This is a genomic window from Jiella marina (assembly GCF_024359545.1).
In the GTDB taxonomy this organism is placed as follows: domain Bacteria; phylum Pseudomonadota; class Alphaproteobacteria; order Rhizobiales; family Rhizobiaceae; genus Jiella.
Window position 1 is genome coordinate 1 of record NZ_JAKQZG010000002.1, and the last position, 112,502, is coordinate 112,502.

The window sequence follows — 112,502 nt, forward strand, 5'->3', positions numbered from 1 at the left end:
ACAAACATGTTGTCGTCGGGTGATGCGGGCAAGCCGCCTTCATCATCCCTTTGTCATTCCGACCGAAGTCCGAAAGATCGTTTGATCGGCGTTTTCGGCAACCTTTAGAGCGAACCGGAGGGCTCGCCGGCGGCGCCGTCGCCGTCGATGGGTGGCTTATAGGCCCTGGCCCTTTTCGAAGTCAACGACTTTTTTCGAGAAAAATTCGAAGCCTTCAAAACCCGCAAAAATCGCCGGAAAACGCAGCATTTTCAGCGTTCCGGGGCGTCATCAGTGCGTCATGGGGGTATCGAATCGAACGAATCGGCACGCGATTTTTTCGGCCTCGCAAATCAGATTCCCCCATTGCCGGCGAGAAAGTCCCAAACGAGCTTCGTATTGAGAACGACGATCAGCACCGCGATGATCGCCGCGAGCGCAAGGAGCCATCTGGAGGGGCGCAACTTGCCCATCTTCTCGCTCTGGCTGGAGAACAGCACGAGTGGAATCACCGCAAAGGGCAGCTGCAGCGACAGGACGACCTGGGAAAGGACGAGAAGTTCGGCCGCGCCCGTCTCGCCATAGGAAATGATGGCAAAGGCGGCGGGCACGATCGCCAGTCCGCGCGTGATCAGTCGCCGGAGAACGACCGGCAGCCGCATCCGCAGGAAGCCCTGCATGACGATCTGCCCCGCCATGGTGGCGGTCACGGTCGAGGAAAGGCCCGAGGCCAGAAGCGCGACCGCAAAGAGAATCGGGGCAAGCGCCGAGCCCAGCAGCGGCTCGAGAAGCGCATGCGCATCGGTGAGATCCTCGACCTTTCCGGCGCCCGATCCCTGGAAGGCGGCCGCGGCCAGAATCAGGATCGCCGCATTCACGAGAAAGGCAAAAGCGAGCGCCACAGAGGAATCGATCGTGGCGAATCGGATCGCTGCACGACGCCCGCCCTTTTCCTGGTCATAGGCGCGCGTGTGGAGAACGCCCGTATGAAGATAGAGATTGTGAGGCATCACCGTCGCGCCGAGGATACCGAGCGCGATGTAAAGCATCGCCCCGTTCGTCACGATCTCGGGCGAGGGGAACAGGCCTGCGGCGATCTCGGCGATCGCGGGCTGGGCGAGGATCAGCTCGCCGACGAAACAGACGGCGATGATCAGGATCATCGTCGCCACGAAGGCCTCGATATAGCGGAAACCGCGATTCTGGAGATAGAGAATCAGGAAGACGTCGAGCGCGGTGACGACCACGCCCCAGACCAGCGGCAGGCCGAACAGAAGCTGCAGGCCAATCGCGGTTCCGATCACCTCGGCAAGATCGGTGGCGATGATGGCAAGTTCGGCCAGCACCCAGAGGGGCAGCGAGACCCAGCGAGGGAAATACTCCCGGCAGGCCTGGGCAAGGTCGAGACCGGTGGCGATGGCGAAGCGCGCACAGAGCGCCTGCAGGAGAATCGCCATCAACGAGGATAGAAGCACCGCGGCGAGAAGCGTGTAGCCGAATTGCGAGCCGCCGGCGATCGAGGTCGCCCAGTTGCCGGGATCCATGTAGCCGACCGCCACGAGAAAGCCGGGGCCGACAAAGGCAAGGAAGCGCCGAAAGACTCCGCCGGAACCGACCGCCACCGAGCGATGGGATTCGTCGAGAGAGGCGACATGCCCGCTTCCCCCCAGGGGGCCGCCCTCCGATTGCGGTTCTTCGGTCCGTTTTGCCGTAATTGTCTTTTGTCCCTGCCTGGCCGTTCTGTGGGTCGCGTCAAGGCTGAACTCACGGGCCCTGCAAAGGATGCGGCCTTCCTTTTGCATTGCAAATCATTTGCAAAGAAGCGCTCTGGATGATTTGCAGGATCTGGTGCCTTCCGGCGCGACGACCCATGGTCGGGTCCTTGTCCGAGAATGGGGCCGGCAGACGAGCGGGCGCGGTCTGACGATCAACGTCGAAGATCATGGGTGACGGAAACAGCGGAACGGCCATGGACTACGAGACCGTGTTGCGGGCGGCGGGTCTGCGCATCACCCGCCAGCGCCGGACGATCCTCGCCATTCTGGCCGAGGACGACGATCACCCCGACGCCCTGGCGCTTTATCGCCGCGCTTCGCGGATCGACCCGTCGATCTCGCTTTCCACGGTCTATCGGACCATGAAGGTTCTGGAGGAAAAGGGCGCGATCCAGCGTCACACCTTCGAAGGCGGGCCAGCCCGGTTCGAGCAGGCCGGAGGCCGACACCACGATCATCTCATCGACATCGAGACCGGCGAGGTGGTCGAGTTCCGGTCCGACCGGATCGAGCGGTTGCAGGAAATGATCGCCGAGGAACTCGGCTATGAGATCGTGTCCCACCGCCTGGAGCTCTATGGCCGTCGGCGGAAAGCGGATTGAGCGGGGCGGCGTCCGTCTCGAGGGCCGCGCACAGCCCTCCGCTTCCGAACTCGACGGCGGACCCCTATGAATTCGGACCTGTGCCATCGAACCCGGGGAGTCCGCCATGACGCTCATTCCGTTCGGTCCGGATCTCTGGATCGCAGACGGCCCGGTCGTCGAAGCGGCCGCAGGGTTTCATTATCCGACGCGCATGGTCCTGGTGCGGCTTGAGAGTGGCGATCTCTTCGTCTGGTCACCGGTCCGAATCTCGCATGCCCTCCAGGCGGAGGTCGATGCGATCGGACCGGTGCGGCATCTGATTGCTCCGAATGGATTGCACCACGTCTTTCTGGCCGACTGGCTGGCCGTCTATCCGCAGGCGCGGGCTCATGCAGCGCCCGGCTTGCGCCAGAAGCGTCCCGACATCGCCTTCGCCACTGACCTCGGGGACGTCGCGGATGAAGGATGGAGCGATGAGATCGAGCAGGTCGTGGTGGCGAACCGCATCACCACCGAGGTCGTCTTCTTCCATCGGCGCAGCCGGACGGTCCTGATTACCGATCTCCTGCAGCAATTTCCGTCGAACTGGTTCTCGGGATGGCGTGCCGCGGTAGCCTGGATGGACGGCATGATCGCGTCAGAACCGTGCATGCCGGCCAAGTTCCGTCTGGCCTTTCTGGGCCGTCCCGCCGGGCGCACGGCGCTTTCCCGCATCCTCGCCTGGCCGACGGACAAAATCGTCATGGCCCATGCTCCGCTCGTCGAACGGGGCGGTCGTGCGCTCTTGTCACGGGCCTTTGCCAGACTGTCCGAACCCGCCGGGGAATGATCAATCGGATTTTCTGCGCGAAAATCACCCCTGCCGAAGGTCAGGGCAGCGGTGTCACGACCAGCGCAGCTGCGGTGCCGCCGATCATCATGCCAAGCGTCACATCGTCGAAGGTGACGGCAAAGGCGAAGGCAAAGAGCGCCGCCATTGCGAGAAGCAGCGGCAGGATGACGAAAAGGGCAGTCTGTCGGATGGTGCGACTCATGGGGTATCGTCCTGTTGCGCGCGACGGCGGCCGATCTTCCGCCGCCGTTCGTTTTCGATGATGACGAAGAGATATTGGAAAAGCCTGAGCGCTCGCTGTGACGGCCGTCACAGCCCAAAGCAGACGCGGTGTCGCGCGAACCGACCACAACGCGGCGCGCAAACGAAAAACCCCCGACGTCCGTGACGCCGAGGGCTCTCGATCTGCTTCCGAGTCGGGGCGATGCTCAGTGGCAGACCTTGAAGCGCTTCCACTTGAAGATCGGCTTGCCGTAGTAGTCGTAGCCGATGAAGATCTTCTTCTTGATCCAGTTACAGTGCTTCTTGTAGCCGACGAACTTGTGGAAGCCGTGCGACTTGTGAAAGCCGTGCGACTTGTAGCCGGCATTCGCGGTCGAGGCCGTGGCGGTCGCGACGACGGCGAGGGTGGCAAGGCCGATCAGGGTCTTCTTGAACATGGTCTCTTCTCCTTGGTTTGGCGGGTGAGGCCTCTTGCCTCGCCCGATGAGAAGGACCCTACCGAGACGGTCGCCCGGTCGCTGTGTCGCGTGTCACAGGCCGACACAGGCTTCCAACGGCGTTTTAAGGCGCGCATGAACGCGATTGTCAGGAGCGGGCCGGAGCCGGTACAGCGAGACGATGAACGATCCCCACCCCCGTTTCACGCTCTTCGGCCAGACGCGCCCGGCCTCGCGCCCGGAGGCGGCGCTTTATCTCGTTGCGACACCGATCGGAAACCTCGGCGACATCACGCTTCGGGCGCTCGAGATCATCGCCGGAGCCGACCGGCTCGCCTGCGAGGACACCCGCGTCACCGGAAAGCTCCTCCAGCGCTTCGGGATCGAGCGGCGGATGACGCCCTATCACGAGCACAACGCCGCCGAGGCAGGGCCTGCTCTGATCGCCGCGATAGAAGCGGGCGAATCCGTGGCGCTGGTCTCCGACGCGGGCACGCCGCTCGTCTCCGATCCGGGCTACCGGCTGGTGCAGAGCGCCCATGAGGCCGACGTCAGGGTGGTGCCGATCCCCGGCGCCTCGGCGGTGACCACGGCGCTTCTGGCGAGTGGCCTGCCGACGGACGCGTTCTTCTTCGCCGGATTTCTGCCGCAGAAGGAAAAGGCCCGGGCCGAACGGCTGGAGGCCCTGGCCCGGATCCCCGGAACGCTGATCTTCTTCGAAGCGCCGTACCGGATCGCGGCAAGCCTTGCGGCGATGGCGGACGCCTATCCCGAGCGAGACGCCGCCGTCTGCCGCGAACTCACCAAGATGCACGAGACGGTCTATCGTGGCCCCCTGCCCGAACTCGCGCGGCAGTTTTCGGACATGGGCGACGTGCGCGGCGAGATCGTCGTGTGCATCGCGCCGCCGCCGGAAGCCGCAAAGGCGGGCGAGGCCGATGCCGACCAGATCCTCGCCGGCCTGCTGGAGGAGATGAAACCGGCCAAGGCCGCTCAGGAGGCGGCGAAGCTCACCGGCCTTCCCCGCCGTGATCTCTATCAGCGCGCCCTTGAGATCAAAGGAAAATGAGCCGGCAGCCGCGCGGCCAGCCGGATGCGAAGGCAGCAAAGCGTCGCCATCTTGGCCGCGGCCATCGCGGCGAGTGGCTTGCCGCCTGGGCGCTGCGGCTGAAGGGCTACCGAATCCTCGCGCGGCAATTCCGAACCAGGGCGGGCGAGGTCGACATCATCGCCCGGCGCGGCAACCTCGTCGCGGTCGTCGAGGTGAAGGCCCGGCCGACGCTGACAGCGGCGATGGATGCCGTCGGCCCGATGGCCCAGCGCCGGATCGAGGCCGCCGCCGATCTCTGGCTCACACGCCAGCCGGATTATCACAAGCTGTCGCTGCGCTTCGACATCGTCGCCGTCCTTCCGAAGCGCTGGCCGGTGCATGTGAAGGACGCCTGGCGCGGACGCTGATCGCAGTTCCGCCGGCGGTCTTCATCTCTACGACGCGGTTTGCACCGACAGGGCTTTCTCGGCTGCTTCGAGGCCCCAGGCGAGAAGCCGCTCGGCTGCTTCTGCGCTCGCCGCCTCCACATAGCATCTGAGTTCCGGTGCGTTTCCGGAGGCCCGGTAATGGACCGACTCTCCGGAGACGAGCATCACCCGGACACCGTCGAGGCGGTTGTTTTCGGCGACAGCCCCGACCGGCTCGAAGAAGCCTTCGCGCCAGGTTTCGTCATCGGCAAGACGCCGCAGGAAGGGCGCGCTCTTCTCGGCCGGGACCTCTTTGAGCCGGTGCGCGGCGGTAAAACCGGCATCGAGACCATCGACGAGCTTTGCGAGCGGAGTGCGGCTGGCTGCGACTTCGCACAGGACCGAAAGGATCGGCAGGACGCTGTCGCGGGTGGGCAGCGCTTCGAGCCGGCGCCCCTGCAGTTCGACCGCAGAACCGAGCAGCAGGCCGCCATTCGCCTCGAAGCCGACGATGCCGGGCTCGCCCGCCCTGGCGGCCTTTTCCATTCCCGCGATGACGAAGGGGCTGCCGACCTTCGTGCGGACGACCTTGGCGGCAATTCCCGAACGCTCGATGGCCGAGCTCGACGTGACTGGGGTAATGATGGTGCGAAGCTTCAGGTGATGGGCGGTGAGAAGTCCGATCACGTCGCCCCGCAGAACCGTCCCGGAGGCGTCCGCGACAAGCGGGCGATCGGCGTCGCCATCGGTCGAGACGAAGGCGTCACAGCGCCCCTCCTCCGCCCAGCCTTTCAGAAGCTTCAGATCCTCCGGGCGATGGGCTTCGGTGTCGACCGGAATGAAGGCATCTGCCCGGCCATAGGCGATGGTCTCGGCACCGAGCCCTTCGATCACGCGGACGAGAAGATCGCGGGCGACGGAGGAATGTTGATAGACGCCGATTGTCAGACCCGACAGTGCGTCTGGACCGAAGAATCGCTCATAGCGCGCCACGAAGGGCGTCTGCGCATCAAGGGCCTCGGCGCGGTGTTCCCACTCGGCCAGCGCCTCGAATTCGAGAAGATCATCTTCGCGAAGCGCGCCGAAGGCTTCCAGAATGCCGGCTTCGTCCGCCTTGCCGATCTCGCCAGTTGGCGAATAGAACTTCAAACCGTTGCGATCGTCGGGGATATGGCTTCCGGTCACCATGATCGCCGCCGCGTGCCACGCCATAGCGGCATGGGCGAGGGCCGGCGTCGGCACGGCTCCGCAGTCGATGGGTTCGAAACCCGCCGCTTCGGCGGCTGCGAGAACGAGCCCGGCGATCCGCGGGCTGCTCGACCTGAGGTCCCGTCCGACCAGAACCTGCCGCGAGGCGGTGGCAAGATTGTTGGCGTCGAGATAGCGCAGAAAGGCCAGACTGTACGCGTAGCATGGCCACCCGAGGAGATCGGTGACGAGGCCGCGCAGGCCGCTGGTCCCGAATTTCAGGCTCGACATGGGTGGTTCCTTTTTCGCCATGAGACACACGCCGTGGGAAATGGCCGCGAAGAATGAAGCTTCGTCATTCTCGAGCCCATCCCTACAACATTCACACATTTTCGATGAAACGCTTCACGGGTAGGCGATAGCGAGACGCGGCAACCCCCAGAAACACATTATCTTCAGGTTGCTAGCCCCCCTATAGGCCGTCATCCTCGGGCTTGTCCCGAGGATCTACCGAAAGGAGTTCGTAGGGCTCTTCTTGAGCGGAAGGGCATTCGGTGACGATTTTGGCCCTTCGTCGGCAGTAGATCCTCGGGACAAGCCCGAGGATGACGAAGCATCGAGGCGTGCTTCTTGATTTTCAAGAGGTGGTGTCGGCAATTCCTTGGTCCTTCCGCAGCCCCCTCATTACCCCCGCGCGTAGATATCCTCGATCCGCACGATGTCGTCCTCGCCAGTGTAGCTGCCGACCTGCACCTCGATGAGCTTCAGGTCGATCTTGCCGGGATTGTGCAGGCGGTGGACACAGCCGATGGGCAGATAGGCGGCTTCGTTCTCGTGATAGAACTTCACTTCGCCGTCGATCGTCACCTCGGCCGTCCCGTGAACGACCACCCAGTGCTCGGCGCGGTGATGGTGGCGCTGCAGGGACAGGCGACCGCCGGGTTTGACGCAGATATGCTTCACCTGGAACCGGTCGCCGATATCGATGCGCTGATACCAGCCCCAGGGCCGGTGCATGCGCAGATGCTCGCCGGCCTCCCGGCGGCCGGACTTCTTGAGTTCGGCGACCAGAGTCTTCACTTTCGGCGCCGCCTTCATCGAGGAGACCAGCACCGCGTCATGGGTGGTCACGACCACCACGTCGTCGAGGCCGACGACAGTTGTCAGCGCTTCTTCCGAGCGCACGAAGCTGTTCTTCGTGTCGAGCGCGACGACGTCACCTTCCAGCCGGTTGCCGTCCTCGTCCTTGGGCTTCACTGCATAGAGTGAGTCCCAGGAGCCGATGTCCGACCAGCCGAAATCGGCGGCGACGACGCCGCCCACCTTGGTCTTTTCCATCACAGCATAGTCGATCGAGATCGTCGGCGAGGCCGCAAAGGCCGCAGCATCGAGGCGGACGAAGTCGAGATCGCGCGTAGCCTTTTCCACCGCCTCGCGGGCCGCCGACAGGACATTCGGAGCGTGGGTCTTCAGCTCCTCCAGCATGATCTCGGTGGAAAAGGCGAAATTGCCGGAATTCCAGACATATCCTTCGGCAATGTAGCCCTCGGCCGTCGCCCGGTCGGGCTTTTCGACGAAGCGCTCGATCGAACGGGCGCCTTCGCCGAGGTCGTCGTCGGAAGGGTGGATGTAGCCATAGGCGGTCGAAGGATGGTCGGGCCGGATGCCGAGGGTCATGATCCGGCCGGTGGCCGCGACCCGAGCGGCCTTTTCGATGGCGCGCCGGAAGCCTGGCTCGTCGGTGATGACGTGATCCGAGGCGAGAAGCAGGCAGAGGCTGCCGGCCAGTTGCCGTTCGGCGAGCACCGCTCCCACCGCCACCGCAGGCGCACTGTCGCGGCGTTCCGGCTCGAGCACGATCTCGGCCTCGACCCCGATCCGCGCCAACTGTTCGGCGGTGATGAAACGGAAATCGTTGTTGGTGACGACGATGGGCCTCCCGAACCCCTCGCCGACCACTCGGCGGACCGTCGCCTGGAAGGCGGACAGACCGGCATCCAGCAGCTCGATGAACTGCTTCGGCATCGTGTCGCGCGAGACCGGCCAGAGCCGCGATCCCGCCCCGCCGGCCATGATGATCGGGACAATGGGAGGCAATTGGGTCATGGGTTTGTCACACCGCTCTTCGCAGACAACGTCAGGCCGCATTTGCCTTGACCGACGTCTTCTTCGTTGCTTTAGCAGATCGCCGCTTCTGACGGACAGGATGACACGAAAAAACTGGTCGAATGCCTAACGGCCCGATGCCGGCCTGACGACGTCGTGACGACAGCGCATGAAATTTCCGTTGCGTAAGAATCTGATCCCGCAGTACCATTGCCTTGCAGGTCTGTCGTCTCTCGGGCGCCACGAGCCCTCATGAACGACAGCAGCGCCAAAAACGCTCTTGGCCTTCCACTGCGGCAGAGGCGAACCGAATGGCTGCCGCCTCAGAGAAATGGACATGACGGCCGAGATCAAGAAGACGCAGACGTCAGGACTTGCGATCGCGCTGAAATCATTTCCATCGCTCTTTCCTCCCGCCATAGTGTTGCGGCGGCACGCCATCAACGAGTCCGCTGAGAAAAACGTCACCCGATTGGGGAGGCCCTGAACCGATGCCCTCGAACATGATCCGCAACGCCATTCTCGCCGGCACGGCCCTGACCGTGCTCGTCGCTGCGGCCACGCCGTTGCACGCCCAGTTGAGCGACGCCATCAACGACGCCATTCTCGGCGGCGGCTCCCAGCAGACCCAGCCGCCAGCGGCCCAGCCGCCGGCGGCCAACCCCGATCCACAGCCCGCCCCGGCCGCGCCCTCTCCTCCCAATCCGGAGCCGATCCCGGCGCCGGCAGCCGACGCCCAGCCGGCGCCCGACACGGCCACACCGGCCTATGCCAGCAATCCGACCCCGGTGCCCGGCAACACCGTCCCCGCCGCGACGCGGCTGCCGAACGGTGACGAGCCTTCGCTTGGTGAAGGCATCCGCCTGTCGCAGGACGAGATCTCGAACGGCAATGTCGGCTTCGCCCATGTGATCGAGATCGGACGCCACCTGTTCACCCAGTCCTTCGTTGCGCGCGAAGGCTATGGCGAAGGGCCGACGGGCCCGCGCGAGAAGAAGCGCCGCCAGATGGTCAGCAGCGGTCTTGGCCCGATGGCACCGTTCGCGCAGATCCCCTGGATGCGCGTCCACGGCCTCGACGCCCAGGCCTGTCTCGAATGCCACAACGTCTCGGGTTTCGAGGATCTGGAAGGCGGCGTGACGCCGGGTCGCACGGTGCGGCCGGACCGGGTCTCCGGTGCCGGCGCCGTCACCTCGGCCGCGATCATCAATCCGCTTCTGGAAGATCCCGCGCCGCAATGGGTACTCGACGCCTTCCGCGAGCGCGGTGCCGCCGATCCCGGCAACATGTACGCCGTCTTCCTGCGCAATCCGCCCCATGTTCTCGGCGCCGGCTACACCCAGAAACTCGCCGAGGAGATGACCTTCGACCTCCTGTCCCAGCGCCGCGCGGCGATCAGCCAGGCAGACTCGGCACGCGGCCAGTGGTACGAGATCCGTCTCAATTCCAAGGGCACGAATTTCGGCCGCTATCAGGTCCGCGTCGATCCGAGCGCTCCCTCTCCGGCCGGGCTTCTCCAGCCCTGCGGCGAGAATCCCGGACTGGTCGAGCGATGCGACGGCATCGAGGGCGTCAGCGAGGATTTCGTCGTGCGTCCCTTCCAGTGGAAGGGAATCGCCTCGAACATGCGCAATTTCGTTCGTGACGCGCTGAACTTCCACTTCGGCATGGTGCCGGTGGAACTCGCCCCGAACGATGCCGATCCGGATGGCGACGGGATTGCCAACGAGGTTTCGGTCGGAGAGGTGACGGCGCTCGCCGCCTTCGCGCTCAGCGCCCGGCCGCCCTCGCAGGCGGCCCCGGCCGGCAACCAGGAGCAGGCGCAGGTCGCTCGCGGCCGCGAACTTTTCGAAGGCAGCGGTCTGGCGAATTCCGCCGATGCCTGCGTCACCTGTCACCAGGTGTCGAAGACCGTGCTCAACCCGGTGGTCACCGTGCACGACCCGCGTACCCCGGAAGCCGCCGCCATCGCCTCGCGCGAATCCGCTCGTGGCGGTCCGGCCCTCACGGTCACGGAAAACGGTGTCGGCCTCGGTCAGGCGGCTCCGCGCGGCCTGCCGCTGCCGGTCGAACGGGAGTTCCTCGCCGGTGGCCAGACCTCGGCCCGCGAACGGGCGGTGACCCGGGAAAGCACCCAGGAGACCGGGCGGAACCTGCCGAACGGCGCCGCCTTCGCCTTCAACCTCAACATGAACACGCCGTCCGAGGACCGTGTCTATCAGGCGTCTCAGCCGCGGCTGCCGTCCGATTCCACCGGTGCGATCGAGGTGCCGCTGTTTTCGGACCTGAAGCGTCACGCCATGGGCCGGTGCCTCGCCGACGTCATCCGCCAGCAGACCGATCGCGAGGGCGTCTTCGTGCCGCGCGACCAGTATGTGACTCGCCCGCTCTGGGGTGTTGCGGATACCGGGCCGTGGCTGCATGACGGACGCGCGCTCAGCCTGCGCGACGCGATCCTGAAGCACGCCGACAGCGCCTGCCCGGATGACGGTTCCGGCCTCGTCAGCGAGGCGAACGGCGCGGTCGCCGCGTTCCAGGCCCTGTCGCCGGCCGACCAGGATGCGCTGATCGCCTTCCTGCGCACCCTGCGCCTGCCGCGGGACGCCAGCTTCGACAATGTCGCCGTGAACCGCTGATCCGCACGTTCACGCACAAGCCTTCGCTCGCCCCGGTCGGATCTCCCTGGCCGGGGCGAGCGCGTTTCGATCCCAAAGGGGTGGTGTGCCGCCTTTGTGGATCCGGACCACAGACTGCTCCCGAAGCTGAATCGATCTGAGCTTTCCACTCACGGCACGGAATGCAGCGAGCATTCGACGTGAGGAGAACAAAGATGCGTTCGAAACTGACCACTACCGCCCTCTGGTCCACGATGTTCGCGGTCGGCGCAAGCCTGCTGCCGACGACCGCTGGAGCGGACGGATATTACGGCCCGCGCGCCAGTGCTGCCCAGATCAACCGGATCATCGGCTCGTCCACCAGCCATGGCGGCTACGGCAGCCATGCGAGCTACAAGTCGCACCACACCGGCTATTATGGCGGTTACAGGTCGCATCATCGCGGCTATGGCAGCTATTCCACCCATGTGGGCTACGGCCACTATTCCGGTTCCACCGGCCACGATCTCGATGATTTCGATTATGTCGCGCGGCCCTACCGGAACTATGACGGCCGCCTCGTCTACAGCTACCAGACGGTTTCGCCGTTCACGGACACGGTCGAATATGTCGAGATCGAAGAGTATTCGCAGCCCGTGAAGCGTTCGGCCTATCAGCCCGCGCCGATGGACGAGCCCGAGGCGCGCACCGATGTCGGACAGCCGATCCTGTTCATGACCGGCAGCGAGCTGCTCAGCGAGACGGCCGTCGCCGATCTCGATAAGATCGGCGAGATCCTCGGTGCCTATACGGACACCGATGTGAAGATCCTACTCTCGGCCTATACCGACGCCTCCGGCACGCGCGAGCAGAACGTCCGGATTTCGACGAAGCGGATCGAGACGGTGAAGACCTATCTCACCGAGAAGTTCGAGATCCCGGCCGACCGCTTCGTGGAAGCGGCGATCGGCGAAGCGACCGCGCCCGGCGTAGACGACCCCTATGCCCCAGAAAACCGCCGGGTTGTCGTCTCGCTTCTGGGTGTCGATCTCGATCGCCCGGGCGATACGCCCGTCGCCAGCGCCAAGGGCGACGCCATGATGGACGACGCCGCGCCTCAGCCGAAGGCGAGCTACCGGGCCGCAGCTTACGAGACCTGCACGGTCCCGGCCTATCCCTATTCGTCGCAGAAGGTTACCGGCCGCCTCGTCGCCGCCGGCTTCCAGGATCTCGACGATTTCGGCGGCGGACGGCTGATCCAAGTGTGCAAGGTTTCCAACTGAGCACCGGCACAGCCGGCTTCACCCGGTCTTGATCGTGGCGTGCGGACCTTAACCATCCGTTCGCCACGATCTCCCTTGACGCAGCGTGCGGTCGGTCCCTCTGCCGGTGGCCTGTTCGGACCGCATCCCCGCCACGACAGACCCGCGCGAGAGCACGGGAGCGGCCGCCAGGCCCCCGGACCTGTTCCCTGCCGTTAAGTTCATGCTAGAACTCTCTTGGTCATAGAGGATGACACGATGATGAGTGGAGTATCGAGCATCGGTTCTATCCTACGGCAAGTTGCGTCTTTCCTCGTCTTTTGTCTTGCGATCAATTTGTCCGTGGCACAGGCGCAGGAAAGCGAACGCTACGCGCGCGGCCTGCCGATCGCCGATCAGGCGCGCCTGGAGGTCACCTCGGCGATCGCCGGCATCCTGACCTCCAACTGCATCGCCCCTGACGCGCCACGTCCCTATGATCTGACCTATCTCGGCCTGCCGGCCGGTGACCCGCATGTCAGCGAGAACGTCCGCTCGCGCATCAATGGCGCGCTGCAGGAAGCGCTGCGCACCTCGGGTCTCGCCATCAACGTCAACACCGCGGAAAACGCCCGGGTACTCGTGCCGATCCTCGGCAGCGGCGCGGAGAGCGGCCGGCGACTGGAGCAGGTGGTCAACCGGCTCTACGCCTCGACCTTCGCGGTCGCCGTCCAGGCCACGCGGCCGACCGTCGACGTCGCCCGGCTCACCGTTTCGATCTTCGCGCGCTCGGGCTCGGGCTCCTACACCTGCAATCGCACCGTGACGCTCGACCTGCATCTGCCAAGCTTCACCGTCATCGAGAATTTCCGGGGACCGAGCGCCGATCTGGTCGAGCTTGCCGGTGCCTATCAGGCGGTTCTCGCCGGCATCGCACCGAAGCTGACCAATGCCAGCGCTCTCGCATTCCGGCCGGAAGTGCGGGTCGAGGGGATCTGCTCGCTTTCCGAACGCGCCTCCGACACCTTCACCACCGCCTATTTCCAGATGCAGGAAGGCGAACTCGCCGCCTGGCTCGACGGCAAGTCGCTGCCGGCGCTGAAGACCGGTCCGGTCGGTGACGGCGAGGACGGGATCGTCATGGACGTGACCTACCGCCTGCCGGACACGGCCGCGCGCCTCGTCGACCTGACCATCACGATCCGCTCCGAAAACACCGTCCTCGCCCGCCGCCGCGCCCTTGCCGTGACCGATGTGGACATGCTCGACGGTTGCCGCCCGGCCACGCCCAGGGAGGCGGCCACGGACGAGGACAAGACGACCCGCCTCGCCGCCTCGAGCGACGACGGTGCGACGCCGGCCGGAGAAGAGATCGACACGAACGGTATCGCCAGCGACGGCAACGACTTCATCGGGGCAGACGATCGCAGTGACGACGGGCAGCCGCAGCGCCACCTCTTCGTCATCGCCAATCACGACTATCGCTATGCGGAGGGCGTGCGTTACGCCCAGCACGATGCGGCGGCGATCGAGAAGCTGTTCGTCGAGCAGTTCGGCCTCGCGCCCGCCAACATCACCCGCTACGACAATTTGACCAAGGCCGAGCTCGAATATCTGTTCGGCGACGCCCGCAGGCCGGGCACGATCGCCAATCAGATCTCCTCGCCCGACGCGGAAGTCTATGTCTATTTCGTCGGCCACGGCTCGCGCGCCTTCATGGCGGCCCCGGACGACACGACCCCCTATCTTCTCGGCTCGGACAGCCGGGCCGACCGGCTCGACCTGACGGGTTACAATCTCAACGTCATGATCGAGCAGCTCGCGGCGATGCGCAAACGCATCTTTCCCAAGGGCCGGGCGATCGTGATGCTGGAAAGCTGCTTCTCCGGCCGCTCCGATGCCGGCGATCTGGTGACCGGCATCAGCGCCCCGAATTCCGGGACGCCGCCGCAGGTGAAGACGCAGGAAGGCGTGACGCTGATCGCGGCGGCCCATTCCGATCAGGTGGCCGTCTGGGATTCCGACTATCGCCACGGCGTGTTCACCGACGCTCTGGTCTCGGGCCTTTACGGCGAGGCCGACCAGACCCGCTTCGGCGGCAATGGCGACGGTATCATCACCGTCGGCGAGCTGGAGGATTTCCTGCAAACCCGCGTCTCGCGGCGGATCAAGCAGGTCCGGCCCGAATTCCGGCAGACGCCGGAAATCGCCGGGGCCACCGCATCCGAAATCCTGTTCCGGCTACCGGAAGACGGCGTCGGCCGGGAAGAGGCCACCGAACGCGAGCATTACGAGCGGCTGACGGCCCGCGAGATCCTGGAATCGAAGAATCTCGGCGGGGTGCAATCCTATCTGCGCGGCTGCGTCTACTGCCCACTCAAGAACGAATTGCGCGAGCTCGTGCAGAACGAGCGCCGCCGCGAGGCGGTCTGCCGGGCCGAGGAGCGGCACGCCGCGGACCTCCTGCGGCGCGGCAGCAAGCTGGAGATCGGTGCCTATCTGCAAAGCTGCGAATGCTGCCAGAAGCGGCAGGAGCTGGAACAGGAACTCGCCAAGCTGAAGGCGCCCGATCCGGCCGCCCTGAAGGACGAAGCCCTTTGGACGGCGGCCGAGCGGGACGGTACCATCGATGCCTACTGGTACTATGTCCAGAACTGCGAGGAATGCACGAAAAAGGACGAGGGCGAAAAGAAGGTCGCCGACATCTGCGAGCGGGCCCAGGCGACGGTCGATTCCCAATGGCCGGTCGACAAGTCCTATGACGGGCTGTTGCGCTATCTCGCCAGCTGCAACGACATGCCGCCGGTCTGCGGCGCCTGCCGACGGATTTCCGAGGCGATCAATCTTGTCGCCGAGATCGAGAGCCGGCCGGACTTTTCCTCCGGCGAGGCGGTGCTCGCCTCGCGCGGCGGCCAGCAGCCCGAAATGGCCGCTCCTGCCGATGCCGAGGATCGGCAAGCTTACCGGACGGTGATGCAGTCCTCGAACTCGGACGATTACGACGCCTTTCTGGAGCGTTTCCCCACCAGCGTCTACGTGCCCGAGATCAAGGAGCGTCTGACCAATCTTCTGGCCGAGGAAGCCACCTGGGAAGAGGTCAGCAACGCCCATTCGGTGGAGGCTTATCGCCGCTACGTCTCGCAATATCCGAGCGGAGACCACCTGCGCGAAGCCCGCCGGAGGATCGAGATGCTCGAGGACGAATCGGACTGGCAGGAGGTGCTGATCGAGCGCTCGCGCGACGCGCTCGTGGAGTATCTCGCCAAGCGGCCCAGGGGCCGCTACTCCGAACAGGCACGACGGTTGCTGCGCGAGTTCGACCAGAACGGATGAACCCGCCGGCAGAACGACATGCGGCGGCGGCCCCAAAAGGTTCGCCGCCGCAGTCTTTGGCAAAGACGCGAGAATGAGGTTCGGCATGGGGCAGCCCGACACGCTCTTCACCTGGTCCGAGACCGCGCAGACGGAGTTCGAGGCGCTGGTCGATGGGACGGACGCGACGGATCGCTTCCGCCTGGCGCTCGCCCAGACGATCGCCAATGGCTGGGGCTCCAATCGCGACAAGCCGATCTGGGCGCTCGCCTCGACCCTTGCCCTTCTCGGCGACACGCAAGCCGGCCTCGGCAGCAGTCTCGATCTCCTCTGGGCCCAGCCGACCAAGCTGATCGCCCATCTGCGCGGGTCGGGCCATCCGGCGGTGGCGGCCAATGACGGCGGTTCGGTGCATCTGAAACTGCCGGGCGGCGCGCTGATGCTGGACCGGTTCCGGCTGCGGCTCCTGCAGAAATATCTGGAATTCCTGATCTCCTGCAACGGCTTCCAGCATTCCGAAGAGATCACCGTCGGGCTCGATGCCTGTCTGGCCAATGGCCTCGCGGACAAGGCGACGATCGAGACGACCGTGAAAGCGATCGCACGGATACTCTACCGCTACCGCACCGAACATTTCGACGACGGACACGCCACGTCCGCCTTTTCGATCCTGCGCGCCTATCTCGCCTCCGCCGGCGACGTGATCGATGACGACACCGTCTTCGCCTTCTGGACCGCCGAGGACAACAAGCACTTCCGCACCTATCAGGCGAGCTTCTTCGCCCTGAAGGACTATGTCGACGCGCTGGCCGCCGCCCGGGCCCGCTCGGCGATGCGCCGGGCCGGCGAGATCGACGCGCCCGGCATCGCGGGCGAGCTTTCCGTCGATTTCGTCGACCCGTTCGAAATGGCCGAAGAGGCCGATGAAGAGGATATCGCGGAAGCCGCCGAACAGGCTGCAGCCGCCCGCCATGAGGCCGGCGAGGAAGGCACCAGCGCGGCTCTCAAGGCGATCGCCGACGGCGAGGTGAAGATCCTGAAGAAGAAGGAGGAAATGCTGGCCGCCCCGATCATCTCCTCGGGCGAGTTCGGCTGCAGCCTGCCGGTGGCGACGGTCCGGCTCCTGGCGTTCCACCCGATTCAATCTGCGCTTTCCAATTCCTTGAGGACAGGTCGGGCAACGCTCCCCCTCGAACAGCGCGTGACCTGCGTGGAAGCCCGCCGCTATGGCGATCTTCTGGAAGAGGTGGAGAAGCTCGAAACCGCCATGACGGAATGGCTCAAGATCGCCTTTGCGGTGCGTTCCGAGGAAGCCTCGGGCAATGCAAGGGCGGATGCGATCCGGGCGGAGGGCGTGGCCCTTCTGAAGAGCCGGCGCAGCCAGTCCCTGGCACGACCGCGAGAGGAACTCGCCGCAGCCTTCGCTGCCGTCGAGAGAGCGCTCGTCACGGTCGCCCGCGGACTGGGAGCCTATCGGACGGCCGCCCGCGGCCGCCTGGGCACCGGCGACACGGTCGACGCCGGCTTCGAATCCGACAGGGCGCGCTTCGCCGAGCATCTGCGCCGGCTGTATGTGAACTAACGACTGCGTCCGAAAGCGGACCGACAGAAAGGGACCAGGCCGTGACCATTCGGCTCGATCAGATCACCTCACCCGACATGCTCGCCGATGCCGAGCGCCATTTCGTCGATCGTCAGGCCGCACGCACCCTTGCGTCGCCCGACACGGAACGCGCCGCCACCGGCGGCCGGATCGACATCAAGAGTTTCCTGGAAGGCGCCGCGCCCACGGCCGGACAGCCGATCCCCATCGGCCTGCTGAAGCTCAAGCGCCAGCACATGCGCACCCGCAGCCTGGCCTTCTCGACGGTCGCCCGCGCCGCCTCGACGGACACGATGGTCGCGCGCACCATCGGCGACTTCCGGATCGAAATCGTCGAAGACGAAGACGCGGTGTTCGTGGTCGTGTCGGGGCCCGACGGCCGCGATCTGCCCCGTCACCTTACCTTGATCCACGAAGAAAGACGATTGTCACTCGACCTCCCCTTAGGTAACCCTATCGGCGGAATCGTCCAGATCGGCCTTGATCCGTCTTCGGCCAGCGATCAGACTGTCATCGACATGTTGAAAGATCCGAAAACGGAGATCTACCTGTCGTAAGTGAGTGGGAGCGATGCAACTTCATCCGGCAAACAGCGACTTCGTCGGCACGGATGTCGAGCAGGCTCCCGAGACGGACGGGGCGGACACGCTTGAAACCTTTGGGAAGTTCGCGCACAGTCGCAAGACGATCCCGGTTCCTTCCGTTGCCCGGTCCGCGACGGCTTCCAACACGCAAAGGCGCATGCGTGTCATCATCCCGACGACGGCCAGACCTGTCGAACTGCGTGCGATCAAGCGGCGGCCACGGGTGCCGGCGAGCTACATGGCGGTCGCCGGCGATTTCCGGCCGCTTGCGCTGTCGGGCGATTACCATCGTTTCGTAAACGGGCCGCTGCGCCAGGTCGTCCCCGACCTTCCCTCAGTCGAGCTCAGCCTCGACGACGATCTCGACTGCGGCCGTTCATGGGAACTGCCCGTCCTGATCGCCCATCTGCTCGAAGCGTCGGGCCGGGCGGAAGAGGACAAGCCGGATCTCCTCTGGGCGACCGGCATGGTCGACGCCGATCTCAATCCGCAATCGGCCAATTACCACCTCCTCACCAAGCTCGAACTGAGCCGCGACCTTTTCGCCGAAAACCTTCAACGCGGCGGCAAGGCGGTCATGGTCATCCCCCCGCCGGTGAGCGAGGACGAACGGCAGGCGGTCGAACGATATGCCGGCGAATACGGGATTGCGCTGACCATCGCCGCCTCTGCCGCCGAGGTCTTCTCCGCCTTTGGCCTCTCTTTCGAACCGGAGGAGAGCGAGGTCCCGCCGCGGCACGATGAGGCGGACAAGGCCCAAACCTCTGAAACGCTGCTTTCGACCGCGGACGGTGCCGCTACCCTCCCCCCGCAGCCGACCAGCCCGCGCAAGCCGCTCGTCGCGCTTGCCGCAGGCGCTGTCGTCGTAACGGGCATCGCAGTGGCCGGGTTTGTCCTTTTCTCCTCTGAGCCTTCCACTTCTCCAGACGAAAGAGGCCAGCCCGAACGGGGCCCCGCCCTCGCCGGATCCCGGCTCGCGGTGGACGGGCTTTACGCGGAGAACAGAGCGGCATGTCAGGAGACCATCTACACCGGCGGCCAGTTTGCGGTCGAACCTGCCACCCAAGGAGCGGGCAGTCTCAGCCTGGCTGCCAGGGACGGCCTCTGCGGCCTGCGGCTCAGAAACATCTCCGACACGGCGCAGACGCTCTTCGTGGACACGCGGCTGGCGAGCCGGGCGATTCCCGGCAGCGCATCGATCCTGTCCGGTGGCGAGCTTTCGGCCGGAGAGGCGACCGTCCTCTACTTTGCCCGTCCGCCGACACCGGTTTCGGCCAATGCGGTACTCCGCGATCCAGGTGGCACGGAGAGCAGCATCACGATCGAGATCGACTGAACACCCCGATTTCCGAATTCGAGCCGAAGGGAGGAAGGCCATGAAGCGGATCCACGAAACGAGCCGGTTCTCGTTCGCCCGCCTGCGCGCCTCGGCCGCCGGCCTCGGCTTCGGCCTGCTCTGCGTTGCCGGCACGGCCATTCCCGCGGCCGCCCAGTCGGACATCAATTCAATTCTCGGCGGCGATGGTGGCAGCGCCGCACCGCTTGGCTCACAGGGCCAGAATGGCGCACCGGCTCCCGCGCTCCAAAGCGTCCCGCAATCTCTCCAGGGCCAGAGCGGCAATCCATCGGCCTCTTCCCTGGCGAACCCGCAGAAGGAACTCTGGCTGAAGAGCGATCATCCGACCGAAAACCTTTCGGTGATCTCGGTGCATCCGCTGCCCGGAGAGAAGTGCCAGGACGTCCTGTTCGACATCCGCCCGTCGACCCGCACCCGCCACAGCCCGTCGGTGCAAGGCACGCTGGACTTCGATCTCGACCAGCTCTGCCTCATCGGCCTGCGCAACGAATCCGACAAGCGCAGCATCGTGATCCGAGTCGGGGAAGAGCTGCGCACCGTGGCGATCGTCTCCGACAGCCGTCTGAATTCGGGGATCGCGCTTGGTCCAGGCCGCGAGATCGTCACCCCGATCCGCCCGCTCGACATCAAGGCGCTGACCATCGGCGTCGAGGCCGTCTGGGAAGACGAGCTCACGGCGGCCGATCCGAATGTCGAAGCCTTCAACCTGCGCCTGACCAATCGCAGCACCCCCGGAAGCTGAGGACTCACGACCATGGCGATCCAGCCCTCCAAGAAAACCGCCTCTTCCCGCATCGGCCTGTGCGCTCTCTTCGCCGCCGCGCTGATGGGAAGCGCCGCTCTGCCCTCGAACGCCGAAGCCTTCGATTTCAAACTGCCGGCAAGCGATTACGGCGAGGTCGTCCTGCCGCTGCGCCAGTCGCTCGGCGACGCCGCGCGTGACGTCATCGACCGGAAGAACGTCTTCGAGCCGGTCGGCCTCCTGCGGGAAGACGACCCGGTGCGCCAGCTCGCGCGGTCCGTCGGCCGACTCGACCTCAAGGTCGAGGAGGATGGCCAGCAGTTCCTCTCGACCTGCACCGCCACCATCGTCGAGGGCGGGCTGGTCCTGACCAATTACCACTGCATTCCGGGCTTTTCCGGGAAGGTTCTCGAGGCTTCGCTGCTGCTCGACTATTACGGGCCGGACAGCCAGACCACGCGTATTCCCGTGGAGACCACACCGGTCGAACAGGACCAGACACTCGACTATGCGCTCGCCCGGCTTGCCGGTCCGGTGCCGGAAGGGCTTCAGCCTCCGTCGTTCACCCCCGATCGCTCGCGGCCCCTCGAACGCCTCCTCGTCATCCATCACCCGGCCGGCCAGCCGAAGATGATGACGCAGTTCCGCTGCTACGCCGCCCAGTCCCAGGACGAAGGGCCGAAGCTGCGCCATCGCTGCGATACGCTGCCGGGCTCCTCGGGCGCTCCGATCTTCAACACCGAACGCCAGGTGATCGGCATCCACCACAGCGGCGGGCTGAACGAGAACGATCCGAACAGTTTCAATCAGGGTTCGAACAGCTCCGACATTCTTCTGAAGAGCGCTTTCCTCCATGCCCCCGCTGCCGGCGCTCCGCAGGACGATGCCACACCCGTGGCCACCGCCCCGAGCAACGGCACCACGCAACCGGCTGCCGCCGAGCAACCGTCGGTCGGCCGCAGCGACGCCGGCGGCCCGGCCCAGAACAGCTTCATCAATGGCGGCGTCGACCCGGCGGCAGAATACAACAAGCTGCTGTCGCAATGATCGAGGGCGGCAGCAGAAATCGCTCTGACGATTCCACTGACCTGACAAACGAACAACCGCATCAAAAGGCGTAGGAAAAAATGGCGATGATGACGGGTCTGACCTTTCAACCGAAAACGCGGATCGCGGCGAACACGCGCAAGCAGCGGGTCCTGACGCGCGCCCTGCTTGCGGGTCTCCTGGCCGCCACGGTTCCGGCAACGACCATCTTCGTCTCGCCGGCCGCTGCCCAGGCGACCCAGAACAGTGGGATGACCGAGCGCGCCGAGCGGATCGTGAAGTCGCTGCGTCCGGCCGCCCAGAGCCGCTATTCCGACGCCGCCTACACCAATCGCATCATCCAGATGGAGATCCCACTGCCGCGGCAGAACGGCAGCAAGACCATCGTGCTGAACTACAACCACTCGATCGATCTCGCGGTCTACTACAATTTCGACAGCTCGAAGATCACAAGGGAGACCGCCGAGGTTCTCGACGATCTGGGCTACGCGCTGCAGGCCAGCGAATTGTCCGGCAGCCAGTTCCTCGTCGCCGGCCATACCGACGCGTCGGGCTCCGACAGCTACAATCAGTGGCTCTCGGAACGCCGCGCCCTCTCCGCCAAGCGCTATCTCGTCGAGAACTTCCGCATCAATCCGGAGCGCCTGATCGTCGTCGGCTTCGGCGAAACGCGGCTTGCCGATGAGCGCCGGCCGCGCGACGGGATCAACCGCCGCGTCGAGATCACCCTGATCGAAGACGCCTATCGCGGCCCCACCGCCGAGCGTTTGACAGCGCCGCGTTCCACCTATCAGGGCGGCGAAGCCGCGACGCCGGAAGAGCTCGGCCTGGTTGAATATGGCTCCCGGCCCGCCCCCGCCCCCGTCACCGATTGCGACGGAACGCAGAATATCCGGGACAACCGGCCCGCCAATACCGGGCTCGACGATTTCGGCAATCGGCCCACGCCGGTCCCCTGCGGCGACCCGGCCCAGGCCGACGATGCGGCAGCCGCCCCGGCCGCTCCGCAGCCGGCGCCTGCGCCACCGGCCTCGAGCAACGCGACGCCCGTCGTCCCCGCGCCGGCCAATCCGGCTTCCGGCCAGAACTCGGCCATCACGAACTAGGAGGTGCCGCCACGACCCATGCCTCCTTACCCATCGGCCGGCCGAACATGCCGTCCAGACATCAAAACCTGAACGCCCCACTCTGAAAACTGGAGAGCCCACATGAAGACGCTTGCCAAGACTGCCGCCATCGCCGTTCTCGGCGTTTGCGCCATGGCCACCACCTCCTACGCCGCGACGATCAACGTCATGGTGGTCCAGGAGGACTGGGATCCGGAAAGCCTCGTCCGCAACAACCGCATCCAGAACGCGGTTCTTTCGACCTTCAACCAGACGCTCAATTCGCCGGCTTACCAGTCGCGGATCCAGCAGTACGGCATCGACGGCATGGACGTCTATGACGAGACCGCCACGACGCTGACCTTCTACCAGCAGGATCGCCAGCGCCGCACCGACGAAGAGCTGATCTCGCTGGTGCGCACGGTCAAGAACCCGCAGATGGACTACATCGTGCCCTACACGATCTATGCCCGTGCGGTGACCGACCCCTACACGCAGATCGTCTCGCTGCAGATGTCGCTGAACTACCGCGCTCTCGACGTGCGTAGCGGCCGCTTCGTCGGCGGCGACAATCTCGACATCGACACGGCGGGCGTGCCCTTCCAGGGCTGTGCCGCCGGCCTGAACGGCACCGCGGCCGACCCGCACTGCGTCAAGGAATTCGTGTCGCGCTATGGCGAGCAGCTGGCCCGCAACGCCGGCAACAAGCTCGCGATCCAGCTCGCCGCCCTTCTCGGCCGGCAGTATGGCGGCGCCTCGGCGGGCGAGCCGGTGAACGATGCGATCGGCGGCACCGACATCGCCGGCCTGCCTTCGGGCGGCGCGGGCGGCAGCGTCTGCGACAACCCGCCGACCACCTTCGCGGTCACCTTCCGCGGCTTCGAGCAGCGCCAGATGAACGCGGTCGAAGAGTACATGTCTTACTGGAAGTGCGCGATCGACCTCGACGTCACCGCTTCGGACTTCTCGGAGATCACCTTCTCCTACAAGACCCGCTCCGACCAGCAGCGCATCCTGCGCAATGTCCGCCTGATGCTGGAGCTGATGGGAACGATCGCCGAGCCGCAGACCCAGGGCGCAAACGAGATCGTCGTCGAAGCCCTCGGCATTCGCGAAAACTGATCCCATGATCCTGGCAGCGCCGGCCGATCGAGCCGGCGCTGCCTTCTTCGTCGCTGCGGCGCCACCGGCGTCGCAAATTCTGGCCGCCACGAGTGGAGCTTCATGAGATGCGTCGGTTCATCCTCCCCGCCCCTCGGTCTTCGCGTCGCGGCCCATCATGGCCGATTGGCCTCGGATCTCTGGTGGCAGCCGGCCTCGCCCTTCAGGCCCTCCCCGCCTCGGCTCAGACCAGTCTCGATCAGGCCGCCAGCCAGATTACTCCCGGCGCCGCTCCAGCCCTCGTTCCGCCGACCTCGCAGCTCTTCGACCGTAGCCGGGTCCTGCTCACCCTCCGTCCCGGCGAAACGCCCGAGAGCCTGCGCCAGGAAGCGGCACGCCGGCAGCAGGAATCCTCGACCGGCGCGATGGACACGACCATGGCGGCCCTCGCCGCGGCCCGTTCCCAGGGCGACAGGGTGATGACGATCTCGCTTCCTTCAGGAGTCCAGGAAAGCGCCAACGGGTCCGCTCCCCTCGCCATGATGCCTCCCTCCGGGGATTTCGCGGCCTCCCTGTCACCCGAAGCGGCGCGCATCGTCGAGACATTGCGTCAGATGCCACAGGTTGCGACCGTCGAGCCGAACGGCATGCGCTTTGCCCTGCAACAGCAGGACCCTGCCGACGCCTTCAACCAGTTGCTCGGCACCAGCCAGCCTGCCGCCGGGGGCCGCTCCCAGCGCGCCACGCCGAGCGCAGGGACGATCGACCAGATCATCGGCGGGGGCACGGTTCGTGGGCCGATCGTCTCGGGCAGCGTGCCAGTCCTGCCCGACGATCCGCTTACCCCGATGCAGTGGCACCTCTTCGCGAATGCCCCGACCCAGGCGGCCGATCGTCTGCCGGGCGGCACCGGCTTCCTCGCCTATCGCTCGGCAGGCCCTCGAGGCACCGGCGCGACCGGCCCGGTCGTTGCGATCATCGACACCGGCCTCGTCGCCCAGCATCAGGATCTTGCGCGCGATCGTATCCTGCCGGGCTACGACTTCATCACGCTGCCCTTCGTCGGCAATGACGGCGACGGGCGCGACGCCGACCCGACCGATACCGGCGACGGCAACGAGGCCAATGCGTGCTTCACGGGCTCGCCGCCGCGCGGCAATACCTGGCACGGCTCCCACGTGGCGGGCATTGCCGGCGCCGTGGAATCGGACAATCGGCTGGGCATCACCCTGCCGGGTGCGCCTGTCCGCATCATGCCGGTGCGAGTCCTCGGTCGCTGCGGCGGCTTCGATTCCGACATTATCGACGCCATGCGCTGGGCCGCAGGCCTACCCGTCGAGGGCGTGCCGGCAAATCCCAATCCGGCCAAGGTCGTGAACATGTCTCTCGGCGGACCGGGAACCTGCGCGACCGCCTTTCAGGAAGCGGTGGATGCCGTGCTGGCCGCCGGAGCGACGATCGTCGTCGCCGCCGGCAACAGCGCTGAAGACGCGCAGATGGCCTCGCCGGCAAGCTGCACCGGCGTGATCACGGTCGCAGCCTCCGATGCTCGCGGCGTCATCTCGCCCTTTTCGAATTACGGGCCGCGGATCGACATCATGGCGCCAGGCGGCGACGTTCGCCGGGACGACGACCGCAATGGACGGCCGGACGGCATCCTGTCCCTCGTCTCGGGCGGCTACGAATTCAAGGAGGGCACGTCGATGGCAGCGCCCCTCGTCGCTGCCGCTGCCGCGCTGCTTCTGTCCGATCGCCCCGATCTGGCGCCGAGCGGCGTCCGCTCGGCGCTGATCGCTTCGGCGCTTCCGCGAAACGACCAGCAATGTCCCCGGGGCTGCGGGGCCGGCCTCCTCCAGATCCCGTCCGACCCGGGCCAGATCTCCGCAGGCCGGCAATGACGGCAACCCTAAAGCCCCCTTCGCCCCTATCCGTTCGAGAGTGACGCGAGGTATAACGAATGCCAAGAATCCAACTCTTCTTCGCAATGCTGATCGGCGCGTTGACCTTGTCGGCACCCGCGCTGGCGCAGTCATGCGACAATTATCGTGTCGATGCGCGTCTGTTGAACATGCGGGCCGAGCCGAACGTCTTCGGGACGATCCTCGACGTCCTGCGCCAGAACGAACTCGTCTGCATCTCGCGCAGCCAGAACACCACCGGACAGGACTGGGGCTACGTCGTCTCCAAGAGTAGGCCCGACGGCACGGGAACCCAGACCGTCGAGGGATGGACCAGCCTGCGCTATCTGAGCCGAGTCGAAACGCCCAGCGCGCCGACCCCGCCGAGCACGGCCGATGGCGGTCCGTCCGGGCCGACGCCGGTATCTGAACCCGTGGATCTGAACTTCACCGATCCGGTCCCCTTCGGCCCGTTCCCGGTGCGCGGGCGCAGTCTGGAACAATTGGCCAACAGCCTTCCGCTGTTCTCGCCCATCGACGGCCTGCCCGAAGACCGCTGGAAGCAGAAATGCGTGACCTGCCACCAGTGGAACAAGGACCGTCTCTGCGATCAGGGCAAGTCCTATGCGGGCAATCCGGTCAACATCATCCGGATCAAGCATCCCTATGGCGGCCCCTACAAGAAGGCGCTCGCCACCTGGTCCGAGAGCGGCTGCCAATAGATCGGCCGCCGCGCCGCCCCGTGGGGCGGCACGCCAAGATGAAAAGAAGGAGCGCATTCCATGCTGAGGAAACGCATCGCGCTTGCCGCCGGCGCTTTTTCGGTGGCGATGTCCGTCGGGACAGCAGCCGGGGCTTGCGAGTTCTACAAGGCGATCGACACCCGGTCCGAACTCTTCGACATGCCCGACAGCGGCGCCGGCCTTGCCGTCGCCATCCTGCCGGAGGCCTCGCAGGCCTGCGTCATGGAGGAGAAGACCGACGGTTCGGGGCAAACATGGTACCGGCTGGCCTTCTACACGGCCGATGACATCAAGTACAATGTCGATGGCTGGGTTCGCGAGGGTGCGGTCGCCGACGCGCAAACGCCCCCCACCCAGGTCGCCGCCGTCGAAAATGCGCGGCAGGCACAGCCCGAGCAATCCGGCGGCAAGGAAGCCTTTTTCGCCCGCGACTGGACCCTCGACAAGACCCGTTCTCAGATCAATTTCATCACCATCAAGAAGGGCACGGTGATCGAGACCCACAGCTTCGGCGATCTCGAAGGATCGGTGAGCGCGGACGGGACGGCCGAACTCAAGATCAAGCTCGAATCCGTCAACACCGGAATCGACATCCGCGACGTCCGGATGCGCTTCCTCCTGTTCAATGTCGATGAATTCCCCGAAGCGGAAGTGACGGCGAAGATCGACCCGGCCGCGATCGACCGGATCTGGGACGACGCCACGATGAAATATGATCTGCCGATCACGGTTTCGATCCGCGGGCTCAGCCAGGAGTTCACCGTTCCGGTAATCATTTCCCGCCTGAAGGACGATATGGTCTCTGTGGTCTCGGCCTCGCCGGTGACGGTGAGCGGGTCCGATTTCGGCATGGAGGACGGCCTGAAGAAGCTCAGCGAGGCGGCGGGCGACATCGCCATCACGCCCTCGGCCCCGGTGACCTTCGATCTCGCCTTTGTTCCGGCGAGTTGAGAGCAGCGCTCGGCCTCGCGGCGAAGCAAGACACGGACAGGGGCGGCGGCCGCCACGAATGGCCGCCGCCAATGGTTGACTTCGCGGGTCTCACCTCGCATCTGCGAGCCATGCGAGTTGCCGAAGCAGACATCCTGATCATCCCGGGCTACAAGGGTTCGCCCGAGAACCACTGGCAAAGCCGTTGGGAGCGCAAGCTCTCGACGGCGCAGCGCGTCGCGCAGGCCGAGTGGTCGAAGCCCGTGCGCGACGATTGGACCGACGCGGTCGCGGAAGCGGTGAACGGCTCAAGGCGGCCGGTGGTGCTGGTCGCCCACTCCCTGGGTGTCGCCGCCGCGGTACAGGCCATCCCGAAATTTCAGCGCAAGGTGAATGGCGCCTTCTTTGTCGCGCCACCGGACGTCGCCAGCAATGCCATCCGTCCGAAGCATCTACGGACCTTCGGCCCTTATCCACGCGATCCGCTGCCCTTCCCGAGCCTCGTCGTGGCGAGCCGCGACGACATGTTCTCATCCTTCGACGCGGCCGAGGACATCGCCGGCGCCTGGGGCTCGCTTTTCATCGACGCAGGGCAAGCCGGCCACATCAATGCCGAAAGCGGGCATGGTCCCTGGCCGGAAGGGCTTCTGACATTCGGAAAGTTCATGAGCCACCTGCCCGCGACGACCGGGTGACGGAGTCCTTCGGATGGGGACCGTGCACACGGCACCGCTCCCATCCGGCACTCTCATCGAGCGGGCGGCGCCCTATTCGTCATGGACCTGCTTTTCGGCGTCGGCCAGAAGCTCGGTCATGACACGATTGATCTGGTGATCCGACTGGTCGACATTCGCGGCATCGAAATCGGCGCGGATCTTCTGAAAGATCCCGTCATCGGCCGGCGTCTGAAACGCCACGGCGATCACCTCCTGCGCGTAACGCTGGGCCTCGTCGCCGGAAAGCCCGAGCTTCTCGGCCGCCCAAAGCCCGAGCAGCTTGTTGCGCCGCGCTTCGATCCGGAACCGGAGTTCCTGGTCGTGAATGTACCGCGCCTCGAAATCCCTCTCCCGATCGGTAAAGGACATACCGTCTCTCCTCGCTGATCCGCCAACTGGCCATGCGCTTGCGACAAGGGCAAACGCGCTGGCCTCTTGAAGCAGATTTCAACTTCATCGGCTACCCGCCTTTCGGCGAGTCTGCCGGTCGACCCGGCCGATGGATCGATGGGCGGCTGGCAATCCGTCGGCTTCGCACCCAAATGTTCTGCCATGTTTGGTCCCTCTTCCGGTGCGACCGATTGTGATGAGGGGCCATTTGGTCTATTCACGCCGTCAAAAGGCTGTCGACCGCAACGATTCCCGAAGGTCGCCGCAAGCACCATGATCGAGTATTCATAATGACACGTCGTCGCCGCATCTACGAAGGCAAAGGCAAGATTCTTTACGAGGGCCCCGAGCCCGGCACTCTGGTTCAGTTTTTCAAGGACGACGCCACCGCCTTCAACAAGAAGAAGCATGAAGTCGTCGACGGCAAGGGCGTCCTGAACAACCGGATTTCCGAGTACATCTTCTCCCATCTGAACAAGATGGGGATTCCGACGCACTTCATCCGCCGCCTCAACATGCGCGAGCAGCTGATCAAGGAAGTCGAGATCATTCCGCTCGAAGTCGTGGTTCGCAACGTCGCGGCCGGCTCGCTCGCCAAGCGCCTCGGCATCGAGGAAGGCACGGTCCTGCCGCGCTCGATCATCGAGTTCTACTACAAGGCCGACGCGCTGGACGATCCGCTGGTGTCGGAAGAGCACATTACCGCCTTCGGCTGGGCAAGCCCGCAGGAAATCGACGACATCATGGCGCTCGCCATCCGCGTCAACGACTTCCTCTCCGGCCTCTTTCTCGGCGTCGGCATCCAGCTCATCGACTTCAAGATCGAGACGGGCCGGCTGTTCGAGGGCGAGATGATGCGCATCGTCGTCGCCGACGAGATCTCCCCCGATTCCTGCCGGCTGTGGGACGTGACCACCAGCGACAAGCTCGACAAGGACCGTTTCCGCCGCGACATGGGCGGGCTGGTCGAGGCCTATCAGGAAGTCGCCCGCCGGCTCGGCATCATGAACGAAAACGAGCCGCCCCGCCCTTCCGGGCCGGTACTGGTCAAGTGAGGCGGAAGCGACCCGCCAAGCAGCCGGTGCCGGCGCTCAAGCTGGTCTACTCCAAGGACAGGCGATCTCGTGACGAGGTTTCATGATTAAGGCCCGCATCGTCGTGACGCTGAAGACCGGCGTCCTCGACCCCCAAGGCAAGGCGATCGAGTCCGCCCTCGGCAATCTTGGCATCGAGGGCGTCGGGTCGGTCCGCCAGGGCAAGGTCTTCGACGTCGAACTGAACACCGACGACGCGGCGCACGCCAAGACCCAGCTCGACGCCATGTGCGAACAGCTTCTCGCCAACACGGTGATCGAGAACTATGCTGTGGAGATCGACCACGGGTAGCAGGGAGCCGAGTGATGGCGGAGGTGACGAACGAGCTGATGTATGAGGTCCTGAAGCGTGTCCATCAGGACGTGGGCGAGATGCGACAGGACATCAAGGAAGTGAAATCCGAGTTGAATTCGATCCGGGGTCACATGCTGTCCATGCAGCATGACATTCATAATATCTACGGCATTCTCGGTCGCCACGACGAGCGCCTCGACCGTATCGAGCGGCGGCTGGAGCTTCGTGAAATGGCCGAGCCCCACACGCCCTTCGAGCACGATCGATGAAAACCGCTGTCGTCCTTCTTCCCGGCCTCAATCGCGACCGCGACATGATTGCGGCGCTCACCACGATTACCGGCCAGGCGCCGGCAACGGTCTGGCAGACCGAGACCTCCTTGCCCGACGTCGACCTCGTGGTCGTGCCGGGCGGCTTCTCCTTCGGCGATTATCTCAGGGCCGGCGCCATTGCCGCGCGCTCGCCGGTGATGCGCGCCGTCGCCGAAGCGGCCGCCAGGGGCGTGCCGGTGCTCGGCGTGTGCAACGGCTTCCAGATCCTCTGCGAGGCGGGCCTCCTGCCGGGCGCGCTGATGCGCAACGCGGCGCTGCGCTTCGTCTGCCGCGAGGTGAAGCTCGAAGTTGTCAACGCCGGGACGCGCTTCACCAAGGCCTATTCGCAGGGTCAGGTGATCCGCTGCCCGGTTGCCCATCACGACGGCAACTATTTCGCCGACGACGAGACATTGAAGCGCATGAACGATGGCGGTCAGATCGTCTTCCGCTACGCGGAGGGCACGAACCCCAACGGCGCGATCCACGACATCGCAGGGATCGTCAACGAGGCCGGCAACGTGCTCGGCATGATGCCCCATCCGGAAAACCTCATCGAGCCGGAGCATGGCGGCACGGACGGGCGAGGCATCTTCGAGAGCGCGCTCAACATCTCCTCCAGCCTCGCCGCCTGACACACGATGCGCCCCGCGCCCCTTTTTAGAGGTCTCGTTCCGGCCCTCCTCGTCATCGGGCTTTCGGCCTGCGCGTCTGGTCCCTCGGCGCAAAGTCCGGGCAGCGACACCGGGCTCGACCGGATGGAGCGGTTGACGCTGAACGCCAATCGCTGCTGGTTCAAGAGCGGCGACCCGGCCTTTGCGGACTATTCGCTGGCGCCGGAGCTTTCGTCCTTTTCCGGCAAGCCGCGCTTCCTCCTCGTGCCCAAGGGAAAGCTCGAAGCGCGTCCGCTTCTGGTGGTGGAGGGCCGCAGCGGCTCGGGCCACGTCGACACCTACGGTCCGCTCCTGAACGAACCGGTCGGCTCGCGCCTCGGCGCTGACATCCGTCGTTGGTCAGGCGGCGACGACCGTTGCACAGCCTGACGTTCATGGTTCCAGCGCGCTTCCTGCGACCCACGGTCGTCCTCGCGGCGATGTCTCTGTTGAGCGTCTTTTCGGCCTGCGGCGGCGGCGCCTCTCTCGGCTCAGGCTTCGGCAATCCGGCCGGAGTATCGCCAAGGGACGAGATCGCCCTCTCCCGCCCCGGCCCGAACGAGCCATTGTCGCCAGTCGAAATCGCCTATGCCAAATCGACGGCCGCAGCGGTCTTCCGTCGCCGCACTTCGGAGCGTGCCACGACTTTCCTGCCGGGCGATGCCGTGGACGGTTTCGGGATCTGCCTGCGCTCGCCGGCCCGCACCGCCGAGGGCTACGACTACGCGCTCATCCTTCTGCAAAGGCGGCTTTCCAGCGCTCCGATCTCACAGGTGGACGACGACACGGTCGTCTTTCGCCGGCAGGCCGATTCGGCTCCCTGCCGCACCGCCAGCCTAGACTACGCATCGGTTCGTTAAGTCGTCACTCGACTGACGGCACCTACGCGCGGCGAGCGAATTACCACTGGCTGGCAACAGGCTTCACAGGCTCGGTGGGGTTCTTTTCGTACGCGGCAATCGCGGTGCTCAGTTCGTGATACTCGCTGCAGCCGTCCTCGAAATCTCCGTCGGAGAAAGTGAGCGCCACGCGCCGGCATTCGTCTCTGAGCCGGATCAGCAGGATCTTGGCATCTCGCAACCGGCCGAGTTCAAGATAGGCCTCGCCCAGATAGGCCATCGCACCGCGGTGGTGCGGGTTGATGGACAGGGCCCGGCCATAGGCGTCGAGCGCACGCTCGTGATTGCCGACCTTGCGCAGGGAAAAACCCAGCAGCGACCAGGCATTGTCGTGATGCGGCCGCCGTTCGACGACCTTGGCGAAGGCGGTGATCGCCTTTGCCCACTCCTTGGCGTCGAAGGCCTCGATGCCATCGGCGTAGTCGCTGTCGCCCGAGCGCACTTTGGGGCTCATTTCGCCGGAGAACACCGCATGAGCCGGGAGGGACGGCAGGACGACGACCGACATGAAGGCCACCACGACCAGGCATTTGAACGTCATTGCAGCCTCCCTGAGGGTTGCTTTCACGACCCTTGGCAACGCCATTCCCGTCCATGAGGAAACGGACTCACACTTCGAGATTCTACAAGGAGCCACCTCGATGCAAAAGCGCTGCAAAGGCCGCATCAGGGGCGCGAATTGACGCAAGGGGAGCATCGCTCCGGGCCGGGCCCAACAGGCTCAGCATGCCCATGCGGAAGCGACGATAATTTATATGTCTCTCTTATTTTTGTCCTGGAAATTCAGCATCCCTCACCATAAGTGTGCGCATTCACACGGATTTCCGGCTTATGCGACATTTCGAAGACACTTCGCTCCCCTTGTCACCCATCCCCCACTGGCTGACGGCATTTCTCATCGGGGGGGCGCTGATGGCGGCCCTTGCGCTGGGTATGGGTCTGATGCTTTCGCCTCGGGGCCTGGAGCAATGGTTCGCGGAAAATGGCCCTGTCGAATATTTGCAGGCCGGCATGGTCCTCATTGCCTCTGCGATCTTCGCCTATCTGGCTTCGCGATCCCGGCGAATGCTCTTCGCGCTCGCCCTCGTCGCGGCGTCTCTCCTTTTCATCGCCGCGCTCCGGGAGACACCACGCTGCGGGAGCGACTACTATCCTGGAGGCCTCTGCCTCGAGGGGAGCTGGAAGCACGGCGCAACGGCATTGGCCGCCCTTCTCATCCCCATCGGCATTTCTTTCCGCTGGCGCGAGATCCGGGCCGGATTCTCCTTCTCCGCCATCCTGTCGTTCTGGCCACTGGGCCTCTCTGCCCTGATTCTGGCGCCGGCGGAGCTTTCGGAGAAGTTTGGCTGGGTGGCATTCGAAGAGATCCTTGAACTGATCTCCTATCTTCTGGCGCTCAGCTTCGCCCTGGTGCTGCTTGGCAAACCGACAGAGGAGTGAAGTCGCCCGCTCCCCGCATTCCCATCCGCCCGCCGATCGTCTAGACGGGCAATGACAATGCCCCTTTGAGGGGAACTTGCCATTTCGCGAGGGCCGTCGCCCATGAACGGCCCGGTGACGGAGACGAGACCCGTGGATACCGAGATCACGCCCGAACTCGTGGCGGCCCATGGCCTGAAGCCCGACGAATATGAGCGCGTGCTCGCGCTGGTCGGCCGCACGCCGACCCTGACCGAACTCGGTATCTTCTCGGCCATGTGGAACGAGCACTGTTCCTACAAATCCTCCAAGCGCTGGCTGCGCACATTGCCGACCAAGGGCGAGCGCGTCATCCAGGGGCCGGGCGAGAATGCCGGCGTCGTCGATATCGGCGACGGGCTGTGCGTGGTCTTCAAGATGGAGAGCCACAATCATCCCTCCTATATCGAGCCCTATCAGGGCGCGGCCACGGGGGTCGGCGGCATCTTGCGCGACGTCTTCACCATGGGCGCGCGGCCGATCGCGGCGATGAACGCCCTGCGCTTTGGCGAACCGAACCACCCCAAGACCCGGCATCTGGTGGCGGGCGTCGTGGCGGGTGTCGGCGGATACGGCAATTCCTTCGGCGTGCCGACCGTCGGCGGCGAGGTCAATTTCCACAAGCGCTACAACGGCAACTGCCTGGTGAACGCCTTCGCCGCGGGCCTCGCGAAGACAGACGCGATCTTCTACTCCAAGGCCGAGGGCGTCGGCCTGCCTGTCGTCTATCTCGGCGCCAAGACCGGCCGCGACGGCGTCGGCGGCGCGACCATGGCCTCGGCCGAGTTCGACGAGAACATCGAGGAAAAGCGCCCGACCGTGCAGGTGGGCGATCCGTTCACAGAGAAGTGCCTGCTCGAAGCCTGTCTCGAACTGATGCAGACCGGCGCCGTCATCGCGATCCAGGACATGGGCGCGGCGGGCCTCACCTGCTCGGCCGTCGAAATGGGCGCCAAGGGCGATCTCGGCGTCGAACTCGACCTCGATACCGTGCCGGTGCGCGAGGCGAAGATGACCGCCTACGAGATGATGCTGTCGGAGAGCCAGGAGCGCATGCTCATGGTCCTTCGCCCCGAAAAGCGCGATGAGGCTGAGGCGATCTTCGTCAAATGGGGGCTCGACTTCGCCATTGTCGGGCGCACGACGGACGACAAGCGTTTCCGCATCCTGTGGGAAGGCCGGGAGGTCGCGAACCTGCCGATCATGGAACTCGGCGACGAGGCGCCGGAATACGACCGGCCCCATGTGGCCCCGACGCCGCGACCGGTTCTCGACGCGGCGTCCATCCCCGCCCCGCGCGACTGTGGTGCGGCGCTGCTGAGCCTGCTCGGCTCGCCGGATCTCTGCTCGCGGCGCTGGGTGTTCGAGCAGTACGACACGCTGATCCAGGGCAATTCGATCCAGCGCCCCGGCGGCGATGCCGGCGTGGTCCGCGTCGACGGCCATCCGACCAAGGCGCTCGCCTTTTCCTCCGACGTCACTCCGCGCTATTGCGAGGCCGATCCCTATCTCGGCGGCGCCCAGGCCGTCGCCGAGTGCTGGCGCAATCTGACGGCGGTGGGCGCCGAGCCGCTGGCGGCGACCGACAACCTCAATTTCGGCAATCCGGAAAAGCCGGAGCTCATGGGCCAGTTCGCCCGTGCCGTCGAAGGCATTGGGGCCGCCTGCAACGCGCTGTCCTTCCCAATCGTCTCGGGCAATGTCTCGCTCTACAACGAGACGCAGGGCCAGGCGATCCTGCCGACGCCCACCATCGGCGGAGTCGGCCTGATCGAGGACCGCCGCCATGTCGCGCGGGTCGATACGCTGACGGAGGGCGACGTCCTCTTCCTCGTCGGGCAGGACGGCACCCATCTCGGCGCCTCGGCCTATCTTGCGACCATCGAGGAACGCGAGGAAGGCGCCCCGCCGCCCGTCGATCTGGCCATGGAAAAGCGCCATGGCGATTTCGTCCGCACCTTCATCCGCTCCGGCGCGATCCGGACATGCCACGACATTTCCGATGGCGGGCTCGCCGTGGCGCTTGCCGAGATGTGCATCGCGTCGGACTGTGGCGCAGAGGTGGATGCCGGCGAGGGCGCGGATCACGCGGTTCTGTTCGGCGAGGATCAGGCCCGCTACGTGGTGGCGCTTTGCGAGGCGGATGTCGCGGCCTTCGAGGCAGCCGCCGCCGAGACGTCGATTCCTGTGCGCCGGCTCGGCGTAGCCGGCAAGGACCGCCTGGTGATCGCCGGCCGCCTGGATCTTTCGATCGATGCGATGACGGTCGCCCACGAAAGCTGGTTCCCGAGCTTCATGTCCGGCCGCATCGAGGCCGCGCAAACCGCCTGATCCCGTTGGCCTTTCTCGGACGCAGCGAAGCTTTGTCCAAGCGCCCGCCCGAATGTCGCGGATTGCGGTGCGCCGGGTCCGCCACTATCATTTCGGTCCAAGCCGATTCAGCCATGCGGGAGCGACGCCATGCCGATGAACGCCCAGGACATCGAGAAGATGATCAAGGAGGAGTTGCCTGACGCGATCGTGACGATACGCGATCTTGCGGGTGACGGTGACCACTACGCGGCCGAAATCGTCTCCGAGAGCTTCCGCGGCAAGTCGCGCGTCCAGCAGCATCAGATGGTCTACAAGGCACTGAGAGGGAATATGGGCGGAGAGCTGCACGCTCTGGCGCTACAGACCAGCGCGCCGAAATAGGCCGCACCGCAGGAAGGGGCAGAGTGAAGACGGGGCGCCGGCAGGCGGAATTGCTCAGGCCGGCGCCTTCAGATGGGCATCTTCGATCGCATGCTGCAGCAGCGCGGATTCGGCATCCGTCGACCCCGGCGGCTCGTCATAGCTGATATAGGCGATATCGACGGCTGCCGTCGTCGCGCCCAGCTCCAGACGCAGCTGTGCGGTCACACCCAGATGGCGGAACTCGAGGGCCAGAACGATGATCGGCACCTCGCCCCACTTCAGCCGTACTTCCCCGCCATCCGCAAAGCGCAGGACGCCGGGCTTGAGGTAAAGTTCGGCAGACGACGTAACGATGTCGTCCAGATTGCCGTAACGTTCCAGCCGGAGAAAGGCGACATAGTCGACCACGTCGACCAGCCGCAACTCCGCCGCGACTTCCTTTATCCCTTCCGCGAGCAGCCGCTCGCGCGTCATTGCCGATCTTTTCTTGATATCGAGCATGGCTACGCCGTGGCGACTCCCATCTTTGCCCCGGAACGGGTGTAGAGATAATAGATGATTTCAGCGACGGCTTTGAAGAACTGAGGCGGTATCATCTGGTCGATTTCGACATGATCGTACATCGACCTTGCCAAGAGCTTGTCCTCGATGATGGGCACCTCGTGTTCTTCGGCAATCTCGCGGATCTTCAATGCCACGAGGTCGGTGCCCTTGGCCACGACCATGGGCGCACCGCCCTCCTCGCGGGCGTAGCGCAATGCGATGGCGTAGTGCGTCGGGTTGGCGATCACCAGCGTCGCCTTCGGCACTTCGGCCATCATCCGCCGCTTGACGCGATCGCGGGCGATCTGGCGCTGGCGCGCCTTGATCATGGGATCGCCCTCCATCTGCTTGTTCTCGTCCTTGATCTCCTGCTTCGACATCATCAGGTCGCGCTTCCAATGCATGCGGCTGAGGCCGATATCGGCTGCGACGAGCAGGATCGTGGCGATGGAAACGGCGGACAGGAGCTTCATCGCCATGTCCAGGATGAGCTCGGGCATCAGCACGGGATCGGCATACATGGTGCGCATCATGGTCGGGAAACCCGACATCAGGATCGAGCCGACGATGATGCCGATGGCGATGAACTTGAACATGGCCTTGCCGAACTCCGTCACGCCCCTGAGGCCGAATATCCGCTTGAACCCGGAGGACAGCGAAATGTTCGAGGCCTTGGGCCGGATTCGCTCGACATTGATCTGCGGCGCGTTCTGCAGAAGGGACGCCAGGACCCCGCCGATGACGAGCATGAGCGTCGCCGGCATGATGAAGCGGCCGCATTCGACGGCCAGCATTTGCAAGACATGGAGTGCATCGGCGCCCGTCTCCAACTCCCACTGAAGTGGGTTTTCCATGGTGGATTTGAGACTGAGCAGCAATTGCGCCGCACTGTCCTTCACCTGGAACGTGAAGAAGGCCATCATCGCCAGGAAGGACGCCAGGATGGGAGCTTCGCGCGAAACCGGAAGGTTGCCCTTCTCCACGGTGTCGCGGATTTTCTTTTCCGTCGGCTCTTCTGTCTTTGACGACTTGTCTTCGCTATCCGCCAACGATTACCTCCCCTAAGCCGTTGACGTCGAGTGAACACTCTTGGCGTCGTGCCGATTACGGTTGCGCAGAAGTTACGGCGGAACGGTCAGACGGGGGCGGCGGAGATGGCCCTGCCTACTCCGCCTCCTCGCGCAGCATGATCTTGCCGTCAGCCGCCAGACGCAGCGCCTCCTTGGCGATCTGGCGCCGCGCACCGTCGATTTCGGCTTTCTGGACGGTGGCCTCCTGGTTGAGCTCGGCCTCGGCCATACGCCGGGCGCGAGCGCCCAGCGAGGACAGGACGGTCTCCTTCATCTCGGCGTCGGCAGAGCGCAGCGCCAGGATCAGGACGTCCGGAGCCACCGCGTCGAACAGCGCCAGGCGCGACTTGACCGGCAGGGACGGGATGTCCTCGAAGGCGAACAGCAGTTTCTCGAGAGCCTCTGCATCCTTCGGTCGGGTCGAGCGGAGGGACTCGATGATCTCTTCCGAGGATTCCTTGTCGAGACGGTTCACGATCTCGGCCAGGAAGGCGTGGCTTCCACCCTCTTCTCCGCTGTCCTCGACGGCGAGGAAGTTGCGGCGGATCTGGCTTTCCAGAATGCTCTGCACCTGGTGGCGCAACGGTTTCAGCGTCAGAATCCGGCGCATGATGTCGTTGCGCATGGCGGGCGCGAATTCGCGGATCATCAGCGAAGCCTTGTCGGCCTCGATCCGCGAGACGATGATCGCCACCATCTGCGGGTGCTCGGCCAGAAGCTTTTGCGCGAGATCCGCAGGCTCGGCCGCCGCGACCGCCTCCCAGACGTCGCCGTTTTCGTTGCCGCCCACGAGATCGGCAAGAACGGGATCGGCATCCTGCTCGGAAAAGATCGAGACGTACTCGTCTTTCGAGAGCGCGCTCTCGAGGAGCTCCGCCATCTGCTTTTCCGGCCCCGTCAGCGCCGCGCCCTTCTTGAAGGCATCGCGGAACTCGTCGACCAGTTCGTCGATCTGCTCGGGCTCGATCATCGGAAGCGAGGCCGCGCTGTCGCGAATCATGCGGATTTCATCCGGCGACAGATGCTTCAGGATCCGACCGGCCCCTTCGGCGCCGAGCGCGAGCAGGAGAATCGCCGCGCGCGCGCTGCCGTTTTCGGGCAGTCCCTGACCTTCGCCGGAATAGGCTGCGACGATTGACATGATCTCTTATGCAGCCCTCGAATTGCGGGCCTGAAGCTTCGACCCCGGCTTGGCGACTTCCGTCAGCGTGATGCCGAAGCGCTGCTCTTCCTTGTCGATGACGACGATCTCGCCGCGCGCGACGATCCGGCCATTGACCACGACGTCCACCGGATCGCCCACCTTGGTGTCGAGCTTCACCACGGCGCCGCGGCCGAGCTTGAGGATGTTGGCGACCGGCATGGTCGCGGATCCGAGAACGACCTGCATCGTCACCGGCACGTCCATCACCAGGTCGAGGTCGACATGGTCGGGCGCCTCGGCTTCTTTGGCCTCGTCGTCACCCTCGGAGTCTTCGTCCTCCTCGTCAACAGCCCCGGCGGCCCCGAAGGCGGCGGCGGGATCGAAACCGGTCGGCATCTCGAAACCGCCCAGTTCGCTGCCCTCGTCCTCACCGTCGGTGTCGTCGATGTCGAGGTCAAACTCTTTGTCGCTCATGAAACTCTCTTTCCAGGAACTCGAAACGTTTAGCGGAAACCGATCGACGACACCGCTTTCCGTGGATTAGCGGGCTAGACTGGCGCGAAGCCTGTCATGGGTGGCGGCAAGCGCCTCGCGATAGCTCTCGGGCAGTTCCGAGGCTTTCGTCCGGCCACCGGCGACATGGAAGTCTGCACGGCGCAGCAGTTCGCCGAGTTCGTCGGCGAGCCTGCGCGCCTCGGTGACCTGGCTCTCCAGGGCCCGCGTCGTCTCGACGCCTTCGTGGCGCAGCGAGACCACCGCTTCGGCGGCGCGGTTCAGCGCCTTCTCGGCGTCGATGATGGTGGTGGCGAGCTCGTTGTCGCGCAGGGTGCGGATTTCGCGATACATCCGGCCGCAGCGGATCGCCGTGACCACGAGCGCGATCATCAGAACGAAATCAATCAGATAGGATGTCATCGATGAACTCCTGTGCCGGATCGATTCGTTCCTCGACACGCACCACGTAGGAATCACGGGCGCGGCCGACCTGTCCCTTGAACATCGGCCGATCCTCGCATTCGAGCGGGATCAGGCTTGTGAGGCCGACATCGAGGGAAACGGTTTCGCCCACGCGGAAACGGGCGACTTGCGAGAGCGGGATCTTCTTCTTGCACAGAACCGCTTCGATCCGCATTTCGCTGCGCGCAAAGCTCGCCTCGATATCCTTCTTCCAGGCTTCGTCGGCGTCGACCTTGGGGCCTTCCGGAACGCCTGCGAGAAAACGGCGGTGGGGCGCGAGAAAGCTCAGCGGAATCGCGATCGTCAACGGGGCCGTGTAGCTCCCCATCACGATTTCGAAGCGAAACAGCGCATAGCGTTCGGGCTCTTCGCCCAGAGTTTCGGCCAGTTCCTCCGCGGTGACGAAATCACCGATCGACAGGCTGACCTCGGCCATGGGCTTGAAGACCCGCATGGCCGCGTCGAGAGCTTTGGCGAGGCCCAGCCGCAGGAACTGACGGTCGAGCAGCGTCGGTTCGCGCGAGGCGGCCAGATCCGCCGAGGGCTCGCACCCGAAGAAGCCGGCGACCAGGGCCTCCACCGTCCGACGCTCGACGGCCACGAAGCTCGGCCGCAGGAATCGGTTCGACAGGAGGGTAGCGAGCATGGAGGTGCCAGAGCCGGCCTCGGACGGGTCCGGTGCGTTCTCCACGTCGCACTGCTGGTACGTCACCTCGATCGGTTTCGTGGCGAGTTCGCCGAGTCTCGCGCCGATCTCGTCGGCCCAGTCCTCGGCCATCTTGGCCAGGCGCGGAAGCCGGGCCGGGTCGATCTCGGTCGCGCTCTTGAGGCGCGCACCGATCTCGGCGGGATCTGAGGCGAATGCAACGTCGCTCATGATATCACGCGCCCGAGCCGCCGCCGATGGTCTCGCTCTCGACCTGGTCGATGGTCGGGCGATCGCTGGCGGAAATGGTCTTGCGGCCATATTCGAGCGCCACCTGCGGCATCGCCCCGTTCATGTAGGCGATCAAGGTCGACTTCACGATCGTGAAGACGCGGGTCTGCTTGTCGCGGACATATTTCACCTTGGCAGCGATCGGACCGACGATGCCGTAGGAGAAGAACACACCGGCGAAGGTCCCGACCAGCGCCGCGGCGATCAGCCCGCCGAGCACTTCCGGCGACTGGTCGAGCGCGCCCATCGCCTTGATGACGCCGAGAACCGCGGCGACGATGCCGAGCGCCGGCAGGCCGTCAGCCATGTCCTGAAGTGCATGCTTGGGCTTCAGCGCGTCGTGCTGGATGGTGTGGATTTCCTCTTCCATCAGGGCCTCGATCTCATGAGGCCGGGCATTGCCGATGATGATCAGCCGCGCATAGTCGCAGATGAAGTTCAGCATCGGCGTATCCTTCAGGATGTTCGGATAGGCCTGGAAGATCGTCGACTCCGCGGGATCGTCGATATGGGCTTCGACCTCGCTGCGCGACTTCGAACGCATCTCTCGCATCAGCGCGTGCAGGAGACCCAGGACCTCGAGATAGTCCTTCTGCTTCGGGACCTTGTTCTTGAACGCCTCGCCCATCGCCTTGCCGGTGTCCTTGATCGTCTTGTTGGAGTTGCCGACGAGGAAGGTGCCGAAGGAGGATCCAAGGATGATCACGTATTCGAAGGGCTGAACGAGCACGTCGAGATGGCCGCCCATCGCCACGTAGCCGCCGAGTAGGCAGCCGAACGTCACGACCATACCAATCAGAATTCCCATGAGAGCCTCGAATGCGCGTTATCTACTGCTTCGGGGGTACGGCAGAAGCGCTTGTGCGAGCCTTGCCCTCGCCGCGGCTGGAAACCCTGAAAATTCGGGATTTGTCCCAATCAGGCTGAGGCAAGGGTGCCCGGAATAGGGTGCGCCGGTAGATCACAATCGAAGTCGTGGTCCGACCGCACTTCGCCCATCGATACCATTCGGGAGAGAACCGATCATGGAGGCTTCGCTTCCGGTCGCGCTGTCGGCGCAGCTTGCCATCGAGCGCCGCCTCGACACCGTTGCCCACAATCTCGCCAATCTGCGCACAGCCGGCTTTCGCTCCGAGGAGATCAGCTTCGAGGAACTCGTCAAACGGGCCGACGCCATCGGCTCCGATCCGGTGAGCCTGGTGGACGAGGGCGAAAGCTACATCTCGACCCGTGCGGGCGAATTGACCCAGACCGGCAATCCGCTCGACATGGCTGTCGCGGGCGATGCCTATTTTGCCTATCAGGGGGAAAATGGCCTCGTCTATACGCGCGACGGGCGCATGCGGATCAACGAGGCCGGCGGCATCGAGACGCTCACCGGCTATCCGCTGGTCGATGTCGGAGGCGCAGGACTTCAGATCGATCCCAATGGCGGCGAAGTCATCATCGCCCGGGACGGCATGATCACCCAGGACGGTCGCCAGCTCGGCGCGGTCGGACTCTTCACCATCCCCGCAAACGCCAAGCTGACCCGGCTCGACACTTCGGGTGTCATCCCCGACCAGGCCGCGCAGCCCGCCCTCGATTTCTCCCAGGTGGGAGTGATGCAGGGTTTCGTGGAAGGATCGAACGTCAATCCGATTCTGGAAATGACGCGGCTGATCACCCTGCAACGGACTTTCGAGAGTGCGGCCAATCTGGTGCGCACGAATGAATCGAGCCTGTCCGACGCCATCAGAACCCTCGGAGGCACGTCATGAGCCTGACCGCCGAAGCCAGCCCCGACTTTTCCGCGCTCGACGCGCCGCGCATCAATGTGTCGGGGCGCATCGTCGACGTTTCGCCCCAGGCTTTCCGGGTGGCGGGACTGTCGCCCTTCGTGCGGCTCGGCGACTGCATTGCCTGCCCCGGCACCGCGGGCGACGAGATCGGCGAAGTGGTGCGGATCGAATCCGACTGCCTGACGGTCAAGCCCTTTGGCATCCGCTCCACCCTCGGCGTCAAGAGCACGGCACGGCGCATCGGGCCCTATACCGTCGCCCCCACGACGGAATGGAAGGGCCGCGTCGTCAACGCCTTCGGCGAGCCCGTCGATGGCCTCGGTCCGATCGCCAAGGGCAGCGAGGAGCGCATTGCCGACGGATCGCCGCCACCGGCGCTCAAGCGCGGGCGTGTCGGCAAGCCGGTGCAGACCGGCATCCGCACGATCGACATCTTCACGCCCCTCGTCAAAGGCCAGCGCATCGGCATCTTCGCCGGCTCCGGCGTCGGCAAGTCGACGCTGATGGGCATGCTGTCACGGGCCAAGGGCTTCGACACCGCCGTCGTGGCGCTGGTCGGCGAGCGCGGCCGCGAAGTGCGCGAATTCCTCGAAGAGACCATGGCCGGCCACCTCGACAAGGTGGTGACGGTGGTGGCGACGGGCGACGAAAGCCCGATGATGCGCCGCCTCGCCCCGAAGACCGCGACCGCCGTCGCCGAATACTACCGCGACCAGGGGGAGAACGTTCTCCTCATCATCGACAGCGTCACCCGCCTCGCCCATGCGGCCCGCGACGTCGCGCTGGCCGCCGGCGAGCCGCCCGTGGCGCGCGGCTATCCGCCATCCGTCTTTTCCGAACTGCCGCAGCTTCTGGAGCGCGCCGGTCCCGGTTTCGAAGGCTCGGGCACGATCACCGGCGTCTTCTCCGTGCTCGTCGACGGCGACGACCACAATGATCCGATCGCCGACGCGATCCGCGGCACGCTCGACGGTCACATCGTCCTCGACCGGGCGATCGCCGAACAGGGCCGGTTCCCGGCCGTCGACGTCCTGAAATCCATCTCCCGCCTCGCCGACCGCGCCTGGAACGCCCAGGAACGCGAACTCGTCACGCGGCTGCGGGCGATGACCGCCCGCTTCGAAGACACCCGCGACCTGCGGCTTCTCGGCGGCTATCAGCGCGGCTCCGACACCACCCTCGACCAGGCCGTCGATCTGGTTCCGCACATCTACGACTATCTCGTGCAGAACCCCGGCGATCCGGTCACCGACAAGCCCTTCAAGGACCTGTCGAAGAAACTGAAAGAGGCGTTTGCGCCGCCGCCGGCAAAATAGCCGGCCTTCAATCGCCATTGCAAAGGCCCGGCCGATCCGCCGGGCCTTCTCGTGTTCGCGTCTCAGTACAGCCAGCGCACCAGAAACAGTGTGATCGCCGGGAACACGGCGAGGATCGCCGTGCGGACCACATCCGAGGCGACGAAGGGCGCGGCGCCCTGGAAGGTGCGGATCATCGGCGTGTCCTTCGCCATCGAATTGATGATGAAGAGATTGAGCCCCACCGGCGGTGTGATCAGCCCGACTTCGACGACGATGAGGATCAGGACGCCGAACCAGATGGCGAACTCGTCCGGCGGCAGGCCGAAATCGAGACCGGTGACGATCGGGAAGAAGATCGGCACGGTGAGCAGGATCATCGACAGCGAATCCATCACGCAGCCGAAGACGAGATAGGTCAGAAGGATCACCGTCAGGACGAGAGCGGGCGAAAAGCCCTGCTCGGTGACCCAGGTCGCGCCCTGCTGCGGCAGCTGGCTGAGGGCCAGGAAGGAATTGTAGACCCCGGCGCCGAGAATGATCAGGAAGATCATGCCGGTGGCGATCGCAGTGTCGCGGATGCTCTCGCCGAACGCCCCGTCCTTGAGCCCCCCGTTCAAAAGCGCGATCAGCCCGGTTCCCGCCGCGCCGACGGCCGCCCCCTCCGTCGGCGTGAACCAGCCGAAATAGATGCCGAAGACCACCAGAAAGAAAACGACGAGCACCGGCCACACGTCGCGGGTCAGCCGCAACCGTTCGGCCATCGAGGCCCGCTCGCGCACGCCGCTCGCGCCGGGCTTCAGCCGAACATAGATCGCGATGGTCAGCATGTAGCCGAGCATCGCCAGGATGCCCGGAACAACGGCCGCCAGAAAGAGCTTGGCGATGTTCTGCTCGGTCAGGATCGCGTAGATCACCAGAATGACCGAGGGCGGAATCAGGATGCCGAGGGTGCCGCCGGCGGCGAGCGCCCCCGTCGCCAGCCCACCATCATAGCCGAAGCGCTTCAGTTCCGGCAGCGCCACCTTGCCCATGGTCGCGGCAGTGGCGATGGACGAGCCGCAGATCGCGCCGAACCCGGCACAGGCGCCCACCGCCGCCATGGCGACGCCGCCCTTGCGGTGACCGATCCAGGCATTGGCGGCGCGAAACAGCGCCTGGCTCATGCCACCCTTGGCCGCGAACTGCCCCATCAGCAGAAACAAGGGGATGATCGACAGGGAGTAGTTGGAAAAGGTCGTGAAGGTCAGCGTCTTCAACTGCGCCAGGATCGGCGTGAACCGGTCAAGCACCAGCCAATTGCCGAAGAAGCCGCAGATCAGCATGGCCAGCCCGATCGGAACGCGCAGGAAGATCAGGGCGAGGAGAACGGGGAAGGAAAGAAGCGCGATGTCGAGGTTGGACATGAAAGCTTGCGGCTCGCCGGCTCAGTATTCGGGGTGGTGAGGCTGCGGCGCGGCGGCACTGGCGACCTCGATCACGGAGCGATAGATCGTATAGGCCGAGACGAGGACGAACGCCGCCGCACCGACGATCGAAAGGGCATAGCCCCACCAGACCGGCAGTCCCAGAATGAAGCTTTCCTCGCCGCTGCGCATCTTGTCCTGCAATCCGAGCGCCATGCGCCAGACGATGATGGCGGCGGCTCCCGTCATCAGCACATTGCCCACGAGTTCGGTGATCTGGACGCCTCTCGTGCCCATGACGCCGGAGAAGATATCGACCGTCACATGACCGCGCTTCAGCTGGCAGTAGGGCAGGAACATGAAGACCGCGACGCCCGCGGCGATCTCGACCAGCTCGAAATCGCCCGGAATCGGTCCGCAGCAGATGTCGTAGGTCAGGAGCAGGCGGCCGGTTATCGAGGCCGTGGTGAGGACGATGATGAAGACGAGGCAGATCCCGCCGAAGAATGCGAGGACGAGGGACAGCCCTTCGACCACACGGCCAAGGCCTCCCTCCTCGCGCGGGGTTGCTCCACTCTCGCTCAACTCGATCGCCTTGTCTTCGATCCCTGGCCGGCGCCGGACACACTCGCGCCGGACACGGGGACGGAACCGGACGGACTGGCCCCGTCCCTCGCGATTTTCACCTCAAAATCGCAGCGCGCTACTCGCTCTTGGCGGCGTCGGAGGAACTCTCCGTCATCCCCGCGTCGCTTCCCGCACCATCTTCGGCGGTGTGCTTCGCGATCAGCGCCTTGGCGTCGTTGAGCAGCGCCTGCCGTCCCTCCGCCTCGGCGACCCAGTCCTCGATGACCGACTGGGACGCATCCTTGAAGCGCTGCGTCTCGGCCTCGTCGAGCATGATGACGTTGTTGCCCGCATCCTCGGCCTTCTTCAGGCCAACCGCATCCTGCGCGGCCATCGCCTCGCCGGCCATCCGGGCGAGCTTCATTCCGGAATTGTCGTCGATGATCTTCTTCAGATCGTCGGGCAGACTCTCATAGGTGTCCTTGTTCATGGCGATGGCGAAGGTCTGGGTGTAGAGGCCGTTCTCGCCGGAAAAGCCGGTGTGGTTGTTCACCAGTTCCGACACGCGCAGCGGCAGCGTCACTTCCCAGGGAATGGTCGTGCCGTCGATGACGCCCTTCGACAGGGCCTCGGGCACCGCCGGAACCGGCATTCCGACGGGGGTCGCGCCGAGCTTGGTGAGAAGGTCGTTGATCACCCGCGAACCGCCGCGGATCTTCATGCCCTGAAGATCCCCCAGCTTCTCGATCGGCTCCTTGGTGTGGAAAAGACCAGGGCCGTGCGTGTGGACGGCGAGAAGATGAACCTCGTCGAATTCGTCCATCGCGTTCTTCTCGACGAACTCCTGGAACGCCTCGGAGGTCGAGACCGCATCGGTCATGATGAACGGCAATTCGAAGGTCTCGGCCTTCGGGAAGCGCCCCGGCGTATAGCCGAGCACCGTCCAGATCACGTCGACGACGCCGTCGCGCGCCTGATCGAACAGCTCCGGCGGAGAACCGCCGAGCTGCATCGAGGGATAGTGCTCGACGGCGATCCGGCCGTCCGATTGTTCCCCGATCGCCTCGCCCCAGGGCTCGAGCACCTCCTGCGGGATCGTCGCCTGCGGCGGCAGCATCTGGTGGACGCGCAAGGTGACGTCCTGCGCGGCCGCCCCGCTCAATCCTGCGGCCAACATCGCGCCTGCGAGAGCCGCCTTCACCATGGTCTTCAGCATGAGATCCTCCCCGATCGTCTTCCTGCCACCGCGCCGCGGTGGACACCGCCTGGTGCGGTTCGTGTCTCAGCGTGGTCGAAACCCGCCGACAAAGCAACGGCCGTCGGCCGTCCACTCCCTGTACGGCCACCTCTCGAAGATGATATGAACATTAAGCACCGGTAAAATGGTTTTGCCGGGCAGTTTCATAACCTATAGTTCATAATAGAGGCTTTTCGTCGACGGCTGCAGACGCGACTGCGACCTGGCGCTCCACCATCATCGCTCCAGATCAGCGCTGGCAGAATTCGACCGCTTCTCAACGGGAACGACTGGCAGGAAACGATCATGACCACTCCCCCCTTCAAGGCCGACCATGTCGGCAGCTTCCTGAGACCTGAACGGCTTCAGACCGCCCGGGCGCAGTTTGCCGACGGCAAGCTCTCGGCCGAGGAACTCCGCGCGATCGAGGACGAATGCATCCGCGAGGTGGTCCAGCGCCAGCAGGATGTCGGCCTCAAGGGCATCACCGACGGCGAGTTTCGGCGCACCTTCTTCCATGTGGATTTTCTGGAGAAGCTCCACGGCGTCAACGTCACCTATGGCGAGTTCAAGACGCATTTTCGGAAAGACGACGGCTCGGAAGTCGGCTTCGCCCCGCCGACCATGCATGTGGAAGACAAGATCGCCCATGCCGATTCGATCCAGGGTGCGGATTTCGACTTTCTGAAGTCCGTCGTCACCGAGACGCCGAAGGTCTCGATTCCCGCCCCCTCCATGCTGCATTTCCGCGGCGGGCGCGATGCGATCTCGAAAGATGTCTATCCCGATCTCGAAGCCTTCTACGACGATCTGACGGCCGCCTATCGCGACGAGATCAAGGATCTGGCCGATCGCGGCTGCCGCTACCTGCAGATGGACGACACGAATCTCGCCTATCTGTGCGATCCGGAAATCCGGGACCGCACGGCCAAGCGCGGCGACGACCCGGACGATCTGACCCGCCTCTACTGCCGGCTGGTCAACGACGCCATCAAGGACCGCCCCTCCGACATGACGATCTCGGTCCATTTGTGCCGGGGCAATTTCAAGAGCGCCTGGGTCGCGAAGGGCGGCTACGAGCCGGTCGCCGAGATCCTGTTCAACGAAATGGCGATCGACGGCTTTTTCCTGGAATATGACGACGAGCGTTCCGGCGACTTCGCGCCGCTGCGCCACATGCCGAAGGGCAAGACCGTGGTGCTCGGGCTGATGTCGTCGAAATCCGGCGATGTCGAGCCGGCCGACCTGGTCAAAAAGCGCATCGACGAGGCTTCGCAATTCGTCGATCTCGACCAGTGCGCCCTGTCGCACCAGTGCGGCTTCTCGTCGACCGCCCATGGCAACGACCTCACCGAGGACGACCAGTGGCGCAAGCTCGAACGCTGCGTCGAGGTGGCAAGGGCCGTCTGGGGGTAAGGACGCCCTCTTTGGGTTCAGGGCCATTGGTCCGGACGAAAGACAAAGGGGCCAGTCTCTCGACTGGCCCCTTTGTCTTGCCGGATCGCTCTACGCCGTCGCGACGTAGCGCGTCAGTTCTTCCGCGCTGAGAGGCGGATAGTCGGTGTAGCCCTCTTCGCCGCCGCCATAGAAGGTCGACTCGTCCCACTCGGCCAGCGGAGCGCCGAGGCCGATGCGGGTCACCAGATCGGGGTTGGAAATGAAAGGCCGGCCGAAACAGGCGAGATCGATCTCTCCCTTGGCGATCCGCTCGGCCGCGAGTTCCGGCGTATAGCCGTTATTGCCCATATAGACGCCGTCGAAATGCTGCTTCAGCGACCATGCCTTGAACTCATGCGGGTCGCGGCTGCCGCGGGTCGCACCCTCGATCACGTGGAGATAGACCAGCCGGCGCTTCGAAAGCTCCTTCACATAGGCGGTGAAGAGGGTCTCGGGATCGCTGTCGACGAGATCGTTCGCCGGCGAGACCGGCGAAATGCGGATGCCGGTGCGCTCCGGCCCGAACACCTCGGTCACGGCGTCGACCACCATCAGCGGAAACCGCATGCGGTTTTCGATCGAACCGCCGAATTCGTCGGTGCGCTTGTTGGCGCCGTCCCGCAGAAACTGGTCGAGGAGATAGCCATTCGCGGAATGGACCTCGACTCCGTCGAATCCGGCCCGCTTGGCGTTCTCGCTCGCCTTCACGAAATCGTCCACGACCCTCGGCAGCTCCGAGGCTTCGAGCGCCCGCGGCGTGGGGATGTCCTTGAACCCGTCAGCCGTGAAGGCCTTCATTTCCGGCTTCACGGCCGAGGAGGAGACCGGAAGTGCTCCGCCCGGCTGAAGGTCGGGATGCGACACGCGCCCGACATGCCAGAGCTGCAGGAACATCTTGCCGCCTTCGGCATGGACGGCATCGTTCACCTTCTGCCAGGCCGCGACCTGCTCGTCCGAGAAGATGCCCGGCGTCCAGGCATATCCGCGGCCTTCCGGCGAAATGTTCGTCGCCTCGGTGATGATCAGTCCGGCGCTTGCGCGTTGGCGGTAATAGTCCACATGCATGTCGCGGGGCACACCCGCATCGGTCGCGCGGCTGCGGGTCAGCGGAGCCATGACGACGCGGTTCGAAAGCTGGTTCGGACCGAGGCCGAAGGGCTGGAGGAGGACGTCGTTCGACATTCTATCGTCCTTTCGAGTATGGCCGGCCCCGCATTCATGGGGCAGAAATCGGGGCCGACCGGGGTGGACGCCGATATGGTGCGACGCAACACGGGCCGCCAGCCGCTGAACGCAGTGTTTGCAGTCCGGAGACCGATCGCCGGGAGGCGCGACGAATGGAGATCGCTTGAACTACCGCCATGCCTTTCATGCCGGCAATTTCGCCGATGTCGTCAAGCACGCGCTGTTGTGCCGGCTGGTGCGCTATCTCCAGCGCAAGGAGGGCGCGATCCGCGTCTACGACACCCATGCCGGCCCTGGTCTCTACGACCTCGACGGCGAGGCAGCGCGGCGGACGATGGAACATGCCGGAGGCGTCGCGGCGCTGGCTGCTGCTGATCCGGCCCTGCGGGAAGACCCGCTTCTCGCCGATTACTGGCAGGCCATCGCGCCGGATGTCGCCGACGGGCGCTATCCGGGCTCGCCGCTGATCGTTCGCCGTCTCCTGCGCCGGCAGGACCGGCTCTCGGCCTACGAGCTTCATCCCGAAGACGGGGCGGCGCTGAAGGCCCTGTTTGCCGGGGACAAAGCGGTGAAGGCGATTGCGCTCGACGGCTGGCTGGCGCTCGGGGCGCATCTGCCGCCGAAGGAAAAGCGCGGCCTCGTGCTCATCGACCCGCCCTTCGAGAAGGTGAGCGAGGTCGACGATCTCGCCGACGCCCTGGAGAAGGCCATCGTCCGCTGGCGCGGGGGAACCTATGCCGTGTGGTATCCGGTCAAGAAGCGCGCCACGGTCGAGCGGTTGCATGACCGGCTTTCGGCGCTCGCCCCGGACGAGATTGTCTTTGCCGAGTTCTATCGCGAAGCGTGGGAGCCCAGCGAGGCGGGAGCTGCAGAGACTTTCGTCGGCTCGGGCCTCGCCGTCATCAATCCGCCCTTCGTCTTCGCCGAGGAGGCCGAGCGGATCTTTTCGCGGCTCGCGCCCGTGCTCGTGCGAGGCAAAGCAGCAACATTTTCCATCAAAGACGGCGCCAAGGGGTGATAAGAAACCCCTTCATTTACAAACGGTGCTAGCCTTCGGCGAGTCCGAGAGTACGGCGGCCATTGTGCAGGCCCCGAGGGAGAATGAGATCATGCGCCGGTTTGCAAGCCTTTGTCTTTCGATCATGACGGCCTCGGTCGCGCTTCCCGCAGCCGCGGCCGACCTGCAGAAGTATCGCCCTGCGCCGATCAAAACCAACGTCCCGACGTGCGACAATGCCGACGTGCTGGGCGAGGTCGAGGATCAGTTCGAGTACGGCGCGCCGCGCATGCTGGAAGCCAAGCTCGAAATCCTCGAATTCACCGGCATGTTCGAAAAGGCCTATCTGCCGCCGGTCACGGACGATCCCTATCCTGACCCCAATCCGATCGAGCGGCGCTATTGCCAGGCCAAAGCCCTGATCTCCGACGGCAAGTGGCGGACGGTCTACTATCTGATCGAATATCCGATGGGCTATGCGGCCGCCGACAGCTATCTCGGCATTTTTTCGCCGGTGCGCGGCTGGCGTGCGGAGGGCTGCGTGCTCGGTCTTGACGAGTGGCACGTCTACGGCGCCAATTGCCAATCGCTGCGGCGCTACCCGCCCGAAGGCGCGGTGCTGCCCGACTATGTCTCGAAATACTGATCGACGAAACGAGCCCCATGCGCCTTTTCTACAGTCCCGCCTCGCCCTTCGCCGCCAAGGTGCGCATGGCGGCCCAACATTGTGACCTCGCCCTCGATGGCGTTCTGGCCGACACCGCGGCCGAGCCCGACGATCTTCTCTCGGCCAATCCGCTCGGCAAGATTCCGGCGCTCGTCCTCGACGATGGCGGCGTGCTCTATGACAGCGCCGTGATCTGCGACTATTTCGACAAGATGACCGGCGGTCAGCTCGTGCCCCAGGGGATCGACGAGTGGCGGGCGGTCAAGCTGGTGGAAGCGACCGCCGACGGCATCGCCGACGCGCTGATCCTCACCGTCTACGAAGACCGCTATCGCCCCGAAGACAAGCGTCATCAGCCCTGGGTCGACAAGCAGACGCGCAAGGCCGATCGCGGGCTCGAAGTGCTGGAGGCGATGATCGCCGATCTGCCGGACCGGCTGACGACGGCGCATTTCGCGCTGGCCAGCCTGTTTGGCTGGATGGATATCCGCTTTGCCGGCAAACTCGCGGCCGAACGCCCCGCCCTTGCCAAATGGTACGCTGATTTCCCGAGCGCGTTTCCCGCCTTTGAGGACCTGCGCCCCAAAGCCGGCTGAGAACGCCGCCCAACCGCCCATCTCCCGATGGTCATGGCTCATGGCCTGTCTGCCGCCCGCGGGTCACACCGGCGGCAGGACCACCGGGAGCATGCGCTTTTCCCGATCCGACACGAAGCAAAGGTCGAGGAGTTTCTGCACTTCGGCGGCGTGGCGGAAATCCGGCTCGCCATTGACGCCGGACAGGAGCGCCAGGACGAAACGGTCGGCATTGCGCGGCGTCGGCGGGCATTCGACCCGCTTCCAGGTCTGGGTGTGGATGTCCGGTCCGAGGCACACGTCGAGGCTGGACTCGAAAGTATTCGACCAGATCTTCAAGGCACCCGTAGTGCCATGGATCGTCAGGTCCAGATCGTTGGCCTTGCCCGTCGCATAGCGGCTCATGTGAACGACGCCGAGCGCGCCATTGTCGAATTCCACCGTCATCGCGCAGGAATCATTGGCGTCGAGCGTATAGGCGCCGATCGCGCCGCTCTCGGCCTTGTCGAAAGTCTTCAGCCGCGCCTGGAGTGCGCTGATGCCGAGGCCCGTGCCGAAGCAGGCAAAGTCGAGAATATGGATGCCGATATCGCCGAGAACGCCCTTGGAACCGTGGGCCGAGGACAGGCGCCACAGCCAGCGCTCGTCGGTCTGCCAGTCGCCCCAGTGATTGCCCGTGAGCCAGCTCTGGAGATAGCTCGCATCGACATGGCGGACCTCGCCGATCTCGCCGGCCGCCACCATGCGCCGCGCCATCTGGATGGCATGGGCATTGCGATAGGTGAGGTTGACCATGTTGATGAGGCCGGCCCGTTCGGCCGCGCCCACCATCTCGAAGGCGTCCTCGGCATTGAGCGCCAGGGGCTTTTCGCAGAAGATCGCCTTCCCCGCCTCGATCACCTGAAGAGTCGTCGGCTTGTGGGCGGCGTCGGGCGTGGCGTTGACCACCGCGTCGAACTCGCCCCATTCGAGCGCCCGCGCCAGATCGTCGAAGGCGTGCGGAATCGTATGCATCTCGGCAAAGGTGCGCGCCCGCTCGGCATTGACGTCGCAGGCGCCCACGACCCGGCAGCCGGGAATCGAGGTGAAGTGCTCGGCATGGCGATGGGCGATCGCGCCTGTGCCGAGGATCATGATGCGCTTTTCGCCGGCCGCACCCGCAGCCATCCCTTCGCCTGAGGGGGCGTTCGGAGTGTCCTGTGTCATGATCGCTCCCCCCGCCCTACCGGTAGCCCTGTTCGCCCGGCTTGTGCAGCGAGCCGCCCTTCTGCTCGATTCTCTCCGGCGCCTTGTCGACCGGCACGTTCGGCGCAGCCGAGACGTCTTTCCAGGCGGAGACGGGGTTGTAGGCCCAGCGCACGGCGTTGATCAGCACGCGCTGGATTTCGGGGTTGTGATAGATCGGATAGGTCTCATGACCGGGGCGGAAATAGAAGATCTTGCCCGCGCCGCGCTGATAGGTCAGGCCCGAACGGAACACCTCGCCGCCCTCGAACCAGGAGATGAACACCGTTTCCATCGGTTCGGGCACGAGGAAGGGCTCGCCGTACATTTCCGCATTCGGCAGTTCGATGGAATGGCCCACCCCTTGCACGATCGGATGCGAGCGATTGACCGCCCAGAGCCGCTCGCGCTCGCCGGCCTCGCGCCAACGCAGCGAACAGGGCGTGCCCATCAGCCGCTTGAAGGGTTTGGAAAAATGGCCCGAATGCAGGATGATCAGGCCCATGCCCTGATGGACGCGCTCGGCCACCCGGTCGACGATCGCCTCGTCGACCTGGCCGTGGGCCTTGTGCCCCCACCATAACAGCACGTCGGTCTCGTCGAGGCGTTCTTGCGGCAGGCCGTGCTCGGCCTCCTGGAGCGTCGCGGTCGACGCCTCGATTCCGTCTTCGGCGCCGAGAAAGCCGGCAATAGCCGCATGGATGCCGTCCGGATAGATCTCCTTGACGACATCATTGTTCTGCTCGTGGATGAACTCGTTCCAGACGACGGCCCGAATGGTCATGGCACCCTCCCGCGCGGTCCGTTTTGCGGACCTTTCTCGATTTGGCTCGACCAGTCGTTTGAAGAAGTCTCGCCCGACATCCGGGACGCCGGGTCAGATCGCTTCCAGAATGGCCACCGGCAACTCGGCGAAAACCGCATCGAGAGCGAGATCCGATGCGGCGTCGAGTTCCGCACCGGTAAAGATATTGCGCCAGCTACGGGTCTCCAGCCCATCGCCGAGAGATAGGCGCGTTCCCTCCCAGCCCCGGCAGGCTTCGAGGGGGTCGTCACCGCCGGCAAGCAGGCCGTAAGTCAGTCGCGGGGCGATCGCGATCACGGTGCGCCCGTCCTCGGAGCGCCGGGCGAAGGCGACCACATGGGCCGCCCGCTCTCCGCTCGCGACAAGCGGAATGTAGGCGCCTTTGGTGAAGAGGTCCGGGCTGTCCCGGCGAAACGTGAGAGCAGCCCGGGTCATCCGCGCCTTGACTACGCCGCTTCGCCAGTCGGCCATTGCCTCGGCAAAGGAATTTTCGTCGTCGATGGCCGCGCTTCGGGCGGCGAAGTCGACCGACCGACGATTATCGGGATCGACCAGGGAATGGTCGTAGAACTCCGTGCCCTGATAGATATCCGGCACGCCGGGAGCGGCGAGCTTGATCGCGGTCTGGGAGAGTGAGTTGAGCGCGCCGGCGGCGACATAGGGGCGCGCAACCTCCCAGAACCTTGCGATGAAGGACCCCTCTCCCCCTCCGGCGAGCATCGCCGCCACGAAATCGTGGAGCGCGGATTCGTAGGCTTCCGCCGGCGATGTCCAGCTCGTCCAGCGCTTGGCCTCGCGCACGGCCTTTTCGGCAAAGGCGGAGAGCCGCTCGGCGATCTCCTCTCTCAAAGCCTCGTCAGTGGGGTCGAAATCGGCCGGAAGGACGCCGAGGAGAGACTGGTAGAGGCCCCACTCGGTCTCCGGATCGGGCGAATTCAGGCCCGGCTCGATCTCGATCCGGTAGGGCGCCATCAGATTGGCAAATTCCGCCACCGACGCAGCCCAGGCCTCCGGCGCCTCGGAGAGCGTGTAGACCCGCGCACGGGCATCCTCGCCGCGCTTGGTGTCATGGGTGGAGGTCGCGAGCAGGCCTTCGGGCTGATCCTGCAGGCGGATCGCCATCGCCTCGTGAAACGCGTCGAGATCGGCGCCATAGTGGTCCGGCTCGCCGCCCACTTCATTGAGCGCGATCAGCCGATTGTAGCGGTAGAAGACCGTGTCCTCCACGGCCTTCGCCATGACGGCGCCGGTCGTCTGCTGGAAGCGTCGGGTGAAGTTCAGCGCCCCCGCAATGTCCTCGCCGTCCTCGAAGTCGAGTTTCAACAGCCGGCCGATGAACTGGATCGGCTCGTCCGCCTCGACCTCGCGGAAGGTCATGGCGAGATCGACAGCCTCTTCGATGATCGCGATGTCGCGGCGCGGCACGCCATCGACGGAGACATAGGTGCGATAGACCGGCAGCGCCGCCGCCACCTCGACGATCGCCCGGCCGATCGTGTCCTCGCCGAGATCGCGGGTCGACAGGCCGCGGGCCGCAACGGCGGAGGCGAGATCCTTCAGTGCCGCCAGTTCGCCGGCGAGGTTTTGCTTGAAGATCGTGCGCTTCTGCCGGTGGATCATCACCCGCAGGTCCTGCTCCTCGCCGAGGAAGCCGTGATAGGCCTCCGTCATCGCCGTTTCTCTTTCTGCATCGACATAGAGGCCGGACAGTGCGGTGATGAACTCGTAGCCGGTGGTGCCCTCGATCTCCCAGGTCGTGCGCAGCCTCTCGTCGCCGGTCAGGATCTTCTCGACATGGATCGAAGGCGCGCGACGCACCGACTGGAACGCCTGGCGCAGCTGTTCGAGATAGCCCTTCGGGTCGGCGAGCCCGTCCACATGGTCGATGCGGATGCCGTCGAGCCGGCGTTCGCGGGCAAGCCGGATGACGGTCTGGTGGGATTCGCGGAAGACCCGGCGGGATTCCTGGCGCACGCCGATCAGATCGGCGATCTCGAAGAAGCGGCGATAGGTGAGCTTTTCGCGCGCCGTCCGCCACCAGGCGAGCCGCCAGGCCTGGGCCTCGTGAAATTCGTGAAGCGCGGCCTTGTCGGCATTGATTTCGGCGAGCGCACGATCGAGGGCCGCACGGAAATCCGGCTCCTGCAGATGTTCCAGGAAACGCTCGGTCAGATCGTCGGCCTCTGCCGGGGTCGCGACGGAGAAGCGCCGGACGAGCCGGTCCTTTTCGGGATGATCGAGAAGGCCGAAGACATGACCATAGGTCCGCGGATCGATCGGCAGACCATAGCCGGAAGCGTCGAAGCGCAATGCCGCCGCTCGCTCGTCGAGGCGAACGCTGAGGTCGCCGGCCTCCAGCGCATCGCCATACGGTTTGGCAAGCACCGGCACCAGGATCTTCTCGGCCTCCCAGGCGATATCGAAGGTCTGGGCGTAGCGGCTTTCCGCACCCCAGCGCAGGACGTCTTCCCACCAATGGTTCGCCGGAGAGACACCCATGTGGTTGGGCACGAAATCGATGACGAGGCCAAGGTCTGCCGATGCCAGCGCATCGCTCATGCCGACGAAATCCGCGATGCCGCCGAGGCCCTCTTCGAGGGCGTTGTAGTCTGTGACGTCGTAGCCATGGGTCGAGCCTTCCGAGGCCGCGAAGATCGGCGAGGCATAGAGATGGCTGGTTCCGAGTTTGGCGAAATAGGGTGCCAGACCCGTGGCGGTGCGGAAGTCCATGCCCTCGCGAAACTGCAGGCGATAGGTGGCGACCAGCGGTCGGCTCATGACGATTTCGGCCTTTCCTCGCGCATGGCGCGTCCGAGCTGAAGGAAGCCTTCGTGATCGGAAAGCTCTTCCAGCGAGACTGCGCTCTTGATGCGCCAATTGGGATATTGATCGGTGGTTCCCGGCAAGTTGGGCTGCCGTGTCGATCCCACCATGTCGTCGAGTTGGACCGTCAGAAGCAGCGACGCGCTCTTGGCCAGATGACGGTGGACGGCGACGGCGAGGCCGAAGGGCAGTTCGTCCGGCACTGGCGCCCCGCCGCGGGCGATCGCGGCATATTCCTCGGGCATGGAGCCGGATTCGGCCAGCGCCTGAAGCAGCATCCAGCGCTCATGCAGGCGGGAGTTCCGGTCGCGCTCCGTCGCCACCTCGTCCTGGGTGCCGGCTTCGTACCTCAGCAGGATATCGGTGCCGGTCCACCAGCCAGCGAGCGTCGCCAGATCATGGGTGGAGACGCAGGCGAGCGAGAGGTGCGGATAGGCGCGGGGCGCGATGAACCCGCCATCGTCCAGCCGCTCGAAATAAAGGACGCGGTAGGAGAGCACGTTGGCCGAGGCCATCACGTCCCGAAAGCCCGGCGGCACCGTGCCCAGATCCTCGCCGATGACGAGGCAGGAGTTCTCCTTTGCGGCGGCGGCCACGGCGTCGACCATCCTGTCGAAATGATAGCGCACATAGCCGCCCCCTGCCGACCGCGCGTCGTTCGGGATCCACCACAGGCGGGCAAGCCCCATGGCATGATCGATCCGGACCGCACCGGCGTGGCGGGTGAGCGACGAAAACGCCTCGAAGAGCGGCTTGTGATCGCGCTCGGCGAGCGCCTTCGGCGACAGGGGCGCCAGGCCCCAGTCCTGGCCCTGGCTGTTGAACATGTCGGGCGGCGAGCCGACGCGCGCCGCCGCGACGGTCAGCTCCGGATCCGCCCAGGTCTCCGCCCCGTCCGGCGCGACGCCCACGGCCAGGTCGAGATAGAGCCCGATCTCCATGCCGGCGGTCTTGGCCCGGGCATGGGCGCTCGCCAACTGCTCCTCGGCCTCGAACTGCAGCCAGAGGTGAAAGCGGACCGCATCGGCGTTTTCCTCGGCAAAGCGCTGCACCGCGGCCGAGCGATGGTCCTTCAGATCCTCCGGCCAACCGTGCCAACCGGCATGGCCACCGGCTTCGACCTGCGCCTCGGAGATCGCCTCGAACAGGGCGAAACCACGCAGGGCTTCCCCGCCATTCTCGAGGAAGCGCTGAAAGGCCTGCTCGTCGCAGATCTCGGCCTTGCGCTCGAAGAAGATGCGCCGGAACAACCGGTGTTTCAGCCGGCCGACGGCGGGATAGTCAACGAGATCGCCTTCACCGCCTTCGAACAGGTTCGGCTCCTCGGCCTTCAGCGCTGCGATCGCCTCGCGCCCGCCTTCGAGGTGGTCGACGGCGATGTAGAGTGGGTTGAGGAAGCGCCGCGTCGAGGGCGAATAAGGGCTGTAGCGGCCGGGATCGGCCAGGAACAGCGCGTGCAGCGGATTGACGCCGACAAAGGCCGCGCCCTGCGCCGCCGCGATGCCGGCGAGGGTCGCCAGATCCTCGAAGTCGCCCATGCCGAGATTGCGCGCCGAGCGCAGCGCATAGAGCTGACAGGCGACGCCCCAGAACCGCTTGTCGGCGATCCCCTCGGGCAGCGGACAGGCGAGCGTCGGCCGATCGGCCGCCTCGTCGAAGCTGCCGGGAGCGCCGGTCTCGGGATCGACGCCAAGGGCGGCCAAAAGCGCCCGCTTGGCGTCGTCGTCGATCGATTTCTGCTCGCCGAGCTCGGAAATATAGGTGAGCTGGATGCCATGGCTGGCGGCGAGCCGGTCAAGGTCGGACTGCATCAGCGATTTCCTGCGATCAGCTTCTGGCTTTCCAGGCGGAAGACGACGGAAGGGCCCGGCAGGGTGCCGGACCGCAAGGCGTCGTCGGCCCCCTTGGGATGGGCATGAAGAAGATCGCCGGCCGTGAGATCGCCTTTGACCACGTCACTCGGAATCGCCCAGGCCTCGTCGTCGAGATTGGCGAAAAGGTGGAGACAGCCACCGTCCTTCAGATGCCAGGCGACAACGAAGGCGAGCGTATCGTCCAAGACGTGATATTCGCCGCAGCCCGCCGCCATGTCGCTGGCCAGAAGCGGCACGATCAGGCGTTGCCGCTTGTCGAGAAGCCGCTTCACCATCTCCAGCCGCCGACGATAGGTCGGTCGTTCGAGCATCGTCCAGTCGAGCTTCGACGCCTCGAAGGTGCTCAGCGCATTGGGATCGGGGATCAGCTTGCGCGCGTCCTCGTCACGAAAGGCGGCGAATTTCTTGAATTCCGAGCGCCGCCCCTCGCGCACCGCATCGGCCAATTCGCCGTCGAAATCGGTGAAGAAGCAGAAGGGATGGGTGTCGCCATACTCCTCCCCCATGAACATCAGCGGGATCTGGGGCGAGAGCAGCAAGATGGCCTGAAGACACTCAACCACCCGGCGGGAGGCAAGGTCCGTCAGCCGATCGCCAAAAGCGCGGTTGCCGATCTGATCGTGATTCTGAAGGAAATTCACGAAGGCCGTCGGCGGCAGATGGGCCGACGACACCCCGACCTCCTTGTCGCGATGGCCGGAATAGTCGCCCTGGAAGACGAAACCGGTCGCCAGCGCCTTCGCCATCTGCGCGACCGAGCGCCGACAATAGTCGGCATAGTAGCCTTCTTCCTCGTGGGTGGCGATCACATGGGCGGTGTGGTGGAAATCGTCGTTCCATTCGCCCGAGACGAGGGGCGGCCGACCGTTCTCACGCTCAATGTGCCAGGTGATGTTGCGGTCGTCCTCGGTCGTCAGATGGACATGGCGATTCGGGAAGACCTCGCGGACCCGCGCCGCCAGCTCCTTCACCAGCGGCGTGTCGGTCGTGTCCTTGATCGAATCGATCGCGTCGAGGCGCAGGCCGTCGATCCGGTATTCCTCGAGCCAGAAGAGCGCGTTGTCGATCATGAAGTCGCGCACCGGCTGTTCGTCATAGGCGATCGCCGCGCCCCAGGGCGTGTGGATCTCCTCGTGGAAGAACTCCGGCGCATAGGCGCCGAGATAGTTTCCGTCCGGGCCGAAGTGATTGTAGACCACGTCGAGAAAGACCATCAGCCCGCGCTTGTGCGCTTCATCGACCAGCCGCTTCAGGCCCGCAACGCCGCCATAGGCTTCATGCGGGCAGTAGAGCAGCACGCCGTCATAGCCCCAGCCCCGCTGGCCCATGAATTGCGCCACCGGCAGCAGCTCGATCGCGGTGATACCCACCTCTTTCAGATAGTCGAGCTTCTCGATGATGCCGGCGAAGGTGCCGTCGGGCGTGAAGGTGCCGGTGTGGAGTTCATAGAAGACGGTCTCTTCCCAGGGCCGGCCGTTCCACTCGGCGCTCTGCCACTCATAGGCCTGAGGATCGACCAGAACCGAGAGGCCGTGAACGTCGCCCGCCTGCGCCCGCGCCGCCGGATCCGGCACGACGAGTCCGCTCTCCAGCCGAAAGCCATAGGCACCGCCGAACGGGACCTTGTCGGTGGTGACCCGCCACCAGCCTTCGCCGTCCTTTTCCATCGGCAGGAAATCCGCCGGCTTGCCCGCGTGGTCGCCGATCGCAAGCTCGATCGAAGGGGCGGAGGGCGCCCACAGGCGAAACTCGGTGCCTGAGCCGGACGGCCGAGGGCCCCATCGGGTCTCGAAAGCGAAGCGATTGCCGGGTGATGCCATGACGAATGTTCTGTCCCTGTTCAAAGCATTGGGGCGAGGCGACCCTGCCGGCGACCGCTGAACCGCCATGCGGACATCCACGGAAGAGCAGCCTGCGAGCCCGGCTCAGCCGCCACCATGCTCCTTCGCAATTTGGAGCAGCGGCGGTTGGTTCCAGTCCGGTCTTTGATGAAATTTGTTTGTCCGGGCTTGGAGGCGGGCCCGGGCAACCCTTGCGGGCCTGTCGGGCGGCAAGAATGCCCGACCCGAAGACAACGCTCGTTCGCCCTGTGACGGGCATCACAGCGATCGGCGGAGAGGATCGGTAGGGTCTTCTCATCGGCGGACGGAACGAGCCGCCAGAAAGCAGAAAGAGACTGACCCCCGCAGCAACTCAACCGATCAGAAGGAAGCCCCGATGTTCAGGAAGACCATCCTCTCCACCGTCGCCGCCGCCATCCTCGCCACCTCGGCGGTCTCCGTCTCCACCACCACCGCTTCGGCCCGCGACCGGGATCGCGACCGTGCCGTCATCGGCGCCGTGATCGGCCTCGTCGGCGCAATCGCCGGGGTCAAGGCCGAACGCCCCCGCGGCCACGGCTATCCCCGCGGCGGCCACCACATCGACCGCCATGACGACGCCGAATGCTTCGAAAGGCCGATCAAGCGCTACAGCCGCCGCCACGGCCACCGCATCATCGTCGGCTACAAGACCATCTGCCGCTGACCGCTTCCTTCCAGCGGCAGAGGACGAAAACCCCCGGCTCGCCCCCACCGGGGGTTTTCGCGTTCTCCCTCGCGGAGTCCTACTGCGCCGGCTTGAAGCGCGGACCCTTCTCGGCGATCTCGTGGCCAGCAACGGATTGTCCCGACCCGTCAAGCATGTCCGCCCGCGCATCGATCGAAGACGCCGACGGGGACTGGGCCGGCGCCACCGTCATCAGAAGAATGATCCCGACCGTCCCCACCCCGATCCGCCACCAGGCGAACGGCGCGAAGCCGTGCCGCGAGACGAAGTCGAGGAGCGTTCGCACGACGAGTAGCGCGGAAACGAAGGCGAGGACGAAGCCGACCGCGATCAGCCCGAAATCGTCCATGGAAAGCGCGTCGCGGTTCTTCAAAAGATCGTAAGTGAAGGCGCCGACCATGGTCGGCATCGCCAGAAAGAAGGAGAACTCGGCGGCCGAGCGCTTGTCGGTGCCCATCAGCAGCGACCCGGCGATCGTCGCGCCCGAGCGAGAGGTGCCGGGGATCAGCGCCAGACACTGGAAGAGGCCGATCTTCAGGCACAGCGACAGCGGGTAATCCATCACGTCCCTGTAGAACACCTTGCGCGGCACGCGGTCGATGACGAGGAGCAGCACGCCGCCGACGATGAGTGCGATGCAGATCACCATCGGCGTTTCGAACAGGACGCGCTTGATGAAGTCGTGGGCGATCACCCCCGCCACCGCAGCCGGCAGGAAGGCGATGAGGATGCCAAGGACGAAGCGCCGGCTCTTCGGGTCGCTCGGCAGCGTGATGAAGAGCTGCCAGAGGCGGGTGAAGTAGACGATCAGGATCGCCAGGATCGCGCCGAGCTGGATCACCACCTCGAAGGTCCGGGCGGTCGACTGAAAGCCGAGGAAATGGCCGAGAAGCAGGATATGCCCGGTTGAGGAGACCGGCAGGAACTCCGTCAGACCTTCGACAATCCCGAGAATCGCCGCGTCGACATATGCAGCCCAGTCCATCGATACACCCCCTCGCAGCGGGCCCGTGCGCTGCTCGATCTGTGTCGGACCTTCCCCTGCGTCTCGATAGCCCCTCTGGCTGATGCGACGCTGTTCGGCAAGCGAAACCTTGTCTTGCAAGCCCTCATCTGGCCGCAATTCGGAACCAGTTGCGCTGTCGTGCGATTTCTTCGCCTGAGCACAGCGATTGGAAAATCAGGCATTTCCGATCTGTTGACGAATTTCTGCGAGGCTCGTCGGGACGTGTCGGCCCTTCAACCCCAGGGGGAGGAGAGCCGGTCTTTCACCGAGCCAGAGGCGGGCATGACCGTCCGTCTTTAACCTCCGAATCCAGACTGTATGCTCAAGCTTCACCATCATCCGATGTCCCCCGCCTCCCGCTTCGTCCGGCTCGTGCTCGGGGAGTATGGCGAGCGCTGCGAACTGGTGGAGGAACGGCCCTGGGAGCGGCGCCGGGAATTTCTCGCACTCAATCCCGCGGCGACACTGCCGGTTCTGATCGAGGACAACGGGCCGCCGATCGTCGGCGGCATCGTCTGCGGCGAGTATCTCGACGAGACCCGCGGCGCCTTCCAGCGCGACAAGCGGCTGATGTCGGAAAAGCCGTTGGAGCGCGCCGAGGCGCGACGCCTGACCGAGTGGTTCCTCTACAAGATGGACAATGAGGTCACGCGCTATCTCATCCGCGAGCGCGTCTTCAAGCTCGAGATGCGGCCCGATCAGGGCGGCGGCGCCCCGGACGCCTCCGCCATCCGCGCGGCACGCGCCAATCTGAAGCACCATCTGCGCTATCTCGGCTGGCTCGTGGAAAGCCGGGACTGGCTGGCGGGGACGCGCCTGTCCTATGCCGACATCGCGGCCGCGGCCGCCCTCTCGACGCTCGACTATATCGGCGAGATCTCCTGGGACGAGGAGCCTCTGGTCAAGGACTGGTATATGCGGCTGAAGTCGCGGCCCTCCTTCCGGGCTCTGCTTGCCGAACGCGTGCGCGGCCTGCCGCCCTCGCTCAACTACGCCGAACTCGATTTCTGATCGCCGCCGCGAAGGTTCTCGTCGCGAGTCGGATTGTCATGCGGCGAGCGACGATCAGCTTCTGTAATGCTCGATGAAGGCACGGAGCGCCGGGCGCATCTGGCGGCGCGACGGATAATAGATGCCGAAACCGTCGAACTCGGGGCAATGGTCGGCAAGAAGCCGCACGAGCCGTCCCGTCTCGATATGCTCGGCGACCTGCGGCAACAGCGCCACGGCGATGCCTAGTCCTTCGAGTGCCGCGGCAACTCCTGCCTGGGTGTCGTTGACGATGACCGCAGGCTTGGGGAGCGCGACCATGGGCTGCCCGTCGATCTGAAACTCCCACCGATAGATCGGTCCGGAATCGAAGCGGCGGACGATTCCGGCATGCCCGGCGAGATCGGCGGGTGTCACGGGCCTGCCGTGACGGGCGAGATAATCGGGGCTCGCAATGATCGCGAGCGCCATGGCCGGCCCGGTCGGCACGCGAATCATGTCCCGCTCGATCGATTCGCGCAGGCGGATTCCGGCGTCGAATCCTCTCGAAGTGACGTCGGCGAAGTCATCGTCCAAGGTGAAATCGAGGATGATGTGAGGATGGGTCTCGCGGAAGGCCGCGATCTTCCGCAAGATCACGATCTCATAGGCCGAACGGGAGAGGTTGACCTTCAAGGTCCCGCTCGGTTCGCCGCGCGCCGCACCCGCCGCGACGAGGGCCTCCGCAATCTCTCCGAAGGCCGGGCCGAGCCGCGAAAGCAGCGCCTCGCCATCGGGCGTCGGCGAGACCGAGCGCGTGGTCCGGTTCAACAATCTCAAGCCGAGCGCGGTCTCCAGCGAGGCGATCGCATGGCTGACCGCCGAGGGCGACAGCCCGACTTCACGTCCGGTTGCACGAAACGAGCGCAGCCGCGCGACGGTCACGAAAAGGGCGAGCGGAGATAGCAGCGAACGATCCATTGGTGCACCGTATCGAACAAGCTGTGAAATTGGCATGGGCTTTTGAAAGCCACCGCGCGGCCCACTTTCGGCTCACCACCCAAGAGAAGGACCAGAGACGATGCACCAGCGCAAACTCGGATCGGACCTCACGGTCTCGGCCATCGGCCTCGGCTGCATGGGCATGAGCCATGGCTATGGCGGCCAGGAGGAAGCGGAATCGATCAAGACGCTTCACCGCGCCATCGAGATCGGCGTGACCTTCTTCGACACGGCCGAGGTCTACGGCCCCTTCACCAACGAGAAGCTGCTCGGCAAGGCCCTGAAAGGCCGACGCGACGGTGTCGTCATCGCCACGAAATTCGGCTTCAACATCAAGACGGGCGTGGATGGCGCCGCCGCCATGGACGGTACGAACTCCCGGCCCGAGCATGTCAAACAGGTGGCCGACGAGTGCCTGTCGCGGCTCGGCATCGAGACGATCGACCTCTTCTACCAGCACCGCGTCGACCCGAACGTGCCGATCGAGGAGACCGTCGGCGCGATGGCCGAACTGGTGAAGGCCGGCAAGGTGCGGGCCCTCGGTCTTTCGGAGGCGGGACCGCAGACCATCCGGCGCGCCCATGCCGTGCATCCGATCGCCGCCCTGCAAAACGAGTACTCGCTCTGGACCCGCGATCCGGAAGCGGAAATCCTGCCGCTCTGCGAAGAACTCGGCATCGGCTTCGTGCCCTATTCGCCCCTTGGGCGCGGCCAGTTGACCGGGGCGCTCACCTCCCCCGACGATCTCTCCGAGAACGATTTCCGCCGCAACCTGCCGCGTTTCCAGGCCGAAGCCATGGCCGCCAACGCGGCGCTTGCCAAAACCCTGAAGTCGCTCGCCGCCGAACGGGGCGCCACCGCGGCGCAACTCGCACTCGCCTGGATTCTGGCGCAGAAGGACTTCATCGTCCCCATCCCCGGCGCCCGCAAGATCCGGCATCTGGAGGAAAACGCCGCGGCGGCCGATATCGTCCTGACGGAAGAGGAACGCACGGAGATCGGCATTCGTCTTTCGAATGTCAGCGGCGCGCGCTATCGTCCCGAGCAGCTTGCGATGACCGGGCGATAGGGAGTTCAAGGCGATGGCGAAGGACTGGAAACTGCCGCGCAAGGGAAGCTGCCGCTGCGGCGCACTGTCCATCGAGGTGACGGTCGCACCGATGATGACGGCCGCCTGCCATTGCCGCGGCTGCCAGAAGATGGCCTCCAGCGCCTATTCGCTGACGATGATGGTGCCCGAAGACGGTTTCGCCGTAACGAGCGGCGAACCCGTTCTGGGCGGACTGAAGGGCGAGGAGGTCCAGCACTTCTTCTGCCCGTCCTGCCTGACATGGGTGTTTTCGAAACCGAAGCGGCTGCCGGGCTTCGTCAACCTTAGATCCTCCATGCTGGACGACACGAGCGACATCGCGCCGTTCATCGAGACCTGCACGGAGGACAAGCTCGCCTTTGCCGAGACGGGTGCACCCCGCAGCTTCGAGAAATTCCCGGGCCCCGACGATTTCGGCCCGCTGCTTCAGGCGTTCGGGGAGTGGGTGGCGCGTTGAGCTGACCCGGCCTTCGAACCCTTGCGGCCATCGAACCTGCCCGTCATATCCGGGCCGATGACCCGCGCCGCCTCCAACGCCCTGAAGAGCTTCCTCGACGCCGAGGCCCGCCGCCTCGGCTTCGCCGCTTGCGGCATTGCCAGCGCCGAGGGCGACGTTCTAGCCGGACCGCGGCTCCAAGAATTCGTCGCGGACGGCCGCCACGGCACCATGGGCTGGATGCCGGAGACGCTCGAGCGCCGCCGCTCGCCGCGGGATCTCTGGCCGGACGTGCAGTCCATCCTTGTGCTCGCGATGAATTACGGGCCGGACGAGGACCCGCTGGCGATCCTCGCGCGCCCGGATCGGGGCGCGATCTCTGTCTATGCCCGCCACCGCGACTATCACGACGTGATCAAGGGCAAGCTCAAGGAGTGCGCCGCGCGCCTGATCGCCAAGGCCCGTCAGCTTGATCTCGGCGAACATGACGCCAAGGTCTTCGTCGATACGGCGCCGGTCATGGAAAAGCCGCTCGGGCAGGCGGCCGGCATCGGCTGGCAGGGCAAGCACACCAATCTTCTCAGCCGTGAACACGGCTCCTGGCTGTTTCTCGGCTCGATCTTCACCACGCTGCCGCTCGAATCGGACGAGGCCGCCGAAGAACATTGCGGCTCCTGCCGGGCCTGTCTCGACGCCTGCCCGACCGACGCCTTCCCGGCGCCGTTCCAGCTCGATGCCCGGCTTTGCATCTCCTACCTCACCATCGAGACCAAGGCGGTCATCCCGCGTCATCTGCGTGAGGCCATGGACAACCGCATTTATGGCTGCGACGACTGCCTTGCCGTCTGCCCCTGGAACAAGTTCGCCAAGGCTGCCCGCGAGGCGAAGCTCATCGCCCGGGACGATCTGCGCGCGCCGCGTCTGCAAGATCTGCTGACGCTCGACGATCCCGGCTTTCGCGCGCTCTTCTCCGGCTCCCCGATCAAGCGGATCGGGCGCGACAAGTTCGTCTCCAACTGTCTGATCGCGGCCGGCAATTCCGACGAAAAAGAGCTTCTTCCCCTTGTCGAGGTGCTGGGCGACGACCCTGCCCCGCTGGTGCGGGCGATGGCGGTCTGGGCGCTTTCGCGCCTCGATCCGGAACAGGCCTTGCAGCGTCGCGCCGGTGCGCTTCATAGGGAAGAAGAAGAGATCGTGCGGAGCGAGTGGCATGCCGTGGAAAAGGTCGAAGAATGAACCTCAGGACACCCGGCCTGGCGCGACGAGCGAGCCGACGGCGGCCCTCACGGGCGGCGAGGCCGACCACGCCGAGCGACGTCGACAAGCCCGCGCCCTCTTCCGCGCAGCGGCGGGCGGTGTCGAGCGACGTGGCGCCACCCTCACCGGCTCCGAGGCGCTCGGCGCGGGCTCGGCGGGCGCCGTTGCCATCGGCGCGCTGGCGCTCGGCGCGGTCGCGATTGGAGCATTCGCCATCGGCCGGCTCTCGGTGGGCCGCGCCCGCGTCGGCCGACTCGAAATGAAGGACGCCGACATCGATCGGCTGCGCATCGGCCTGCTGGAGATCGACACGATCGTCCCGCCGCGCCGCCGTTTTCACCTCTAAGCGATAGGCTCCATGCATCTTTTCGTCTTCGGCTACGGCTATTCCGCTTCCCATTTCGTCGACAGTCTCGACAAGTCCGAGGTGACCATCGAGGGTGTGACCGTACGCTCCACGGACAAGGCGCTGTCGCTGGCGGCCCACGGTTTGAAGCCACTGGTCTTTGATGGCGAGCATCCGGGCGAAGGGATCGCCGGCGCGCTGTATCGCGCGACCCATCTCATTATCTCGGCACCGCCCGGCCACGAGGCGCCGGCCGGCGCCCATGTCGGCGGCGCCAATGCCCGCGCCGGCGATCCCGTTCTGCGCTGGTATTTCGACGAAATCGCCCATGGCAGCCCGAACCTCGAATGGATCGGCTATCTGTCGACGGTCGGCGTCTATGGCGACCATGACGGCGCCTGGGTGGACGAGGAAACCCCGCCTGAACCGGTCTCGAAACGCTCCAAGGCGCGGATCGAGGCGGAAAATGCCTGGGTAGAGCTCGGCAAGACCCGGGGCGTGCCGGTCGCGATCTTGCGGCTCTCCGGCATTTACGGCCCCGGCCGCAACAGCTTCGTCAGTCTGAAGAACGGCACCGCCAAGCGTCTGGTGAAGCCGGGCCAGGTGTTCAATCGCATCCATGTGGACGACATCGCCGGTGCGCTGTCGCTCCTCGCCGACAAGCGCCTCGGCGGGATCTTCAACGTCACCGACGACGAGCCCGCCCCGCCCCAGGACGTGGTGCTGCACGCCGCCGAGTTGGTCGGCACCGAGCCTCCGGGCGAGACCGACTTCGCCGTCGCCGACCTTTCGCCCATGGCCCGCAGCTTCTATGGCGAGAACAAGCGCGTTTCGAACGCCAAGCTCAAGGAGGCGGGCTACAGCTTCCGCTATCCCACCTACCGCGAGGGTCTCGCGGGCCTCACCGGCGACTTCAAGGCGGGCTGAGACCGGATGCCGGTTGCCCGGCGTTTCTTTCTATGGAAAACAATCTCATGACGTCCCGAGGCAGGCTTGCGCACCGAGCCGACCGCACTGGGGCATGAGGTAGTGTTTTTCGGGAGGTAACACCATGGCAATCATCCGCACGGCTGCGATCGGGTTTCTGGCGAGCGCCGCGCTCGTCGGCTCCGCCTTCGCCCAGGAGGAGGCGGACGACACACTGACCGTCGGCGTGATGGTCACCCTGAGTGGTCCAGCGGCGGTGCTGGGACAGCAGGCGCGCGACGGCTTCATGCTGGCGCTGGAGGATATGGGCGGCGAACTCGGCGGGGTGAAGACCGAGATCATCACCGTCGACGACGAGCTGAAGCCCGATGTCGCCGCCAACAAGGCGCGCGAACTGGTCGAGCGCGACGACGCCGACTTCGTGGTCGGCCCGATCTTTTCCAACATCATGCAGGCGATCGCCAAGCCCGTGACCGATGGCGGCGCTTTCCTGATCAGCCCGAACGCCGGCCCATCGAATCTCGCCGGCGCCGATTGCGACAAGAACCTTTTCGTCGTCTCCTATCAGAACGACCAGAACCATGAGGTTCTCGGCAAATACGCCCAGGATCAGGGCTATCAGCGCGTCTTCCTGATGGCGCCGAACTATCAGGCGGGCAAGGATTCGCTCGCCGGCTTCAAGCGCTCCTACAAGGGCGAGGTGGTAAACGAGATCTACACCTCCCTCGGCCAGCTCGACTTTTCCGCCGAACTCGCCCAGATCGCCGCCGCCCAGCCGGACGCCGTCTTCACCTTCATGCCCGGCGGCATGGGCGTGAACCTCGTCAAGCAATATCGCCAGGCCGGTCTCGACCAGATCCCGTTCCTGTCCGCCTTCACCGTCGACGAGACGACGCTGCCGGCCCAGCAGGACGCCGCGCTCGGCTTCTTCGGCGGCTCCAACTGGGCGCCCGACATGGACAATGAGGCGTCGAAAGCCTTCGTCGCCGCCTATGAGGAGAAATACGGCAGCGTGCCGGGCAGCTACGCCATGCATGGCTACGACGCCGCCAAGCTGATCGACGCGGCGGTCAGGAAGGCCGGCCTCGGCGACCAGGACGCCCTGCGAAAGGCGCTCGAAAGCGCCGACTTCCAGTCGCTCCGCGGCGACTTCGAATTCGGCCCGAACCACTATCCGGTGCAGGACTTCTATCTCGTCAAGGTCGCCAAGCGCGACGACGGCAAGTTCCAGACCGAGATCGAACAGACGATCTTCGAGGACTATGCCGACAATTACGTCGCCTCGTGCAAGATGTGAGGTCAAGGTCGGGATCAAGCCAGGGCCGAGAAGCGAGACGTGTCAGTAGCCCCTCATCCTGAGGTGCGATCGGCGCGCAGCGACGGGAGCCTCGAAGGGCGGGGGGCGCTGGGCTCGACCTCGCCGCATCGCCCTTCCAAAGGCGCATCCCTTGAAATGGCAGCGCCTGCCCACTCGCCCTTCGAGGCTCGCTTCGCTCACGCCTCAGGATGAGGGGGCTCCTCCTACGCTCCACGAGCATGAGAACGACGCAGAATCCATGTTCAACCTCTTCCTTCTCCAGGCCCTGAACGGCGTGCAGTTCGGCATTCTCCTGTTTCTCGTCGCGGCCGGGCTGACGCTGATCTTCGGCGTCATGGATCTGATCAATCTGGCCCATGGCGTGCTCTATATGGTGGGCGCCTATTTCGTCGCGGCATTCACCGCGGCGACGGGCGACTTCTTCGTCGGTCTCGCCATCGCCCTGCCGGCGGCGCTCGCCTTCGGCATCCTGCTCGAAGTCCTGATCTTCCGGCATCTCTATGATCGCGACCATCTCGACCAGGTGCTCGCCACCTTCGGGCTGATCCTGATCCTCAACGAGGCGGTGAAGATCATCTGGGGCGCAGCGCCCATGAGCGTGCCGGTGCCGGACGCGCTTTCGGGCTCGATCCCCCTGATCGGCTTCCTGCGATATCCGGTGTTTCGCGTGGCGATCATCGCCGCCGGCCTCTTCACCGCCGTCGGTCTCTGGCTCCTGGTCAACCACACCCGCATCGGCATGCTGCTGCGCGCCGGCGCCTCCAACGCGCCGATGGTCTCGGCGCTCGGCGTCGACATCCGCCGGCTGTTCATGGTGATCTTCGGCCTCGGCGCCATGCTGGCGGCCTTTGCCGGGGCGATGATCGCGCCGATCCTCTCGGTCGAGCCGGGCATGGGCGACCAGATCCTGATCCTCACCTTCGTTGTCATCGTCATCGGCGGCGTCGGCTCGGTGCGCGGCGCCTTCGTCGCGGCGATTCTCGTCGGGCTGGTCGACACGCTCGGCCGCACCTTCGGGCCGATCCTGCTCGGCCAGATCATGGACGCCTCCGCCGCCTCGCAGACCGGGCGGACCATCGCGCCCATGCTGATCTACATCCTGATGGCCGCCGTCCTGTTCTTCCGGCCGACCGGGCTGTTTCCCGCCAGGGGAGCAGCGGCTTGAGCGCATCCGAGGCAGCCGGCCGACCGGTCGACCAGGTTCAAACGCCAGCGAAGCGTGGCCGGCTTTTCGGGCCGGGCCGCAGGCTTGCCGCGATCGTCATCTTCGCGGCCCTCGCTTTGTTGCCGCTGGTGGCGAACCTCATCGGCGATCCGTTCCTGGTGGTCACAGCGACGCGGATCATGGTCTTCGCGCTTGCGGCCCTGTCGCTCGATCTCCTCATCGGCTTCGGCGCGATGGTCTCCTTCGGCCACGCCGCCTTTCTCGGCATCGGCGCCTATGCGGTGGCGATCCTCGCGAGCCACGGCGTCGAGGACATTCTCGTCCAGACCGTCGTGGCGGTCGCCGCGGCCAGTCTCTTCGCCTTCGTCACCGGCGCGATCTCGCTGAAGACCAAGGGTGTCTATTTCATCATGATCACGCTGGCCTTCGGGCAGATGGCCTATTTCTTCATGGTCTCGCTGTCAGCCTATGGCGGCGACGACGGGATCACGCTGGATCGCCGCTCGACACTCCTCGGCAGCCGGCTTCTTTCCGACGACATCGCCCTTTTCTACGCCCTGCTCGCTGTGCTCGTCCTCGCCTATCTCGGCCTTACCCGCCTGATCGGCTCGCGCTTCGGCCGGGTGATCCGCGGGACACGGGAAAACCCCGCGCGCATGCAGGCGATCGGCTTCGAGCCGTTCCGCTTCCAGTTGACGGCCTATGTCATCGCCGGGGCGATCGCGGCCGTGGCAGGGGTCTTCCTAGCCAATCAGGCGGAATTCGTCTCGCCCGCCTATATGAGCTGGCAGCGCTCGGGCGAGCTGATCGTCATGGTCGTGGTCGGCGGTATGGGCACGCTGATCGGTCCGGTGGCCGGCGCCATCGCTTTCCTGCTCCTCGAAGACTGGCTCGCCGCCTTCTCCGAGCACTGGAAGCTCGGCCTTGGCGTCCTTCTCATCCTGCTCGTACTCTTCGGGCGCGGTGGGCTCGCGGGGCTTGCCAGGCGTCTCACGGGCGGGGGACGTGCATGAACACCCCACTTCTCTCGATCCAGGATCTTCGAAAGTCCTTCGGTGCCCTCAAGGTCACGGACGGCGTCACGCTCGACGTTCCCGCGGGGGAGCTTCACGCGGTGATCGGCCCCAACGGCGCCGGCAAGACCACGCTGATCCACCAACTCTCGGGCAGTCTCGCCAGCGATTCCGGCACGATCCACTTCGACGGCGATGAAGTGAGCCGGCTCACCATGCCTGAGCGAGTCAGACGCGGCATGGCGCGCTCGTTCCAGATCACCTCGATCCTTTCAGGCTTCACGGTGCTCGAAAACGCGGCGATGGCGGTTCAGGCCCGCTCCGGATCGAGCTTCCGCTTCTTCGGCAGGGCGGGCGCGGAGCGGCGGTTGAACGACGAGGCGATGGCCGCGCTTGACCGCGTCGGCCTCGTCGACCGCGCCGAGCGCCGTGCGGGCAGCCTCTCCCATGGCGAAAAGCGCCAGCTCGAAATGGCCATCGCGCTCGCGACCGGGCCGAAGCTCCTGCTTCTCGACGAACCGCTCGCCGGCACCGGCCATGAAGAATCAGCCGCGCTCGTCGCGCTGATCGCGGCGCTGAAGGAGACCCATACGATCGTTCTGATTGAACACGACATGGAAGCCGTGTTCCAGCTCGCCGATCGGGTCAGCGTCCTCGTCTATGGCCGCGTCATCGCTACGGGCACGCCGGAGGCGGTGCGCAACGATCCCCAGGTACGCGCGGCCTATCTCGGCGACGAGACGGAGGCGGCCTGATGCTCAAGGTCGAAGCCCTGGAAAGCGCCTATGGCGACAGCCGCATCCTGTTCGGGATCGACCTCGCCGTCGCCGCGGGCGAGGCGGTGACGCTGATCGGCCGCAACGGCATGGGCAAGACCACCACCGTCAAGTCGATCTTCGGGCTTCTGAAACCCACGGCCGGGCGCGTGCTGGTCGACGGCGACGATCTCACCGGCCAGCCGCCCCACCGGATCGCCCAGCGCGGACTCGGCCTCGTGCCGGAAGGCCGGCAGATCTTTCCGACGCTCTCGGTGGAGGAGAACCTCGTCGCGACACGGCGCTCCCGCGAGGGCGCGAAGGCAGCGCAATGGACCCTCGACGAGGTCTACCGCCTGTTTCCCCGGCTGAAGGAGCGGCGGCGGAACATGGGCAACCAGATTTCGGGCGGCGAGCAGCAGATGCTGGCGATCGGCCGCGCGCTGATGACCAATCCGCGCCTCGTCGTGCTGGACGAGGCGACCGAGGGACTTGCGCCCCTGATCCGCGAGGAGATCTGGACCTGTCTCGCGGCGATCAAGCAGGCCGGCGCCGCCATCCTCGTCATCGATAAGAATGTCGAGGCACTCTCGCGCTTCGCCGACCGCCACGTTGTGATCGAGAAAGGCCGCGTCGCCTGGGAGGGCACGACGGCGGACCTCATCGCGACGCCGGAGATCAAGGATCGATTCCTGCATGTCTGACAGCACCATGCCGGAGCCGGATGCAGCCTTCGAGCCGGTCTGGACCGGCGGCGCTCCCATCGCGGATATCGACGCAGCCTACGACAATGGCGCGGCCATTCCCGATGCAGCGAGCTACACACCGCGCTGGGCGGCGCTCGCCCGCGCCTTCCGCGACCGCATGATGGCTGCCGGCCGCGCCGAGTTGCACCTGCCCTACGGCGAAGGAAGTCGTCAGTATTACGACCTCTTCCATCCCGGAGGGACGCCAAAGGGCCTCGTCGTCTTCGTCCATGGCGGCTACTGGAAGGCGCAGGAGATCGGCAACTGGTCGCATCTTGCCGCTGGCAGCCTGGCCCATGACTTTGCGGTGGCGCTGCCGGAATACACGCTCTGTCCCGATACGAGCGTGCCGGACATCACCCGCGAGATCGGCGTCTTTCTCGATCATGTCGCGGCTCGGGTGACCGGCCCCATCCACCTCGCCGGTCATTCCGCCGGCGGTCACCTGGTGACCCGGATGCTCTGCGAAGACGCGCCGATCGCGGCGACGACCGCCGAGCGCACTGCCCGCACCGTGACGATCAGCGGCGTTCACGATCTGAGGCCCTTGGTGCGGACCAAAATGAACGAGACCCTGCGGCTCACGCCCGATGAGGCGACGGCCGAAAGCCCGGCGCTCCTGATGCCGCGCCCGGGCGTCGACCTCGTCTGCCTCGCCGGCGGGGCGGAGCTCGCCGAGTTTCGCCGGCAGAACGCCCTCCTCGCCAATGTCTGGCACGGCCTTCGGGCGAAGACGACGGCGCTCGAACAGCCGGACCGGCACCATTTCGACATCTGCGACGAGTTGGCGGACCCTGACAGCCGGCTCGTCGCCATCTTGACGGGGCTCGGATGAGACCCGAAACCAGACACGACGAAGCGCGGCGCATCGATTGTCGCTATCAAGACGGCAGGAGCAAGTGATGAAGACGATCTTCGTGCAGTTCAAATGCCGGCCGGGCATGGCCTACAAGGTCGCCGACGATCTGGTCCTCGACGTCGAGGAGATCTCGGAGGTCTACTCTACCTCGGGCCACTACGATCTGATCGCCAAGTTCTATCTGCAGGACGATCAGGACATCGGCCATTTCGTCACCGAAAAGCTGCAGGTTCTGGAGGGCGTGTCGGATACCTTCACGCTGGTGGCGTTCAAGGCGTTCGGCTGACACGGGCTCCAGGCCCCGCCTTCCATCGAAACTCAGGCCGTCAATTTCACAGGCATGCTGGGGGCTTGGCTTGCGCCTCTCGTGGCGGCCCCCCGCCGTTCTACCGGCGGCCAGACGCGGTTGCGGCCAGCCTGCTTGGCGGCGTAGAGCGCGCTGTCGGCCCCGGCGATGAGCGCGTCGCAGGCTTCCGGGGGCACACAGGCCGCCATCAGGCCCACACTCGCGGTGACCAAGCCCGCATCTTCCGCGCCCTCGTGTGGAATCGCCATTTCCACGATCCCTGTGCGAATGCGTTCCGCAACCCGATAAGCCTGCGAAAAGTCGGCGCCGTCCAGAAAGACCAGAAATTCCTCGCCGCCATAGCGCACCGCCAGATCGTCTTTGCCGGGTAGACTGGACCGGATGACCGCCGCGACGCGCTTGAGAGACAGATCGCCCACCAGATGGCCGTAATAGTCGTTGAACGGCTTGAAATGGTCGACGTCGATCATCAGGATCGCGAGCGGGCGTGCGCCGCTCCCGGCCCGATTGGCCAGTTCCTTCTCCAGACGCCGGCGGTTGAACAGACCGGTCAGGACATCCTTCTCGGCTTCGCGTTCGGCCAGTTCCAGCCGCGCCTGATCCTGGAGGCGGCGGAGGAAGCCGAGACGGGCATCCCATTGCATCTGCCGATTCGCCGAGAGGGAAAGATAGGCCGCGATCGCGATCATCATGGCGCCCACCTGGAGCACGGGCGCTGAGGCACCAACGCCAAGAAGCGTCCCGAGATAGATCGTGACGATCACCATGCTGGCGACGAGCGCGTGCCGATATTCGAGGCGGTAGAGAAGGTTCGTGTAGACCAGCACCATCACTGCCAGATACTGATAATGACTGGCTTCGCTATTGCCGGCGCTCAACGCGTAGATCGTCATGATCTGCGCCACCATCGCCACCGGCGGCAGGATCGCTGCGGTGTCCCTTACCACCGGGCCACGGCTCTTGAAGAACACCCATATGCTGGCAAGGAACAGCGGCGTGACGACAAGAAGATGGATCTGTACGCTCAGCCAGAACAGTTCCGGCACGATAAGATAATCGACCAGCAGGAAAGCGTTATAGCAGATCAGTGTCGGGATGATCAGAGCCCGAGCCAGGTGCTTGCGATAGTTCAGACGGTGGGCGTGATAGGCGGCCTCGATCTCGGCCGGGAAGCGGGATCTGTAAACCCGGTCGGCGAGAAGCTGATCGATCTGCGAAAGTTCCATCTAACGGTCGTGCGTCCGGGACAACTGACGAAACGCTAGACCATAGGTCCTGAAAATTGGGTTGAGTAAATTGCTCCGCTTTCGATCAAAATCCGGCACCCGGACACCGACGGCCAGGTGAAGGCAATTTCGCTCGTCTCTTGCAGCGGCGATCAACCCTTCTGGGCAGACGGAGGCGGCAGGTCCGAAAGCAGCAGCGCCGGCACCGCAGTCGGGCCGGCGCGCGAGCCGTCGCATCCTACCAGAGCGAGTAGCGAATGCCCGCCTGGATCGTGTGGCGCTTGAACCCGTCATCCTCACCATCCACCGTCAAGCTGGCGCCGGAGGTGTCGACGACGGTGACATTGCTTCTCGTCCCACCGTCGACGTCGGTGTAGCGGTAGCCGACATCGAGCTTGAGGTTCTTGGACACGTCGTAGGAAAGACCCGCCATCAAAGAATAGGCGAACCGCCAGCTGTCGGAATTGCCGAGATCGACGTCGAAATTGTCGCTGCAGTCCGAACCGGCCAATATGCAGTTATTGTCGTAGGAGACCTGCACCGCCCCGGCGCCGGCACCGACATAGGGGGTGAACCCCGCATAGGTGCCGAGATCGACATAGGCGTTGCCCATCACCTCCCAGGCGGTGACGTCGCCGCCGATCGTGGTGTTGGCGGCAGCGAAGTTGGCGTCGCTTACATCCGCAGTCCAGTATCCGACCGTGGCGTCGGCGCGGAGAAATTCGTTGAACTTGTAGCCCGCGCCGATGCTGAATGTCGGAGCCGCGTCGATTTCCAGCCCATCATAGGAGCCGCGGAACAGATCGGTAATGGCGGTGCCATCGTCGAACTGAAGAGTGAAGTCCGACGGCGCATCGCTCTTGAAGCTGTAGCCGACATCGCCGCGCAGATACCAGCCCGTGCCGATCTCGACGGGAACCACTTCCGGAACATCCTGATAGACGGGCGCGTCGTAGATCGGCGGAAGAATATCGGCCGCGGAGGCGGCACCGCTCCAGCCCATTGCCGCCATCGCCGTTCCGGCCATGATCCAAGTCGTCAGTCGCATCGAACCGTTCCCTCGCCACTTCGGGACAAAACCGCCGGCGCGGTTCGATCCGCGCCTTCGATCCGGACTTTGGCAGGGAAGGGTTAACGCGGAATTAACCGTGTTCGTTAACCTTGTCTCTCAACGGTTTTTTCACTCTTGCGCGCTCCACGACCGCGGCCTGGTCGCCCAGGGGGCCGGCTGCGGCTTCGGCCGCGGCCTTTTCGCGGAACATGCGGCGAACGATCTTGCCGCTCGTCGTGAGCGGCATTTCGGCGACGAAGGCAAGTTCGCGGGGGTATTCGTGTGCGGAAAGCCGTTCGCGGACGAAGTGCTGGATCTCGAAGGCCAGTCCCGCATCCGCCCCGTCCGGGTCATGCAGGACCACATAGGCCTTGACGATCTCGGTCCGCAGCGGGTCGGGCTTGCCGACCACCGCCGCAAGCTTCACCGCCGGGTGGGACAGAAGGCAGTTTTCCACGTCGCCCGGCCCGATCCGGTAGCCGGCCGAGGTGATGATATCGTCGTCGCGGCCGATGAAGGCGACATAGCCCGCCTCGTCCATCGTGGCCTGATCGCCGGTGAGCAGCCATTCGCCGGCAAACTTCGCGGCCGTGGCTTCCGGGTCCTGCCAATAGTTCAGGAACATCACCGGGTCGGGCGCCCGCACCGCGATCGTCCCGGCGACGCCGGGCGGAACCGGCCGCCCTTCCTCGTCGACGAGCGCCACCAGATGGCCCGGAACCGGCTTGCCGATCGCCCCGCCCTTCGAGACGCCGAAGGCGGCCGAGGAGCCGAGCACCATGTTGCATTCGGTCTGGCCGTAGAACTCGTTGACCGTCAGGCCGAGACGGTCGCGAGCCCAGTCGTAGGTCGCCGCGGGCAGGCTCTCACCCGCCGAGCCGATGGTGCGCAGATCGAGGTCCTCGAAGGCGGCGCGATCCTCGACACCAGCCAGCATTCTCAGCGCCGTCGCCGGCAGAAAGGCGTTGCGAACCTTCTGGCGCGCCATCAGCGCGAAGGCCTCTTCCGCCCGGAACCGGGCGGCGGTGAAGACAACGGGCACGCCGAAATAGAGCGAGGGCAGCAAGGCGTTCAGGAGTCCGCCGGCCCAGGCCCAGTCGGACGGCGTCCACAGCCGGTCGCCCTCTTTGGGAAATCCCTCATGGTGAAACTGCATGCCCGGCAGATGGCCCATCAGCACTCGATGGCCATGGAGCGCGCCCTTGGGCGGCCCGGTGGTGCCCGAGGTAAAGATGATCATCGCCGGGTCGTCCGGCCCGGTCGCCGTCTCTTCGTCAGGACCCTCATCGCCGGCGAGCATCGCCTCGAAGTCACGATAGCCGGAGCCCGAACTCATGTCGCCATCGACGACCACGACAGTCTCCAGCGCAGGAAGCGGAGCGTCGATCGCCTCCAGCGTCGCAAGGGCGGCTGCATGGATCACCACCATCCGCGCGCCCGAGGCCGCCAGCCGGTAGCCGAGCGCCTCCGGCCCGAAACGCTGGGCGAGCGGCACGGCGATCGCGCCCCTGCGATAGACGCCGAGATGGGCGATCGCGGCGGCAAAACTCTGCGGCAGGACGATCGCCACCCGATCGCCGCGGCCCACGCCGGTCTTCGCCATCGCCCCGGCAAAGCGACGCGAGGCTCCGGCGAGTTCGCCATAGGTCATCGTTCGGGCGGCCGCCGGCCCACGATCCTCGATCAGGCAGACGCGATCGCGCGCGCGCGCCGCCCAGACGTCGGCGCAGGCACGGGCAATGTTGAAGCGCGGCGGCAGCTGCCAGCGGAAATTGGCGTAAAGTGACTCGTAGGCTTTCATGGCTCGCGCCTTTTCGTGCGTCGCGCCCTTCATAGCGACCCGACTTCGCACATGCAGCATCATTTCGCATCGCAGCGAGCCGATTGGAAGGTGTGAGGCGTTGCGACGCCGTGCATGGCCGGCCGCCATGTCCGTTTTCACGTCATTGCGATGCACCGGAACGAGGCGATTGCGGCCCCGCGAGGGACTGTCTGCAGCAGAATCACCCTTGTTCGCGGCCTGCTCCCGACCCTCTCACGCATCGACAAGGCGGCGAAGTTGATGTTTTATCCCCGACGATGACAAGGGGCGGTCACAGACGAATGAACGGAGGCAGCTTCCGAACATGGATGTATCGACCGATGCTTGAAATCATCGTGCACTTGCGACGTCTCGCCTCTCTCTTCCGTTTCGTCATGCTCTTCGCGATCAGTGCCCTCGTTGCCGGTGGCATGATGCTGCGGCCGGCAGCGGCGGCGGAGCGTCTGGAACGGTGGGAACTCGAGGTCCTGATCAATCTCCAGGGCCTCCAGACGGACCGGCAATGTGTTCCCAATGGCGACGCGCAGTCGATCCATATTCTCGGCGTTTCCGCCGACGACACGCTGCTCGACGAGGTGGCGCGCACCGCGATCCTTACCGATCTCAGCCAGTTGATCGCGGTCCGGACCAATGCCCGCACCACCAAGGCCGACAATTTCCAGTCGATCGCCACGAGCTATTCGGGAGTCCAGGATCAGAACACCCGCGAGCTCGGGCGGCTGATCGAAGCCGCCTCCAATGCCGACATCACGGTTCTGGTGCGTCCCTATCGCGACCGCGGCGCGAGTGTCGATGCCGAAATCCGCCTGTGGGCCCGCGGCGCCGGCACCGCCAATTCAGGACTCAACTGCGTTCAGTCCTTCAATGTCGAGATCCCGACGAAAGAGATCGATCCGGCCTGCGCCCCAGCCTTCGCCAAAGCGAAGCAGGACGGCGATCCGGCACGGCTGGAAGCGTTTCGTGACTTCTTCCCGCAATGCCCGGAGGCAGCGGAGGCCGACCGGCTGGTGACCGAACTCAAGGCGGAAGAGGCGCAAAGGGCCGAGCGCGAGCGCTGCGAGCGCAACTTCGCCCGCGCCCGCGCCGAGGGCACGGTCTCGGCCTATTCGATCTTTCTCGATGAGAACATCGACTGCCCGGGCCGCGACGTGGTGATGGCGCTGAGAGATCAGGCGCGCAAATCCGAAGAGTGCGAGACCGCCTATCGCGATGCCCGCCGCCTCGACACGATTGACGGCTACGAGAAGTTCCTGCTCGACAATCGCGCCTGCCCCCAGGCCGATACCGCCTCGGCCTTCCTCACCATGAAGCGGCAGGAAGAACAGCGCGCGCAGGAGCCCGACCCGGCACCCTCCCAGCAGGCCGCGCGCAGTCAGCAGCCCCAGTATCAGCCGCCCGCCGGCAATCAGTCCTCATACAATACGGCGAGCTATCGGGGCTATCCGATCCCCGCCGATCTCGCCCGTTCCCAGTGTGGACAGCTCTGGTACATGCGCAATCTGATCTATCACCTGAACGGCTACTGCTTCAAAACCGCCAAGGCGCAGCGCTATTTCTCCAATGCGAGTTGCTATGGCGGCACGCCGAGCGGCAGCGATGCGCGGGAGGTAAGTCGCATTCAGGCGCTGGAACGGCAGAATGGCTGCTGATCGCGCCCTGCGCTCCCGCCCTGGCGGCGAGCGCATTGCTCAGGGACGAAAAAGATGGCCGCGTGCCTAGGGACTTGCGCACAAGGCTGCAGCGTGAAGGCGGCTCGCCGCAGCTTCCCATTCTGCTGGGGTCGCCTGCCTGCCGTCCTTGCCCTGACCGTGATCTGTGCCCTTGCCGCCATGGGCCCGGCAATTGCGGCCTCAATTCCACTATTTGATCGGCTGGAAGCGCTCCAGACCGCCTATCCCGAGCAGATCGCCGCGATCGAGCTCGACGCGCTGGTCATGCGCGACGGAACCCGGATTCCGATCGATGACGGTGAGGCGAAGGAGCATCAGACAAAGCTCGCCCGGGCGGATATCGAGGACATGCTGTCGCAGATCTATCCGATCGGGCGCTGCGATCAGGGAGCACCGCCGCCTCGAGACTCTGATCCGGGGCGCATCCGGAACGACGCCTTCTTCCGCGCCGTCTACGGTTCGTCCCGCGAGATCGCGGAGAGCCGCCTCGTTCCGGTCGACTGGTTCGGAACACGGCTGCGCTTTACCGAAACCGGCGGCGCTGATCAGGCCCTCGCCGCCGTCGCGCGCGATCTCGCCGCACTCGGCCGCTCCTTTCGGAAGTACCTGACGCCCTCTGCCGGGACCTTCAACTGGCGGATGATCGCCGGTACGGATCGTCTCAGCGCCCACAGTTTCGGCGCGGCCATCGACATCAACACATCCGTTGCAGACTACTGGCGCTGGGCGGGCGGCAAGCCCGGCAACGTTCCCGCCTACCGCAACCGCGTTCCTCGCGAGATCGTCGAAATCTTCGAACGCCACGGCTTCATCTGGGGCGGCAAGTGGTATCACTACGACACCATGCATTTCGAATACCGGCCTGAACTGATCGCCATCGGTCGCATGGCCGAAGCGCAAGGCTGTCCGCCGGATTGACGAGCGGATGTCGGGCCTCCTAGGCGGGGTCTTCCGGCGCTGACGGCAGATTCGGTAACGCCTGTAGAACTGAGGACGAGCACTAGCCTCGCCCTCGGGGCGGCTGCGAACTTACCGAGACGGCACGAGCGCGGGCGGGCCAGGATTTTCCGGGGGCGCGCACAGGAGCGTGCGCCAATTTTGACGTGACGAAATCTACGCGACAGATCGTCGCACTTGATTCAACACCCTGACATTAAAGAAAAATCTCTTACCACACGCCTTCCTCACGGGAATGGCATTGACCGGGACCGCGCGCTTTTCAGCATTTTCATGTAGACGGGCGCCAATCGAGCTTTTCTTTACTTTTCGAGCAAATGCCCACCGCCTCCCGGCGGGCTCGCTCCTGTGATCAATCCGAGGTCGTCATGCTGTCCGCCGCAAGCGAACGGGCTCCTTGCCTTGACCGTTCCTTCCCGCAGGTCCCGGAGATCGCCGTGCTCTGCGCCTGCCGCAACCGCACGGATCTTCACCGCTACGAGAATTATGCCGGGATTCTGGGATGGAAGATCGAAGCCACAACCGAAATCGCCAAGGTCCGGCAATTGGCCGAGACGATAAGGTTCGACGCGGTTGTCGTGGCCGGACTGGTTGAAGACCAAGCCGGTTGCGACGTCATTGCCGACATCCGTTCCGGATCCGGACCGAACAGGGATGCTCCCGTCATGCTGGTTCTCGACCATCTGAGCGAACGGGAAACCAGCTGGGGCAGCGATGTCCGGGTTGACTGGATGGAGTTCGAGGACGTCCTGCTGTCGACGTTCCGCATCAAGCTTCTGAAACTGGCCGAAAGCGCGGCGCGGTTGGCGGAGAAGCGATAGCCCGTTCCCGATTGCGCGGCCGTATTCCTCCTGGCGGCCGTAGCGGCGACGGTGGCGTGGGGCGCGCCATCGGCGCCTCAGGCGGCGGCGATCCGATTGCGGGTCGCCGCCGCCTTTCGTTTGTTGCGCTTCGCTTTCGTTTTGCCCATGATCGTCTGGGGCCACGGGGGAGGAGAGCGCGATGCTCAGCAATCGCCAGATGCAGATCATGGAAACGGCGAAACGATCCGGCCGCGTTCTCGTCGATGATTTGGCTGCGCGGTTCGAGGTCTCGCTCCAGACCATTCGCAAGGATCTCAACGAACTGTGCGAGGCGCGAATGCTGGCCCGCGTCCATGGCGGGGCGATCCTTTCTTCCGGGGTGGAGAATGTCGGCTACGATGCAAGGCGCATGATCGCAGCCGATGAAAAGAGCGCGATCGGCCGGGCCGTGGCCGACCTGATCCCCAACCGAGCCTCCCTCTTCATCAACATCGGCACGACCACCGAGGCGGTGGCGCATCAGCTCCTCAGGCACTCGGGCCTGATGGTGATCACCAACAACATCAATGTCGCGACCGCCATGCGCCCCTATCCGGAGGTGGAAGTGGTGATCGCCGGCGGCGTCGTGCGGCGCTCCGACGGCGGCATCGTCGGCGAAGCGGCCGTGGACTTCATCCGTCAGTTCAAGGTGGACTACGCCGTGATCGGGGCATCGGCCATCGACGCCGACGGCTCGCTCCTCGACTTCGATTATCGCGAGGTGCGCGTCGCCCAAGCGATCATCGGCAATGCCCGCAACGTGATCCTGGCCGCCGATTCCTCGAAATTCGATCGCTCCGCTCCGGTGCGCATCGGCCATCTGGACCAGGTCCAGACCTTCGTCACCGACCGCGCACCCTCCTCGATCGCCTCGATCTGCCGAGAGGCGAAGGTCAAGCTCGTCGAGACGGGAGACGGCGACGCTGATCATGCCGATCCCGCGGATGGCGCCGCAGCCTGACATTGCCTAGCCAGCGCATTTTCGTTTGACGTTCGCTTTGGTTTCGTAATATCCTCATCGACATTCGCAAACGCAACCGAAATGCTGCACTGCGAAGTGGGAGGCCATGAGGACTTACGACATCTTCGTCATCGGCGGAGGCATCAACGGCTGCGGCATTGCGCGCGACGCCGCCGGCCGCGGCTATCAGGTCGGCCTCGCCGAGATGAACGACCTCGCCTCCGGCACGTCGTCATGGTCGACCAAGCTCGTCCATGGCGGCCTGCGTTATCTGGAACATTACGAATTCCGGCTGGTGCGCCACGCGCTGATGGAGCGCGAGGTGCTCTGGTCGATCGCGCCCCACATCATTCGCCCCCTGCGCTTCATCCTGCCGCATCACGACGGCCTGCGGCCGAAATGGCTCCTGCGCATCGGGCTTTTTCTCTACGACCATATCGGTGGCCGCAAGAAGCTCAAGGCAACCAGCAGCGTCGATCTGACGGGGCCGCTCGGCGAGCCCCTGAAGCCGGAATTCACGTCAGGCTTCGAATATTCCGACGCACGCGTCGATGACGCCCGGCTGGTGGTGCTGAACGCCCGCTCGGCCGAGGAGCGCGGCGCCGACATCATGGTCCGCACCGAACTGGTTGGCGCCGAACAGAAGGACGGGCTCTGGAGTCTGACGCTGCGCGACCGCGCCTCCGGCACGAACCGGACCGTCCGCGCCCGCTTCCTCGTCAATACCGGCGGCCCCTGGGTCGACCGGGTCCTGCAGAACGCCCTCGGCCGCAATGCAGCCCATCACATCCGCCTCGTCCAGGGCTCGCACATCGTCACCCGCAAGCTCTACGAGCACGATCGCGCCTACATCTTCCAGAATTCCGACGGCCGGATCATCTTTGCCATTCCTTATGAGGAGGATTTCACCCTCGTCGGAACCACCGACCAGGACTACGAGGGGGACCCCGGCGAGGTCGAGATCTCGGAGAGCGAGATCGACTATCTGCTTGCGGCGGCCAGCGAGTATTTCCGCAATCCGGTGAAGCGCGAGGACGTGGTCTGGACCTTCTCCGGCGTGCGCCCGCTTTTCGACGATGGCGCCTCGAAGGCCCAGGAAGCGACCCGCGACTATGTTCTGCGGCTCGATGGCACGCCGAACGGGCCGGAACTTCTGAACTGCTTCGGCGGCAAGATCACCACCTACCGGGTGCTCGCCGAAGACGCGATGAAGCAGATCGAATCCGCCCTCAGCGCGAAGGGCGCAGCCTGGACCGACAAGGCGCCGCTGCCCGGCGGCGACTTTCCGGTCGAAGGCGTGAACGCCATCGAGGAGACGCTCGGCCGCCGGCTACCCGCCCTCGACGAGCGGACCCTGCGCCGGCTGGCCCGCTCCTACGGAACCGAGGCGGCCGACTTCATGAAGCCCGGCGAACTCGGCCGCGATTTCGGCCACGGCCTCTACCAGGCGGAAGTGGATTTCCTGATCGAACGCGAATGGGCGCGCACCGCCGAGGACATTCTCTGGCGGCGCTCGAAGCTCGGCCTGCGCTTCGCCGAAAGCGAAGTCGCTGAGCTTTCGAAATACACAGAGGCGGCAAACAGCGAGCGTCGGGCCGCCGCCGAATAGGCGCGGCTCCAAGAAACGGTCGGCGAAGCGCCTGGGAGGACGGATTGCTCGAACTGAAGAATGTCAGCCGAAAGGTCGGCGGCGAGGACCACATCATCGACGTCTCGCTGACGCTCAAGCGCTCGTCCCTGAACGTGCTGCTCGGCCCGACGCTGTCCGGCAAGACCAGCCTGATGCGGCTGATGGCAGGCCTCGACGCGCCCACCTCGGGCCAGGTGATCATGGACGGCAAGGACGTGACCGGCGTGCCGGTGCGCCAGCGCAATGTCGCCATGGTCTACCAGCAGTTCATCAATTACCCGACGCTGACGGTCTACGAGAACATCGCCTCGCCGATGCGCCTTGCCGGCAAGTCGAAATCCGAGATCGACGAGGCCGTGAAGCGCGCGGCCGATCTCCTGCAGATGACGCCCTATCTCGACCGCACGCCGCTGAACCTGTCCGGCGGCCAGCAGCAGAGGACGGCGCTCGCCCGCGCACTGGTCAAGAACGCCGATCTGGTGCTTCTCGACGAGCCGCTCGCCAATCTCGACTACAAGCTTCGCGAGGAGTTGCGCGAGGAATTGCCGAAGATCTTCGCCGAAACTGGTGCGATCTTCGTCTATGCGACGACCGAACCCCATGAGGCGCTGCTTCTCGGCGGCTCGACGGCGACCCTGTCCAAGGGCCGCGTCACCCAGTTTGGCGACACGACCAGTGTCTACCGCCGGCCCGCTGACCTGCTCACCGCCCGCACCTTCTCCGATCCGCCGCTGAACGTGCTCGATGTGGAAAAGCGTGGCGAGCGCTTCACCGGCGCCGGCAATGTCGATTTCGCCGCGGGTCCTGCCCTCGCCGGCCTTTCCGACGGGCGCTACCGGATCGGCGTCCGTCCGCACCGCCTGGAATTGGGCAGGGAGCATCCCGCGGGCTTCGACGCCACGATCTCGCTCAGCGAGGTCACCGGCTCGGAAACCTACATCCACGCCAAGCTCGGCGAAACGGCGATCGTCGCCCTAGTCCATGGCGTGCGCCGCGTGGAGGAAGGCGACGAGGTGCACCTGTCCTTCGACCCGGCCGACGTGCTGGTCTTCGATGCCGATGGCGGGGCCGTCCACGCCGCCCCGGCGATGGCGGCTTGAGGAGACGCTGAAATGGCCCGCATCCGCCTCGACCACATCCGCCACGCCTATACACCCGAACTGGCGAAGGCGAACAATTACGCCCTGCGCGAGGTCGACACCGCCTTCGAGGATGGCGGCGCCTATGCGCTGCTCGGCCCGTCCGGCTGCGGCAAGACCACGCTGCTCAACATCATTTCCGGGCTTCTCACCCCGTCGGAAGGCCATGTGCGCTTCGACGACAAGGACGTGACGATGCTGTCGCCGGAGGCGCGCAACATCGCCCAGGTGTTCCAGTTCCCGGTGATCTACGACACCATGACGGTGCGCGAGAACCTTGCCTTCCCCTTGAAAAACCGCAAGGTGCCGGCCGCCGAGATCAAGACCCGCGTCGCCGACATGCTGCGCCGGATCGGCCTCGAAGCGAAAGCCGACCGCAAAGCGCGCGGCCTGACGGCGGACGAGAAGCAGAAGATCTCGCTCGGCCGCGGCCTCGTGCGTTCCGACGTCAACGCGATCCTGTTCGACGAACCGCTGACCGTCATCGACCCGCACATGAAATGGCAGCTGCGCTCGGAGCTGAAGCAGCTTCACCGCGAATTCCAGATGACCATGGTCTACGTCACCCACGACCAGACCGAGGCGCTGACCTTCGCCGACAAGGTGGTGGTGATGTATGCGGGCGAAGTCGTTCAGATCGGCACGCCCGAGGAACTCTTCGAGCGCCCGCAGCACACATTCGTCGGCTATTTCATCGGCTCGCCCGGCATGAATGTCCTGCCCTGCAAGCTGGAAGGCGACGATGCGATCGTCTCCGGCAACCGGGTCACCATCCCGACCGGCCACTCCGGCTATCATTCCAGCCAGAAGATCGAACTCGGCATCCGGCCGGAATTCGTTTCGCTGGTCCCCCGAGGCCAAGGCATTCCGATCCAGGTCGAAAAGGTCGAGGACATCGGCTCGGAGAAGATCGTGCGCGCCCGCATGGGTGAGCATCGCCTCTCCGCGATCGTCGCCGAGGACAAGGAGATCCCGGCCGAGGCCGACGCCGCCTTCGCGGCCGACCGGCTCAATCTCTACGCCGATTCCTGGCTGGTCGAGCGAGGCTGAGGAGGAGCGAGATGGAAAAGACCTGGAACAACAAGGCCTGGCTCTTCGTCCTGCCGGTTCTCGTACTCGTCGCGTTTTCGGCGGTTATCCCGCTAATGACGGTGGTGAACTATTCGGTTCAGGACTCTTTCGGCAACAACCAGTTCTTCTGGTACGGCGCCGACTGGTTTCGCGAAGTGCTCACCTCCGAGCGCTTCCACGATTCCCTCATTCGCAATCTGATCTTCTCCGGCACCATTCTGGCGATCGAAGTGCCGCTCGGCATCCTTGTGGCGCTCGCCATGCCCAAGAAGGGCATCTGGGTGCCGGTCTGCCTCGTCCTGATGGCGCTGCCTCTACTGATCCCGTGGAACGTCGTCGGCACCATCTGGCAGGTCTTCGCGCGCACCGACATCGGCCTTCTCGGCTACACGGTCGATGCGCTGGGCATCAATTACAACTACGTGCAAAACCCCATCGATGCCTGGGTGACGGTCATTGTCATGGATGTCTGGCACTGGACGAGTCTCGTTGTGCTCCTGTGCTATGCGGGGCTCGTGTCGATTCCGGACGCCTACTATCAGGCCGCCAAGATCGACGGCGCCTCGCGCTGGGCCGTCTTCCGCTACATCCAACTGCCGAAGATGGGCCGCGTGCTTCTGATCGCCGTCCTCCTGCGCTTCATGGACAGTTTCATGATCTACACCGAGCCCTTCGTCGTGACCGGCGGCGGCCCGGGCAACTCCACCACGTTCCTGTCGATCGACCTCGTGAAACTCGCCATCGGCCAGTTCAACCTCGGCGAAGCGGCGGCCATGTCGATCATCTACTTCCTGATCATCCTGGTCCTGTCCTGGATCTTCTACACGGTGATGACCAATGTCGGCACGGACAAGCCGGTGAAGGGAGAGGGCGAATGAGCGATCAGGCGACCACCGCAAGCAGCGTCCCGGCCGCGGCCCATTCGGAAGGCGCGATCAAGGCACGCGCACGGGCCAGTTCCGGCGGCTTTCGCTGGAAGGCGCTGATCCCGGCGCTCTACATCCTCTTCCTGCTCCTGCCGATCTACTGGCTCGTCAATATGAGCTTCAAGACCAACCAGGAGATCCTCGGCCAACTGACGCTTTGGCCGACCAACCCGACGCTTCGCAATTACGAGGTGATCTTCACAGATCCGTCCTGGTATTCGGGCTACATCAATTCGATCATCTATGTCGTCTTGAACATGGTGATCTCGGTCGCCGTCGCCCTGCCGGCCGCCTATGCCTTCTCGCGCTACAAGTTCCTGGGCGACAAGCACCTGTTCTTCTGGCTGTTGACCAATCGCATGGCGCCGCCGGCGGTGTTCGCGCTGCCCTTCTTCCAGCTTTATTCCGCCTTCGGCCTGATCGACACGCATATCGCCGTCGCCCTTGCACACTGCCTGTTCAATGTGCCGTTGGCGGTCTGGATTCTCGAAGGCTTCATGTCGGGCGTGCCGAAGGAGATCGACGAGACCGCCTATATCGACGGCTATTCCTTCCCACGCTTCTTCTTCAAGATCTTCATGCCGCTGATCGCATCCGGCATCGGCGTCGCCGCCTTCTTCTGCTTCATGTTCTCCTGGGTCGAGCTCCTGATCGCCCGAACCCTGACGGTGACGGACGCCAAGCCCATCTCGGCGATCATGACGCGAACCGTGTCGGCCTCGGGGCTCGACTGGGGCGTGCTGGCCGCGGCAGGCGCGCTGACGATCATCCCCGGCGCGATCGTGATCTGGTTCGTGCGGAACTACATCGCCAAGGGCTTTGCGTTGGGGCGGGTGTGATGACGGAGTTGCTTGCTCAAGCGCTGCAGGACACCGCGCCCCACTCCAAAGCGCCGTCATCCTCGGGCTTGTCCCGAGGATCTACTGCCGCCAGAGCACAAAAACGTCGGGCCATTCGCCACCGCATCGAAACGTCCAGGACGGTAGATCCTCGGGACAAGCCCGAGGATGACGTCGTGCGCATAATGAACGGCGGGAAGTTAGTCGATGATGTCCTCGATCCCAAGGTTCAGCGCCGCCGCCAGTGCCTTCAGCGTCGACAGGCGCGGGTCGATCTTTCGGCTCTCGATATCCGACACGCTCGCCGCCCGCACGCCGGCCTTCGCCGCAAGCTCAGCCTGCGTCAGGCCGACCGACTTTCGCCAAGCGGCCAGCGGGTGAAGTTCGCCATTCAGGGAGGTCAGGACAAGCTCGGACGGCATGGCAGGCGCGCCTTGGGAGTTCATCCTTGCCTCCTCGGCGAGCGCAATATCGCCGATGTCTTCGATCAGCGCGTCATATTCGGCGCGGGTCATGACGATCATCGCCTCACCCTTCAGATTGACCGCTTCATTCATGACCAGACCTCACTTCCGATAGACTTCGCGTCTGTGGGCAACACGAACGACGTAAATCCCGTCGATTCGTTCGAAAACCGCACGCCAATCTCCATGTCTAAGGCGATAGAACGGAGCGCCGGACAATTTGACCACATCGCCGAGCCCAGTTTCCGCATAGCGCCCAAGCTTTTCGACGATCGCCACTCGGTCGCTCGGCGGCATCTTGCGCAACCCTTTGCGAGCTTCATGCGACCACTGAACCTTCATACGCTTGCCCGCTGTTTTGGTTCGCTTTCATACGCCAAAGCGGACGACGCTTCAATGGGAGCCTGCCCATGATCGACCTTTCCTGGATGGCCTGGACCTGGCCGACGGCGATATTCTTCATCGTCATCTTCTCGCTGATCGCGCTGATGGGCGTGTGGGAATATGTCTCGCCGGGCGGGCATCCACGCGTCGGCATCCTGCGCTTTGAGACGACGCGGGGGGATCGGCTGTTCGTCTCGCTGCTCGGCTCGGCCTTCATCTGTCTCGGCTGGCTGTGGGCCACCGATCTTTCGCTCTGGTACGCGCTGATCGTCTGCGCGGTGTTTTTCGTCCTCGTCTTCAGCCTCGTGTAACGACGCGAAGACGGGGAGGAACGCGGCCCGCACCGCCGCCGGTCGGCGCGGGCATCATCGAAATCGACCGGTTTCTGCAATGGGAGGAGTTCACATGAAACAGAGTTTGTGGGTTACGAGCGCCGCGCTCGCCATCGCGCTTGCGACGGGCCCGGCCTTCGCCGACATGGAGGCCGCCAAGAAGTTCCTCGACGAGGAAATCGGCGACATGTCCTCGCTGTCCCGCGCCGAGCAGGAAGAGGAGATGCAGTGGTTCATCGACGCCGCCCAGCCCTTCCAGGGCATGGACATCAAGGTCGTCTCGGAAACCATCACCACCCATGAATACGAGTCCAAGGTGCTGGCGCCGGCCTTCACCGCCATCACCGGCATCAACGTCACGCACGACCTGATCGGCGAGGGCGACGTCGTCGAGAAGCTGCAGACCCAGATGCAGTCCGGCGAGAACATCTACGACGCCTATGTCAACGATTCCGACCTGATCGGCACCCACTGGCGCTACCAGCAGGCCCGCTCGCTGACCGACTGGATGGAGAACGAGGGAGCGGACGTCACCAATCCGGGCCTCGACATCGACGACTTCATCGGCAAGTCCTTCACCACGGCGCCGGACGGCCAGATGTACCAGCTGCCCGACCAGCAGTTCGCGAACCTCTACTGGTTCCGCTACGACTGGTTCAACGACGAGAAGAACAAGGCCGATTTTCAGGAGAAATACGGCTACGAGCTCGGCGTTCCGGTCAACTGGTCGGCCTATGAGGACATCGCCGAGTTCTTCACCGGCCGCGACATGTCCCATATGGGCGTCGAGGGCCAAGTCTATGGTCACATGGATTATGGCAAGAAGGACCCTTCGCTCGGCTGGCGCTTCACCGATGCGTGGCTCTCCATGGCCGGCAATGGCGACAAGGGTATTCCGAACGGTGTGCCGGTGGACGAATGGGGCATCCGCGTCAACGAGCAGTCCCAGCCGACCGGCTCCTGCGTCGCGCGCGGCGGCGACACCAACGGCCCAGCGGCCGTCTACTCCATCGCCAAATATCTCGACTGGCTGAAGGCCTACGCCCCGCCGGAAGCGCAAGGCATGACCTTCTCCGAATCCGGCCCGGTCCCGGCGCAGGGCCAGATCGCCCAGCAGATCTTCTGGTACACCGCCTTTACCGCCGACATGGTGAAGGACGGGCTGCCGGTGGTCGACGAGAACGGAGATCCGAAATGGCGCATGGCGCCGTCTCCCCATGGTGTCTACTGGGTCGACGGCATGAAGCTCGGCTATCAGGATGCCGGTTCCTGGACCCTGATGAAGTCGACCCCGGTCGATCGCGCCAAGGCGGCCTGGCTCTACGCCCAGTTCGTCACCTCCAAGACCGTCGACGTGAAGAAGAGCCACGAAGGCCTGACCTTCATCCGCGAATCCACCATCCGCGATGACTCGTTTACCGAGCGGGCACCGAAGCTTGGCGGTCTCGTCGAGTTCTACCGCTCGCCGGCGCGCGTGCAGTGGACCCCGACCGGCACCAACGTGCCGGACTATCCGAAGCTCGCGCAGCTCTGGTGGCAGGCGATCGGCGATGCGGCCTCCGGCGCCAAGACCCCGCAGGAAGCCATGGACACGCTCTGCGCCGATCAGGAGCAGGTGCTGAACCGTCTCGAGCGGGCCGGCATACAAGGCGACATCGGCCCGAAGCTCAACGAAGAGCACGACATGGAGTACTGGGTCGAGCAGGCCAAGGCGAACGGCACCATCGCGCCGCAGCCGAAGAAGGAGAACGAGAAGGAAGAGCCCCAGACCGTCTCCTATGACGAACTGGTGAAGAGCTGGCAGGACGAGCAGGCTGCAATGCCGGAAGACGGCGGTCAGACCCCGGCGACGGCAACGCCCGCGTCTGCGGAAGGCTCGATGGAAACATCGAACTGAGCGGCAGCGCTCTTTGGACAAAGCTTGAGGCCGGGTTCAATCCCGGCCTCTTGCCATAGATATCGCGTGTGGAGGAGGACCAAGCATGTCCGGCTATGTCATCGCCATCGACCAGGGGACGACCTCGACGCGGGCGATCGTCTTCGACGACCGTTTCCAGATCAAGGGCGTCGCCCAGCAGGAATTCACCCAGCATTTTCCGCGTTCGGGCTGGGTCGAGCATGATCCCGAGGACATCTGGAATTCGGTCGTCGATACGGTCAAGGGCGCGCTCGCGGATGCCTCGCTTTCTGCCTCCGACATCGCCGCGATCGGCATCACCAACCAGCGCGAGACCGTGCTGATCTGGGATCGGGAGACCGGCAAGCCGATCCACAACGCCATCGTCTGGCAGGACCGCCGCACCACGGATATCTGCCGCAAGCTCGTCGCCGACGTCGCCGAGCCGATGATCACCGAGAAGACCGGGCTGATCGTCGATCCCTATTTTTCCGGCACCAAGATCGCCTGGATGCTGGATCACGTATCGGGCGCTCGCGCAAAGGCCGAGGCCGGCAAGCTCGCCTTCGGCACGGTGGATTCGTTTCTCCTCAGCCGCCTGACCGGCGGCAAGATGCACGCCACCGACGCGACCAATGCCTGCCGGACGCTGCTCTTCGACATCTCCGCTCATGATTGGGACGACGAGCTCTTGAGGCTCCTGAACGTGCCCCGCGCACTGATGCCGGAGGTGAAGGATTGCGACGCGGAGTTCGGCGTCACCGACGCCTCGCTCTTCGGCGCCGCCATTCCGGTTCTCGGCATGGCCGGCGACCAGCACGCCGCGACCCTCGGCCAGGCCTGCTTCACGCCCGGCATGCTGAAATCGACCTATGGCACAGGCTGCTTCGCCGTCCTCAACACCGGCACCGAGCGCGTGCCTTCCAACAACCGCCTTCTGACGACGATCGCCTATCGCCTTGGCGGCGAAACCACCTATGCGCTCGAAGGCTCGATCTTCATCGCCGGCGCGGCAGTGCAATGGCTGCGCGATGGGCTGAAACTGATCGACCGGGCCGACGTCACCGGCCCCATGGCGACGAAGGCCGATCCCGATCAGGACGTCTATCTGGTGCCCGCCTTCACCGGCCTCGGCGCCCCCTGGTGGGACGCCGAAGCACGCGGCGCGATCTACGGCCTTACCCGCAAGACCGGGCCGGAAGAACTCGCCCGCGCCGCGCTGGAAGCCGTCTGCTACCAGACCGCCGATCTCCTCTCCGCCATGAAGAAGGACTGGCCGAAGGCCGGCGATACGGTGCTTCGGGTCGATGGCGGCATGGTCGCGTCCGACTATACGATGCAGCGGCTCGCCGACATCCTGGACGCGCCGGTCGACCGGCCGGTGGTGCTGGAGACGACGGCGCTCGGCGCGGCCTGGCTCGCCGGCCAGAAGGCGGGCGTCTGGCCGGACCGGGAAGGTTTCGCCGCTCGCTGGAGGCTGGAGCGCCAGTTCACGCCGCAAATGGACGCGGTCACCCGCGGCCGCAAGCTCGCCGGCTGGGCCGATGCGGTGAAACGCACGCTGACGCGATAATCGCTTCGCCCGGGCAATCACTTCATGCGCGGAGCTTCCCGCCGAGGAAAGCGACCCGCATTCTTGCCATCGCCCGCGAAGGCCCATAGTTAGCGGCAATGCCCTCTCACGAGCCTGCGAACAAGTCCATGACCGAGCGTTTCAATTCCGTCCTCGACGCCATCGGCAACACGCCGCTGATCCGGCTGGCGCGTGCCTCCGAAGAGACGGGGTGCGAGATCTACGGGAAGGCCGAGTTCATGAATCCGGGCCAGTCGGTGAAGGATCGGGCGGGGCTGTTCATCATCCGCGACGCCGAGGAGAAAGGGCTCCTCGCCCCCGGCGGCATCATCGTCGAAGGCACCGCCGGCAATACCGGAATCGGGCTTTCGCTGGTCGCCAACGCGCTCGGCTACAAGACGGTGATCGTCATCCCCGAGACCCAGAGCGAGGAAAAGAAGGACGCGCTGCGTCTGATGGGTGCCGAGCTGATCGAAGTGCCGGCTGTCCCCTACAAGAACCCGAACAACTACGTGAAGCTCTCCGGCCGCCTCGCCGCACAGCTTGCCAAGACCCATTCGGCCGGGGCGATCTGGGCGAACCAATTCGACAATGTCGCGAACCGCGACGGCCATGTGGTGACGACGGCCGAGGAGATCTGGCATCAGACCGCCGGCGACGTCGACGGCTTCATCTGCGCGGTCGGCACCGGCGGCACGCTCGCCGGCACCGCCATGGGCCTGAAACGCCATTCCGGCCGCATCAAGATCGGCATCGCCGACCCGATGGGCGCGGCGCTCTACAATTACTACGCCCATGGCGAACTCAAGTCCGAAGGCTCGTCGATCACCGAAGGCATCGGCCAGGGCCGCGTCACCGCCAATCTCGAAGGCTTCGAGCCGGATTTCGCCTATCAGATCGGCGACGAAGAGGCCGTGCGCATCGTCTTCGACCTCGTCCAGGAAGAAGGCCTGTGTCTCGGGGGCTCGTCCGGCATCAACATCGCCGGCGCGATGCACATGGCCCGAGAGATGGGGCCGGGTCATACCATCGTGACGGTGCTCTGCGACTACGGCAATCGTTATCAGTCGAAGCTCTTCAACCCGGCCTTCCTGAAGGAAAAGGGCCTGCCGGTGCCCGAGTGGATCGGCCGGACGCCCGAGTACGACATTCCGTTCGAGGATGTTGCGTGACCGACGCGCTCTTTCGCGAGGATGCCTATCTCTCGACCGTAGAGGCGACGGTCACAGGCATCGGCGAGGATGGCGGCATTCTGACCGATCGCACGGTGTTCTATGCAACATCGGGCGGCCAGCCGGGCGATACCGGGCATTTCGAGCGCGCAGACGGTTCGATCATCAAGATCGCCGGCACCGTCACCGGCGGAACCAAGGACGAGATCGTTCATCGGCCCGCGGAGGGCGAGCCCGCACCGCAGATCGGTGAAAGCGTCGTGCTCCACATCGACTGGAAGCGCCGCTACCGGCTGATGCGCATGCACACGGCCTGCCACATCCTGTCCGTCGTCCTGCCCTATCCGATCACCGGCGCTTCCGTCGGCGAAGAGGAAAGCCGGGTCGATTTCGACCTCACCGACGCTTCGGCCGACAAGGCCGACGTCACCGAAAAGATGATGGCAATCGTCTCCGCCAATCATCCGGTCTTCACCCGCTGGATCACCGATGCGGAGCTCGAAGCCAATCCCGGCCTCGTCAAGTCTGCCAATGTCCGGCCGCCGCGCGGAGCCGGGCAGATTCGCCTCGTGTGCATTGGCGAGGAGGGCTCTGTCGACACCCAGCCCTGCGGCGGCACCCATGTCTCGGAGACCCAGGAGGTCGGGGACATTCATATCGGCAAGATCGAGAAGAAGGGCCGGGAAAACCGCCGCTTCCGCATCCGGTTCGGTCCCATGCCTGCGTGATGGGCGCCCGCGGTCCGCAGTATTGATGCGGGCTGGGAGGACTTCAGTCCAGGCAGTCGCCGGGCCCCCAATCTTGCGCCATGCGAATCGCCCTGTCCGAAACGGGTCGTTTCGTCGTGAAGCATCGAATGATCGATGATCGTCTTCCGCTCAAGCGCCGAAGAGGTCGGGCCTCTCGACGCTGAGGTTCTGCACCGTGCGCAGGACCTCTTGTAGATGGGCGGCCATCGTGCGGCCGACCTCTTCGCCCTCGCCGCGCTCCATGGCATCGAGAATCGCGGTGTGCTGCGCGAGCAAAATCTCCAGATGCCCCGCCTCCGGCAGGCTGAGATAGCGCACGCGATCCATCTGCAGCTTGACCGTCTGGATCAGCCGCCAGCTCTTCGATAGTCCCGCCTCCACGCAGAAGGCCCGGTGAAACGCTTCATCGAGCTCCATGAACCGCTCATGATCGGATTGCCTTGCGGCGAGTTCCTGCTCGGCCAGATTGGCGCGCTGGGCGATCAGGAATCGCGGTGCGCACCGCGGCGTCAGCCGCCTGACCACGGAAACCTCGAGTGCCTCCCGGATGAACTGGGCTTCCTCCACATCCGCAAGCCGGATGGGCGCGACGAAGCTGCCTCGTTGCGGCAGGATGTCGATCAGACCCTCGTCAGCCAGTCGGATGAGCGCTTCGCGCACCGGCGTCCGCGACACCCCAAGCTGAAGGGCCAGCTCCTTTTCGCTCAGGCTCTCCGAAGGCATCATGGCAAGCGTCGTGATCGCCCGTCGCAACACTTCGTAAATCTGCGGCGATATCGGGAGCCGATTGTTTACCGGCTTGAAGCTTCGACCCGGGAGAGAAGGACGGTCGGAGGCGCCGCCTTCCGCCGTTCGGATGTCCGCGCCACTCGGACTGAGTTTCATGCCTGATCCTGAGTTGACACTAAGGGAGTACCTCACCTGTTGCACCTACCGGCCGGTCGTTCAAGCCTGATGGTGCCAACCAACATGCTACCATGCCAGAGGCGCGGCAATCCAGGAACAGGGTGGAGGTCGTCTATTCGGCTTCGTCCTTGGCAGAGGGGTCACCAAGGCCACCATGCGCATGAATGCCGGTATCACTTGCGGCGCCCCAGCATATGTATTATCTATTAATACACAACCGAAGGCGACCGATGATCCGATCGTTCAAAGGCAAGCTTGCAGAAGCGCTCGGAAACGGTCGGGCCGCCAAGGGCTTTCCGCCGGATCTGGTCAAAGTGGCGACGCGGAAGCTTGCCTATCTCAAACGGGCACGGCTTCTGTCGGACCTCGCAGCACCACCGGGCAATCGACTGGAAAGCTTGCAGGGCAATCGGGAAGGGCAGCACTCGATCAGAATCAATGATCAATGGCGGATCTGTTTCGTCTGGCGGGACGGTGCCGCCGACGAAGTCGAGATCGTCGATTATCACTAGAGGCCGCAATGGAAGACCTGAAGGAAATGCGCCCCGTCCACCCGGGAGAAATTCTCCGGGAAGAGTTCATGATCCCGTACAAACTGACGGCGGGAAAGCTCGCCAAGGCCCTCAAGGTCAATCGGGACCGGATCGAAAAACTGTCCCGGGAACAGATCGGAGTGTCCGCCGATACCGCTCTGCGACTCGGCAAGTATTTCGGTACGACGGCCGAACTCTGGCTGGGGCTTCAGTCGGACTGGGATCTCAGAATGGCGCAGGAATCCGCCGATCTCAGCGGCATCGACCCGATCGCGGCATAATCCACAGCCTCAACTGAAAACGAGTTGGGCCTTCACCGCCTGGGTCCTGTCGCCGGCCAGGGCAAAGGCCTCGTCCAGCCGATCGAGTGGCAGCCGGTGGGTGATCATCGGACGGACGTCGATCGCGCCTTCATTGATGAGGCGAACAGCCTCGGCGAACTCTTCATGGAAGCGGTGCGTGCCGACCATGTCGATCTCCTTGCCGACCAGCGCATTCAGCGGGACGGCGATGTTGCCACCGACGCCCACCTGGACGAGCCGGCCAAGCGGACGAACAGCCGCGATCGCCGAAGCGATGGCCGGCGCGGCCGCCGAACATTCGAAGGCCACGTCGAACCAGCCCTTGTCGGCGGCGTAGGCCTCCATTTCGCTGCCGTCCCGGGCGACGTTGATCGTGCGGGTCGCCCCCATTTCGCGCGCCACGTCGAGCGGGCGGTCGTGCAGGTCGGTCACGACGATCTCCGCCGCGCCGCGATGGCGCGCGACGGCAGCGCACAGGACACCGATCGGCCCTGCACCCGTCACGAGGACGCGTTTGCCGGCAAGATCGCCGGCACGGTTGGCGGCGTGGAGGCACACCGCCAGCGGCTCGGATGTGGCCCCCTCGTCGAGCCCGCGCGCTTCGGCAAGCGGCACGCACTGCGACGCCGGCACGACCATCTTCTCGCGGAACAGTCCCTGTTCATGAGGCAGGCGTAGGGCCGAGCCGGAAAAACGCATGTTCAGGCAATGCTGCGGGTGGCCCTCGGCGCAGTAGCGGCATTCCCCGCAAGGTCGGCTGGGATTGACGGCGACCTTCTGCCCGACCGACAGACCCGACACGCCGGCGCCCAGCGCCGCGATCGTACCCGCCGCCTCGTGGCCCAGGATGATCGGCTCCCGCACCCGGATCGGACCGAAGCCGCCCTCGTGGAAATAGTGCAGATCCGAGCCGCAGATGCCGCCCGCCCCCATGGCGACGAGAACCTCCCCGGCCTGCGGCTCATCGAGCTCGGTCGTCTCAAGACGGACGTCATGTTGCGCGTAAAGGCGGCAGACGCGGGTTTGCATGGCGGATTTCTCAATCGAACAGGATGGACGGCAGCCATGTGGAAAAGGCCGGCACATAGGAGACGAGAAGCAGGATCGCGATATTGGTCAGGATGAAGGGCGTGATCGCGCGCACCACCGGCGCCAGCGGCAACCGGGCGATGTTCGCGCAGACGAAGAGGCAGACGCCGACGGGCGGGGTCGTCAGACCGATCATCAGATTGAGGACGGCGAAGGTCGCGAAATGGATCGGATCGATGCCGACGCTGGTCGCGAGCGACAGGAGTGGCACGAAGAGGACGATCAGCGCGGCGATCGTCTCCATGAACATGCCGATGAACAGCAGGAAGATGTTGATCAGGAGAATGACCACGAACTTGTTGTCGGTGATCGACAGAACGGTCTCTGCGATCGCCTGGGGAATGCGTTCGGAAACGAGGATCCAGCCGAACACGTTGGCGAACCCGACGAGAGCCAGGATCGCCGCGGAGGCCACGGCCGAGTCGATCAGAACCTTCGGCACCGCCCGCAGCGGCAATTCGCGATAGATGAAGGCCCCGACGACGAAAGCGTAGATACTGGCGACGACGGCGGTTTCCGTCGGCGTGACCTTGCCGGAAAGCAGGCTGCCGACGATCAGACCGGTCATGAACAGCGCCCAGAACGCGTCGAGAAAGGAGCGGCCGAGTTCGCCGACGCCCTGCCAGGGCTGGCGGGGAAATCCCTTGCGTACGGCGATCAGATAGGTCGTCACCATCATGGCGAGACCGAGCAGGAAGCCGGGAATGGCGCCCGCCATGAACATCCGCCCGACCGAAATGCCCGAGAGCGAACCGACGATGATCATCGGCACCGAGGGCGGGATGATCGGCCCGACGGTCGAGGACGCGGCGGTGACGGCGGCGGAAAAGTCGCCGGGATAGCCGGCCTTCTTCATGCCGGGGATCATCACCCCGCCGATCGAGGCGGCATCGGCGACGGCCGTGCCCGAAATGCCGCCGAACAGCATTGAGGCGGCAACGTTGGACAGACCCAGCCCGCCGCGCAGCCAGCCGACGAGCGCATTGGCGAAGCGCACGATGCGCGCGGTGATGCCGCCATGGTTCATCAGATTGCCGGCCAGGATGAAGCCGGGGATCGACAGGAGGACGAAGACGTCCATCCCGGCGTACATCTTCTGCGGAATCACCACCAGCGGAATGCCGGCGGCGACGAGATAGGCGAGCGAGGCCACGCCGAGGACGACGGCCACGGGAAGGCCGATGACAAGGCCAAGGACGAAGGTCCCGAGAAGGATCGCGAGGTTCATGGATGCGGCTCCGCCGCGTTCTCAGGCTTGCCGTTGCTCTTTCCCGTCAGCATTTCCAGAACGCGGAACGCCGCAAAGACACCAAGAAGTACGAGAAGGGTGAGAACGCTTGCATGGATGAAGTCCATGCGGAACTTCAGGACGGGCGAGGTCTGCATGACCCCGATGGAGGTGAAGCGCCAGGCCGGCCAGAGAAGCGCAGCACAGAAACCGGCGGTGATCAGCGCGCAGACCAATCTGAGAATGAAGGGGAAGCGCCCGGGCAGGGATTCCGAGACGATGTCGACATTGACGAGATCGCCGCTCTTCAAGGAAAGGCCGGTGCCGAAGGCGACGAGCCACAGAAGCGAATAGCGGGTGAGCTCCTCGGTCCAGGGCGGCGAATCGTTCAGGATGGACCGGCCGACCACCTGAACCGTGACCGCGACGATGAGGCTGGCGAAGCCGAGCCCGGTGCCCACCTGGCACACAAGCGTGAGAGCGCGATCGATCTTTACCAGCATGCCCGGTTTCCCTGTCTCGATAATACCGTCGAGCGGATGAAATGAACCTGGGGCCATTTCTCATTCGACAAGACGCTCAATCGCCGCGCGGACTGACCGACGCGCCTGAAAGCCGTGCTTTCAAGCGCGTCGGTATAAGACAAGACGCCCCGGCAGACCGAAGACTGTGCCGGGGCGTCGCATGGACGGTGCTTGGGAGGACGCCGTCAGTTTGCGAAGAGCTCTTCGACCGTGGGCTTGATCTCGTCATTGACATTGGCGAGCACGGCATCCTTGGCCTTGGCGGCATAGGCGTCCTTGTCGACCTCGACGAATTCCATGCCCTTTTCCTTCAAGGTGTCGACGAGCTGCTTCTCGTCAGCCAGGAACAGTTCGCGCTCATAGTCCTGGGCGCGCTTGGCGGCTTCCATGACCGCGTCCTTGTCCTCGTCGGAAAGCTGGTTCCAGGTCTGCTCGGAGATCGTCAGATAGATCCAGGAGCGGACATGCTCGGTGAGGTTCACATAGTCCTGGACCTCGGCGAAATTCGCCGAATTGATCAGCGCCAGCGGGTTTTCCTGGGCGTCGATCGTACCGTTCTGCAGCGAGGTGAACACTTCCGAAAAGGCCATCGGCGTCGGCTGGGCGCCCAGCGACTTCCAGACGTCGACGAAGAGCGGCACGTTCGGCACGCGAAGCTTCAGGCCGTTCAGATCGTCGGGCGACTCGATCGGGCGGTTGGAGGTCAGATTGCGCGGGCCGCGGGCGAAATAGGCGATCGGGCGGATCTGCGCCTTCTCGATGATCTGGGCCTCGATCTCATCGCCGATCTCGCCGCCGGCGACTTCGTCCATGTCTTCCAGAGACTTGTAGGCATAAGGCACGGCGAGAAGGGCAGCCATCGGCGCCCAGTTCTGCAGCGACTCGCCGGTGATGGTCATGTCGGCGGTGCCGAGCTGCATGCCGTTGATGAGGTCCATTTCGGCGCCGAGCGACTCGTTCGGATAGACCTCGACGGCGATGCGTCCGTCGGTGAGAGCTTCGAGCTCTTCGCCGAACTTCACCGACGCCTTGTGCCAGGAGTTCTCCTCATTGGCCAGATGGCCGAGCTTGAGCGTCATCTCCTGTGCGAGCGCGGAGCCCGACATGAGGAGAGCCGCGAGCCCGGCGGCAATCATGGGCGTCTTGTACGAGAATGATTTCAGCATAGGATTTCCTCCCTGTTTTGCGACGTGATCGCCGGCATTTTCCGGGCGACCATTCGAACCATGACCCGCCATCTTCGGCAACCGCCTCGAAGAGCCCGGGATGCCTCCCGGCATTGCCCTGGCATGGCGAGCGCTACAGTTGGTGAAGCCTGATTTCAGCCCTCGAAAGGGCCGAAAACGGCGCGGCGCCGTGTTCTGGCGCCGTCGTTCGGCCTCTATGCATGAGTGCTACCATACTAGTCAACAGGACTGGAGTTTGCTAGCAGGCCACGAGGATAAGGGGCCGAGGTCACGGCGCGGGGAGGATTTGGCAATGCGGCAGACATGGCGGTGGTTCGGACCCAACGATCTCGTTTCGATCGACGACATGCTGCAGGCCGGCGTCGAAGGCGTCGTCTCCGCCCTCCACCACGTCGCGACTGGCGCGGTCTGGGCGCCGGAGGCGATCGCCGAGCGACAGCGCCAGATCGCGACCCGCGCCGACGGCTCGCCATCCGGCATCGCTTGGGAAGTCGTCGAAAGTCTGCCTGTCTCCGAGGACGTCAAGAAGCAGCGCGGCGCCTGGCGCGAGCATATCGCGAATTACAAGACCAGCCTGAAGCATCTCGGCGACGCAGGCATCCAGACCATCTGCTACAATTTCATGCCGGTGCTCGACTGGACGCGAACCGATCTCGCCTATCGGGTTGCCCATGGCGGCACAGCGATGCGCTTCGACGTGATCGATTTCGCCGCCTTCGACATCTTCATTCTTGCCCGTCCCGGCAGCCGCGAGAGCTTTCCAGAGGAGATCGTGGCAGCGGCCGAGGAACGCTTCGCCGAAATGAGCGCGGAGCGTCGGAAGGCGCTGGCTGGCAACGTCGTCTTCGGACTGCCCGGCGCCGCCGAGACGTTCAGCCTGGAGGACGTCCGCGCCCATCTCAGCGAATACGCCGCGATCGACGAGAACCAGCTTCGCAGCCATTTCGTGGCCTTCCTCGAAGAGGTCGCCCCGGTCGCTGAAGACCTCGGCATGCGACTATGCTGTCACCCCGACGATCCGCCCTTCCCGCTGCTGGGCCTGCCCCGGATCATGTCCACCGAAGCGCAGTACCGCTCCGTGATAGACGCGGTCGATCTTCGCGCCAATGGCATCACGCTGTGCTCTGGCTCGCTTGGGGTCCGGTCCGACAACGACCTGCCCGGCATGATGCAGCGGCTCGGCGACCGGGTGCATTTCCTGCATTTGCGAAACACGATCCGCGAAGATCAGAGCCTGCCCGTCTCCTTCTACGAGGCGGAGCATCTGGCTGGCGATACAGACATGGTGGCGCTCGTCGCCGCGGCGCTCGCCGAGGAGAAGCGGCGCCGCGATGCCGGCCGCGCCGATGCCGAGATCCCGTTCCGCCCGGATCACGGCCAGGACATTCTCGACGATCTCGGCCGCAAGGCCCAGCCGGGCTATCCGGCGATAGGCCGGCTGAAAGGCCTCGCCGAGCTGCGCGGCGTTGTTGCCGCCCTCAGCCACCCGGCATCCCGCGCCTCCGCATAGCGCGGAGCACAGGGGCTCACATACCCCGAACACAAAGCGGGCCGGAGTCATCTCCGGCCCGCTGCGATCTTGCCTTCAGATGCGAGCCCTAGCCCGGCTCACATCTCCTTCATCTTGTCGGTGACCGTCGAGACCCAGGCGCCTTCGGGCTCCTTGGTGATGACCGGATCGGAGCCGCCAGACATCAGAACGTCGACCGTCGTCTCGGCGGCAGACGTGTCGAGCGTGCCGTCGGAATCGCCGACCAGCTTGTTGATCTCGCGGACCATGCGCTGCTGGTGCTGTTCGGTCTGGGCACCGGTCATATCGTTGTCGAGCACGATCTCCGCTGCCTCGTCCGGATTCTCGGCCGCATACTCCCAACCCCGCATGGAGGCCTTCACGAAGCGGGCCAGCTTGTCGACCATCTCCGGGTCTTCGAGGCTCTCTTCCAGAACGTAGAGGCCGTCTTCGAGGGTCGCGACGCCCTGGTCGTCATATTTGAAGACGATCAGATCTTCCTCGGGAATGCCGGCGTCGATCACCTGCCAGTACTCGTTATAGGTCATGGTCGAGATGCAGTCGGCCTGCTTCTGGAGAAGCGGATCAACGTTGAAGCCCTGCTTGATGACGGTGACGCCTTCGTCACCGCCCTCGGTCGAAAGGCCGAGCTTCGACATCCAGGACAGGAACGGGTACTCGTTGCCGGAGAACCAGACGCCCAGCGTCTTGCCCTTGAAATTCTCGGGGCTCTCGATGCCCGATTCCTTCAGGCAGGTGAGCTCCATGCCGGATTTCTCGAAGGGCTGGGCGATGTTGACGAGGGCGAGGCCCTTTTCCCGAGCGGCGAGCGCCGCCGGCATCCAGTCGACGATGACGTCGGCGCCGCCGCCGGCGATCACCTGCTCCGGCGCGATGTCCGGACCGCCCGGCTTGATCGTCACGTCGAGGCCGGCCTCTTCGTAATAGCCCTTGTCCTTGGCGACGTAATAGCCGGCGAACTGGCCCTGAGTTACCCATTTGAGCTGCAGGGTCAGCGGGTCGAGTTCCTGCGCGCCCGCCGTGGAGGCGGAAGCCATGAGGCCGAGCGAGACTGCGGCGCCGATCAATGCTGTCTTCATCTGCTTGTCTTCCCTGTTGCCGTTACTCTGCCGCCTATCCCTTGCGGATCGACGGATGCCAGAAGGTTGCTCGCCGCTCGAGCAGCGCGATCAGCCCGTAGGAAAGCGAACCGACCAGCGCCGCGACGGCGATTTCGGCCCAGACCATGGGCGTGTTCATGCGGCCGATCTCGGCCGAGATGCGAAAGCCCATGCCGACGATGGGCGTGCCGAAGAACTCCGCGACAATCGCCCCGATCAGAGCCAATGTCGCGTTGATTTTCAAGGCGTTGAAGACGAAGGGCATGGCTGCGGGCAGCCGCAGCTTCAAAAGGCTCTGCCAGTGGGACGCGGCATAGGTGCGCATCAGGTCCCGTTCCATGGCGCTCGCGGCGTTCAGCCCGGCCACCGTGTTCACCAGCATCGGAAAGAACACCATGACCACGACAACCGCCGCCTTGGACGGCCAGTCGAAGCCGAACCACATCACCATGATCGGCGCGACGCCGATGATCGGCAGCGCCGAAACGAGATTGCCGATCGGCAGAAGCCCGCGTTTCAGGAAGGGCGAACGGTCGATGAGGATCGCCGTGAGAAACCCGGCGCCGCAGCCGAGGACGTAGCCGGCGATCACCGCCTTGAGAAAGGTCTGGACGAAATCCGCCCAGAGCAAATGGGTCGAGTCCGCGATCTCGCTGCCGATCGCGGTGGGCGGCGGGAGGAGCACGGGCGGAACGTTGAGACCTCGCACGATGAGCTCCCACAGCACCAGGATGGTCACGCCGAAGAGGGCCGGGATGGCGATCGAAAGAAGCCGGTCGAGCGCTTTCGAGGCCGGCGAAAGGGCAGCCAGGGAACTGGTCAGCCCCCAGGCGGAAGCCCAGAAGAGAAGGCCGACGAAGAGCAAGGGCCATCCCCCCACCGGAAGCAGCAGGAAGGCGCCGGTCGCAAGCAGCACGGTCAGAAGCGCGAAGGCCGCGAGCCGGGCTTCAGGAGTCGCGCGTGAGGCAAGCGCGGGTGCGAGCCGGGCGTCGCTCACGCTCTTGCCCCCTGCCGCTTGAGCGCGGCCTGTTCGGCGAGGCCCACCAGCCAGACCAGCACGCCCGCCATCACCGACGCCATGACCAGCGCCGACCAGATCTGCACCGTCTGTCCGTAATAGGAGCCGGCGAGAAGCCGCGCGCCGAGCCCGGCGACCGCGCCCGTCGGCAATTCACCGACGATCGCGCCGACGAGGGAGGCCGCGACAGCCACTTTCATCGAGGTGAACAGGAAGGGCAGCGAGGCGGGAAAGCGGAGCTTCATCAGCGTCTGGAACGGGGTTGCGGAATAGGTGTGCATGAGATCGGTCAGCATGCGGTCGGGCGAGCGCAGGCCCTTCACCATGCCGACCGTGACCGGGAAGAAGGAGAGGTAGGTGGAGATGAAGGCCTTCGGCAGAAGACCGGAGACGCCGATCGAATTGAGGACGACGATGATCATCGGCGCGATGGCGAGGATCGGGATCGTTTGAGAGGTTATGATCCAGGGCATCAGGCTCTTGTCGAGCGTCCTTGAATGCAGGATGCCGACGGCGATCAGGATGCCCAGAACCGAGCCGATGACGAAGCCGAGCAGCGTCGAGGAGAGCGTCACCCAGGCGTGGAAGAGCAGCGAGCGCGGCGAGGTCGGGCGCACATCGAAGACCGTCTTCCAGACCTCGGCGACGATCTGGTGCGGCGCCGGCAGGACCGGGCGCTGAGCGGACCAGGTAGCGGCGATCGCCTCGGCCACCGTGTAGTCGCCGGCCCGGGTCAGTTTCTGCGTCTCGGTCTGCCAGTTGAGGCCGATGGCCGCGAGATACCAGACGAGGACGATGGCGAGGCAGACGGTGAGCACCGGCACCGTCCGGCCCCCGACCAGACGCCGTGTCAGCCGCCTGAGCGGGCCGGTATAGCCCACGGCAGCGCCGGGTTCGGCGATCGAAGTCGAGGCGCTTATGGCAGGTCCCTTCCGATTCTCTCCGGCGCATCGGAGCGCCGTAGTTTGCACCTACCGTCGCCGGGCGAACGGAAAAGGTCAAGAGTTTGGGATGGTTCGAAGGAATGGGATTCGTGCAAGCGGTTTGACGTCGCGGCTCGATACCCCCCTCTGCCTGCCGGCATCTCCCCCACAAAGGGGGGAGAAAGGCTGACATCCAACCTCTGCTCTCCAACCTCTACGTATCTGCGACGCCTCAGTCTCTGCGCTGGCATCGACGCTGCCACTCTCCCCCCTTGTGGGGGAGATGCCGGCAGGCAGAGGGGGGTGCCCAGGCGCCGCCCTCAACCCCGCGCCTGCAGCGCCGCGACATGGGCCTTGAGATCAAAGTCGGCATGGGCCACCTCGTCCCGCGCGATCCTCAAATCCTCAGCCAATATGCGCCGGCCCAGCATGTGCTCGCCCGGCCGGTTGACGGTCTCGATGCCGAGCAGCCGGTCGCCCTTGAAGCAATAGGCGACGAGCTTGCCAGCTTCGCCCAGATCCGCCATCTCGACATGGTCGGCGCCGGCGGTCAGCCCGACGATCTGCAGCTTGTAAGGCCCTTGGTCGCTCCAGAACCACGGCACGGCGCGATATGGCGAAAGGGTCGCGGGATCGTCGGACCCCAAAATGCGGGCGGCAACGAGCTTTGCCTGATCGACGGCGTTCTGCACCGATTCCAGCCGCACCATGCGGTCGGCATGAACCGAGTGGAAAGCCGCACAATCGCCGATCGCGAAGATGTGGGGATCGTCGGTCGCCATGAACGGGTCGACCACGACGCCATTGTCGGTCGATAGCCCGGCCTCGCGAGCCAGCGCGTCATTCGGGACGACGCCGGCGGCAATCAGGACAAGGTCGGCAGGAAGTTCAGAGCCATCAGACAAGGCGACGGCTCGAACGCGTTCCTCGCCCAGGATCGCCGAAATCGCGGTGTTCAGGCGGATCTCGGTTCCCATGGCGCGGTGTTCGGCGAGGAAGAAGGCGGAAACCTCCTGGGAGACCGTGCGCCCCATCAGCCGATCGGCTGCCTCGACGACCATGACGCGCTTGTTTAGCGCGCGCAGGGCCGCGGCCACTTCAAGACCGATGAAGCCGCCGCCGACGATCGCGACGTCGCTCGCGTCCGCGAGATCGGCGCGCAGCTTTTCCGCATCTTCGGCCGTGCGCAGCTGGTGCACGCCCGCCAGATCCCTGCCCGGGATCGGCAGAACCCGGTTCGAGGCTCCGGTGGCCAGCACCAGATGGTCGTAAGTCAGTTGCTCGCCCGAACCGAGAGACACCCAGCCGGCGGCGCGGTCGATGGCGGTCACCCTCTCGCCGCCGCGAAAGGTGATGGCGTTCTTCTCGTAGAAGGTCTCGGGCTTCAGAAGCAGGCTGTCAAAGGCTGCGCCGGTCTTGATGTAGGTCTTCGACAGGGGCGGGCGCTGATAGGGATGGCGCGCTTCCGCCGAGACCAGCGTGATCTCGCCCGCATAGCCGCCCTGGCGAAGGCTCGCCGCGACCTGGAAACCGGCCTGCCCCCCGCCGGCAATCACGACGCCGCTCATGTTCGATGCTCCGGCCGGGCCGGGCCGGTGATGATCCGAGGGTCTGGCTTGTCCATGGTCGTTCCTGCCGAGCTCGTCCTTGCGCGTGTCACCAATCCGTCAGGCTCTCTTGGCATGTCGGCCGGCCTTGTTGAAGTCCGGGCGACCTGCCAAGTTCGCTCGAACAACAACGCCCCTCCCTCGCGCCACCTGGTGCACCAGCTCTCGGACATTGCCATGCAGACACCCGCCGCTCTCAACGCCGCCTTCGCCTCCGGCAACGCGCATGCCGTCCTCGCGGAGAGCCTGTCCGTCGCCGGCGCGAAGCGGGTTCTCGACATTGGTTGCGGCGCCGGCGCCCTGGCAGGCGCGTTGGCGGCGAAGGGCTTTTCGGTAACCGGTATCGACCCCAACGAAACCGCGGTCGCCAACGCCCGGAAGGCCCTGCCCGAGCTGAGCTTCGAGGTCAGCGGAGCCGAATCGCTGCCCTTCGAGGATGACGGCTTCGACGCCGCGGTCTTTCTCAATTCGCTGCATCACGTGCCCATGGACGCCATGGCGCGGGCGCTCCGCGAGGCGCGGCGTGTCGTGAAACCGGAGGGAACAGTCCTGATCGTCGAGCCCCTGGCCGAAGGCAGCCAGTTCGAGGTCATGCGCCCCGTGGAAGACGAGACGGAGGTTCGCGAAGCGGCCGCAAGGGCGATCGCCGACGCGGTGCGCGAGGAGACCTTCCGGCTCAGGGGAAACGTGGTGTTCGAAGAAAAGCGCGAATACCCATCCGCTCGGTCCGTCATCGACCATCTGATCGCCGTCGATCCGCGCCGCAGCGAAAAAGCCGAGCGTATGGCGGAGGAAGTCGAACGCCTGTTTGCGCTCCATGCCGAAACCCACGGCGAGACCCGACGCCTGACCCAACCCCTTCGAATTTATTGGCTTGGCTGATCCCGCGAGGCGGGATTCCGGCTCGTGTCGCCGTGGGCGTGAGCTTCTGCCGCGCTTTTGCGGTCATTTCGTGGGTAGGAGATTGCGCCCGTCCGACTATGTTTGCTCTTCATGCCGCCCGGCCATGCCGCCTGCGGCTGCCGGACAGGCGCAAGGGTGAAGCGGGGCGATCTGGAGCAGAATGGCTGACGCGGATTCCATCGAGGTCCTGACCGGACTGTTCGAGCAGATCGCCCGGCGGCTCCACTCCAAGGGCTATGCGGCGCAATTGTTTCCGGCTCAGTGGTCGGCTTTGCGCTACATCCATTCCGCCGAACCGGAGATGCGCACCGCGATCGATCTTGCCCGGCATCAGGGGTTGGCCTCGGGCGCCGTGGCCCGCACGGTGCGCACGCTGATCGAGAAGGGACTGGTCACCAAGATGGGCACGATCGGCCGTGGCCGTGCGGAGCGGCTGGAACTCACCGACAAGGCCGTACAGACCCTCAAGCGCGACCCATTGCGTGCGATCGGCCGGGCCATGGAGGAGCTGTCGGCCGACGAGCGTCTGATCCTCGCCAAGGGATTGGAAGCGGCGCTCGAGGCGGCGCGCAGCCCGCCGCCTCGGGTCTGACGAGACAGCCCGCGCCGCCTGATGAAGCGGCGGCGCAGTTTGGCCCGCCTCAGGTCTCGAAGCGACAATCTTCGGCGTCGAGTTCGGCGCGCATGCGGGTGACGAGCTGGCTTTCGTCGGCGACGCAATTGTCGTGGGTCAAAAGCTCGCCCGCCGCGATCGGCCGGCTGACGCGGGATTTCTCGGCGAGTCCCAGCGGCAGCGCCCGCGCCTTGCGCGCATAGTCCCAGGTCATGGCGAAGCCGCGGTAATCGGCCATGCCGATGCGCCCGAGCGTCTCGCCGGGCTGCAACGCGCGCTTGGCCACCGCGCCGCACTCGGCGACCGGCCGGTCGACGGGCACCATGTCGGGGCGGCGATACATGACGGCCCGAGCCGCCGACAGCGGCGTTTCCAGGCTGGTGAGATGAAACGGCCGGACGAGGCCGAAACACGGGCCGGGCCCGACCTTTAGATCCGCCATGCGCTCGATCGCGCGGGGATGGCGCGGCTTGACCACGCAGAAGACGCCTGGGGCGACACCCTTGCCGATCGTGTAATCGACGCAGCCCGCGCGGGACAGGACGCCGCCGTCTTCGGCGGTGCAGAGCACCTGACCGAGATTCTCGATCGTCGCGGACGGCCCGTGCATGCCCGGCACATCGGGTTTCAGCCCAGTCGAATTGGCGATGGCGGTCATTTCCACCATGGTCTTCGAACCATCGATGAATTCGACCAGCATGCGGGCATTCATGTTGCGCTCGCGAGCTTCGTCCTCGTATTCCTCGGGGATCGCGTCGTGGCGCAGCGGATTGTTCTTGCCCTTGCCTGCGGCGATCACTTCCATCCCGAGCGCCTGCGCGAAGGCGATGAGTTCCAGCGTCGCAGCGGGCTCGTCGCCCGCCGACCCGGTGTAGACGACGCCTGCTTCCTTTGCCTTGCGCGACAGGAGCCGGCCGACGGTGATGTCGGCCTCGACGTTCAGCATGACGATGTGCTTGCCGTGCTCGATCGCCAGAAGCGCCAGCCGCGTGCCGACTTCGGGGCTCCCCGTGGCATCGACGATCACGTCGACCCGACCGGCCTCGCACATGGCCGCGATGTCGTCGGTGACGGCGATATTGCCGCTCTCGATCGCAGCATCGATCGCCGTGGAAGCGTTTGCAACGATGCCCTTTTCCGGCCCGTGGCCCGCCATGGCGAGCGCTTCCATCGGCCGGCGCGGGGAGTTTGCGGCAATCGCGCCGACGCGCACGCCCGTCATCAGCGCGGTCTGGACGACAATGTCCGTGCCCATCTGGCCCGCGCCCGCGAGCCCGATCGTGATCGGGCCGTTTCGGTCGGTGTAGGCGGAGAGCTCGGCAGCAAGGCCGATGCGTTCGATCATGATATGCGTTTCCTCAGTGCGATCCCGTCGCGGTCGCGGTTTGACCCGCCTCACATCCGGCAAGCTCTATCGGCTTTGAAGCCGGATTGTCATCCATCATGCACGCCCGTTCATTCCAGCGTTCGTATCCTGCGGCGAAAGGCCAGGCCGCGTCTGGCATTTCCAATTTGAAAGCCATAGATGTCAGCCCATGAACGAGCGTGATGCGGACAAAGCCCAAGCGGACCGCGCGGCCCGCCTGCAAAAAGCCCTGCGCGCCAATCTGGCCCGGCGCAAGGATCAGGCCCGCGCCCGCCGCAGGCCTCAGTCGGAAGCGAAAGAACGCAGAGACGGGCAAACCGATCCCGAGACGAGACCTGCTGCGAATCGGTCTTCGGAAAATTCCGACGAGGCCTAGCAGCGGTCTTTTCGCCGCACGCGACCATTCGACAAGGATCGCGCACGACCTCGACATAACAATGCGTTAACGGCTTCCCGCGTCTGATCGCGGCGCTTTGCGCTGGATCAAGGCGGTTTCGAAAAATATCCCGCAGCATGCCTGGGCGATGTCAACATAACTTGTCATTTCTCCAAAACTATGTGTCATATAAATTGGACAGCGTTGCGGAGAATTCAAACTCGCCCTTATGGACAATGCCCGATCGCGGACTTAGAACCGTTCCGATCAAGGAGTGCACGATGATTGACTACCAGCGCCATTTCACGTCTGCGATCGAAGCCCTGCACGCCGAGCGGCGTTACCGGGTTTTCGCCGATCTGGAGCGGATTGCGGGTCGCTTTCCGCGGGCGATCTGGCGGCATGACGGCGAGGCGCGGGAAATCACTGTCTGGTGCTCGAACGACTATCTCGGCATGGGCCAGCATCCGGACGTCGTGACTGCCATGACGGAGACGGCGGGTGCGATGGGCTCTGGCGCAGGCGGCACGCGCAACATCTCCGGCACCAATCATCCGCTGGTGGAACTCGAGAAAGAACTGGCCGATCTCCACGGCAAGGAAGCCGCGTTGGTCTTCACGTCCGGCTTCGTGTCGAACGAGGCCTCCATCTCCACCATCGCCAAACTCCTGCCGAACTGCGTCATCCTCTCCGACGAGCTGAACCACGCCTCGATGATCGAGGGCGTGCGGAAGTCCGGCGCGAAGAAGCAGATCTTCCGCCACAACGACCTCGCCCATCTGGAGGAACTCCTGCAGGCGATCGAGCCGGACCGGCCGAAGCTGATCGTCTTCGAGAGCGTTTATTCCATGGATGGCGACGTGGCGCCGATCGCGGAAATCTGCGATCTCGCCGACAAGTACAACGCCATGACCTATATCGACGAGGTCCACGCCGTCGGCATGTACGGACCGCGCGGCGGTGGCATTTCCGAGCGTGACGACGTCGCGCACCGGATCGATGTGATCGAGGGCACGCTCGCCAAGGCGTTCGGCGTGCTGGGCGGCTACATCACCGGCACCAAGGCGCTGATCGATTCCGTGCGCTCCTATGCGCCGGGCTTCATCTTCACCACCGCGCTGCCGCCGGCGCTCGCCGCCGCGGCGACCGCCTCGATCCGCCATTTGAAGTCCTCCCAGGCCGAGCGCGACGCCCAGCAGCGCCAAGCCGCTCGCGCCAAGTCGGTCTTTTCCGAAGCCGGCCTGCCGGTCATGCCGTCGGACACGCATATCGTGCCGGTGCTCGTGGGCGATCCCGACCTTTGCAAGAAGGCGAGCGACCGCCTGCTTCAGACTCACGGCATCTACATCCAGCCAATCAACTACCCGACGGTGCCGCGCGGCACCGAGCGGCTCAGGATCACGCCGACGCCGCTGCACGACGACGCGCTGATCGAGACGTTGCGTGACGCCCTGATCGAGACCTGGCACGCGATCGGCATCCCCTTCGCTGCGGAACGCCCGGCGAGTCCCGAGCGTTCGCAGAAGGTGACACCGCTGGTGGTTTCGCAAGCCGGCGGCTGAGCCGCCCAGCCGAGACGATAACGGCGGCTCCGCAAACGAGAGGAACCGCCAATGAAAGCCGCACTCGCCGATTTCCTGACCAAACTGCCCCTCCCCGCCACGGCCAAGCATCCGTGCGGGAGGTTCGACGTGGAAGCCCTGGCCCATGGCACCATGTCGCTCAAGGCCTATGCGCCGCGGGGAGAGGATCGGCAGGGCGAGAGCCGCCAGGACATGCTGATCGTCGTCATGGCGGGCGACGCCACCCTTGATGTGGACAGTGAGACGAACGCGATCACGGCCGGTGACGCCGCCTTCGTGGCCGCCGGCAGTGCCTATCGCCTGACGGCCATCTCGGACGACTTTGCCGCCTGGACGGTCGAATGGGGTTCGGCCGGCGGCGAGGCGGAAGCGCCCAACCCCTCCGTCTTCGCGGCGATCGACGCTTGATTTCCGGCCGGACTACTGCGTCCCGGAACGCCGCGGCTCTTCCCTGCCAAGTTCGTCGCGGGCGATCTTCCGCCCGAGGAACGGGACGATCATCGCGATCGCCATGAACCGGATCACATGGTGCGCGGCGACATAGGCCGGATCGATGTCGAACTGGAAGGCGAGAACGGTCAGCGCCTCCAGCGCGCCAGGCGCATAGGCGAGCGCTACCTTTCCGGACGCAAGTTCCAAGAGCGCGACGACCGCCGCTCCAGCCAGGGCACAGGCCGCGAGGCTGAGCGCGAAACAGCCGATGGACGCCGGCAAGAGCCGCAAGAAGGCCGGTAGATCGATGCCGGTGAGGCGCGAGCCGATCAGGACGCCGAGCAGCACCAGACTCGGCACGGCAAGGCTCGGCGGCAACGACACCGTGACGAGGTCCGAGCCGTGGAGCAGCGCACTTCCGATGAGCGCTCCGAGCATCATGCCGCCCGGCACCTTCAGCCGTGCCGATAGGGCGGCCGTGGCGGCGCAGAACGCAAACAGCACGGCATAGGCGACCAGCGTGCCGCCCTCCCCGCTTCGGCTCGCCGCTTCCGCCTCTCCGCCGCCCTCGAGAAAAGCAAGACTCGGCACAAGCGCCCCGATGAGAAGCAGGAGCCGGATGCTCTGGACGATCGCCACCCGGGTCAGATCCGCCCTCGTCTCGGTCGCAGCCGCCATCACGAAGGACAAGGCTCCCGGAAGCGACGCAAACAGCGCAGTGGCATGGTCCCACGCAAAGGCCCAGCGTAGGAAGCCGTAGCAAAGAACGATCGCCAGGAAGACGCCGACGAGCTGAATGACGAAGGAGAGCGGCCAGACGGCGATCTGATCGACGACTTCCGGCGAAACGCCGGAACCCGCCTGAATGCCGAGAACGAAAAAGGCAAGCGTGCGCAGGAGATCAGGCAAGTTGGTGTCGACACCGGCGAGGCTCGCCAGCGACGTGGCGATCACCGGCCCGAGCAGCCACGCCACCGG

At 64.9% G+C, this 112,502-nt stretch carries 110 protein-coding genes (1 of these 110 running past the window's edge); 69 read left to right on the plus strand and 41 right to left on the minus strand.

The annotated features are described in order from the left end of the window. Positions 1 to 332: 332 nt before the first annotated feature. Complete coding sequence (locus MF134_RS03520; RefSeq protein ID WP_457589942.1) at positions 333 to 1,781, minus strand: Nramp family divalent metal transporter; 1,449 nt, start codon at positions 1,779 to 1,781, stop codon at positions 333 to 335. A gap of 140 nt (positions 1,782 to 1,921) precedes the next feature. Here MF134_RS03520 and MF134_RS03525 point away from each other — a divergent pair, with 140 nt between their 5' ends. Both MF134_RS03525 and MF134_RS03530 read left to right on the plus strand, forming a co-directional pair. Further along, on the plus strand, positions 1,922 to 2,356 hold the full coding sequence (locus MF134_RS03525; RefSeq protein WP_255338026.1) for a Fur family transcriptional regulator: 435 nt from the start codon (positions 1,922 to 1,924) through the stop codon (positions 2,354 to 2,356). A gap of 106 nt (positions 2,357 to 2,462) precedes the next feature. Beyond that, positions 2,463 to 3,167, plus strand: a complete 705-nt coding sequence (locus MF134_RS03530; RefSeq protein ID WP_255338027.1) for a DUF4336 domain-containing protein — start codon at positions 2,463 to 2,465, stop codon at positions 3,165 to 3,167. 40 nt (positions 3,168 to 3,207) lie between these two features. Here MF134_RS03530 and MF134_RS03535 read toward each other — a convergent pair whose 3' ends face one another. Both MF134_RS03535 and MF134_RS03540 read right to left on the minus strand, forming a co-directional pair. After that, positions 3,208 to 3,372, minus strand: a complete 165-nt coding sequence (locus MF134_RS03535) for a hypothetical protein (RefSeq protein WP_255338028.1) — start codon at positions 3,370 to 3,372, stop codon at positions 3,208 to 3,210. Positions 3,373 to 3,598: 226 nt separating this feature from the next. Then, positions 3,599 to 3,829 (minus strand): hypothetical protein, encoded by a 231-nt coding sequence (locus tag MF134_RS03540; protein ID WP_255338029.1) that lies wholly within the window; start codon positions 3,827 to 3,829, stop codon positions 3,599 to 3,601. Between the two features lie 181 nt (positions 3,830 to 4,010). Here MF134_RS03540 and rsmI point away from each other — a divergent pair, with 181 nt between their 5' ends. Then, on the plus strand, positions 4,011 to 4,898 hold the full coding sequence (rsmI, locus tag MF134_RS03545; RefSeq protein ID WP_255338030.1) for a 16S rRNA (cytidine(1402)-2'-O)-methyltransferase: 888 nt from the start codon (positions 4,011 to 4,013) through the stop codon (positions 4,896 to 4,898). Next, positions 4,895 to 5,287 carry a YraN family protein gene (locus MF134_RS03550; protein WP_255338031.1) on the plus strand — a complete coding sequence of 131 codons (393 nt, stop codon included), beginning with the start codon at positions 4,895 to 4,897 and terminating at the stop codon, positions 5,285 to 5,287. Before rsmI ends, MF134_RS03550 begins: the two co-directional genes overlap by 4 nt. Positions 5,288 to 5,314: 27 nt before the next feature. On the opposite strand, the gene MF134_RS03555 is transcribed toward MF134_RS03550, so the two are convergent. Together MF134_RS03555 and MF134_RS03560 are read right to left on the minus strand one after the other, a co-directional pair. Continuing rightward, the gene (locus MF134_RS03555) at positions 5,315 to 6,766 is read right to left on the minus strand and encodes a phosphomannomutase (RefSeq protein ID WP_255338032.1); all 1,452 of its coding nucleotides are present in this window, start codon (positions 6,764 to 6,766) and stop codon (positions 5,315 to 5,317) included. A 393-nt stretch (positions 6,767 to 7,159) separates the two neighbouring features. Then, entirely contained in the window at positions 7,160 to 8,581 is a 1,422-nt protein-coding gene (locus tag MF134_RS03560) for a mannose-1-phosphate guanylyltransferase/mannose-6-phosphate isomerase (protein ID WP_255338033.1), read from the minus strand. A 491-nt stretch (positions 8,582 to 9,072) separates the two neighbouring features. Here MF134_RS03560 and MF134_RS03565 point away from each other — a divergent pair, with 491 nt between their 5' ends. From MF134_RS03565 to MF134_RS03630, 14 genes are all read left to right on the plus strand, one after another. Beyond that, positions 9,073 to 11,217 carry a di-heme oxidoredictase family protein gene (locus MF134_RS03565; RefSeq protein ID WP_255338034.1) on the plus strand — a complete coding sequence of 715 codons (2,145 nt, stop codon included), beginning with the start codon at positions 9,073 to 9,075 and terminating at the stop codon, positions 11,215 to 11,217. Positions 11,218 to 11,411: 194 nt separating this feature from the next. Next, positions 11,412 to 12,458, plus strand: a complete 1,047-nt coding sequence (locus MF134_RS03570) for an OmpA family protein (RefSeq protein ID WP_255338035.1) — start codon at positions 11,412 to 11,414, stop codon at positions 12,456 to 12,458. A 321-nt stretch (positions 12,459 to 12,779) separates the two neighbouring features. Next, positions 12,780 to 15,749, plus strand: a complete 2,970-nt coding sequence (locus MF134_RS03575; protein WP_255338036.1) for a caspase family protein — start codon at positions 12,780 to 12,782, stop codon at positions 15,747 to 15,749. A gap of 85 nt (positions 15,750 to 15,834) precedes the next feature. Further along, on the plus strand, positions 15,835 to 17,310 hold the full coding sequence (locus tag MF134_RS03580) for a hypothetical protein (RefSeq protein ID WP_255338037.1): 1,476 nt from the start codon (positions 15,835 to 15,837) through the stop codon (positions 17,308 to 17,310). A 41-nt stretch (positions 17,311 to 17,351) separates the two neighbouring features. Further along, positions 17,352 to 17,888 carry a hypothetical protein gene (locus MF134_RS03585; protein ID WP_255338038.1) on the plus strand — a complete coding sequence of 179 codons (537 nt, stop codon included), beginning with the start codon at positions 17,352 to 17,354 and terminating at the stop codon, positions 17,886 to 17,888. A gap of 13 nt (positions 17,889 to 17,901) precedes the next feature. Then, on the plus strand, positions 17,902 to 19,251 hold the full coding sequence (locus tag MF134_RS03590; protein ID WP_255338039.1) for a hypothetical protein: 1,350 nt from the start codon (positions 17,902 to 17,904) through the stop codon (positions 19,249 to 19,251). 40 nt (positions 19,252 to 19,291) lie between these two features. Continuing rightward, positions 19,292 to 20,014: a hypothetical protein gene (locus MF134_RS03595; RefSeq protein ID WP_255338040.1), complete on the plus strand. Its 723-nt coding sequence runs from the start codon at positions 19,292 to 19,294 to the stop codon at positions 20,012 to 20,014. Between the two features lie 12 nt (positions 20,015 to 20,026). After that, a complete protein-coding gene (locus tag MF134_RS03600) occupies positions 20,027 to 21,061 on the plus strand; it encodes a trypsin-like serine peptidase (RefSeq protein WP_255338041.1) in 1,035 nt (344 codons plus the stop codon). Between the two features lie 86 nt (positions 21,062 to 21,147). After that, complete coding sequence (locus MF134_RS03605; RefSeq protein ID WP_255338042.1) at positions 21,148 to 22,167, plus strand: OmpA family protein; 1,020 nt, start codon at positions 21,148 to 21,150, stop codon at positions 22,165 to 22,167. Positions 22,168 to 22,269: 102 nt separating this feature from the next. Then, positions 22,270 to 23,289 (plus strand): hypothetical protein, encoded by a 1,020-nt coding sequence (locus tag MF134_RS03610; protein WP_255338043.1) that lies wholly within the window; start codon positions 22,270 to 22,272, stop codon positions 23,287 to 23,289. A 182-nt stretch (positions 23,290 to 23,471) separates the two neighbouring features. After that, positions 23,472 to 25,166 carry a S8 family peptidase gene (locus MF134_RS23960; RefSeq protein WP_255338044.1) on the plus strand — a complete coding sequence of 565 codons (1,695 nt, stop codon included), beginning with the start codon at positions 23,472 to 23,474 and terminating at the stop codon, positions 25,164 to 25,166. Between the two features lie 59 nt (positions 25,167 to 25,225). Then, the gene (locus MF134_RS03620; protein WP_255338045.1) at positions 25,226 to 25,888 is read left to right on the plus strand and encodes an SH3 domain-containing protein; all 663 of its coding nucleotides are present in this window, start codon (positions 25,226 to 25,228) and stop codon (positions 25,886 to 25,888) included. Positions 25,889 to 25,948: 60 nt separating this feature from the next. After that, complete coding sequence (locus MF134_RS03625; RefSeq protein WP_255338046.1) at positions 25,949 to 26,860, plus strand: YceI family protein; 912 nt, start codon at positions 25,949 to 25,951, stop codon at positions 26,858 to 26,860. Between the two features lie 110 nt (positions 26,861 to 26,970). After that, the gene (locus MF134_RS03630) at positions 26,971 to 27,534 is read left to right on the plus strand and encodes an RBBP9/YdeN family alpha/beta hydrolase (protein WP_255338512.1); all 564 of its coding nucleotides are present in this window, start codon (positions 26,971 to 26,973) and stop codon (positions 27,532 to 27,534) included. Between the two features lie 72 nt (positions 27,535 to 27,606). Here MF134_RS03630 and MF134_RS03635 read toward each other — a convergent pair whose 3' ends face one another. After that, on the minus strand, positions 27,607 to 27,924 hold the full coding sequence (locus MF134_RS03635; RefSeq protein WP_255338047.1) for a DUF1476 domain-containing protein: 318 nt from the start codon (positions 27,922 to 27,924) through the stop codon (positions 27,607 to 27,609). Between the two features lie 311 nt (positions 27,925 to 28,235). On the opposite strand from MF134_RS03635, the gene purC reads away from it, so the two are divergent. The 6 genes from purC to MF134_RS03665 all read left to right on the plus strand — a co-directional run bounded on the left by purC (position 28,236) and on the right by MF134_RS03665 (position 31,158). Beyond that, positions 28,236 to 29,000 carry a phosphoribosylaminoimidazolesuccinocarboxamide synthase gene (purC, locus tag MF134_RS03640; RefSeq protein WP_255338048.1) on the plus strand — a complete coding sequence of 255 codons (765 nt, stop codon included), beginning with the start codon at positions 28,236 to 28,238 and terminating at the stop codon, positions 28,998 to 29,000. Between the two features lie 82 nt (positions 29,001 to 29,082). Continuing rightward, positions 29,083 to 29,331: a phosphoribosylformylglycinamidine synthase subunit PurS gene (gene purS / locus MF134_RS03645; RefSeq protein WP_255338049.1), complete on the plus strand. Its 249-nt coding sequence runs from the start codon at positions 29,083 to 29,085 to the stop codon at positions 29,329 to 29,331. A gap of 14 nt (positions 29,332 to 29,345) precedes the next feature. Beyond that, positions 29,346 to 29,603: a hypothetical protein gene (locus MF134_RS03650; protein ID WP_255338050.1), complete on the plus strand. Its 258-nt coding sequence runs from the start codon at positions 29,346 to 29,348 to the stop codon at positions 29,601 to 29,603. Further along, positions 29,600 to 30,280, plus strand: a complete 681-nt coding sequence (gene purQ, locus MF134_RS03655; RefSeq protein ID WP_255338051.1) for a phosphoribosylformylglycinamidine synthase subunit PurQ — start codon at positions 29,600 to 29,602, stop codon at positions 30,278 to 30,280. The genes MF134_RS03650 and purQ overlap by 4 nt, the downstream gene beginning before the upstream one ends. 6 nt (positions 30,281 to 30,286) lie before the next feature. Next, positions 30,287 to 30,688 (plus strand): hypothetical protein, encoded by a 402-nt coding sequence (locus MF134_RS03660; RefSeq protein ID WP_255338052.1) that lies wholly within the window; start codon positions 30,287 to 30,289, stop codon positions 30,686 to 30,688. A 59-nt stretch (positions 30,689 to 30,747) separates the two neighbouring features. Beyond that, positions 30,748 to 31,158: a hypothetical protein gene (locus MF134_RS03665; protein ID WP_255338053.1), complete on the plus strand. Its 411-nt coding sequence runs from the start codon at positions 30,748 to 30,750 to the stop codon at positions 31,156 to 31,158. A gap of 40 nt (positions 31,159 to 31,198) precedes the next feature. On the opposite strand, the gene MF134_RS03670 is transcribed toward MF134_RS03665, so the two are convergent. Continuing rightward, positions 31,199 to 31,738: a tetratricopeptide repeat protein gene (locus MF134_RS03670; protein ID WP_255338054.1), complete on the minus strand. Its 540-nt coding sequence runs from the start codon at positions 31,736 to 31,738 to the stop codon at positions 31,199 to 31,201. A gap of 290 nt (positions 31,739 to 32,028) precedes the next feature. Here MF134_RS03670 and MF134_RS03675 point away from each other — a divergent pair, with 290 nt between their 5' ends. The 3 genes from MF134_RS03675 (at position 32,029) to MF134_RS03685 (ending at position 35,349) form a co-directional block, all read left to right on the plus strand. Beyond that, complete coding sequence (locus MF134_RS03675; protein WP_255338055.1) at positions 32,029 to 32,637, plus strand: hypothetical protein; 609 nt, start codon at positions 32,029 to 32,031, stop codon at positions 32,635 to 32,637. 102 nt (positions 32,638 to 32,739) lie between these two features. Further along, a complete protein-coding gene (gene purL, locus MF134_RS03680; protein ID WP_457589943.1) occupies positions 32,740 to 34,986 on the plus strand; it encodes a phosphoribosylformylglycinamidine synthase subunit PurL in 2,247 nt (748 codons plus the stop codon). Positions 34,987 to 35,115: 129 nt separating this feature from the next. Further along, positions 35,116 to 35,349 (plus strand): BolA family protein, encoded by a 234-nt coding sequence (locus tag MF134_RS03685; RefSeq protein WP_255338057.1) that lies wholly within the window; start codon positions 35,116 to 35,118, stop codon positions 35,347 to 35,349. A 54-nt stretch (positions 35,350 to 35,403) separates the two neighbouring features. Here MF134_RS03685 and MF134_RS03690 read toward each other — a convergent pair whose 3' ends face one another. The 7 genes from MF134_RS03690 to motA all read right to left on the minus strand — a co-directional run bounded on the left by MF134_RS03690 (position 35,404) and on the right by motA (position 40,790). Continuing rightward, a complete protein-coding gene (locus MF134_RS03690; RefSeq protein WP_255338058.1) occupies positions 35,404 to 35,805 on the minus strand; it encodes a hypothetical protein in 402 nt (133 codons plus the stop codon). A gap of 29 nt (positions 35,806 to 35,834) precedes the next feature. Continuing rightward, positions 35,835 to 36,923: a flagellar biosynthesis protein FlhB gene (flhB, locus tag MF134_RS03695; RefSeq protein ID WP_255338059.1), complete on the minus strand. Its 1,089-nt coding sequence runs from the start codon at positions 36,921 to 36,923 to the stop codon at positions 35,835 to 35,837. Between the two features lie 115 nt (positions 36,924 to 37,038). Next, a complete protein-coding gene (locus MF134_RS03700; protein WP_255338060.1) occupies positions 37,039 to 38,085 on the minus strand; it encodes a FliG C-terminal domain-containing protein in 1,047 nt (348 codons plus the stop codon). Between the two features lie 6 nt (positions 38,086 to 38,091). Then, positions 38,092 to 38,484, minus strand: a complete 393-nt coding sequence (fliN, locus tag MF134_RS03705; RefSeq protein WP_457589949.1) for a flagellar motor switch protein FliN — start codon at positions 38,482 to 38,484, stop codon at positions 38,092 to 38,094. 144 nt (positions 38,485 to 38,628) lie between these two features. After that, positions 38,629 to 39,003, minus strand: a complete 375-nt coding sequence (locus tag MF134_RS03710) for a DUF6468 domain-containing protein (protein WP_255338062.1) — start codon at positions 39,001 to 39,003, stop codon at positions 38,629 to 38,631. Next, entirely contained in the window at positions 38,984 to 39,922 is a 939-nt protein-coding gene (locus tag MF134_RS03715) for a FliM/FliN family flagellar motor switch protein (protein WP_255338063.1), read from the minus strand. The genes MF134_RS03710 and MF134_RS03715 overlap by 20 nt, the downstream gene beginning before the upstream one ends. A gap of 4 nt (positions 39,923 to 39,926) precedes the next feature. Continuing rightward, positions 39,927 to 40,790 carry a flagellar motor stator protein MotA gene (motA, locus tag MF134_RS03720; RefSeq protein ID WP_255338064.1) on the minus strand — a complete coding sequence of 288 codons (864 nt, stop codon included), beginning with the start codon at positions 40,788 to 40,790 and terminating at the stop codon, positions 39,927 to 39,929. A 217-nt stretch (positions 40,791 to 41,007) separates the two neighbouring features. Here motA and flgF point away from each other — a divergent pair, with 217 nt between their 5' ends. Both flgF and fliI read left to right on the plus strand, forming a co-directional pair. After that, on the plus strand, positions 41,008 to 41,742 hold the full coding sequence (gene flgF, locus MF134_RS03725) for a flagellar basal-body rod protein FlgF (protein ID WP_255338065.1): 735 nt from the start codon (positions 41,008 to 41,010) through the stop codon (positions 41,740 to 41,742). Continuing rightward, entirely contained in the window at positions 41,739 to 43,079 is a 1,341-nt protein-coding gene (gene fliI, locus MF134_RS03730) for a flagellar protein export ATPase FliI (protein WP_255338066.1), read from the plus strand. Before flgF ends, fliI begins: the two co-directional genes overlap by 4 nt. A gap of 62 nt (positions 43,080 to 43,141) precedes the next feature. Here fliI and MF134_RS03735 read toward each other — a convergent pair whose 3' ends face one another. The 3 genes from MF134_RS03735 to MF134_RS03745 form a co-directional block, all read right to left on the minus strand. Beyond that, positions 43,142 to 44,464 carry a TRAP transporter large permease gene (locus MF134_RS03735; RefSeq protein WP_255338067.1) on the minus strand — a complete coding sequence of 441 codons (1,323 nt, stop codon included), beginning with the start codon at positions 44,462 to 44,464 and terminating at the stop codon, positions 43,142 to 43,144. A 21-nt stretch (positions 44,465 to 44,485) separates the two neighbouring features. Continuing rightward, positions 44,486 to 45,049: a TRAP transporter small permease gene (locus tag MF134_RS03740; protein WP_255338068.1), complete on the minus strand. Its 564-nt coding sequence runs from the start codon at positions 45,047 to 45,049 to the stop codon at positions 44,486 to 44,488. A 118-nt stretch (positions 45,050 to 45,167) separates the two neighbouring features. Continuing rightward, positions 45,168 to 46,247: a TRAP transporter substrate-binding protein gene (locus MF134_RS03745; protein WP_255338069.1), complete on the minus strand. Its 1,080-nt coding sequence runs from the start codon at positions 46,245 to 46,247 to the stop codon at positions 45,168 to 45,170. 327 nt (positions 46,248 to 46,574) lie between these two features. Here MF134_RS03745 and MF134_RS03750 point away from each other — a divergent pair, with 327 nt between their 5' ends. Continuing rightward, positions 46,575 to 47,684, plus strand: a complete 1,110-nt coding sequence (locus tag MF134_RS03750) for a 5-methyltetrahydropteroyltriglutamate--homocysteine S-methyltransferase (RefSeq protein ID WP_255338070.1) — start codon at positions 46,575 to 46,577, stop codon at positions 47,682 to 47,684. A 90-nt stretch (positions 47,685 to 47,774) separates the two neighbouring features. On the opposite strand, the gene MF134_RS03755 is transcribed toward MF134_RS03750, so the two are convergent. Continuing rightward, positions 47,775 to 48,887, minus strand: a complete 1,113-nt coding sequence (locus MF134_RS03755) for an alkene reductase (protein WP_255338071.1) — start codon at positions 48,885 to 48,887, stop codon at positions 47,775 to 47,777. A 166-nt stretch (positions 48,888 to 49,053) separates the two neighbouring features. Here MF134_RS03755 and MF134_RS03760 point away from each other — a divergent pair, with 166 nt between their 5' ends. The 3 genes from MF134_RS03760 to MF134_RS03770 all read left to right on the plus strand — a co-directional run bounded on the left by MF134_RS03760 (position 49,054) and on the right by MF134_RS03770 (position 51,150). Further along, positions 49,054 to 49,908 (plus strand): 23S rRNA (adenine(2030)-N(6))-methyltransferase RlmJ, encoded by an 855-nt coding sequence (locus tag MF134_RS03760; protein WP_255338072.1) that lies wholly within the window; start codon positions 49,054 to 49,056, stop codon positions 49,906 to 49,908. A 91-nt stretch (positions 49,909 to 49,999) separates the two neighbouring features. Then, a complete protein-coding gene (locus tag MF134_RS03765; protein ID WP_255338073.1) occupies positions 50,000 to 50,533 on the plus strand; it encodes a hypothetical protein in 534 nt (177 codons plus the stop codon). A 17-nt stretch (positions 50,534 to 50,550) separates the two neighbouring features. Continuing rightward, entirely contained in the window at positions 50,551 to 51,150 is a 600-nt protein-coding gene (locus MF134_RS03770) for a glutathione S-transferase family protein (RefSeq protein WP_255338074.1), read from the plus strand. Between the two features lie 63 nt (positions 51,151 to 51,213). On the opposite strand, the gene MF134_RS03775 is transcribed toward MF134_RS03770, so the two are convergent. From MF134_RS03775 to treZ, 5 genes are all read right to left on the minus strand, one after another. Further along, positions 51,214 to 52,296: a Gfo/Idh/MocA family protein gene (locus MF134_RS03775; protein ID WP_255338513.1), complete on the minus strand. Its 1,083-nt coding sequence runs from the start codon at positions 52,294 to 52,296 to the stop codon at positions 51,214 to 51,216. A gap of 55 nt (positions 52,297 to 52,351) precedes the next feature. After that, complete coding sequence (locus tag MF134_RS03780) at positions 52,352 to 53,137, minus strand: ThuA domain-containing protein (protein ID WP_255338075.1); 786 nt, start codon at positions 53,135 to 53,137, stop codon at positions 52,352 to 52,354. A 93-nt stretch (positions 53,138 to 53,230) separates the two neighbouring features. Next, on the minus strand, positions 53,231 to 55,936 hold the full coding sequence (gene treY / locus MF134_RS03785) for a malto-oligosyltrehalose synthase (protein WP_255338076.1): 2,706 nt from the start codon (positions 55,934 to 55,936) through the stop codon (positions 53,231 to 53,233). Then, positions 55,933 to 57,792, minus strand: coding sequence for a 4-alpha-glucanotransferase (malQ, locus tag MF134_RS03790; RefSeq protein WP_255338077.1), 1,860 nt, complete (start codon positions 57,790 to 57,792; stop codon positions 55,933 to 55,935). The genes treY and malQ overlap by 4 nt, the downstream gene beginning before the upstream one ends. Continuing rightward, the gene (gene treZ / locus MF134_RS03795; RefSeq protein WP_255338078.1) at positions 57,792 to 59,675 is read right to left on the minus strand and encodes a malto-oligosyltrehalose trehalohydrolase; all 1,884 of its coding nucleotides are present in this window, start codon (positions 59,673 to 59,675) and stop codon (positions 57,792 to 57,794) included. Before treZ ends, malQ begins: the two co-directional genes overlap by 1 nt. Before the next feature lie 397 nt (positions 59,676 to 60,072). Between treZ and MF134_RS03800 the strand changes: the two genes are divergently transcribed. Then, positions 60,073 to 60,381, plus strand: a complete 309-nt coding sequence (locus MF134_RS03800; protein ID WP_255338079.1) for a hypothetical protein — start codon at positions 60,073 to 60,075, stop codon at positions 60,379 to 60,381. Positions 60,382 to 60,460: 79 nt separating this feature from the next. On the opposite strand, the gene MF134_RS03805 is transcribed toward MF134_RS03800, so the two are convergent. Continuing rightward, entirely contained in the window at positions 60,461 to 61,387 is a 927-nt protein-coding gene (locus MF134_RS03805; protein WP_255338080.1) for an undecaprenyl-diphosphate phosphatase, read from the minus strand. A gap of 339 nt (positions 61,388 to 61,726) precedes the next feature. Here MF134_RS03805 and MF134_RS03810 point away from each other — a divergent pair, with 339 nt between their 5' ends. Then, positions 61,727 to 62,419: a glutathione S-transferase family protein gene (locus MF134_RS03810; protein ID WP_255338081.1), complete on the plus strand. Its 693-nt coding sequence runs from the start codon at positions 61,727 to 61,729 to the stop codon at positions 62,417 to 62,419. Between the two features lie 54 nt (positions 62,420 to 62,473). Here the strand turns inward: MF134_RS03810 and MF134_RS03815 are convergent, their stop codons facing one another. Continuing rightward, positions 62,474 to 63,358 carry a LysR family transcriptional regulator gene (locus MF134_RS03815; RefSeq protein ID WP_255338082.1) on the minus strand — a complete coding sequence of 295 codons (885 nt, stop codon included), beginning with the start codon at positions 63,356 to 63,358 and terminating at the stop codon, positions 62,474 to 62,476. A 100-nt stretch (positions 63,359 to 63,458) separates the two neighbouring features. Between MF134_RS03815 and MF134_RS03820 the strand changes: the two genes are divergently transcribed. The 12 genes from MF134_RS03820 to MF134_RS03875 all read left to right on the plus strand — a co-directional run bounded on the left by MF134_RS03820 (position 63,459) and on the right by MF134_RS03875 (position 73,577). Beyond that, entirely contained in the window at positions 63,459 to 64,448 is a 990-nt protein-coding gene (locus MF134_RS03820) for an aldo/keto reductase (RefSeq protein ID WP_255338083.1), read from the plus strand. Between the two features lie 13 nt (positions 64,449 to 64,461). After that, positions 64,462 to 64,926 carry a GFA family protein gene (locus MF134_RS03825; RefSeq protein ID WP_255338084.1) on the plus strand — a complete coding sequence of 155 codons (465 nt, stop codon included), beginning with the start codon at positions 64,462 to 64,464 and terminating at the stop codon, positions 64,924 to 64,926. Positions 64,927 to 64,983: 57 nt separating this feature from the next. Then, positions 64,984 to 66,141 (plus strand): tRNA epoxyqueuosine(34) reductase QueG, encoded by a 1,158-nt coding sequence (queG, locus tag MF134_RS03830; RefSeq protein ID WP_255338085.1) that lies wholly within the window; start codon positions 64,984 to 64,986, stop codon positions 66,139 to 66,141. Beyond that, positions 66,116 to 66,508 carry a hypothetical protein gene (locus tag MF134_RS03835; RefSeq protein WP_255338086.1) on the plus strand — a complete coding sequence of 131 codons (393 nt, stop codon included), beginning with the start codon at positions 66,116 to 66,118 and terminating at the stop codon, positions 66,506 to 66,508. Before queG ends, MF134_RS03835 begins: the two co-directional genes overlap by 26 nt. A 12-nt stretch (positions 66,509 to 66,520) precedes the next feature. Beyond that, entirely contained in the window at positions 66,521 to 67,435 is a 915-nt protein-coding gene (locus MF134_RS03840; RefSeq protein ID WP_255338087.1) for an SDR family NAD(P)-dependent oxidoreductase, read from the plus strand. A 124-nt stretch (positions 67,436 to 67,559) separates the two neighbouring features. Further along, positions 67,560 to 68,732 carry an ABC transporter substrate-binding protein gene (locus MF134_RS03845; protein ID WP_255338088.1) on the plus strand — a complete coding sequence of 391 codons (1,173 nt, stop codon included), beginning with the start codon at positions 67,560 to 67,562 and terminating at the stop codon, positions 68,730 to 68,732. 259 nt (positions 68,733 to 68,991) lie between these two features. Next, complete coding sequence (locus tag MF134_RS03850; RefSeq protein ID WP_255338089.1) at positions 68,992 to 69,918, plus strand: branched-chain amino acid ABC transporter permease; 927 nt, start codon at positions 68,992 to 68,994, stop codon at positions 69,916 to 69,918. Beyond that, positions 69,915 to 70,931 carry a branched-chain amino acid ABC transporter permease gene (locus tag MF134_RS03855; protein WP_457589944.1) on the plus strand — a complete coding sequence of 339 codons (1,017 nt, stop codon included), beginning with the start codon at positions 69,915 to 69,917 and terminating at the stop codon, positions 70,929 to 70,931. The genes MF134_RS03850 and MF134_RS03855 overlap by 4 nt, the downstream gene beginning before the upstream one ends. After that, positions 70,928 to 71,686, plus strand: a complete 759-nt coding sequence (locus MF134_RS03860; RefSeq protein WP_255338090.1) for an ABC transporter ATP-binding protein — start codon at positions 70,928 to 70,930, stop codon at positions 71,684 to 71,686. The genes MF134_RS03855 and MF134_RS03860 overlap by 4 nt, the downstream gene beginning before the upstream one ends. Continuing rightward, positions 71,686 to 72,390, plus strand: a complete 705-nt coding sequence (locus MF134_RS03865) for an ABC transporter ATP-binding protein (protein ID WP_255338091.1) — start codon at positions 71,686 to 71,688, stop codon at positions 72,388 to 72,390. Before MF134_RS03860 ends, MF134_RS03865 begins: the two co-directional genes overlap by 1 nt. Before the next feature lie 7 nt (positions 72,391 to 72,397). After that, positions 72,398 to 73,267 (plus strand): alpha/beta hydrolase, encoded by an 870-nt coding sequence (locus MF134_RS03870; protein ID WP_255338515.1) that lies wholly within the window; start codon positions 72,398 to 72,400, stop codon positions 73,265 to 73,267. Positions 73,268 to 73,334: 67 nt separating this feature from the next. Next, a complete protein-coding gene (locus MF134_RS03875; RefSeq protein ID WP_255338092.1) occupies positions 73,335 to 73,577 on the plus strand; it encodes an Lrp/AsnC family transcriptional regulator in 243 nt (80 codons plus the stop codon). A 32-nt stretch (positions 73,578 to 73,609) separates the two neighbouring features. Here the strand turns inward: MF134_RS03875 and MF134_RS03880 are convergent, their stop codons facing one another. From MF134_RS03880 to MF134_RS03890, 3 genes are all read right to left on the minus strand, one after another. Beyond that, positions 73,610 to 74,824, minus strand: a complete 1,215-nt coding sequence (locus MF134_RS03880; protein WP_255338093.1) for a GGDEF domain-containing protein — start codon at positions 74,822 to 74,824, stop codon at positions 73,610 to 73,612. A 238-nt stretch (positions 74,825 to 75,062) separates the two neighbouring features. Next, positions 75,063 to 75,872: an outer membrane protein gene (locus MF134_RS03885; RefSeq protein ID WP_255338094.1), complete on the minus strand. Its 810-nt coding sequence runs from the start codon at positions 75,870 to 75,872 to the stop codon at positions 75,063 to 75,065. A 94-nt stretch (positions 75,873 to 75,966) separates the two neighbouring features. Then, positions 75,967 to 77,676, minus strand: coding sequence for an AMP-binding protein (locus MF134_RS03890; RefSeq protein ID WP_255338095.1), 1,710 nt, complete (start codon positions 77,674 to 77,676; stop codon positions 75,967 to 75,969). 341 nt (positions 77,677 to 78,017) lie between these two features. Between MF134_RS03890 and MF134_RS03895 the strand changes: the two genes are divergently transcribed. From MF134_RS03895 to MF134_RS03935, 9 genes are all read left to right on the plus strand, one after another. Next, the gene (locus MF134_RS03895) at positions 78,018 to 79,346 is read left to right on the plus strand and encodes a YARHG domain-containing protein (protein ID WP_255338096.1); all 1,329 of its coding nucleotides are present in this window, start codon (positions 78,018 to 78,020) and stop codon (positions 79,344 to 79,346) included. A gap of 93 nt (positions 79,347 to 79,439) precedes the next feature. After that, positions 79,440 to 80,285, plus strand: coding sequence for a M15 family metallopeptidase (locus tag MF134_RS03900; protein WP_255338097.1), 846 nt, complete (start codon positions 79,440 to 79,442; stop codon positions 80,283 to 80,285). Between the two features lie 407 nt (positions 80,286 to 80,692). Next, entirely contained in the window at positions 80,693 to 81,145 is a 453-nt protein-coding gene (locus MF134_RS03905; RefSeq protein ID WP_255338098.1) for a hypothetical protein, read from the plus strand. 181 nt (positions 81,146 to 81,326) lie between these two features. Continuing rightward, the gene (locus MF134_RS03910) at positions 81,327 to 82,127 is read left to right on the plus strand and encodes a DeoR/GlpR family DNA-binding transcription regulator (protein WP_255338099.1); all 801 of its coding nucleotides are present in this window, start codon (positions 81,327 to 81,329) and stop codon (positions 82,125 to 82,127) included. 106 nt (positions 82,128 to 82,233) lie between these two features. Next, positions 82,234 to 83,736, plus strand: a complete 1,503-nt coding sequence (gene glpD / locus MF134_RS03915) for a glycerol-3-phosphate dehydrogenase (RefSeq protein WP_255338100.1) — start codon at positions 82,234 to 82,236, stop codon at positions 83,734 to 83,736. A 44-nt stretch (positions 83,737 to 83,780) separates the two neighbouring features. After that, entirely contained in the window at positions 83,781 to 84,857 is a 1,077-nt protein-coding gene (locus tag MF134_RS03920) for an ABC transporter ATP-binding protein (protein ID WP_255338101.1), read from the plus strand. A gap of 12 nt (positions 84,858 to 84,869) precedes the next feature. After that, a complete protein-coding gene (locus MF134_RS03925) occupies positions 84,870 to 85,946 on the plus strand; it encodes an ABC transporter ATP-binding protein (RefSeq protein WP_255338102.1) in 1,077 nt (358 codons plus the stop codon). 11 nt (positions 85,947 to 85,957) lie between these two features. Beyond that, positions 85,958 to 86,845 (plus strand): carbohydrate ABC transporter permease, encoded by an 888-nt coding sequence (locus MF134_RS03930; RefSeq protein WP_255338103.1) that lies wholly within the window; start codon positions 85,958 to 85,960, stop codon positions 86,843 to 86,845. Beyond that, entirely contained in the window at positions 86,842 to 87,732 is an 891-nt protein-coding gene (locus MF134_RS03935; protein ID WP_255338104.1) for a carbohydrate ABC transporter permease, read from the plus strand. Before MF134_RS03930 ends, MF134_RS03935 begins: the two co-directional genes overlap by 4 nt. Before the next feature lie 200 nt (positions 87,733 to 87,932). Here the strand turns inward: MF134_RS03935 and MF134_RS03940 are convergent, their stop codons facing one another. Then, the gene (locus tag MF134_RS03940) at positions 87,933 to 88,289 is read right to left on the minus strand and encodes a helix-turn-helix domain-containing protein (RefSeq protein WP_255338105.1); all 357 of its coding nucleotides are present in this window, start codon (positions 88,287 to 88,289) and stop codon (positions 87,933 to 87,935) included. Positions 88,290 to 88,298: 9 nt separating this feature from the next. Continuing rightward, positions 88,299 to 88,538 carry a type II toxin-antitoxin system RelE family toxin gene (locus MF134_RS23965; RefSeq protein WP_369695405.1) on the minus strand — a complete coding sequence of 80 codons (240 nt, stop codon included), beginning with the start codon at positions 88,536 to 88,538 and terminating at the stop codon, positions 88,299 to 88,301. A 68-nt stretch (positions 88,539 to 88,606) separates the two neighbouring features. Here MF134_RS23965 and MF134_RS03945 point away from each other — a divergent pair, with 68 nt between their 5' ends. From MF134_RS03945 to MF134_RS03965, 5 genes are all read left to right on the plus strand, one after another. Next, the gene (locus MF134_RS03945; RefSeq protein ID WP_255338106.1) at positions 88,607 to 88,891 is read left to right on the plus strand and encodes a DUF2160 domain-containing protein; all 285 of its coding nucleotides are present in this window, start codon (positions 88,607 to 88,609) and stop codon (positions 88,889 to 88,891) included. 94 nt (positions 88,892 to 88,985) lie between these two features. Continuing rightward, positions 88,986 to 90,809, plus strand: coding sequence for an ABC transporter substrate-binding protein (locus MF134_RS03950; RefSeq protein WP_255338107.1), 1,824 nt, complete (start codon positions 88,986 to 88,988; stop codon positions 90,807 to 90,809). A gap of 85 nt (positions 90,810 to 90,894) precedes the next feature. Next, entirely contained in the window at positions 90,895 to 92,382 is a 1,488-nt protein-coding gene (glpK, locus tag MF134_RS03955; RefSeq protein ID WP_255338108.1) for a glycerol kinase GlpK, read from the plus strand. Positions 92,383 to 92,510: 128 nt separating this feature from the next. Beyond that, positions 92,511 to 93,554, plus strand: coding sequence for a cysteine synthase A (locus tag MF134_RS03960; RefSeq protein WP_255338109.1), 1,044 nt, complete (start codon positions 92,511 to 92,513; stop codon positions 93,552 to 93,554). After that, positions 93,551 to 94,282: an alanyl-tRNA editing protein gene (locus MF134_RS03965; RefSeq protein WP_255338110.1), complete on the plus strand. Its 732-nt coding sequence runs from the start codon at positions 93,551 to 93,553 to the stop codon at positions 94,280 to 94,282. Before MF134_RS03960 ends, MF134_RS03965 begins: the two co-directional genes overlap by 4 nt. 150 nt (positions 94,283 to 94,432) lie before the next feature. On the opposite strand, the gene MF134_RS03970 is transcribed toward MF134_RS03965, so the two are convergent. Further along, positions 94,433 to 95,080, minus strand: a complete 648-nt coding sequence (locus MF134_RS03970; RefSeq protein ID WP_255338516.1) for a GntR family transcriptional regulator — start codon at positions 95,078 to 95,080, stop codon at positions 94,433 to 94,435. Between the two features lie 359 nt (positions 95,081 to 95,439). Here MF134_RS03970 and MF134_RS03975 point away from each other — a divergent pair, with 359 nt between their 5' ends. Together MF134_RS03975 and MF134_RS03980 are read left to right on the plus strand one after the other, a co-directional pair. Further along, positions 95,440 to 95,721 carry a type II toxin-antitoxin system RelE/ParE family toxin gene (locus MF134_RS03975; protein WP_255338111.1) on the plus strand — a complete coding sequence of 94 codons (282 nt, stop codon included), beginning with the start codon at positions 95,440 to 95,442 and terminating at the stop codon, positions 95,719 to 95,721. A 68-nt stretch (positions 95,722 to 95,789) separates the two neighbouring features. After that, the gene (locus tag MF134_RS03980; protein ID WP_255338112.1) at positions 95,790 to 96,023 is read left to right on the plus strand and encodes a HigA family addiction module antitoxin; all 234 of its coding nucleotides are present in this window, start codon (positions 95,790 to 95,792) and stop codon (positions 96,021 to 96,023) included. 9 nt (positions 96,024 to 96,032) lie between these two features. Here MF134_RS03980 and MF134_RS03985 read toward each other — a convergent pair whose 3' ends face one another. From MF134_RS03985 to MF134_RS04000, 4 genes are all read right to left on the minus strand, one after another. Further along, entirely contained in the window at positions 96,033 to 97,073 is a 1,041-nt protein-coding gene (locus MF134_RS03985; protein ID WP_255338113.1) for an L-idonate 5-dehydrogenase, read from the minus strand. A gap of 10 nt (positions 97,074 to 97,083) precedes the next feature. Then, positions 97,084 to 98,361, minus strand: a complete 1,278-nt coding sequence (locus tag MF134_RS03990) for a TRAP transporter large permease (protein ID WP_255338114.1) — start codon at positions 98,359 to 98,361, stop codon at positions 97,084 to 97,086. Then, positions 98,358 to 98,864 (minus strand): TRAP transporter small permease, encoded by a 507-nt coding sequence (locus tag MF134_RS03995; RefSeq protein ID WP_255338115.1) that lies wholly within the window; start codon positions 98,862 to 98,864, stop codon positions 98,358 to 98,360. Before MF134_RS03995 ends, MF134_RS03990 begins: the two co-directional genes overlap by 4 nt. Positions 98,865 to 99,070: 206 nt before the next feature. Continuing rightward, positions 99,071 to 100,051, minus strand: a complete 981-nt coding sequence (locus MF134_RS04000) for a TRAP transporter substrate-binding protein (RefSeq protein ID WP_255338116.1) — start codon at positions 100,049 to 100,051, stop codon at positions 99,071 to 99,073. Positions 100,052 to 100,364: 313 nt separating this feature from the next. Between MF134_RS04000 and uxuA the strand changes: the two genes are divergently transcribed. Beyond that, positions 100,365 to 101,582: a mannonate dehydratase gene (uxuA, locus tag MF134_RS04005; protein ID WP_255338117.1), complete on the plus strand. Its 1,218-nt coding sequence runs from the start codon at positions 100,365 to 100,367 to the stop codon at positions 101,580 to 101,582. A gap of 98 nt (positions 101,583 to 101,680) precedes the next feature. Here the strand turns inward: uxuA and MF134_RS04010 are convergent, their stop codons facing one another. The 4 genes from MF134_RS04010 to MF134_RS04025 form a co-directional block, all read right to left on the minus strand. After that, complete coding sequence (locus MF134_RS04010; protein ID WP_255338517.1) at positions 101,681 to 102,640, minus strand: ABC transporter substrate-binding protein; 960 nt, start codon at positions 102,638 to 102,640, stop codon at positions 101,681 to 101,683. A gap of 76 nt (positions 102,641 to 102,716) precedes the next feature. Further along, positions 102,717 to 103,583 carry an ABC transporter permease gene (locus MF134_RS04015; RefSeq protein ID WP_457589950.1) on the minus strand — a complete coding sequence of 289 codons (867 nt, stop codon included), beginning with the start codon at positions 103,581 to 103,583 and terminating at the stop codon, positions 102,717 to 102,719. 113 nt (positions 103,584 to 103,696) lie between these two features. Then, entirely contained in the window at positions 103,697 to 104,602 is a 906-nt protein-coding gene (locus tag MF134_RS04020) for an ABC transporter permease (RefSeq protein WP_255338118.1), read from the minus strand. A gap of 362 nt (positions 104,603 to 104,964) precedes the next feature. Further along, entirely contained in the window at positions 104,965 to 106,212 is a 1,248-nt protein-coding gene (locus MF134_RS04025; protein WP_255338119.1) for an NAD(P)/FAD-dependent oxidoreductase, read from the minus strand. 54 nt (positions 106,213 to 106,266) lie between these two features. Between MF134_RS04025 and MF134_RS04030 the strand changes: the two genes are divergently transcribed. Then, positions 106,267 to 107,133, plus strand: a complete 867-nt coding sequence (locus tag MF134_RS04030) for a class I SAM-dependent methyltransferase (protein WP_255338519.1) — start codon at positions 106,267 to 106,269, stop codon at positions 107,131 to 107,133. A 181-nt stretch (positions 107,134 to 107,314) separates the two neighbouring features. Further along, on the plus strand, positions 107,315 to 107,746 hold the full coding sequence (locus MF134_RS04035) for a MarR family winged helix-turn-helix transcriptional regulator (protein WP_255338120.1): 432 nt from the start codon (positions 107,315 to 107,317) through the stop codon (positions 107,744 to 107,746). Positions 107,747 to 107,795: 49 nt separating this feature from the next. Here MF134_RS04035 and MF134_RS04040 read toward each other — a convergent pair whose 3' ends face one another. Continuing rightward, entirely contained in the window at positions 107,796 to 109,112 is a 1,317-nt protein-coding gene (locus MF134_RS04040) for an NAD(P)H-dependent oxidoreductase (RefSeq protein WP_255338121.1), read from the minus strand. A gap of 190 nt (positions 109,113 to 109,302) precedes the next feature. Between MF134_RS04040 and MF134_RS04045 the strand changes: the two genes are divergently transcribed. The 3 genes from MF134_RS04045 to MF134_RS04055 all read left to right on the plus strand — a co-directional run bounded on the left by MF134_RS04045 (position 109,303) and on the right by MF134_RS04055 (position 111,500). Further along, positions 109,303 to 109,509, plus strand: coding sequence for a hypothetical protein (locus MF134_RS04045; RefSeq protein ID WP_255338122.1), 207 nt, complete (start codon positions 109,303 to 109,305; stop codon positions 109,507 to 109,509). 284 nt (positions 109,510 to 109,793) lie between these two features. Beyond that, positions 109,794 to 111,071 carry a 5-aminolevulinate synthase gene (hemA, locus tag MF134_RS04050; RefSeq protein WP_255338520.1) on the plus strand — a complete coding sequence of 426 codons (1,278 nt, stop codon included), beginning with the start codon at positions 109,794 to 109,796 and terminating at the stop codon, positions 111,069 to 111,071. Positions 111,072 to 111,122: 51 nt separating this feature from the next. Further along, the gene (locus tag MF134_RS04055) at positions 111,123 to 111,500 is read left to right on the plus strand and encodes a cupin domain-containing protein (protein WP_255338123.1); all 378 of its coding nucleotides are present in this window, start codon (positions 111,123 to 111,125) and stop codon (positions 111,498 to 111,500) included. Positions 111,501 to 111,512: 12 nt separating this feature from the next. On the opposite strand, the gene MF134_RS04060 is transcribed toward MF134_RS04055, so the two are convergent. Next, positions 111,513 to 112,502, minus strand: the 3' portion of a protein-coding gene (locus MF134_RS04060) for an AbrB family transcriptional regulator (RefSeq protein WP_255338124.1). 93 nt of this gene lie beyond the right edge of the window; only the last 990 of its 1,083 coding nucleotides appear in the window; its start codon lies off the right edge, out of view; its stop codon occupies positions 111,513 to 111,515.

Bases quoted from the DNA above. Each gene is read 5' to 3' on its own strand.
- uxuA (WP_255338117.1), top strand. From the start codon at position 100,365: ATGCGGCAGACATGGCGGTGGTTCGGACCCAACGATCTCGTTTCGATC.
- MF134_RS03940 (WP_255338105.1), bottom strand. From the start codon at position 88,289: ATGAATGAAGCGGTCAATCTGAAGGGTGAGGCGATGATCGTCATGACC.
- flgF (WP_255338065.1), top strand. From the start codon at position 41,008: ATGGAGGCTTCGCTTCCGGTCGCGCTGTCGGCGCAGCTTGCCATCGAG.
- MF134_RS03825 (WP_255338084.1), top strand. From the start codon at position 64,462: ATGGCGAAGGACTGGAAACTGCCGCGCAAGGGAAGCTGCCGCTGCGGC.
- MF134_RS03870 (WP_255338515.1), top strand. From the start codon at position 72,398: ATGCCGGAGCCGGATGCAGCCTTCGAGCCGGTCTGGACCGGCGGCGCT.
- MF134_RS04030 (WP_255338519.1), top strand. From the start codon at position 106,267: ATGGTCGTTCCTGCCGAGCTCGTCCTTGCGCGTGTCACCAATCCGTCA.
- MF134_RS03625 (WP_255338046.1), top strand. From the start codon at position 25,949: ATGCTGAGGAAACGCATCGCGCTTGCCGCCGGCGCTTTTTCGGTGGCG.
- MF134_RS03710 (WP_255338062.1), bottom strand. From the start codon at position 39,003: ATGACATCCTATCTGATTGATTTCGTTCTGATGATCGCGCTCGTGGTC.
- MF134_RS03810 (WP_255338081.1), top strand. From the start codon at position 61,727: ATGCTCAAGCTTCACCATCATCCGATGTCCCCCGCCTCCCGCTTCGTC.
- MF134_RS03905 (WP_255338098.1), top strand. From the start codon at position 80,693: ATGCTGTCCGCCGCAAGCGAACGGGCTCCTTGCCTTGACCGTTCCTTC.
- MF134_RS03990 (WP_255338114.1), bottom strand. From the start codon at position 98,361: ATGAACCTCGCGATCCTTCTCGGGACCTTCGTCCTTGGCCTTGTCATC.
- MF134_RS03520 (WP_457589942.1), bottom strand. From the start codon at position 1,781: ATGCAAAAGGAAGGCCGCATCCTTTGCAGGGCCCGTGAGTTCAGCCTT.
- MF134_RS03885 (WP_255338094.1), bottom strand. From the start codon at position 75,872: ATGCGACTGACGACTTGGATCATGGCCGGAACGGCGATGGCGGCAATG.
- MF134_RS03980 (WP_255338112.1), top strand. From the start codon at position 95,790: ATGATCCCGTACAAACTGACGGCGGGAAAGCTCGCCAAGGCCCTCAAG.
- MF134_RS04055 (WP_255338123.1), top strand. From the start codon at position 111,123: ATGAAAGCCGCACTCGCCGATTTCCTGACCAAACTGCCCCTCCCCGCC.
- MF134_RS03935 (WP_255338104.1), top strand. From the start codon at position 86,842: ATGAGCGATCAGGCGACCACCGCAAGCAGCGTCCCGGCCGCGGCCCAT.
- MF134_RS03670 (WP_255338054.1), bottom strand. From the start codon at position 31,738: ATGACGTTCAAATGCCTGGTCGTGGTGGCCTTCATGTCGGTCGTCGTC.
- MF134_RS03660 (WP_255338052.1), top strand. From the start codon at position 30,287: ATGCGCCCCGCGCCCCTTTTTAGAGGTCTCGTTCCGGCCCTCCTCGTC.
- MF134_RS03780 (WP_255338075.1), bottom strand. From the start codon at position 53,137: ATGACCATTCGGGCCGTCGTCTGGAACGAGTTCATCCACGAGCAGAAC.
- MF134_RS04025 (WP_255338119.1), bottom strand. From the start codon at position 106,212: ATGAGCGGCGTCGTGATTGCCGGCGGGGGGCAGGCCGGTTTCCAGGTC.
- MF134_RS03530 (WP_255338027.1), top strand. From the start codon at position 2,463: ATGACGCTCATTCCGTTCGGTCCGGATCTCTGGATCGCAGACGGCCCG.
- MF134_RS03750 (WP_255338070.1), top strand. From the start codon at position 46,575: ATGACCACTCCCCCCTTCAAGGCCGACCATGTCGGCAGCTTCCTGAGA.
- MF134_RS03735 (WP_255338067.1), bottom strand. From the start codon at position 44,464: ATGTCCAACCTCGACATCGCGCTTCTTTCCTTCCCCGTTCTCCTCGCC.
- MF134_RS04010 (WP_255338517.1), bottom strand. From the start codon at position 102,640: ATGGCTTCCGCCTCCACGGCGGGCGCGCAGGAACTCGACCCGCTGACC.
- MF134_RS03745 (WP_255338069.1), bottom strand. From the start codon at position 46,247: ATGCTGAAGACCATGGTGAAGGCGGCTCTCGCAGGCGCGATGTTGGCC.
- MF134_RS03590 (WP_255338039.1), top strand. From the start codon at position 17,902: ATGCAACTTCATCCGGCAAACAGCGACTTCGTCGGCACGGATGTCGAG.
- MF134_RS04045 (WP_255338122.1), top strand. From the start codon at position 109,303: ATGAACGAGCGTGATGCGGACAAAGCCCAAGCGGACCGCGCGGCCCGC.
- MF134_RS03560 (WP_255338033.1), bottom strand. From the start codon at position 8,581: ATGACCCAATTGCCTCCCATTGTCCCGATCATCATGGCCGGCGGGGCG.
- MF134_RS03635 (WP_255338047.1), bottom strand. From the start codon at position 27,924: ATGTCCTTTACCGATCGGGAGAGGGATTTCGAGGCGCGGTACATTCAC.
- MF134_RS03610 (WP_255338043.1), top strand. From the start codon at position 22,270: ATGAAGACGCTTGCCAAGACTGCCGCCATCGCCGTTCTCGGCGTTTGC.
- MF134_RS03985 (WP_255338113.1), bottom strand. From the start codon at position 97,073: ATGCAAACCCGCGTCTGCCGCCTTTACGCGCAACATGACGTCCGTCTT.
- MF134_RS04035 (WP_255338120.1), top strand. From the start codon at position 107,315: ATGGCTGACGCGGATTCCATCGAGGTCCTGACCGGACTGTTCGAGCAG.
- MF134_RS03875 (WP_255338092.1), top strand. From the start codon at position 73,335: ATGAAGACGATCTTCGTGCAGTTCAAATGCCGGCCGGGCATGGCCTAC.
- MF134_RS03975 (WP_255338111.1), top strand. From the start codon at position 95,440: ATGATCCGATCGTTCAAAGGCAAGCTTGCAGAAGCGCTCGGAAACGGT.
- MF134_RS03930 (WP_255338103.1), top strand. From the start codon at position 85,958: ATGGAAAAGACCTGGAACAACAAGGCCTGGCTCTTCGTCCTGCCGGTT.
- queG (WP_255338085.1), top strand. From the start codon at position 64,984: ATGACCCGCGCCGCCTCCAACGCCCTGAAGAGCTTCCTCGACGCCGAG.
- MF134_RS03555 (WP_255338032.1), bottom strand. From the start codon at position 6,766: ATGTCGAGCCTGAAATTCGGGACCAGCGGCCTGCGCGGCCTCGTCACC.
- MF134_RS03570 (WP_255338035.1), top strand. From the start codon at position 11,412: ATGCGTTCGAAACTGACCACTACCGCCCTCTGGTCCACGATGTTCGCG.
- MF134_RS23965 (WP_369695405.1), bottom strand. From the start codon at position 88,538: ATGAAGGTTCAGTGGTCGCATGAAGCTCGCAAAGGGTTGCGCAAGATG.
- MF134_RS03850 (WP_255338089.1), top strand. From the start codon at position 68,992: ATGTTCAACCTCTTCCTTCTCCAGGCCCTGAACGGCGTGCAGTTCGGC.
- MF134_RS03775 (WP_255338513.1), bottom strand. From the start codon at position 52,296: ATGGCTGCGGGTGCGGCCGGCGAAAAGCGCATCATGATCCTCGGCACA.
- MF134_RS03565 (WP_255338034.1), top strand. From the start codon at position 9,073: ATGCCCTCGAACATGATCCGCAACGCCATTCTCGCCGGCACGGCCCTG.
- MF134_RS03620 (WP_255338045.1), top strand. From the start codon at position 25,226: ATGCCAAGAATCCAACTCTTCTTCGCAATGCTGATCGGCGCGTTGACC.
- MF134_RS03860 (WP_255338090.1), top strand. From the start codon at position 70,928: ATGAACACCCCACTTCTCTCGATCCAGGATCTTCGAAAGTCCTTCGGT.
- MF134_RS03690 (WP_255338058.1), bottom strand. From the start codon at position 35,805: ATGACGCGCGAGCGGCTGCTCGCGGAAGGGATAAAGGAAGTCGCGGCG.
- MF134_RS03945 (WP_255338106.1), top strand. From the start codon at position 88,607: ATGATCGACCTTTCCTGGATGGCCTGGACCTGGCCGACGGCGATATTC.
- MF134_RS03755 (WP_255338071.1), bottom strand. From the start codon at position 48,887: ATGTCGAACGACGTCCTCCTCCAGCCCTTCGGCCTCGGTCCGAACCAG.
- MF134_RS03600 (WP_255338041.1), top strand. From the start codon at position 20,027: ATGGCGATCCAGCCCTCCAAGAAAACCGCCTCTTCCCGCATCGGCCTG.
- MF134_RS03895 (WP_255338096.1), top strand. From the start codon at position 78,018: ATGCTTGAAATCATCGTGCACTTGCGACGTCTCGCCTCTCTCTTCCGT.
- rsmI (WP_255338030.1), top strand. From the start codon at position 4,011: ATGAACGATCCCCACCCCCGTTTCACGCTCTTCGGCCAGACGCGCCCG.
- MF134_RS03540 (WP_255338029.1), bottom strand. From the start codon at position 3,829: ATGTTCAAGAAGACCCTGATCGGCCTTGCCACCCTCGCCGTCGTCGCG.
- fliN (WP_457589949.1), bottom strand. From the start codon at position 38,484: ATGCCGACCGGTTTCGATCCCGCCGCCGCCTTCGGGGCCGCCGGGGCT.
- MF134_RS03595 (WP_255338040.1), top strand. From the start codon at position 19,292: ATGAAGCGGATCCACGAAACGAGCCGGTTCTCGTTCGCCCGCCTGCGC.
- MF134_RS03815 (WP_255338082.1), bottom strand. From the start codon at position 63,358: ATGGATCGTTCGCTGCTATCTCCGCTCGCCCTTTTCGTGACCGTCGCG.
- MF134_RS03880 (WP_255338093.1), bottom strand. From the start codon at position 74,824: ATGGAACTTTCGCAGATCGATCAGCTTCTCGCCGACCGGGTTTACAGA.
- MF134_RS03605 (WP_255338042.1), top strand. From the start codon at position 21,148: ATGATGACGGGTCTGACCTTTCAACCGAAAACGCGGATCGCGGCGAAC.
- MF134_RS03845 (WP_255338088.1), top strand. From the start codon at position 67,560: ATGGCAATCATCCGCACGGCTGCGATCGGGTTTCTGGCGAGCGCCGCG.
- purC (WP_255338048.1), top strand. From the start codon at position 28,236: ATGACACGTCGTCGCCGCATCTACGAAGGCAAAGGCAAGATTCTTTAC.
- MF134_RS03630 (WP_255338512.1), top strand. From the start codon at position 26,971: ATGCGAGTTGCCGAAGCAGACATCCTGATCATCCCGGGCTACAAGGGT.
- MF134_RS03765 (WP_255338073.1), top strand. From the start codon at position 50,000: ATGCGCCGGTTTGCAAGCCTTTGTCTTTCGATCATGACGGCCTCGGTC.
- motA (WP_255338064.1), bottom strand. From the start codon at position 40,790: ATGGGAATTCTGATTGGTATGGTCGTGACGTTCGGCTGCCTACTCGGC.
- MF134_RS03535 (WP_255338028.1), bottom strand. From the start codon at position 3,372: ATGAGTCGCACCATCCGACAGACTGCCCTTTTCGTCATCCTGCCGCTG.
- treY (WP_255338076.1), bottom strand. From the start codon at position 55,936: ATGAGCCGACCGCTGGTCGCCACCTATCGCCTGCAGTTTCGCGAGGGC.
- purQ (WP_255338051.1), top strand. From the start codon at position 29,600: ATGAAAACCGCTGTCGTCCTTCTTCCCGGCCTCAATCGCGACCGCGAC.
- MF134_RS03650 (WP_255338050.1), top strand. From the start codon at position 29,346: ATGGCGGAGGTGACGAACGAGCTGATGTATGAGGTCCTGAAGCGTGTC.
- MF134_RS03700 (WP_255338060.1), bottom strand. From the start codon at position 38,085: ATGTCAATCGTCGCAGCCTATTCCGGCGAAGGTCAGGGACTGCCCGAA.
- treZ (WP_255338078.1), bottom strand. From the start codon at position 59,675: ATGGCATCACCCGGCAATCGCTTCGCTTTCGAGACCCGATGGGGCCCT.
- purL (WP_457589943.1), top strand. From the start codon at position 32,740: ATGAACGGCCCGGTGACGGAGACGAGACCCGTGGATACCGAGATCACG.
- MF134_RS03685 (WP_255338057.1), top strand. From the start codon at position 35,116: ATGCCGATGAACGCCCAGGACATCGAGAAGATGATCAAGGAGGAGTTG.
- MF134_RS03550 (WP_255338031.1), top strand. From the start codon at position 4,895: ATGAGCCGGCAGCCGCGCGGCCAGCCGGATGCGAAGGCAGCAAAGCGT.
- MF134_RS03675 (WP_255338055.1), top strand. From the start codon at position 32,029: ATGCGACATTTCGAAGACACTTCGCTCCCCTTGTCACCCATCCCCCAC.
- MF134_RS03715 (WP_255338063.1), bottom strand. From the start codon at position 39,922: ATGAGCGACGTTGCATTCGCCTCAGATCCCGCCGAGATCGGTGCGCGC.
- MF134_RS03960 (WP_255338109.1), top strand. From the start codon at position 92,511: ATGACCGAGCGTTTCAATTCCGTCCTCGACGCCATCGGCAACACGCCG.
- MF134_RS03890 (WP_255338095.1), bottom strand. From the start codon at position 77,676: ATGAAAGCCTACGAGTCACTTTACGCCAATTTCCGCTGGCAGCTGCCG.
- fliI (WP_255338066.1), top strand. From the start codon at position 41,739: ATGAGCCTGACCGCCGAAGCCAGCCCCGACTTTTCCGCGCTCGACGCG.
- MF134_RS03950 (WP_255338107.1), top strand. From the start codon at position 88,986: ATGAAACAGAGTTTGTGGGTTACGAGCGCCGCGCTCGCCATCGCGCTT.
- MF134_RS03820 (WP_255338083.1), top strand. From the start codon at position 63,459: ATGCACCAGCGCAAACTCGGATCGGACCTCACGGTCTCGGCCATCGGC.
- MF134_RS03840 (WP_255338087.1), top strand. From the start codon at position 66,521: ATGCATCTTTTCGTCTTCGGCTACGGCTATTCCGCTTCCCATTTCGTC.
- MF134_RS03925 (WP_255338102.1), top strand. From the start codon at position 84,870: ATGGCCCGCATCCGCCTCGACCACATCCGCCACGCCTATACACCCGAA.
- malQ (WP_255338077.1), bottom strand. From the start codon at position 57,792: ATGCAGTCCGACCTTGACCGGCTCGCCGCCAGCCATGGCATCCAGCTC.
- purS (WP_255338049.1), top strand. From the start codon at position 29,083: ATGATTAAGGCCCGCATCGTCGTGACGCTGAAGACCGGCGTCCTCGAC.
- MF134_RS04040 (WP_255338121.1), bottom strand. From the start codon at position 109,112: ATGATCGAACGCATCGGCCTTGCTGCCGAGCTCTCCGCCTACACCGAC.
- MF134_RS04000 (WP_255338116.1), bottom strand. From the start codon at position 100,051: ATGCTGAAATCATTCTCGTACAAGACGCCCATGATTGCCGCCGGGCTC.
- MF134_RS03995 (WP_255338115.1), bottom strand. From the start codon at position 98,864: ATGCTGGTAAAGATCGATCGCGCTCTCACGCTTGTGTGCCAGGTGGGC.
- MF134_RS03805 (WP_255338080.1), bottom strand. From the start codon at position 61,387: ATGGACTGGGCTGCATATGTCGACGCGGCGATTCTCGGGATTGTCGAA.
- MF134_RS03835 (WP_255338086.1), top strand. From the start codon at position 66,116: ATGCCGTGGAAAAGGTCGAAGAATGAACCTCAGGACACCCGGCCTGGC.
- MF134_RS03525 (WP_255338026.1), top strand. From the start codon at position 1,922: ATGGGTGACGGAAACAGCGGAACGGCCATGGACTACGAGACCGTGTTG.
- glpK (WP_255338108.1), top strand. From the start codon at position 90,895: ATGTCCGGCTATGTCATCGCCATCGACCAGGGGACGACCTCGACGCGG.
- MF134_RS03800 (WP_255338079.1), top strand. From the start codon at position 60,073: ATGTTCAGGAAGACCATCCTCTCCACCGTCGCCGCCGCCATCCTCGCC.
- MF134_RS03580 (WP_255338037.1), top strand. From the start codon at position 15,835: ATGGGGCAGCCCGACACGCTCTTCACCTGGTCCGAGACCGCGCAGACG.
- MF134_RS03770 (WP_255338074.1), top strand. From the start codon at position 50,551: ATGCGCCTTTTCTACAGTCCCGCCTCGCCCTTCGCCGCCAAGGTGCGC.
- glpD (WP_255338100.1), top strand. From the start codon at position 82,234: ATGAGGACTTACGACATCTTCGTCATCGGCGGAGGCATCAACGGCTGC.
- MF134_RS03865 (WP_255338091.1), top strand. From the start codon at position 71,686: ATGCTCAAGGTCGAAGCCCTGGAAAGCGCCTATGGCGACAGCCGCATC.
- MF134_RS03910 (WP_255338099.1), top strand. From the start codon at position 81,327: ATGCTCAGCAATCGCCAGATGCAGATCATGGAAACGGCGAAACGATCC.